Origin of the sequence: Bradyrhizobium nitroreducens (genome assembly GCF_002776695.1) — a bacterium.
In the GTDB taxonomy this organism is placed as follows: Bacteria; Pseudomonadota; Alphaproteobacteria; order Rhizobiales; family Xanthobacteraceae; genus Bradyrhizobium; species Bradyrhizobium nitroreducens.
The window spans coordinates 2303244-2392316 of the sequence record NZ_LFJC01000003.1 but is presented as its reverse complement, the minus strand read 5'-3'; the positions used below and the strand labels follow the sequence as shown (position 1 = coordinate 2392316).

The 89073-nt window shown below is 65.4% G+C and carries 90 protein-coding genes (1 of these 90 cut by a window edge); 37 read left to right on the top strand and 53 right to left on the bottom strand.

The features are described 5' to 3' along the window. Window positions 1-78: 78 nt before the first annotated feature. Window positions 79-375, bottom strand: a complete 297-nt coding sequence (locus TSA1_RS11820) for a hypothetical protein (RefSeq protein WP_100176512.1) — start codon at window positions 373-375, stop codon at window positions 79-81. Window positions 376-678: 303 nt separating this feature from the next. Here TSA1_RS11820 and TSA1_RS11815 point away from each other — a divergent pair, with 303 nt between their 5' ends. From TSA1_RS11815 to TSA1_RS11800, 4 genes are read left to right on the top strand one after another with little or no spacing between them, the layout of a single operon-like run. Then, window positions 679-1065 (top strand): c-type cytochrome, encoded by a 387-nt coding sequence (locus tag TSA1_RS11815; RefSeq protein WP_100176511.1) that lies wholly within the window; start codon window positions 679-681, stop codon window positions 1063-1065. Beyond that, on the top strand, window positions 1066-1461 hold the full coding sequence (locus TSA1_RS11810) for a VOC family protein (protein WP_100176510.1): 396 nt from the start codon (window positions 1066-1068) through the stop codon (window positions 1459-1461). 30 nt (window positions 1462-1491) lie between these two features. After that, window positions 1492-2040: a Twin-arginine translocation pathway signal gene (locus TSA1_RS11805; protein WP_100176509.1), complete on the top strand. Its 549-nt coding sequence runs from the start codon at window positions 1492-1494 to the stop codon at window positions 2038-2040. 30 nt (window positions 2041-2070) lie between these two features. Further along, window positions 2071-3639 (top strand): GMC family oxidoreductase, encoded by a 1569-nt coding sequence (locus TSA1_RS11800; RefSeq protein WP_100176508.1) that lies wholly within the window; start codon window positions 2071-2073, stop codon window positions 3637-3639. Between the two features lie 224 nt (window positions 3640-3863). Here the strand turns inward: TSA1_RS11800 and TSA1_RS11790 are convergent, their stop codons facing one another. Further along, entirely contained in the window at window positions 3864-4172 is a 309-nt protein-coding gene (locus TSA1_RS11790) for a ribbon-helix-helix domain-containing protein (protein ID WP_100176506.1), read from the bottom strand. A gap of 240 nt (window positions 4173-4412) precedes the next feature. Between TSA1_RS11790 and mutL the strand changes: the two genes are divergently transcribed. Beyond that, a complete protein-coding gene (mutL, locus tag TSA1_RS11785) occupies window positions 4413-6227 on the top strand; it encodes a DNA mismatch repair endonuclease MutL (RefSeq protein WP_100176505.1) in 1815 nt (604 codons plus the stop codon). Between the two features lie 110 nt (window positions 6228-6337). Here the strand turns inward: mutL and rsmD are convergent, their stop codons facing one another. Continuing rightward, window positions 6338-6892 (bottom strand): 16S rRNA (guanine(966)-N(2))-methyltransferase RsmD, encoded by a 555-nt coding sequence (gene rsmD / locus TSA1_RS11780; protein ID WP_100176504.1) that lies wholly within the window; start codon window positions 6890-6892, stop codon window positions 6338-6340. A gap of 2 nt (window positions 6893-6894) precedes the next feature. After that, on the bottom strand, window positions 6895-8955 hold the full coding sequence (locus TSA1_RS11775; protein ID WP_174718862.1) for a pseudouridine synthase: 2061 nt from the start codon (window positions 8953-8955) through the stop codon (window positions 6895-6897). Window positions 8956-9074: 119 nt separating this feature from the next. On the opposite strand from TSA1_RS11775, the gene TSA1_RS11770 reads away from it, so the two are divergent. Continuing rightward, on the top strand, window positions 9075-9533 hold the full coding sequence (locus TSA1_RS11770) for a nucleoside deaminase (RefSeq protein ID WP_100176502.1): 459 nt from the start codon (window positions 9075-9077) through the stop codon (window positions 9531-9533). Window positions 9534-9628: 95 nt separating this feature from the next. On the opposite strand, the gene TSA1_RS11765 is transcribed toward TSA1_RS11770, so the two are convergent. Both TSA1_RS11765 and purD read right to left on the bottom strand, forming a co-directional pair. Then, window positions 9629-10531: an alpha/beta fold hydrolase gene (locus TSA1_RS11765; RefSeq protein ID WP_100181087.1), complete on the bottom strand. Its 903-nt coding sequence runs from the start codon at window positions 10529-10531 to the stop codon at window positions 9629-9631. Between the two features lie 187 nt (window positions 10532-10718). Further along, a complete protein-coding gene (gene purD / locus TSA1_RS11760) occupies window positions 10719-12002 on the bottom strand; it encodes a phosphoribosylamine--glycine ligase (protein ID WP_100176501.1) in 1284 nt (427 codons plus the stop codon). A 220-nt stretch (window positions 12003-12222) separates the two neighbouring features. Here purD and TSA1_RS11755 point away from each other — a divergent pair, with 220 nt between their 5' ends. Next, entirely contained in the window at window positions 12223-12993 is a 771-nt protein-coding gene (locus TSA1_RS11755) for a hypothetical protein (protein WP_100176500.1), read from the top strand. A gap of 994 nt (window positions 12994-13987) precedes the next feature. On the opposite strand, the gene TSA1_RS11745 is transcribed toward TSA1_RS11755, so the two are convergent. The 6 genes from TSA1_RS11745 to TSA1_RS11715 form a co-directional block, all read right to left on the bottom strand. After that, the gene (locus TSA1_RS11745) at window positions 13988-14845 is read right to left on the bottom strand and encodes an IS3 family transposase (protein ID WP_100176498.1); all 858 of its coding nucleotides are present in this window, start codon (window positions 14843-14845) and stop codon (window positions 13988-13990) included. Continuing rightward, window positions 14842-15243 (bottom strand): helix-turn-helix domain-containing protein, encoded by a 402-nt coding sequence (locus TSA1_RS11740; RefSeq protein ID WP_100176497.1) that lies wholly within the window; start codon window positions 15241-15243, stop codon window positions 14842-14844. The genes TSA1_RS11745 and TSA1_RS11740 overlap by 4 nt, the downstream gene beginning before the upstream one ends. A gap of 135 nt (window positions 15244-15378) precedes the next feature. Then, on the bottom strand, window positions 15379-16170 hold the full coding sequence (locus TSA1_RS11735; protein WP_100176496.1) for a hypothetical protein: 792 nt from the start codon (window positions 16168-16170) through the stop codon (window positions 15379-15381). Between the two features lie 161 nt (window positions 16171-16331). Further along, window positions 16332-16631: a winged helix-turn-helix domain-containing protein gene (locus TSA1_RS11730; RefSeq protein ID WP_100176495.1), complete on the bottom strand. Its 300-nt coding sequence runs from the start codon at window positions 16629-16631 to the stop codon at window positions 16332-16334. After that, a complete protein-coding gene (locus TSA1_RS11725; RefSeq protein WP_100176494.1) occupies window positions 16631-17185 on the bottom strand; it encodes a hypothetical protein in 555 nt (184 codons plus the stop codon). The genes TSA1_RS11730 and TSA1_RS11725 overlap by 1 nt, the downstream gene beginning before the upstream one ends. Window positions 17186-17455: 270 nt before the next feature. Next, complete coding sequence (locus tag TSA1_RS11715) at window positions 17456-18466, bottom strand: alpha/beta hydrolase (protein ID WP_100176492.1); 1011 nt, start codon at window positions 18464-18466, stop codon at window positions 17456-17458. 136 nt (window positions 18467-18602) lie between these two features. On the opposite strand from TSA1_RS11715, the gene xseA reads away from it, so the two are divergent. Then, window positions 18603-20225: an exodeoxyribonuclease VII large subunit gene (gene xseA, locus TSA1_RS11710; protein ID WP_100176491.1), complete on the top strand. Its 1623-nt coding sequence runs from the start codon at window positions 18603-18605 to the stop codon at window positions 20223-20225. 175 nt (window positions 20226-20400) lie between these two features. On the opposite strand, the gene TSA1_RS38815 is transcribed toward xseA, so the two are convergent. Both TSA1_RS38815 and TSA1_RS11700 read right to left on the bottom strand, forming a co-directional pair. Beyond that, window positions 20401-20553, bottom strand: a complete 153-nt coding sequence (locus TSA1_RS38815) for a hypothetical protein (protein WP_142250197.1) — start codon at window positions 20551-20553, stop codon at window positions 20401-20403. A 295-nt stretch (window positions 20554-20848) separates the two neighbouring features. Further along, window positions 20849-21676 (bottom strand): dienelactone hydrolase family protein, encoded by an 828-nt coding sequence (locus TSA1_RS11700; protein ID WP_100176490.1) that lies wholly within the window; start codon window positions 21674-21676, stop codon window positions 20849-20851. 176 nt (window positions 21677-21852) lie between these two features. Between TSA1_RS11700 and TSA1_RS11695 the strand changes: the two genes are divergently transcribed. Beyond that, window positions 21853-22080, top strand: a complete 228-nt coding sequence (locus tag TSA1_RS11695) for a DUF2093 domain-containing protein (RefSeq protein WP_100176489.1) — start codon at window positions 21853-21855, stop codon at window positions 22078-22080. Between the two features lie 139 nt (window positions 22081-22219). Here TSA1_RS11695 and TSA1_RS11690 read toward each other — a convergent pair whose 3' ends face one another. The 7 genes from TSA1_RS11690 to TSA1_RS11660 form a co-directional block, all read right to left on the bottom strand. After that, window positions 22220-22525 (bottom strand): hypothetical protein, encoded by a 306-nt coding sequence (locus TSA1_RS11690; RefSeq protein WP_100176488.1) that lies wholly within the window; start codon window positions 22523-22525, stop codon window positions 22220-22222. A 181-nt stretch (window positions 22526-22706) separates the two neighbouring features. Then, window positions 22707-23723: a tetraacyldisaccharide 4'-kinase gene (gene lpxK / locus TSA1_RS11685; protein WP_100176487.1), complete on the bottom strand. Its 1017-nt coding sequence runs from the start codon at window positions 23721-23723 to the stop codon at window positions 22707-22709. Then, a complete protein-coding gene (locus tag TSA1_RS11680; RefSeq protein ID WP_100176486.1) occupies window positions 23716-25032 on the bottom strand; it encodes a 3-deoxy-D-manno-octulosonic acid transferase in 1317 nt (438 codons plus the stop codon). Before TSA1_RS11680 ends, lpxK begins: the two co-directional genes overlap by 8 nt. Next, window positions 25025-25738, bottom strand: a complete 714-nt coding sequence (locus TSA1_RS11675) for a lysophospholipid acyltransferase family protein (RefSeq protein WP_100176485.1) — start codon at window positions 25736-25738, stop codon at window positions 25025-25027. Before TSA1_RS11675 ends, TSA1_RS11680 begins: the two co-directional genes overlap by 8 nt. Beyond that, entirely contained in the window at window positions 25735-25977 is a 243-nt protein-coding gene (locus TSA1_RS11670) for a DUF4170 domain-containing protein (RefSeq protein ID WP_025033794.1), read from the bottom strand. Before TSA1_RS11670 ends, TSA1_RS11675 begins: the two co-directional genes overlap by 4 nt. Before the next feature lie 62 nt (window positions 25978-26039). Then, window positions 26040-26858: a 3'(2'),5'-bisphosphate nucleotidase CysQ gene (locus TSA1_RS11665; protein WP_100176484.1), complete on the bottom strand. Its 819-nt coding sequence runs from the start codon at window positions 26856-26858 to the stop codon at window positions 26040-26042. Continuing rightward, the gene (locus TSA1_RS11660) at window positions 26845-28233 is read right to left on the bottom strand and encodes a TldD/PmbA family protein (RefSeq protein ID WP_174718861.1); all 1389 of its coding nucleotides are present in this window, start codon (window positions 28231-28233) and stop codon (window positions 26845-26847) included. The genes TSA1_RS11665 and TSA1_RS11660 overlap by 14 nt, the downstream gene beginning before the upstream one ends. A 263-nt stretch (window positions 28234-28496) precedes the next feature. On the opposite strand from TSA1_RS11660, the gene TSA1_RS11655 reads away from it, so the two are divergent. Next, window positions 28497-29015, top strand: coding sequence for a DUF6101 family protein (locus TSA1_RS11655; protein ID WP_100176482.1), 519 nt, complete (start codon window positions 28497-28499; stop codon window positions 29013-29015). Between the two features lie 51 nt (window positions 29016-29066). Here the strand turns inward: TSA1_RS11655 and TSA1_RS11650 are convergent, their stop codons facing one another. Next, window positions 29067-31589, bottom strand: coding sequence for an autotransporter outer membrane beta-barrel domain-containing protein (locus tag TSA1_RS11650; RefSeq protein WP_100176481.1), 2523 nt, complete (start codon window positions 31587-31589; stop codon window positions 29067-29069). A gap of 365 nt (window positions 31590-31954) precedes the next feature. On the opposite strand from TSA1_RS11650, the gene TSA1_RS11645 reads away from it, so the two are divergent. Further along, on the top strand, window positions 31955-32920 hold the full coding sequence (locus TSA1_RS11645) for a helix-turn-helix transcriptional regulator (protein WP_100176480.1): 966 nt from the start codon (window positions 31955-31957) through the stop codon (window positions 32918-32920). Window positions 32921-32956: 36 nt separating this feature from the next. Here TSA1_RS11645 and ubiA read toward each other — a convergent pair whose 3' ends face one another. Together ubiA and TSA1_RS11635 are read right to left on the bottom strand one after the other, a co-directional pair. After that, window positions 32957-33889, bottom strand: coding sequence for a 4-hydroxybenzoate octaprenyltransferase (gene ubiA, locus TSA1_RS11640; RefSeq protein WP_100176479.1), 933 nt, complete (start codon window positions 33887-33889; stop codon window positions 32957-32959). Then, window positions 33886-34548, bottom strand: a complete 663-nt coding sequence (locus TSA1_RS11635; protein WP_100176478.1) for a hypothetical protein — start codon at window positions 34546-34548, stop codon at window positions 33886-33888. The genes ubiA and TSA1_RS11635 overlap by 4 nt, the downstream gene beginning before the upstream one ends. A gap of 211 nt (window positions 34549-34759) precedes the next feature. Between TSA1_RS11635 and TSA1_RS11630 the strand changes: the two genes are divergently transcribed. Next, window positions 34760-35515 (top strand): 16S rRNA (uracil(1498)-N(3))-methyltransferase, encoded by a 756-nt coding sequence (locus TSA1_RS11630; RefSeq protein WP_100176477.1) that lies wholly within the window; start codon window positions 34760-34762, stop codon window positions 35513-35515. A gap of 99 nt (window positions 35516-35614) precedes the next feature. Here TSA1_RS11630 and TSA1_RS11625 read toward each other — a convergent pair whose 3' ends face one another. Beyond that, entirely contained in the window at window positions 35615-37543 is a 1929-nt protein-coding gene (locus TSA1_RS11625) for an AsmA family protein (RefSeq protein ID WP_174719298.1), read from the bottom strand. A 275-nt stretch (window positions 37544-37818) separates the two neighbouring features. Between TSA1_RS11625 and TSA1_RS11620 the strand changes: the two genes are divergently transcribed. Genes TSA1_RS11620 through TSA1_RS11610 form a run of 3 tightly spaced genes read left to right on the top strand, consistent with a single transcriptional unit; the run spans window position 37819 to window position 39888 of the window. Continuing rightward, window positions 37819-38556 carry a CoA transferase subunit A gene (locus TSA1_RS11620; protein WP_097660101.1) on the top strand — a complete coding sequence of 246 codons (738 nt, stop codon included), beginning with the start codon at window positions 37819-37821 and terminating at the stop codon, window positions 38554-38556. Continuing rightward, window positions 38556-39206, top strand: a complete 651-nt coding sequence (locus TSA1_RS11615; protein ID WP_100176475.1) for a CoA transferase subunit B — start codon at window positions 38556-38558, stop codon at window positions 39204-39206. The genes TSA1_RS11620 and TSA1_RS11615 overlap by 1 nt, the downstream gene beginning before the upstream one ends. A 22-nt stretch (window positions 39207-39228) precedes the next feature. Further along, window positions 39229-39888 (top strand): GNAT family N-acetyltransferase, encoded by a 660-nt coding sequence (locus TSA1_RS11610; RefSeq protein ID WP_100176474.1) that lies wholly within the window; start codon window positions 39229-39231, stop codon window positions 39886-39888. Window positions 39889-40073: 185 nt separating this feature from the next. Here the strand turns inward: TSA1_RS11610 and TSA1_RS11605 are convergent, their stop codons facing one another. From TSA1_RS11605 to TSA1_RS11590, 4 genes are all read right to left on the bottom strand, one after another. Then, window positions 40074-40952 carry a formylglycine-generating enzyme family protein gene (locus TSA1_RS11605; protein WP_100176473.1) on the bottom strand — a complete coding sequence of 293 codons (879 nt, stop codon included), beginning with the start codon at window positions 40950-40952 and terminating at the stop codon, window positions 40074-40076. 52 nt (window positions 40953-41004) lie between these two features. Next, window positions 41005-42102 (bottom strand): copper-containing nitrite reductase, encoded by a 1098-nt coding sequence (gene nirK / locus TSA1_RS11600; RefSeq protein WP_174718860.1) that lies wholly within the window; start codon window positions 42100-42102, stop codon window positions 41005-41007. Between the two features lie 123 nt (window positions 42103-42225). Further along, window positions 42226-43101, bottom strand: coding sequence for a copper chaperone PCu(A)C domain-containing protein (locus tag TSA1_RS41040; protein ID WP_100176471.1), 876 nt, complete (start codon window positions 43099-43101; stop codon window positions 42226-42228). Between the two features lie 25 nt (window positions 43102-43126). Next, window positions 43127-43321 carry a hypothetical protein gene (locus TSA1_RS11590; protein WP_100176470.1) on the bottom strand — a complete coding sequence of 65 codons (195 nt, stop codon included), beginning with the start codon at window positions 43319-43321 and terminating at the stop codon, window positions 43127-43129. Between the two features lie 203 nt (window positions 43322-43524). Between TSA1_RS11590 and hemN the strand changes: the two genes are divergently transcribed. Together hemN and TSA1_RS11580 are read left to right on the top strand one after the other, a co-directional pair. Continuing rightward, window positions 43525-44877: an oxygen-independent coproporphyrinogen III oxidase gene (gene hemN / locus TSA1_RS11585; RefSeq protein ID WP_100176469.1), complete on the top strand. Its 1353-nt coding sequence runs from the start codon at window positions 43525-43527 to the stop codon at window positions 44875-44877. A gap of 204 nt (window positions 44878-45081) precedes the next feature. Continuing rightward, window positions 45082-45279 carry a DUF1858 domain-containing protein gene (locus TSA1_RS11580; RefSeq protein WP_100176468.1) on the top strand — a complete coding sequence of 66 codons (198 nt, stop codon included), beginning with the start codon at window positions 45082-45084 and terminating at the stop codon, window positions 45277-45279. A gap of 112 nt (window positions 45280-45391) precedes the next feature. On the opposite strand, the gene TSA1_RS11575 is transcribed toward TSA1_RS11580, so the two are convergent. Continuing rightward, the gene (locus tag TSA1_RS11575; RefSeq protein WP_100176467.1) at window positions 45392-46102 is read right to left on the bottom strand and encodes a Crp/Fnr family transcriptional regulator; all 711 of its coding nucleotides are present in this window, start codon (window positions 46100-46102) and stop codon (window positions 45392-45394) included. 130 nt (window positions 46103-46232) lie between these two features. Here TSA1_RS11575 and TSA1_RS11570 point away from each other — a divergent pair, with 130 nt between their 5' ends. Continuing rightward, complete coding sequence (locus tag TSA1_RS11570) at window positions 46233-47444, top strand: NnrS family protein (protein ID WP_100176466.1); 1212 nt, start codon at window positions 46233-46235, stop codon at window positions 47442-47444. Window positions 47445-47446: 2 nt separating this feature from the next. Here the strand turns inward: TSA1_RS11570 and TSA1_RS11565 are convergent, their stop codons facing one another. After that, window positions 47447-48484 carry an AraC family transcriptional regulator gene (locus TSA1_RS11565; RefSeq protein WP_100176465.1) on the bottom strand — a complete coding sequence of 346 codons (1038 nt, stop codon included), beginning with the start codon at window positions 48482-48484 and terminating at the stop codon, window positions 47447-47449. Window positions 48485-48685: 201 nt separating this feature from the next. Here TSA1_RS11565 and TSA1_RS11560 point away from each other — a divergent pair, with 201 nt between their 5' ends. Together TSA1_RS11560 and TSA1_RS11555 are read left to right on the top strand one after the other, a co-directional pair. Continuing rightward, window positions 48686-49306, top strand: a complete 621-nt coding sequence (locus TSA1_RS11560) for a response regulator transcription factor (protein ID WP_100176464.1) — start codon at window positions 48686-48688, stop codon at window positions 49304-49306. 171 nt (window positions 49307-49477) lie between these two features. Continuing rightward, window positions 49478-51157 (top strand): mucoidy inhibitor MuiA family protein, encoded by a 1680-nt coding sequence (locus TSA1_RS11555; protein ID WP_100176463.1) that lies wholly within the window; start codon window positions 49478-49480, stop codon window positions 51155-51157. Between the two features lie 161 nt (window positions 51158-51318). Here the strand turns inward: TSA1_RS11555 and TSA1_RS11545 are convergent, their stop codons facing one another. Genes TSA1_RS11545 through TSA1_RS40630 form a run of 4 tightly spaced genes read right to left on the bottom strand, consistent with a single transcriptional unit; the run spans window position 51319 to window position 54373 of the window. Next, window positions 51319-52122, bottom strand: coding sequence for a heme ABC transporter ATP-binding protein (locus TSA1_RS11545; RefSeq protein WP_100176461.1), 804 nt, complete (start codon window positions 52120-52122; stop codon window positions 51319-51321). Continuing rightward, on the bottom strand, window positions 52119-53210 hold the full coding sequence (locus TSA1_RS11540) for a FecCD family ABC transporter permease (protein ID WP_100176460.1): 1092 nt from the start codon (window positions 53208-53210) through the stop codon (window positions 52119-52121). The genes TSA1_RS11545 and TSA1_RS11540 overlap by 4 nt, the downstream gene beginning before the upstream one ends. Further along, on the bottom strand, window positions 53207-54160 hold the full coding sequence (locus TSA1_RS11535) for a heme/hemin ABC transporter substrate-binding protein (RefSeq protein ID WP_100176459.1): 954 nt from the start codon (window positions 54158-54160) through the stop codon (window positions 53207-53209). The genes TSA1_RS11540 and TSA1_RS11535 overlap by 4 nt, the downstream gene beginning before the upstream one ends. A gap of 6 nt (window positions 54161-54166) precedes the next feature. Beyond that, window positions 54167-54373 (bottom strand): hemin uptake protein HemP, encoded by a 207-nt coding sequence (locus TSA1_RS40630; RefSeq protein WP_245448219.1) that lies wholly within the window; start codon window positions 54371-54373, stop codon window positions 54167-54169. A gap of 261 nt (window positions 54374-54634) precedes the next feature. Between TSA1_RS40630 and TSA1_RS11525 the strand changes: the two genes are divergently transcribed. The 6 genes from TSA1_RS11525 to TSA1_RS11500 all read left to right on the top strand — a co-directional run bounded on the left by TSA1_RS11525 (window position 54635) and on the right by TSA1_RS11500 (window position 60021). Continuing rightward, entirely contained in the window at window positions 54635-56983 is a 2349-nt protein-coding gene (locus TSA1_RS11525) for a TonB-dependent hemoglobin/transferrin/lactoferrin family receptor (protein ID WP_174718859.1), read from the top strand. Window positions 56984-57076: 93 nt separating this feature from the next. Next, window positions 57077-57409: a heme-degrading protein HmuQ gene (hmuQ, locus tag TSA1_RS11520; RefSeq protein ID WP_100176456.1), complete on the top strand. Its 333-nt coding sequence runs from the start codon at window positions 57077-57079 to the stop codon at window positions 57407-57409. A gap of 27 nt (window positions 57410-57436) precedes the next feature. Beyond that, window positions 57437-57946, top strand: coding sequence for a heme utilization cystosolic carrier protein HutX (hutX, locus tag TSA1_RS11515; RefSeq protein WP_100176455.1), 510 nt, complete (start codon window positions 57437-57439; stop codon window positions 57944-57946). A gap of 27 nt (window positions 57947-57973) precedes the next feature. After that, a complete protein-coding gene (gene exbB / locus TSA1_RS11510; protein ID WP_100176454.1) occupies window positions 57974-58750 on the top strand; it encodes a tonB-system energizer ExbB in 777 nt (258 codons plus the stop codon). A gap of 3 nt (window positions 58751-58753) precedes the next feature. Further along, a complete protein-coding gene (exbD, locus tag TSA1_RS11505) occupies window positions 58754-59194 on the top strand; it encodes a TonB system transport protein ExbD (RefSeq protein WP_100176453.1) in 441 nt (146 codons plus the stop codon). Continuing rightward, complete coding sequence (locus TSA1_RS11500; RefSeq protein WP_100176452.1) at window positions 59194-60021, top strand: TonB family protein; 828 nt, start codon at window positions 59194-59196, stop codon at window positions 60019-60021. Before exbD ends, TSA1_RS11500 begins: the two co-directional genes overlap by 1 nt. A gap of 45 nt (window positions 60022-60066) precedes the next feature. Here the strand turns inward: TSA1_RS11500 and TSA1_RS11495 are convergent, their stop codons facing one another. From TSA1_RS11495 to TSA1_RS11470, 6 genes are all read right to left on the bottom strand, one after another. Next, window positions 60067-61422, bottom strand: a complete 1356-nt coding sequence (locus TSA1_RS11495) for an esterase-like activity of phytase family protein (protein WP_100176451.1) — start codon at window positions 61420-61422, stop codon at window positions 60067-60069. Between the two features lie 98 nt (window positions 61423-61520). Further along, complete coding sequence (locus TSA1_RS11490; protein ID WP_100181086.1) at window positions 61521-62489, bottom strand: MBL fold metallo-hydrolase; 969 nt, start codon at window positions 62487-62489, stop codon at window positions 61521-61523. A 132-nt stretch (window positions 62490-62621) separates the two neighbouring features. After that, the gene (locus TSA1_RS11485) at window positions 62622-63464 is read right to left on the bottom strand and encodes a carbohydrate ABC transporter permease (RefSeq protein ID WP_245448541.1); all 843 of its coding nucleotides are present in this window, start codon (window positions 63462-63464) and stop codon (window positions 62622-62624) included. Between the two features lie 52 nt (window positions 63465-63516). Further along, complete coding sequence (locus TSA1_RS11480) at window positions 63517-64473, bottom strand: carbohydrate ABC transporter permease (protein ID WP_100176449.1); 957 nt, start codon at window positions 64471-64473, stop codon at window positions 63517-63519. A 155-nt stretch (window positions 64474-64628) separates the two neighbouring features. After that, window positions 64629-65975: an ABC transporter substrate-binding protein gene (locus TSA1_RS11475; RefSeq protein WP_100176448.1), complete on the bottom strand. Its 1347-nt coding sequence runs from the start codon at window positions 65973-65975 to the stop codon at window positions 64629-64631. Between the two features lie 82 nt (window positions 65976-66057). Beyond that, window positions 66058-67101, bottom strand: a complete 1044-nt coding sequence (locus TSA1_RS11470; RefSeq protein WP_100176447.1) for a C-terminal binding protein — start codon at window positions 67099-67101, stop codon at window positions 66058-66060. 255 nt (window positions 67102-67356) lie between these two features. Here TSA1_RS11470 and TSA1_RS11465 point away from each other — a divergent pair, with 255 nt between their 5' ends. Then, window positions 67357-69042: a methyl-accepting chemotaxis protein gene (locus TSA1_RS11465; RefSeq protein ID WP_100176446.1), complete on the top strand. Its 1686-nt coding sequence runs from the start codon at window positions 67357-67359 to the stop codon at window positions 69040-69042. Between the two features lie 119 nt (window positions 69043-69161). Here TSA1_RS11465 and TSA1_RS11460 read toward each other — a convergent pair whose 3' ends face one another. Both TSA1_RS11460 and TSA1_RS11455 read right to left on the bottom strand, forming a co-directional pair. Further along, window positions 69162-70139: a Bug family tripartite tricarboxylate transporter substrate binding protein gene (locus tag TSA1_RS11460; protein ID WP_100176445.1), complete on the bottom strand. Its 978-nt coding sequence runs from the start codon at window positions 70137-70139 to the stop codon at window positions 69162-69164. 160 nt (window positions 70140-70299) lie between these two features. Further along, window positions 70300-71235: a DMT family transporter gene (locus TSA1_RS11455; protein WP_174718858.1), complete on the bottom strand. Its 936-nt coding sequence runs from the start codon at window positions 71233-71235 to the stop codon at window positions 70300-70302. A gap of 93 nt (window positions 71236-71328) precedes the next feature. Between TSA1_RS11455 and TSA1_RS11450 the strand changes: the two genes are divergently transcribed. Then, window positions 71329-71730: a DUF1330 domain-containing protein gene (locus tag TSA1_RS11450; protein ID WP_245448217.1), complete on the top strand. Its 402-nt coding sequence runs from the start codon at window positions 71329-71331 to the stop codon at window positions 71728-71730. A 93-nt stretch (window positions 71731-71823) separates the two neighbouring features. Here TSA1_RS11450 and TSA1_RS11445 read toward each other — a convergent pair whose 3' ends face one another. Next, on the bottom strand, window positions 71824-72756 hold the full coding sequence (locus TSA1_RS11445; protein ID WP_100176443.1) for a DMT family transporter: 933 nt from the start codon (window positions 72754-72756) through the stop codon (window positions 71824-71826). Window positions 72757-73124: 368 nt separating this feature from the next. Between TSA1_RS11445 and TSA1_RS11440 the strand changes: the two genes are divergently transcribed. After that, entirely contained in the window at window positions 73125-74417 is a 1293-nt protein-coding gene (locus TSA1_RS11440) for an adenylosuccinate synthase (RefSeq protein WP_100176442.1), read from the top strand. A gap of 37 nt (window positions 74418-74454) precedes the next feature. Continuing rightward, on the top strand, window positions 74455-76071 hold the full coding sequence (locus TSA1_RS11435) for a hypothetical protein (protein WP_100176441.1): 1617 nt from the start codon (window positions 74455-74457) through the stop codon (window positions 76069-76071). 132 nt (window positions 76072-76203) lie between these two features. Here the strand turns inward: TSA1_RS11435 and TSA1_RS11430 are convergent, their stop codons facing one another. The 3 genes from TSA1_RS11430 to TSA1_RS11420 form a co-directional block, all read right to left on the bottom strand. Further along, on the bottom strand, window positions 76204-76497 hold the full coding sequence (locus TSA1_RS11430; protein WP_245448215.1) for a hypothetical protein: 294 nt from the start codon (window positions 76495-76497) through the stop codon (window positions 76204-76206). A 260-nt stretch (window positions 76498-76757) separates the two neighbouring features. After that, window positions 76758-76988, bottom strand: a complete 231-nt coding sequence (locus TSA1_RS11425) for a hypothetical protein (RefSeq protein ID WP_100176440.1) — start codon at window positions 76986-76988, stop codon at window positions 76758-76760. 36 nt (window positions 76989-77024) lie between these two features. Then, entirely contained in the window at window positions 77025-77267 is a 243-nt protein-coding gene (locus TSA1_RS11420) for a hypothetical protein (protein WP_100176439.1), read from the bottom strand. A gap of 144 nt (window positions 77268-77411) precedes the next feature. Between TSA1_RS11420 and TSA1_RS11415 the strand changes: the two genes are divergently transcribed. Continuing rightward, complete coding sequence (locus TSA1_RS11415) at window positions 77412-77840, top strand: DUF5413 family protein (RefSeq protein ID WP_100176438.1); 429 nt, start codon at window positions 77412-77414, stop codon at window positions 77838-77840. Between the two features lie 61 nt (window positions 77841-77901). Further along, on the top strand, window positions 77902-78444 hold the full coding sequence (locus tag TSA1_RS11410; protein WP_100176437.1) for a DUF4112 domain-containing protein: 543 nt from the start codon (window positions 77902-77904) through the stop codon (window positions 78442-78444). Window positions 78445-78712: 268 nt separating this feature from the next. On the opposite strand, the gene TSA1_RS11405 is transcribed toward TSA1_RS11410, so the two are convergent. The 4 genes from TSA1_RS11405 to msrA form a co-directional block, all read right to left on the bottom strand. Then, complete coding sequence (locus TSA1_RS11405) at window positions 78713-79006, bottom strand: hypothetical protein (RefSeq protein ID WP_027560969.1); 294 nt, start codon at window positions 79004-79006, stop codon at window positions 78713-78715. A gap of 214 nt (window positions 79007-79220) precedes the next feature. Then, window positions 79221-79385, bottom strand: a complete 165-nt coding sequence (locus TSA1_RS11400; protein ID WP_100176436.1) for a DUF3309 family protein — start codon at window positions 79383-79385, stop codon at window positions 79221-79223. A 107-nt stretch (window positions 79386-79492) separates the two neighbouring features. Then, window positions 79493-79912 (bottom strand): peptide-methionine (R)-S-oxide reductase MsrB, encoded by a 420-nt coding sequence (msrB, locus tag TSA1_RS11395; protein WP_100176435.1) that lies wholly within the window; start codon window positions 79910-79912, stop codon window positions 79493-79495. A 39-nt stretch (window positions 79913-79951) separates the two neighbouring features. Continuing rightward, entirely contained in the window at window positions 79952-80656 is a 705-nt protein-coding gene (gene msrA, locus TSA1_RS11390) for a peptide-methionine (S)-S-oxide reductase MsrA (RefSeq protein WP_100176434.1), read from the bottom strand. Window positions 80657-80918: 262 nt separating this feature from the next. On the opposite strand from msrA, the gene TSA1_RS11385 reads away from it, so the two are divergent. Next, window positions 80919-82601 carry a caspase family protein gene (locus TSA1_RS11385; protein WP_100176433.1) on the top strand — a complete coding sequence of 561 codons (1683 nt, stop codon included), beginning with the start codon at window positions 80919-80921 and terminating at the stop codon, window positions 82599-82601. A 22-nt stretch (window positions 82602-82623) separates the two neighbouring features. On the opposite strand, the gene TSA1_RS11380 is transcribed toward TSA1_RS11385, so the two are convergent. Both TSA1_RS11380 and TSA1_RS11375 read right to left on the bottom strand, forming a co-directional pair. Next, window positions 82624-84006, bottom strand: coding sequence for a lipase family protein (locus tag TSA1_RS11380; RefSeq protein WP_245448213.1), 1383 nt, complete (start codon window positions 84004-84006; stop codon window positions 82624-82626). 83 nt (window positions 84007-84089) lie between these two features. After that, window positions 84090-85205 carry an ATP-dependent DNA helicase gene (locus TSA1_RS11375; RefSeq protein WP_100176431.1) on the bottom strand — a complete coding sequence of 372 codons (1116 nt, stop codon included), beginning with the start codon at window positions 85203-85205 and terminating at the stop codon, window positions 84090-84092. A gap of 460 nt (window positions 85206-85665) precedes the next feature. On the opposite strand from TSA1_RS11375, the gene TSA1_RS11370 reads away from it, so the two are divergent. The 4 genes in view from TSA1_RS11370 to napG are tightly spaced (at most 26 nt apart) and all read left to right on the top strand, a layout consistent with a single transcriptional unit that may run on beyond the window. Beyond that, on the top strand, window positions 85666-86013 hold the full coding sequence (locus TSA1_RS11370; RefSeq protein ID WP_161497219.1) for a 4Fe-4S dicluster domain-containing protein: 348 nt from the start codon (window positions 85666-85668) through the stop codon (window positions 86011-86013). Further along, entirely contained in the window at window positions 86006-86341 is a 336-nt protein-coding gene (locus TSA1_RS11365) for a chaperone NapD (protein ID WP_100176429.1), read from the top strand. Before TSA1_RS11370 ends, TSA1_RS11365 begins: the two co-directional genes overlap by 8 nt. 26 nt (window positions 86342-86367) lie before the next feature. After that, window positions 86368-88917 (top strand): nitrate reductase catalytic subunit NapA, encoded by a 2550-nt coding sequence (napA, locus tag TSA1_RS11360; protein ID WP_100176428.1) that lies wholly within the window; start codon window positions 86368-86370, stop codon window positions 88915-88917. Window positions 88918-88936: 19 nt separating this feature from the next. Next, a protein-coding gene (gene napG / locus TSA1_RS11355; protein WP_100176427.1) for a ferredoxin-type protein NapG crosses the window boundary here: on the top strand, window positions 88937-89073 show its start. 628 nt of this gene lie beyond the right edge of the window; 137 of the gene's 765 nt are visible here — the first part of the coding sequence; its start codon is at window positions 88937-88939; its stop codon lies beyond the right edge, outside the window.

Here is an 89073-nt window from a genome sequence, read left to right as displayed (position 1 = left end):
AACCGATCCTCCCCAAAATCGAGAGATTCCGCTAGGTTCGAGTCGATTTGGAGTCCGTCGAACTTCAGATTCGGGACACTAGTAGCGCTTGCCCGTGGCACCACCCGTCGCGGTATCGTCAGTCGTTCCCTTGTGCGCAGCGCTGCCCGTGGTGCCGACCGTGCCCTTGGTGCCTTTGGTCGACTTCATGCCCGTCTTATCGCCTGCTGCGCCCGACTGAGCATTCATCTCCTCATCGCCGCTGCTGCCTTGCATGGGTTTGCTCTGCACGGTGCCGCCTGATTTCGCGGTGGGAGGCGCGCTTTGTGCGAGGACGGGTGTCGCGATGAGAGCCGACACGGCGCATGCGATCATCGAGGTCTTCACCAACTTCATCCATTTCTCCTGGATTGTTTCGCGACGAATGGCTCGGCGGCACGCTACGCCGCTCGTCTGCACCGGACCATTTGCATCGCGTCGAAAATTCGAGCGGCGCGAACGCCATGCAATGCGCATCGTGTGGTGATCGTTTAGGGATTTGACGGCGATTTCGCGGAATTGTGCTCCGCATATAAGGCGGTGCGGAACAACACGCGCCGTGAACATCTCTGCACGCAGCGAAACAGCCCGCTACTACCACCGCCCATCTGACGCCGCCTAGAGTTTGCGCGCGTTGATGTGGATGGGCGGCTGTTAACGATGCGGGTGATCGTGCTGGGATTGTGCACCGCGACGGTGCTGATGGCGCGGGTTGCCGACGCGCAAATGGCTTTGCCGGCAGCAAAGCCGCCGGATGGTGCGACACTCTTCAAACAGCAATGCGCGGTTTGCCACACCACAAGCCTGTCGGAGCCGATGCGGCAGGGGCCGCCGCTGGTCAAGGTCGTGGGCCGGCCCGCTGGCAAGATAGACGGCTTTCGTTACTCGGACAGCCTGGCGAGGGCCGAGTTCGCCTGGGACGAAGCTCGGCTCGACGCCTGGCTGACCAATCCGCAAGCCGTCATTCCCGGCGTGGTCATGGCCTACCGGCAGGCCAAGCCCGAGACGCGCGCCGCCATCATCACCTACCTCAAGGAGCTGAATTGAATGGCAAAGCCCGTTCATTCCATGATCCGCGTGCTCGACGAGGCACGCTCGCTCGATTTCTACAAGCGTGCCTTCGGCCTCGAAGTCGCCGACCATCTGAAATTCGCGGACTTCGCCCTGATCTATCTGCGTCACCCCTCCTCACCTTTCGAGGTCGAGCTCACCGTGAATTTCGACCGCAAGGAGCCGTATGCGCTCGGCGACGGCTATGGCCATCTCGCCGTGGTGGTCGAGGATCTCGATGCCGAGCACGGCCGCTTCGAGCGCGAGAAGCTCGCACCGGGGCCCTTGCGCGACTTCAAGCACGAGGGCCGAACGCTGGCGCGCTTCTTCTTCGTCAGCGATCCCGACGGCTACAAGATCGAGGTGATCCAGCGGGGCGGACGTTTCAACTAGACCAAATCAAAAAATCCACGGAGGAATGCCATGAGAGAAGTCGATCGTCGAAGCAAGCACAGCCGCCGCGTCTTTCTCAAGGGCGCGGCCACCGCCGTGCCGGTTGTGGCTGTCGCGACCAGCGTCACTGTGAGCATCGAGGATGCCTGGGCCGATGACGCCACCGCGCTCTCGCCCGCAACGATGAAGACGCTGCTGAAGGTCGCGCGCGACATCTATCCGCACGACGTGCTCGGCGACAGCTATTACATCACCGCGATCAAGCCGTGGGACGGCAAGGCGGCCAAAGACCCCGCGGTCAAATCGCTGATCAGCGACGGCATCACGCGGCTCGATCAGAACGCGCGGGACCGCCACAAGGTGGCATACGCCGAAGTGCCCTGGGAAGCCGACCGCGTCGTGCTGCTGAAGGAGATCGAGCAAAACGACTTCTTCCAGAAGGTGCGCGGCGACCTCATCGTCTCGCTCTACAACCAGAAAGAGGTCTGGCCGCGGTTCGGCTACGAGGGCTCCTCGGCCGAGCACGGCGGCTACATCAACCGCGGCTTCGCCGATATCGACTGGCTGCCGAAGGCTTGAGATTCACCCCAACGGTTCAGGAGAACGCATATGGCAAAATTCGATCTGAACGATTCCAGCGTTGTGGTGATCGTCGGCTCCGGTGCCGGCGGCGGCACGCTGGGCAACGAGCTCGCGCAGAAGGGCGTCAAGGTGGTCATCCTCGAAGCAGGTCCCCGCATCGAGAACCACGACTTCGTCAACGACGAGTGGGAGAGCTTTTCGCAGCTCGCCTGGACCGATGCCCGCACCACATCGGGGACTTGGCGCGTCGCCAAGGATTTCTCGGGACTGCCTGCCTGGATCGTCAAGGCGGTCGGCGGCTCGACAACGCATTGGGCCGGCGCCTCGCTGCGCTTCGACGAGCACGAGTTCAAGGTCAAGAGCACCTACGGCAACATTCCCGGCGCCAACCTCCTGGACTGGCCGGTGACGCTTGCCGAGATGGAGCCGTGGTACGCCAAGGCCGAGGACAAGATGGGCGTGACCCGCACCAACGGCATTCCCGGACTTCCCGGCAACAACAATTTCAAGGTGCTGGAGGCCGGCGCAAAGAAGCTCGGCTACAAGACGGTGCACACCGGCAACATGGCAATCAACAGCCAGCCGCGCGACGGGCGCGGCTCCTGCCAGCAGATCGGATTCTGCTTCCAGGGCTGCAAATCCGGCGCGAAATGGTCGACGCTCTACACCGAGATCCCCAAAGGCGAGGCGACCGGCAATCTCGAAGTGCGGCCGGACAGCATGGCGGTCAAGATCGAGCATGATGCCGGCGGCAAGGTCACCGGCGTCGTCTATGCCGACGGGACCGGCGCCATGCAGCGCCAGAAGGCGCGCATCGTCGCGGTCGCCGGCAACTCGATCGAGAGCCCGCGGCTGCTGCTCAACAGCGCCTCGACCATGTTCCCCGACGGCCTCGGCAATTCATCGGGACAGGTCGGCCGCAACTACATGCGGCACATGACCGGCAGCGTCTACGCGGTGTTCGAGAAATCGGTGCACATGTATCGCGGCACCACCATGGCCGGCATCATCCGTGACGAGGCCGCCAACAATCCGAAGCGCGGCTTCGTCGGCGGCTACGAGATGGAGACGCTGTCGATCGGCCTGCCCTTCATGGCGGCATTCCTCGATCCCGGCGCTTGGGGCCGCTCGTTCACGTCAGCGCTCGACGGCTATCCCCGGATGGCCGGCATGTGGCTGGTCGGCGAGGACATGCCGCAGGAGACCAACCGCATCACGCTGGATCCCGTCGTGAAGGACAAGCACGGTCAGCCGGTCGCGAGCGTGCATTTCGACGATCATCCCAACGACCTTGCGATGCGCGCCCACGCCTACAAGCAGGGCGCGGCGGTCTACGACGCCGTCGGCGCCACCGTGACCTATCCGACCCCGCCCTATCCGAGCACGCACAATCTCGGCACCAACAGGATGAGCGAGAAGCCGCGGGATGGCGTCGTCAACAAGTTCGGGCAGAGCCACGACGTCAAGAACCTGTTCGTCTCCGACGGCAGCCAGTTCACCAGCGGCGCTGCCTGCAACCCGACCCTGACCATCGTCGCGCTGGCGATCCGGCAGGCGGACTACATTGCGGGGGCGATGCAGAAGAGGGAGATTTGACTGCGCGCCGTTCTCTCCCCGTCATTGCGAGCGAAGCGAAGCAGTCCAGAATCCCTTCGCGGAAAAACTCTGGATTGCTTCGTCGCAAGAGCTCCTCGCAATGACGGCGGAGGGAGTCTCGTAGCCCGGATGGAGCGCAGCGCAATCCGGGGCCGCTGTTGCTTGCGGCACGAATCCCGGATTTCGCTGCGCTCCATCCGGGCTACGCAACTTTGTCGGGACGACTACTCAGCCGCATCGAGGATGGGCGCCTTGAACTCCTGCACCGACGCCATCGTCTTCGAGCGATAGATCAGGCACGAGCACCGCAGCAGCGAGGCGAAATTGTTGACCTCGCCGTGGTGGTCGAGCACCTCGTTGTAGAGCGTGGTCAGGAACTTGCCGAGGCTCATGCTTTCCTTGGCGGCAATTTCCTCCAGCGTGTCCCAGAACGCCATTTCGAGCCGGATCGAGGTGCAATGGCCGTCGATCCGCAAGGAGCGGGTCTGGGATTCGTAATCGCGTTGGGGCTGGTGCGCGAAGAGATGGCACATGGCGTCCTCCCGTCCTGTTGCCGTTTTTTCACGATGCTACACCGCGGCCAGGCACCTCACAATCAGGACGGTATCCGAACCTCGCTCCATCCCGGCTGCGCGATTTTCTCGAACGCCCAATGTCTTCAATGTGATAGGTAGCCCTCTTCCCCAGGCGGCCAGACGGCTGTTGCCCAACACATGCTTTTGACGCAACACGGCCTAGAATAGCGCTGTCCGCGAATCCAGATCGAACGCCTCATGCCCGTCCGCCAGCTCCCAGAACAGGTCGTCAACCGCATCGCCGCCGGCGAGGTGGTCGAACGCCCGGCGAGCGTGGTCAAGGAGCTGGTCGAGAACGCCATCGATGCCGGCGCGAGCCGAATCGACGTCTTCACCGATGGCGGCGGGCGGCGGCGCATCGGCATCACCGACGACGGCAGCGGCATGACCGCGAAGGACCTCGCGCTCGCGGTGGAGCGCCATGCCACCTCCAAGCTCGACGACGAGGATCTGCTCCAGATCCGCACCCTCGGGTTCCGCGGCGAGGCACTGCCCTCGATCGGCTCGGTGGCACGCCTCTCCATCACCACCCGCCATGCCGGCGAGCCGCACGCCTGGGCGCTCAGCGTCGAGGGCGGCGAGAAATCCGAGATCATGCCGGCGGCGCTGGCGCATGGCACCCGCGTCGAGGTCAACGACCTCTTCTACGCAACGCCGGCGCGGCTGAAGTTCCTCAAGACCGACCGCACCGAGGCGGAAGCCATCCGCGAGGTGGTCCGGCGTCTCGCCATGGCGCGGCCCGACATCGCCTTCACACTGGCCGGCGAGGAGCGCGCGCCGGTGACCTGGGCCGCGGCGCTGCCCGGCGCCGCCGGACGGCTGACCCGGCTCGGCGACATCCTCGGCGCGGAATTCCGCAGCCACGCCATCGAGGTCCATGCCGAGCGCGAGGGCGTCGTCGTCGCCGGCTACGCTGCCGCGCCCGCGCTGACCAAGGCCAACGCGCTCGGGCAATATCTCTTCGTCAACGGCCGCCCGGTGCGCGACAAGCTGATCCTTGGCGCGGTGCGCGCGGCCTATTCCGACTATCTGCCGCGCGACCGCCATCCGGTGCTGGCGCTGTTCGTCGCGCTCGATCCGCGCGAGGTCGACGCCAACGTGCACCCGGCCAAGACCGAGGTGCGCTTCCGCAATGCCGGTCTCGTCCGCGCGCTGATCGTGCACGGATTGAAGGAAGCCCTCGCACGCGAGGGCCGCCGCACCGCCGCCAACAGCGGCGAGAGCGCATTGTCCGCGTTCCGGCCCGCGTTCACGCCGCAACGCCCGGCGAGCTGGGACTGGCGCGCCTCGCCAGCCGCCCCCGCTGCGCCGATGCCGTCATTCGAAGGCGCAGCCGCACCTGTATTCGCCGAGCGCGCGCAGGCCGCATTCGATGTCGGTGCGCCCAGCGCGGACGTGCGGATCGAGACGCAGCCCGCGAGTGATCTCGTCGATCGCCCGCTCGGCGCGGCGCGCACGCAGATCCACGAGACCTATATCGTCTCGCAGACCCGCGACGGCCTCATCATCGTCGATCAGCACGCCGCGCATGAGCGCATCGTCTACGAGCGGCTGAAGGCCTCGCTGGCCGAAAACGGCGTGCAGCGGCAGATCCTGTTGATCCCCGAAATCGTCGAGATGGACGAGGCGACGGTGGAACGCCTGCTGGAGCGCAGCGAGGAGCTGGCTTCGTTCGGCCTCGTCATCGAATCCTTCGGCCCCGGCGCGGTCGCGGTGCGCGAGACGCCGTCGCTGCTCGGCAAGACCAATGCCGGCGGCCTCTTGCGCGATCTCTCCGAGCACATGGCCGAGTGGGACGAGGCGCTGCCGCTCGAGCGCCGCCTGATGCACGTCGCGGCGACCATGGCCTGCCACGGCTCGGTGCGCGCCGGCCGCAGGCTGCGCCCTGAAGAGATGAACGCCCTGCTCCGCGAGATGGAGGAGACGCCGAATTCCGGCCAGTGCAATCACGGCCGGCCGACCTATGTCGAGCTGAAGCTGTCGGATGTGGAGAAGCTGTTCGGGCGGCGGTAGCGAATTCGTAGGGTGGGTTAGCGAAGCGTAACCCACCTCTTTTGTTTCCGCGGAAAAAGACAGCGGTGGGTTACGCCTTCGGCTAACCCACCCTACGCATCGATACGAAGCTACGGCTTCCTCAGAAACACGAACTCCGTGTCGTCATACGCCCGCCGCTCCAGCTCCTCAAAGCCCTCAGGCGTCACGAACTGCGCGGCCTTCGCCTCTTCCACCACCAGCAACGCGCCTGATGTCAGCCAGCCGCCATCGCGCAAGGACGCCAGCGCCTTCTCCGCAAAGCCCTTGCCGTAGGGCGGATCGAGGAACACGAGCGAGAACGGCTCGACGGGATGCGCGGGCCCGAGATCGGTCGCATCGCGGCGATAGACTTTCGTGACGCCGCCGAGGCCGAGCGACTCGACATTGTTGCGCAGCAGCGCGCGCGCTTCCGCGCCGTTGTCCACGAACAGCGTGAACTTCGCGCCGCGTGACGATGCCTCGATGCCGAGCGCGCCGGTGCCGGCGAAGAGATCGAGCACGCGCGCGTCCAGAATCGGATCGTCATAGGCGTGCACGAGGATGTTGAACACGGACTCGCGCAAGCGGTCCGCCGTAGGGCGGATGTCACGCGAGGACGGTGAGGCAAGATTGCGCCCCTTCAAGCGACCGCCGACGACGCGCAACCCTAGTCCTCCTTCGGCGTCAGGTCGCGCTTGCCGTGATAGCCGCGCTTGGGACGGCGCGGCGGGCCGTAGCCGCTCGCCTCTTCCTCGTTGCGTTCGCGCGCCTCCTCGCTGCCGGTGCGCTGCACCAGCACGCGGCGGCCCTTGCGGTCGTTGATCACGGCGCGCTTGCTGACGGGCTTTTTCTCGCTCGGCGCGTCGTCGACGCGCGCGGCCGACTTCGCGGGCACGTCGAACTGCGCCCCCGACTTCTCGATGATCTTCTCGCCGAGCTGATCGCGCAGCACGCGCGAACGGATTTCCTCGACCTGGCCTTCGGGGACCTCACCGAGCTGGAACGGGCCATAGGAGACGCGGATCAGCCGGTTCACCTCGAGGCCGAGATGGGCGCAGACGTTGCGCACCTCGCGGTTCTTGCCTTCGCGGATCGCGAACACCAGCCAGACATTGGCACCCTGATCGCGCTCCAGCGTCGCGTCGATCGGACCGTATTTGACGCCCTCGATCTCGATGCCACCCTTGAGCTCGTCGAGCTGCGCCTGCGTGACGTCGCCATGGGCGCGGACGCGGTAGCGGCGCAGCCAGCCGGTGTCGGGCAGCTCGAGCGTGCGCGCCAGCCCGCCATCATTGGTGAGCAGCAACAGGCCCTCGGTGTTGAAGTCGAGCCGGCCGACGCTGATCAGGCGCGGCAGCCCTTCGGGCAGATTGTCGAACACGGTCGGACGACCCTCGGGGTCGTCATGCGTCGTCATCAGCCCGCGCGGCTTGTGATAGAGGAACAGCCGCGTGCGCTCGCGCTCGGGCAACGGCTTGCCGTCGACCAGGACGACGTCGTTCTTGGTGATGTCGAGCGCCGGCGAATTGATGACACGGCCGTTGACGGTGACGCGGCCCTGCGTGACCATCTCCTCGGCGTCGCGGCGCGAGGCAAGGCCCGCCCGCGCCAGCACCTTGGCGATACGCTCGCCGGCCTTCTTCGGCTTCGGCGGCTCTTCCTCCCGGCGCGGACGGCGGTCGAAATCACGCTCGCGCTCGCGATAGGCGCCACGTCCGCCGAAGGCGGGGCGCTTCTCGAAAATCCTGCTCTGATCCTCGTTGTCGCGGCGCGGACGATCGCCGCTACGGCCCTCGCTGCGCGGATGCTCGTGCCAGTCGGAACGCCCCTCGGAGCGCTCGCGCGGGCGTTCGAATTTCGGGCGGTCACGGAACGGACGATCACCCGACGGCCGATCATCGCGCGCGCGCGAGAAGCGCGGACGATCCTCGCCGCCGCCTTCGCGCTTCTGCCACGGCTTGTCTGCGCCGCGGTCGCGGCCGCCAAAATCCTTGCGCGGGCCGCGATCCCCACGGTCGCGATCCGGTGCACCACGCGAAAATTTCCGCTCACCGTCGAACTTGCGCTCCGGGCGCTCGCCGCGCGGCGCACGATCACCGCGATCGAAATTCGGGCGGTCGCCACGCGGCTTGAAGCTGCGCTCGCCACGATCCTCGCGCGGCCCGCGATCCCGATCCGGTCCGCCACGCGAAAACTTGCGCTCGCCGTCGAACTTGCGCTCCGGACGGTCGCCGCGCGGCGCATAGGGCCGCTTCTCGCCGAACTTCCTCTCACCGCCGGACCGGCTGGCCGGCCGCGAGTCATCGCGATCCCTACGCGGCGGACGGTCGTCACGGCTGGAGGACGGGCGATCGCCACGCGGCTTGAACGGCCGCTTCTCGCCGTCGCGCGAGGAGCGATCGGAGAACGGACGGTCGCCACGCGGCTTGAAGCTGCGCTCGCCGCGACCTTCGCCACCACGCTCGTCGCGCTTGAAGCGCGGACGATCACTGAAATCGCGCCGCGGGGCATCGCCCTCTTCGCGGCGGCGGAACGGGCGGTTCTCGCGGTCGGCGCGAGGTGGACGGCTATCGCGATCGCCTCTCGCCTCGCTCTTGCCCTCGAAGCCGCGCTTGGCGAATTTCTTCTCGGGGCCGCGCGCCTTGCCGCTGCGGCCGCCTTTTGACGGTCCTCGGGCCGGGCCTCGCCGGCCGCGGGAATCGTTGTCTTTGTCGCTGTCGCGAGGCATGGATAATCTCACTCAGGGGATGGCCAAAAAGCATTGTGCGCGCTCATTCGGAGCCGCATGCTCAGGCAAGATCGGTAAGCACTTCTGCTGAAGGCGCAGCTACTAGCAGGTTTCTTCGGATGATACGAGGCTTGAAAGCCCCCTCTTTCATGGATTTGGCGCTCAAAACGGCCGAAAACGCCGGAAAATCGGGCGAAGTGCCGATCGGATGCGTCATCGTCCGCAATTACGAGGTCATCGCCACCGCCGCCAACCGGACGCTGACCGACCACGACCCCACCGGCCATGCCGAAATCGTGGCGCTGCGCGAGGCGGCCAGCAAGATCGGCAGCGAGCGCCTGATCGACTGCGACCTCTACGTGACGCTGGAGCCCTGCACCATGTGTGCGGGCGCGATCTCCTTTGCAAGGGTGAGGCGGCTCTATTACGGCGCCGCCGACCCCAAGGGCGGCGCGGTGGAATCAGGCGTGCGCTTCTTTGCCTCGCCGACCTGCCACCACGCGCCGGACGTGTATTCCGGCGTCGGCGAGAGCGAGGCGGCGCGGCTGCTGAAGGAGTTCTTTCGGGAGCGGCGGTAGCTCGTAGCCCGGATGGAGCGAAGCGCAATCCGGGGCGGTGTCGCGGCGTTGGCAAAACCCGGATTACGCTTCGCTTCATCCGGGCTACAAGAGTCTCACCCTGCGAAGAACTCGCGCAACGCCTTCGCGGTGACCTCCGGATTCTCCTCGGTGAGGAAGTGGCCGGACTCCACCGGCATGCCCTCGACGTTGGTCGCCCATTGCTTCCAGGTGTCGAGCGGCGTCGCCGCGGCCTGGGCGATGCCGGCATTGCCCCACAGCGCCAGCATCGGCACGGTGATCTTCTTGCCGGCTTCGAAATCGGCCTTGTCGACGTCGTAGTCGAAAGTGGCGCCGGCGCGGTAATCCTCGCACATCGCGTGGATGCGGGCGGGATCGCGGAACGGGGCGAGGTAGTGCTCGAGCGCGCGCGGATCGATGGCGTCCAGCGTCTTCGATTTGGTCTGGCTCGCCATCTTGAAGCGCAGGAAGAACTCGCCTTGCCCTGCGATCAGCGTCTCCGGCAGCGGCGCGGGCTGGGCCAGGAAGGTCCAGTGCCAGATCTTCAAGCTGTAGGCGCGGTTCATCCGCTCCCAGTAATTATAGGTCGGCAGGATATCGAGCACCGCGAGCTTCGACAGCCGGCCCGGATGGTCCAGCGCCAGCCGATACGAGACGCGGCCGCCGCGGTCATGGCCGGCCAGCGCGAAGTGCACGTGACCGAGCCGCTCCATCATCTCGACCATGGCCTTCGCCATCGCGCGCTTGCTGTAGGGGATGTGCAGCGCGTCGCTCTCGGGCATGTCGGACCAGCCATAGCCCGGCAGGTCGGCGATGATCAGCGTGAACTTGTCGGCCAGCTGCGGCGCCACGCGGTGCCACATCACGTTGGTCTCGGAGAAGCCGTGCAGGAGCAGGAGCGGCGGTCCGCTGCCGCCGACGCGGGCGAAGACGCGGCCGAACGAGGTATCGATCCATTCGGAGCGAAAGCCCGGATAGAGGTCGGCGAGATCGGACATCTTGTTGCATCCTTGAAGGGCAGTCGGGCCGGTCCCCGACATCTAATTTTGCGAAAACAACCCCATGCACAGTACCGGTATCATCATCGGGGTCACTAAGCCCAACGACTTACACCACATTCTGGCGAGCACATGTGGCGAACCGGTGACGATGACCGCGCCCGAGCCGGCTCCGGACGAGCCCCCGTCAGCCCCTGGCCTTCTCGGCCTCGACCGCCTGCCAGCCGATGTCGCGGCGGCAGAAGCCCTCGGGCCAGCGAATGCGGTCGACGGCCTGGTAGGCGCGGGCCTGCGCTTCCGTCACGGTCGCCCCGAGCGCGCAGACATTGAGCACGCGGCCGCCATTGGCGAGGATCGCGCCGTCCTTGGCCACCGTGCCGGCGTGGAAGATCTCGACGGTATCCACCTTCGCCGCGTCATCGAGCCCCTCGATGCGCGTCCCTTTCTGGTAGTCGCCGGGATAGCCCTTGGCCGCCATCACCACGGTGATCGCGGCTTCCTTGTGCCAGCGCAGATCGAAATTCTTCAGCTGGCCGTCGCAGGCGGCGAGCAGCGCCGGCACGATGTCGCTCATCATGCGCAGCATCAGCACCTGGCATTCGGGGTCGCCGAAGCGGACGTTGAACTCGAACAGTTTTGGCCCCTGCGTCGTCAGCATGATGCCGGCATAGAGGATGCCGCGGAACGGCGTGCCGCGCTGCTTCATGCCCGCGACCGTCGGCAGGATGATCTTGGCCATGATCGCGTCGTGGACGGCAGGCGTCACCAGCGGCGTCGGCGAATAGGCGCCCATGCCGCCGGTGTTCGGGCCGACGTCGTGGTCGAACACCCGCTTGTGGTCCTGCGCGGAGGCCAGCGGAATCGCGGTCTCGCCGTCGCACAGCGCGAAGAAGCTGATCTCGCGGCCGGGCAAGAATTCCTCGATCACGACCTCAGCGCCGGCCTCGCCGAAGGCGCCCTCGAACATCATGGCGATGGCATCCTCCGCCTCGCGCACAGTCTTGGCGACGACGACGCCCTTGCCGGCGGCAAGCCCGTCGGCCTTCACCACGATCGGCGCGCCCTGGCTCTGCACATAGGCGCGCGCGTCATTGGCGTTGGTGAAGCGCTTGTAGGCCCCGGTCGGAATGCCGAACTCGGTGCACAGCGCCTTGGTGAACCCCTTGGAGCTTTCGAGCTGGGCCGGGATCTTGTTCGGCCCGAACGCCTTGATGCCGGCGGCGGTGAGATCATCGACAATGCCGGCGGCCAGCGGCGTCTCCGGCCCGACCACCACCAGCTCGACCTTGTTCTGCTTGCAGAAGGCGATCACGGCCGCATGGTCGGCGACATCGAGCGCCACGCACTCGGCCTCCCTGGCGATCCCGGCATTCCCGGGCGCGCACCAGAATTTGGTCACCAGGGGCGAGGCTGCGATTTTCCATGCCAGGGCATGTTCACGGCCGCCGGAACCAAGCAGGAGAATGTGCATCGAGGGCTCGAATTGAGGGGTTTTGCTGGGGCGGAGGTCGCATGAATCGGGGTGGGGCTCAAGGGGGTAACTTCATTCCGGGCGCATCTACGCGGGTACAAGAGCGCGCAGACGGGTCACATGCTCGCCACACGAGCCCTCTTTGGTGTCGCCTCTGCTCTGCCGAACCAGAGCGGCACCTTCTCTCTGACGCGACCAATCCCCGTTGGGAAGCCGACTTATGCAACGACTCATACTTCTCCTTCTCTTCGCAGAGTTTGGTGTGAACCCTGCCTATGCGCAACAACAGCGGCCCGACCACTTGATGCCGGAGGACTCCCTTTTGACCGACGGCTCATCGAATGTCTTTTCGATGAGCATCAGAAGGTACAACGAGCTCATTACCGACTTCCTCGCTGACGGTTACGCCCGCGATGTCAGCCTGAGAGCCTTGGTTATCCCGGCATTTTCACCCGAAAATCTGGTCGGGCTGCGTCATGCCAACATCGAGGGAGGCGACGATCATCGCGTATTCTATCTGCGCCCGACCATCCCGCTTGGGGGCTACGCAGCACTGTATATTTGGTCTTCCGACGCGGTCTACTTCAACGATCCAAAAGACCGAACGGATGAGGTTGAGAGACTGAAATCACGCCTTCCGGCCGATCCAAAGGACGTTCCGTTAACTCGCTGCGAAAGACCGCTCGACGCGGCGGTGGCCGAGCAAGTCTCAGCCGCTTGGATCGGCGTTTTGCTTGAAACGCGGTACTTGCCTGCTGATAACACCATCGGCCGCGACGGCGTCACATACCACTTTTGGGCTGCCTCGCCCCCAAGCCATATTTCGCCGCCCCGTTTCCTCGCAGGCCAAAGCTGGTCGCCGCCCCGCGATTCCAAGCCGGGTCGGCTTGCCGAGCTTGCTGAAACGTTGGTGCGGTACTGCGACGGCAAGACCGAGGCGGCAGAGCTTGAACGGCAAGCCGGCGCACTCGCCCAGAAGCTTGATAAGTGACGTCAGCGAGGATCGCGTTAGCGATATGAGCTACAATGACAGTGCACTAAGCCCGTAGGATGGGTTGAGCCTTTGCGAAACCCATCGCACTTGGTTCGTGATAAGATAGCGTCATGACCGCGTACCGCCACAACTTCGTTCCGGGTCGGTGTTTCTTCTTCACCGTCCATCTGGCGGAGCGGAGGCAGTTACGGCGACAGTGCATTCAATTCGTCTGCCCTCTTGGGAGTTTAGTGTGCTGGACTGCACCGTCACCGTAATTCCCGCAATACCTCTCGATACAACTGGAGTACATCAAACGTAACGCGGACGAGGCACACGTTGCCATGCAGCAGCTATACGGCAACACGGAAACACAGATCGAACTCGCGAAGCACGCGGCGACGTGGGAATGGAAGCAAGCCGAGAGCGCGTCAGAGGTAGTGAGCGATCAAGCTTGAAGCAAGCTTCCACCAAGAGCCGACAAATCCGAAATAGACGCCCCAGATGGCCGCTTGCACGATCAAGCCGAAGGCCACTATGCCCAGCGTATCGATTAGCCAGACTGGCGCTCCCGTGAGCGCGGAGGCGACCGACCTTTCTGCAAGCTTGGCTGCGATATCTAGGCCAGGAGCCCCAGTTGCTTTCAATGGGAAAGCAACCGTTTTCGCAACAACTGCAATGTCGCCTTTTGAGGCAGGCTCCGAATCAGGCCGTGGGCCTACAGCCGCGCTGAAGCCAGGTCGCTCCCAAGGGTACATGAAAGTCATTATCCACCTCTGCCAGGCAGATAACGCTAGCGCTCGGCTATGGTTCCGCATCACCCTGAATAGCGTACGATAGGCGGTATGAAGATAGTGCCGCCCTCACCCCAGTGAGGCTGCGTCTACCGTCTTCGCGGCCCCCCTCACACAACGGGACAGGACGCAATAATCGGCATTACGGTAACAGTGCTGGACTGCACCCCTGAAGTGAGACACGATAATTACAGTGACAGTGCGGTTGCCACGGTACGTTATCGTGCTTTGTTTTGCGCGAACGCGGTTTCGAACTCAAGAGGCGATTGGTATCCGAGCGCCGAGTGCAGGCGCTCCTTGTTGTAGACCTCCGCGATGAAGCTGTTGATGCGGCGGCGGGCGTCGTCGAGATCGACGAAGGTCTTCCCGTTGATCTCCTCGGCCTTGAGCGTCTTCATGAAGCTCTCGGCCTTCGCGTTGTCGAAGGGGTTGCCGGGTCTGCTCATGCTCAACGTGATATCCCGATCGGCAAGCCGCTGGCGATAGGCGATCGATGCGTATTGCACGCCGCGATCGGAATGGTGGATCAGGCTGCCACGCGCTGGCCGTCTCGCGGCAATGGCCTTCTCCAAGGCGCTGATCGCAAGCGAGGTGTCGAGCGTGTCGTCGAAGGCCCAGCCCACAGCCTTGCGCGAGAATGCGTCGAGGATGACGGCGAGATAGGCGAAGGTCCTGGCGAGATGGACGTAGGTGATGTCCGCCACCCAGATCTGGTCGGGCGCAGACGGCACCAGGCCACGAACCAGATTGGGGACGACGAGAAAGCCCGATGGCCGCTCCGAGGGCGGCTTCAGGAATGGTGTCTTGCGCTGCGCGAGCAGATTGTCTTCGCGCATAAGTCTTTGAACCTTCTTGGCATTCACGACCATGCCCTGACGCCTGAGGGCCGCCGTCACCCGCCGATAGCCGTAGAACACGTGCTTGAGGCAGATGCGCTGGATCACGTCGCGCAGTTCGCAATCTGCTGCCTTGGGATCGTGTCTGGCGAGGTGCCGGTAATAGGTCGCGCGCGGCAAGCCCGCGAGGCGGCACAGGCGTTGGACATCGGCATAGGAATCGGTCGTCTCCATCGTCATGGCTTTGACGACTTCGACGATGCGGGTACGGGTTTGCCTTGCGCGGCCGGCCGCTCCAATGCGCGCAAGGCTTGCCGAAAAAAATCGAGATCCATCTGCTGGCGGCCCACCAGCCGCTCGAGTTCGGCGATGCGGGCTTTGGCGAGCGCGAGGGCGGAGCGCTTGTCGTCGTACGTCGGTAGTGGCTTGAGCTTGCGGGGGCCAGGCTTGGGTCCGGGCTTCCGGTTCAAACCATCCGGCCCTTCGGCGTTCCAGGCCTTGATCCAGTCATGGAGAATCTTGCGGGAGATTCCAAGCTCGCGGGCTACAGGGAGGACGCCTTCGCCTCGCTCAACACGCTTGATCGCCTTCAATTTGTAAGCCGTCGGAAACTGACGCTTCTTTCCTCGTCCTGCCACAGGTCATCCTCGAAATGCCTGTCACTGTAATTATCGTGTCTCACTTCAGGGGTGCAGTCCAGTGCACTAAATTTAAGAAGCATCAGCCGCGATAACCGAGAGCCGGGGGAGGAAGGCGATGGGTTTCGCAAGGGCTCAACCCATCCTACGAGCTGAGACTTCAGCCCGCCATGCATCAAGCCAGCCAACCGTCAGTTTATTGATGATCTGGCATGCATCCGATAGCGGAATGTGGGATAGGGTAGCTTCGTCAAGCCGGCTTGCATGCCTGATGCCTTCGGAGATCACCCGGCAAGTGTTCGCGGCAAACCTGAAATCTCTCAATTCCTGACCCGTAACGAAATTGAACTGCTCGAGTTCGGCTTGTCCGCCGACGTTATCTCTGATCGCTTCATAAATGAGGTACAAAGAGGCCCACGTCGTGGGGAGGGTCCATGTCTCCATCACGAAATCGATGACTGAGTTTTCCGAGCCCAATTCAAAGACATCGTGCGCGAAGGGCGATTGCCCCTGTTCGCCTAGACCGGTCTTGTTCTTGTACGGTTTGCCCGGACCGTACAGGTTGAACGAATTCGGCTTATCCCTAGGGTAATCGCAGCTGAACAACGTGACCGGCGTAAACTCAGGGTCGAGCAGGCGACCTATCGCGTTGATCCGGTTAATTACCGGCATGGCAAGCTCGTACATACTGCGCCCATTAAAGGGGTATTCCAACGTAAAGCGGTTGCTGGTGAGATCGACATGGGCTTCATGGCCGAACATGTTGAAGTGCTCTCGGTCCTCGGGCTTCCGCATATCGAGTCGAACGATCGCCGGATCCTTTGCGTGGATGCAGGTGGCATCGCTATTCGTGCCGTCGAATATCTTTGACAGTCCCCACAGGTCCCAAGGATTGCCTTGGAGGCTGGCCTTGAATGTCACGGTCATCTCTAAACCTGCCTGACGCATTCAATCTGTGCGCATAATAGGGCGTGGCTAAGAAGAAGTCTCCTGAAGAGAGCAATGCCGTGAGGCGCAGCCTTTGTCTACCGTCCTTGCTGCCCTCTCTCCGCAAGGAAAGAGGGAGCGTAAAAATCAGAGGCGTAGAACTACCCCTGCTTCCCCGCGATAATCTCCTGCAACGTCGCGACATGCCGCGCGAACGCCCCGCGCCCCGCCGCGGTCGCCGTCACCGTCGTCTGCGGCTTCTTGCCGACGAAGGCCTTCTCCACCGACACATAGCCAGCCTTGGCCAAGGTCTCGATATGCGCGCCGAGATTGCCATCGGTCGCCCCGGTAAGCTTCTTCAGCCGCGCGAATTCCAGGCCGGCCGTCGCAGGCAGCGCATTCAATGCCGCCATGATCTTGAGCCGCAGCGGCTGGTGGATGATGTCGTCGAGCTCGGCCATCAGATCCGCCGCATCCAGACGCCGCCGAGGATCAGGCCGCCGCCGTTGACGAAGGCCATCCAGAGCGGGAACGCCTCGCCGATGTAGAAGAAGCCGAACAACGTCAGCGCGGCGATGCCGAGGCCGATCGCCAGGAAGGCATGACCGAACCAGAGGCCGGCCATCGTATAGAACAGCATGAAGTAGAGCGGCCAGAACGTGCCCAGCTGGCGCGGGCCGAAATGGCCGATCACGTCAGTGCAGAGATAGCCGAAGGCGAAGAACAGCGCGAGCACCAGGAGCATCCTGATGCTGGCCGCGGAACCGTTGGCGTGTTGCGGCGGATTCAGCACGCGGATCGCGACCAGACCGCCGACGCCCAAGACATCCGCGGCAACCCAGGCGTAGCCCGCGTAGACCGGCCAGAGCCAGGTCACGAGATTGGCCGCGAACACGATCACGCCCCACCACACCGCAGCCAGGCTCGCCAGCTCGTAGAGCTGCGATTGCTTCAGGCGCTGGACGATGTCGTCGATATCGGCCAGCGCGGCGGAGGCCTCCTTGCTGTCGATCATGTCATCCCTTTCTGTCTCGGAGCCATCGCGGACTCGCGGCGATACCCGAGCGCACGCCTCGTCCTTCGAGACGACCGCTTCGCGGTCTCCTCAGGATGAGGCTCGGCGACAGGTTCGCCGTTTGATGAGGCTCAGCTGCACCGGTCCCCGTTAAAGCGAGCGCCGCAAACTCCGCCCTCATCCTGAGGGCCCGCCGCAGGCGGGCGTCTCGAAGGATGGCCGTGGGGAAGCCGCGCTCATCTCCGATGGCCTTGCCGTCAATGGGGCGCATCATGACTGCCCGCCCCCGCGCGTTGCGACGTCCTCGGCGATCACGGAGATCGCCTTCGGATTGGTGACGATGCCCATGTGGTTGATGCCGTCGATGATCTTGACGTCGACCGACGGCTTCACCGCCTGCACGGCTTCCGCGTATTTGTCCGAGATCATCATCTCGTCGTCTGCGCCTGCGAAGATCGTGATCGGACGCGTCGTTGCCGGCAGATCGACCCGATAGCCGTGCGTGGTAAAGTTGCGCATCAGGCGATCGGAATAGGTCGAGGTGAGGTACTTCGCCGAGCTCGCCGGCACCGCGAAGGCGAGCACCGGAAGCTGCGCGCAGCAGTCGATGCCGAACCTGCGCAGCGCCGTGAGGCCGAAGAAGCGTGGGAGGTCGACACTGACCCAGCCGCCGTTGCCCGGCCGGTTGGTCGGTGCATCCCAGCCGAGATAGGGCGCGAGCAGCACGGTGCGCACGAACATGTCCTGCATGATCGCCGTTGCGGCAACGCGCAGCGAGAAGCCGGCGCCGGCGGAATGGCCGATCAGGGTGAGCGGCAGGTCGGGCGCGGTCTGACGCAGATGGGCGACGAAATCGACGAGGTCGTCCTCGAGCTGGCCGACATAGCCGATATCGCCGCGCGTGCCGGAGCCGCCATGGCCGCGGATGTCGAGCGCCCAGGTCTCCACCCCGCGTGCGGCGATGGCATGGGTCAGCGCATGGTTGACGGTGCCGCTGGAGCCGGAGGAGCCGTGGATGAAGACCGCCCCGCCACCCGTCGCCGGGCCGATCGGTGCGTAATGGCGATAGCCGATCCAGGTGCCATCGCGGGCCTGGAAGCGCTCGAGCGGCGGCAGCGTCGACCAGTCGATCCCCTTGGTGGAATCCGACACCGAGCGCATCTCGGGCGGCCGCTGCAGCGGGGTTGCGATCATGATGGTCAGGATCAGCGCCGCGGCGCCGACCGCACACAGGGCCCATTTCACGCCGTTCAAAGCGCCTCGCAGCAACCGGATCGCCATGGCTCGCCTCCTCAAGGCATCAATCAATAGAGAACTCTATATTACAGAGTACTCTTGAGATCAATCCCCGGATTGGCGCTGCCAGGCGAAAATCCTTAACGTCGGGTCTGACCCCAAAACCCCGAATCGTTTGCCGATGCCGCCTGCGGAACAACTGAACAACGCGTACGAATTCACCGTCTCCGAGCTCTCGCAGTCCCTGAAGCGGACGGTGGAGGACACCTTTGGCCATGTCCGGGTCCGCGGCGAGATCTCCGGCTTCCGGGGCGCGCACTCATCCGGCCATTGTTACTTCGCGCTGAAGGACGAGAGCGCCAAGATCGAGGCGGTGATCTGGAAGGGCGTGCACGGCCGCATGCGCTTCAAGCCCCAGGAGGGGCTCGAGGTGATCGCGACCGGCAAGCTGACGACCTATCCGGGCTCCTCGAAATACCAGATCGTGATCGAGGCGCTGGAGCCGGCCGGCATCGGCGCGCTGATGGCGCTGATGGAGGAGCGCAAGAAGAAGCTCGCCGCCGAAGGCCTGTTCGACGAGGCGCGCAAGCAGCTGCTGCCCTGGCTGCCCGAGGTGATCGGCGTCGTGACCTCGCCGACCGGCGCCGTGATCCGCGACATCCTGCATCGCCTCGAGGACCGCTTCCCCCGCCGCGTGCTGGTGTGGCCGGTGAAGGTGCAGGGCGAAGGCTCGGCCGAGCAGGTCGCGGCTGCGATCCGCGGCTTCAACGCGCTGCCCGAGGGCGGCAAGATTCCGCGGCCCGACGTTCTGATCGTCGCGCGCGGCGGCGGCTCGCTGGAGGATCTCTGGTCGTTCAACGAGGAGATCGTGGTGCGCGCGGCGGCCGAGAGCATGATCCCGCTGATCTCGGCGGTGGGGCACGAGACCGACATCACGCTGATCGACTTCGTCGCCGACAAGCGCGCGCCGACGCCGACGGCGGCGGCGGAGATGGCGGTCCCGGTGCGCAGCGACTTGTTCGTCGAGGTCGCCGATCTCGGCCGGCGCACCCGCGCCTATTGGCAGCGCGCCCAGGAGAGCCGCCGCAGCGAGCTGCGCGCCGCCGCGCGCGCGCTGCCGGCCGCCGGCGATCTGCTCGCCATTCCCCGGCAACGGCTGGATTCGGCAGGCAGCGCCCTGCCCCGCTGCCTCAAGGCCAACACGCACGCGCATTTCCGCAGGTTCACCGCGGCGAGCTCGAAGCTGACGCTGCGGGTGCTGCACGGGCAGATCTCGCAGGCCGACCACCGTCTCACCGTGTGCGGCGAGCGGCTCGGCCTCTCCGCGCGCTCGCTGCTGCGGCAGCGGCGCGACCGCTTTGCCGGGCTGGAAGTTCGCCTGCGCGCCTCAAAACTCTCCAACGCGCAGGCGCAGCGCAACGCCATTGCCCGCCAGCGCGAGCGCACGCATCGGCTCGCCGAGCGCGCCGGCCGCGCGCTGGCGACGCTGCTGCAGCGGCTGGACGCGCGCGTCGAAGCCAGCGGCAAGCTGCTCTCGGCACTGTCCTATCGCGGCGTGCTCGCGCGCGGCTTTGCGCTGGTGCGCGACGAGGCGGGGCATCCCGTGCATGCGGCCGACAGCGTCGGGCCGGGCGCGCGGCTCGAGATCGAGTTCGCGGATGGACGTGTCGCGGCGACCGCTGACGCGGACCGGCCGGCGCCGACCGCCAAGCGCGCGCCGGTGCAAGCCAAGCCGGCAGCGGCGGACACCAAGCCGGCACCCAAGCGCGTAGCCAAGCCGGTGGATCAGGGCAGCCTGTTCTGAGGCGCGAGGGCGGCACTATCAGACCCGTCATCCTGAGGTGCGAACCATGCGATGCGAACGCATCGCGTGGTGAGCCTCGAAGGATGCACGGCCGAGATGCAGCCGGGCCGTCGCCCTTCGAGGCTCGCCGAAGAGGCGAGCACCTCAGGGTGACGGGATTGGCAAAGGGAGCCCCCTACCTACAGGACAATCCCGCGTCGATCGTGGTCCAGAAGCCGCAATGCTCCGGCGCGCGCTGTGGAGCGCCGGCGTGGGCCTCGTACAGGAAGATCGCGACGGTGAAGACGGCGATTGCGGAGAACAGGGTGATGCGGTTGCGCATGAGCATTGCGTTTAATCGACATCATGGTCGAACTAAGGCGCCGTCGCGCGTTGAAACCGGCGGCGCGCGCGATCCGTCAATGCACGGTCGGCCGCACTCCGTGCAGGGCGGTGGTCGATGCGGGGCTGCTCGCCTCACGTTGTTCCCCTGGCGGCCCCGCTCGAGAATCCGTAGCCCGGATGGAGCGCAGCGTAATCCGGGGATCGTGCCACACGTTGCACCGTCCCGGATTGCGCGGAGCCTGTCATCGGGCGGCGCGTTGCGCCGACCCGTTGGCTCCATCCGGGCTACGGCACTTCCATTAGCGCGCCAGCCACTGCACCACCTCTTTCTGCGACTCCGCGCGGGCCTGCGCATCCGTGCCGAGATGGCCGCGCTCGGGCGCGGCGGCATCGCCAGTGCCGGCCGCTGCGTGCAGCGGCGTGTTGGCGCGGTCGAAATCGTGATAGGCGCCGGGATAGACCACGATGCGCGCGAGCGCGCTGCGGCCGTGCGCGCCCTCGACCATCTGGCGGCACGCCGGCGGCGACGAGACGTCGTCATCGGCGCCGATCAGCACCAGCGTCGGCACCCGCGTGCTCCAGCCGAGGCCGGCGGAAATCCGGCAATCCGGATAGAACGCGATCGCCGCGCGGAAATCGGGCCCGAGATCGCGCGCCACGCTTTGCGGACGCACCGCCCAGAGCAGCGCGCTGGCGCCGTTGGCCCAGCCCATCAGGCTGACGCGGTCGCGCGCCACCCAGTTCTGCTTCATCAGCCAGCTCTTCGTCGCCGCGATGTCGGCGACGCGCTCGCGCCGCGCCTTGACGTGCATCTCCTTGACGCGGCATTGCGGCCCGAGCTCGCGCGAGCCGTAGCTGTCGGGCCACAGCACGGCATTGCCAGCCTTGAGCAGGCGCTCGGCCCAGTCGCGATAACGCGGCAGCACGGCGTCGGAATGGCTGCTGAGCCCGCCGCAGCCATGCAGCGCGATCACGGTCGGAAACGGGCCTGCGCCCTCGGGCTTGTAGAGCTGCGCATGGAGGACGCCCGATGCCAGCGGAATCTCGACTGCTTGCGGCGCCGGCGCGGCGGGCGCCGCCGACATCAACAGCGTCAGGAACAGGGCGGTGGTTAACGGAAGGCGCATCGGACTCTGCCGCAAGATCCTTCGGCCGAGGCTTATCACGCGGGAACGGAGGCAAAACATCACAAACCGGTGGGTTTAACGGGCGGACAAGCCTGCCTATCTATGCTAAATCCCGTCCAACACATCGTGCCCTCCCGGCGTTTGCCTGAAGCGGCCTTCCACGGAGACTTTCGACCGTGCTGAACAAGTTCGGCCCCTCGGGCCATGGCGAAGCGCAGGTGCAATATCTCGACGGCGATTTCCGCGTGATCTCGCCGGGAACGTTCGTGCGCTGCGCGATCACCGACGTGCGGATCCCGCTCGACGAGCTGAAGTACTGGAGCGTGGATCTGCAGGAAGCCTACGCCACGCCCGCTGCCGTCCTGCAGCGACATTTCCCGAACGCGCCGAAGCCGCAAGCCTGAGCTTTCCGCTCCCGTAACTCTCGTAGGCTGGGCAAAGCGAAGCGTGCCCACGTTGATCGTCTCGATCGCGAAGAGACCGTGGGCACGGCGCTTTGCGCCTTTGCCCACGCTGCGAGACCGAGCTCGCGGCGCCGTTGTGCTATTGCTGCTCGGTCGCATCGCCGCCCACGCAGGTCTTGATAAAGCTCTTCCTGCTCTCGCCGACGATCTTCTGATCGATCGCCTGCTTCAGGCAGTCGAGCCGCGCCTGCGCCAGGCAGAGCTGCAGCTGATCGCGCTTGTCCTGCCCCTTCAGGCTCGCCGTCGTGGCAAGGCACGTCACGCGCTTGGTCGCGGGAACCGGCACCGTGGCAGTCGGACTTGCGGATGGCGTCGTTTGCGCCAACACCGGCGCAACAATCAGGCACACAAGGCTGGCGGCGACGGCGGCGGACGTCGATTTCATCGTAGTCTCCAGGATCGTTCGAGATGGATAGGGGTCTTGCGATGAATGCCGCCTGAATGCGAGGTGCTGTAGGGCGGGCAAAGCGGAGCGTGCCCACCACCTGTCTCCGAACGCAACAGATCGTGGGCACGGCGCAAGGGCGCCTTTGACCACCCTACGAGATCCGGGGCCAGCGGTGAGATCAGCGCCTGGAAAACCGCCGCTCGCGCGCCTTGTAGAGATGATCGCTGATCAGCTGCCGCAGCTTGGCGGGATCGTCGAATTCGAGCTGGACGGCGAACGGCACGATGCCGTCTGGCACGCCCTCGTTGCCGCGCAGGCGCGCGAGGTCCTTCTCCGTCGTCACCAGCGTGAGCTGCTCGCGCGCGGCGTCGGCCGCGAGGGCGGCGATCTCCTCGCGCGAGAACATGTGGTGGTCGGCAAAGCGCCGCGTGCGCGCGACGTCGATGCCGCCAGCACGAAGCGTGCGGAAGAACCGTTCGGGATCGCCGATGCCGGCGAAGGCGAGAACGCGCTTGCCGAACAACTGCGCGAGCGAGGCCGCGTCCGGTTTCAGGCGCGCGCGCAGCTCCGGCTTGTCGCGCTTGGCAAGCTCCGCCGCGACCTCGTTGGCGGCGCGGCCGTCGCCGATCAGCACCAGCGCGTCGGTGCGCGAGAGCTGGGCGTTCAACGGCGCGCGCAGGGGGCCTGCGGGAAACACCGCGCCGTTGCCGAGGCCGCGCTCGCTGTCGATCACGATCAACGAGGCATCCTTCAAAAGGCGCGGGTTCTGGAAACCGTCGTCCATCAGGATCACGGTGGCGCCTCGCGACTTCGCCAGCGCGACGCCGTCGAGGCGGTCGCGCGCCACCGCAACCGGGACGTCGCGCGCCATCATCAAGGGCTCGTCGCCGACATCGGCGGCCTTGTGCCGTTCGCGGTCGACCATGACGGGGCCCTTGAGGCGACCGCCATAGCCGCGGCTGAGCACCACCGGCGTCTCGCCGAGCTCGCGCAGCAATTTCGTCAGCGCCAATACGGTCGGGGTCTTGCCGGCGCCGCCGACGTGGTAATTGCCGACGCAGATCACGGGAATGCCGGCATCCGTGCCCTTGCGCAGCATGCGCCGCTCCGCGATGGCGCCGTAGAGGGCTCCGAGCGGCCATAACGCATAGGATGGAAGCGAACGTGGCCGGTACCAGAAGGCCGGCTCACGCATTGGCGGCCCCCATCTCGATTCGCAATTGCAGCAGATAGGGCTCGAGCGCCGTCATGGTGCGCTCCAGCGCGCCGCCGAGCTGGTCGACCACGCCCAGGCCTGCGCGCTGCATCTTCTCGCGCATGACAGGGTCGGCCAGCAACTGGCCGAGCTGCTTGACCAGCGCCTCCTGCGTGTCGGCCTGCCTCGCACCGCCGCTCGCATCGAGCGCCTCATAGACGTCGGCGAAGTTGAAGACGTGCGGACCATGCACGATCGCAGCCCCGAGCTTGATCGCCTCGATCGGATTCTGGCCGCCGTGACGGATCAGCGATCCGCCCATGAACACGATCGGCGAGAGGCGGTAGAACAGGCCGAGCTCGCCCATGGTGTCGGCGACATAGACATCGGTGGTCGCGGTCGGCAGCTCCTCGCGCGAGCGCAACGCCGGCGTGAGGCCGGAGGCCGTGATCAGACCGGCGATCGAGGAGCCGCGATCGGGATGCCGCGGCACGATCACGGTGAGGAGCTGCGGGAAGAAACCGACGAGGCTGCGATGCGCCGCGACCAGCATCTCGTCCTCGCCCGGATGGGTCGAGGCCGCGACGATGATCGGTCGCCCGCGCGTCATCGCCATCAGCCGTTCGAGCTTGGCGGGATCGGCCGGCGGCGCCGCCACGTCGAGCTTGAGATTGCCCGTGGTGACGACGTCGCGGCCGCCGAGCGTGGCGAAACGCTCCGCATCGGTCTTCGACTGCGCCAGGCAGATGTCGAACCGCGACAGCAGCGCCGAGATGGTGCCGTGCATGCGCCGCCAGCGCGGGAACGACCGCGGCGACATCCGCCCGTTGATCAGCACCATGGGCACGCGGCGCGCTGCACCGGCGAGGATCAGGTTCGGCCACAGATCGGATTCGATGAACAGCGCCAGCGACGGCTTCCAATGGTCGAGGAAGCGCGCGACATAGCGCGGCGAATCATACGGCACGTATTGATGGATGACGTCGGGCGGAAAGCGCTTCGCCACCACCGCGGCCGAGGTGACGGTGCCGGAGGTGAGCAGGATACGCAGATTGAGATCGCGCAGACGCTCGATCAGCGCCGCCGCGGCCAGCACCTCGCCGACGCTGGCGCCGTGGATCCAGACCAGCGGGCCGTGCGGCCGCACGTCGCGGGACAGCCCCCGCCGCTCGCCGACGCGTGCGGGATCTTCCTTGCCCTGCCTCAGCCGGCGCTTGATCAGCGCAGGTGCGAGCGGCACCAGACCCGAGGCCAGACGCCGGTACATCCGCAGCGTGATCGGCAGCGCGATGGGCAGTGATTTAGGCATCTTGCGGACCCGGGCGGCCGAGCTGCGCGTAGGCGCGGCGGGTCGCCTCGTTCAACGTCTCTTCCAGCTCCAGCCGCAGCGCCTCCATCGTGGCGGCGTCGGCATCCGCGGGAACGTGGATTTCCTTGATGCCGACCAGCGCGCCCCGGCCGAACGGCAGGTTGATGGTGGTGCGGTCCCAGTTCTTCAGCCGGATGAAGCGGCTGGTCGCCATCGCAAAAGGCATGATCGGCCGCCCCGATTCCCGTGCCAGCATGATGATGCCGAGCCCGGCCACGCGTGCGCGCTTGGGGACATCGGCGGTCAGCGCGACATTACAGCCGTCCTGGAGCGTCCGCACCATTTCCTTGAAGGCGCCGACGCCACCCTTGCGGTGGAAGGCGCTGCCGTGATCGCCGGAACCGCGGATCAGGCCGATGCCGAGCCGCTCCACCGCGATGGCGTTGAACTCGCCGTCGCGGTGACGGGAGATCAGGACCTTGGCCCGGTAGGAGGCCTTGTTCTTGATGAAGGGGGTGAGGAAATGCTGGCCGTGCCAGAAGGCGAAGATCGCGGGGATCTGCGGCTCGACGATGTCGTAGACGTCGGGCGGATCGAACGTGAATTTGTTGGTCCGCCAGACCAGACGCAGATATTCGGCCGCCAGAACCCCGACGGCACGCTGAAACCAGCTGCTTCGCAGCGTATTGCGAAGCAGTTTTTTCAACGCGCCGGTTCTTGATTGGGGTCGAGCAGCCGGTGGAGATGGACGATGAAATAGCGCATCTGCGCGTTGTCGACCGTCGACTGCGCCTTGGCCCGCCAGGCGGCATGGGCGGCCGCATAGTTCGGATAGAGGCCGACGATTTCGACGTCGTCGAGATTCTTGAAGGTGTTGCCCTTGAGATCGACGAGCTCGCCGCCGATGACGAGGTGAAGCAGTTGTTGCGGGGCACTATCTGGCATGACTTCTGTTCCTAACGGTCTGCCCGGCAAAGCAGTGTTCGAGAAGCACGACGAAAAGCGCCTTAGGCCAAGGGACGGTTTCGAAAATGCGCGACTATGCCCGCATGACGATCGCGTCCCGCTGCCACCAGCACCCCGTGCGCCACTTCCCGGCGGTTATAGAGGATGGGTTCTCCGGAGAGGTCGCTCATCCTACCATCGGCTTCCTGCACGATCAAATCGGCCGCCGCAAGGTCCCAATCATGGCTGTTGCCCCCCGCAAAAGCCGCATCCAGCGCGCCATGGGCGACCCGGCACAGGCGTAGCGCGAGCGAGCCGATTCGCGGATGCAGCTTGATGTCGCCGCCGGCGGTATTGAGCCGCTCCACCATCGGCTTCGGGCCGGCGACGCGGGCAAAGTCGAGCGCCGATCCGGGCGACGCCTGCACGGCCCTGCCGTTCAGCGTCGTGCCCTGGCCGCGCGCCGCGAAGAAGAACTCGCCGCTGACAGGTGCGAACACCGCGGCCAGCACCGGCGCGGCGTCCTCGACCAGCGCGACGCTGACGCACCAATCCTCATGGCCGTTGAGGTAGTTGCGCGTACCGTCGATGGGATCGACGATCCAGGTCAGCCGCCGCGACAGCCGGGCGACGTCGTCGGCGCTCTCCTCCGACAGCCAGCCGTAATCCGGCGTCGCATTGCGCAGGCGCGTTTCGAGCAGGTCGTTGACGGCGATGTCGGCTTCCGACACCGGCGAGGAGGCACCCTTGGTCCACTTCTTCAGCTCGGTGCGGAACATCGACTGCGCCAGCGCGCCCGCTTCCCGCACCGTGTCTTGCAGCAGCGCCGCGTCGCGCGTCAGGATGGCTTCGTCCGGGGAGTTCGCGTCAGCGTCCGCCAAGCGTCAAACCCTCGATGCGCACCGTCGGCGCATTGATGCCGTAGCGGAATTCGAGATTGTTCGCCGGCTGCATCGACTTGAAGATCTCGAACAGATGGCCGGCGATCGTCACCTCGCTGACGGGATAGGTGATCTCGCCATTCTCGATCCAGAAGCCGGAGGCGCCGCGGCTGTAATCGCCGGTGACGCCGTTCACCCCCGAGCCGATCAGGTCGGTGACGTAGAATCCCTGCTTGATGTCGGAGATCAGCTCGGCGGGCGTCGGCGTGCCGGCTTCGAGATGCAGATTGTACGGCCCGGGCGAGGGCGACGACGAGACGCCGCGATGGGCGTGGCCGGTGGTGGTGAGGCCAAGCTCGCGCGCCGTGGCGCAGTCGAGCAGCCAGGTCGTCAGCACGCCTTCGTCGACCAGCGCGGTCTTCTTCACCGCGACGCCCTCGGCGTCGAAAGTCTGCGAGCGCAGGCCGCGCTTGCGCAGGGGATCGTCGATGATGCGAATGTTCCTGGCGAACAGCTGCTGGCCAAGCTTGTCCTTCAGGAAGCTGGTCTTGCGCGCGATCGAGGCGCCGTTGATGGCGCCGACGAGGTGGCCGACCAGGGAGCCCGCGACGCGCGGATCGAACACGACGGGCACCTTGCAGGTTTCGACCTTGCGCGGATTGTAGCGCGCCACGGTGCGCTCGCCGGCAGAACGGCCGACGACCTCGGGCGACAGCAAATCGCCGCCGTGCGGCGCCGAGGTGAAATCGTAGTCGCGTTCCATGCCGGTGCCCTCGCCCGCGATCGCGGTGGCCGAGATGCCCTGGCTGGAGCGCAGATAGGAGCCATGGAAGCCGGTCGAGGTGACGAGCACCATGCCGCCCATGCCCGCGGAGGCCGAGGCGCCGCCGGACTTGGTCACGCCCTTCACGGCGAGCGCGGCGGCTTCGGCCGCGAGCGCGCGGCGCTCGAGTTCGCTGGTGGCGGGCACGTTCGGATCGAGCAGATCGAGATCGGGAAAGTCGCGCGCGAGCAGCGCGGGATCGGCGAGGCCGACATATTTGTCGTCGGGCGCGACGCGTGCCATCGCGACCGCGCGTTCGGCGAGCTTGGTGACGGCGTCGCCGCTGACGTCGTTGGTGGAGACCACCGCCTGGCGCTGGCCGACCAGCACGCGCAGGCCGACATCGTCGCCTTCGGACCGCTCGGATTCCTCGACGCGTCCGTCGCGTACCTCGACACCTTGCGAGACGCCGCGCACCGCGACCGCATCGGCAGCGTCCGCGCCGGCGCGCCGCGCCGCCTCCACCAGCCGCTGCGCGAGATCGGAGAGCGCGGACTGGTCGAACAGGCGATTTTCTGTGGTCGAAAGCATCGAGCTTGGTGAAGAGTTCACGAAGAAATCCTGTTGGGGCGGGGGTTCGGGACCGGAACCCACAGATGTGCCCTGATTGCGCGGACTTCAAGCATTTTCAGCCCGCCAAAAGCTCAGATTCGCACCATCGGCGCAACGTCTCGTCAATCATGCGTGCCAAGGTCTTGTCAATCATGAGCCGCAGTGACGGTGGGTTAACCAGCCTTTTTAAGCGGTTTCGGAAAGGGCCGCGCTAAGGTCCTCGCATCGACCGGGAACATAATCCCGGCGGGGAGAACTAAGCCGTGAGGCGTCAAACAGCAACATGCGGGGTCGCTCCCGCCGGGTCGAGCCGCTCTCTGCGGCTCGACCCTCTTTCCCTTCCGGTCCGCTTCGATGCGCATGACCCGCGCGCCGACGGATATACCAGGCAGATCGAGCTTCACCGCGAACGCGTCGTGCTGCGCCGTGCCGTCCGCGGCATGCAGATGGCGATCAACGTCCGCGTCAGCGACTTCACCGGTGTCGCGCTGCGCGGCAATGACGAGGCACAGACCCTCGTTCTGGTCCATCGCGACCCCTCACTCTCCGTCCCGCTGCTGGTCAGCGCCGATGCCGGGGAACTGGCTGAGGCCTGGGCGATCTGGAGCGAGCTGTTCGCCTTGCCCCAGCTCGACGAAGGCGCCCGCCAGCCGGCAGCCCGCCGCCGCCGCGCCAACGCGATCCGCGCCCGCCGTCCGAAATTCCTGATGCGCCGCCGTGTCGCCATGGCGCGCGAGCTGCCGGTGCATCGCGCCGAGCGCGAGATCATCGCAAGAAATTAGGCGTATCAGGCCCTCGGCTGCGCGCCGAACCTCGGGCTTGTCGAACGATCGTCAAAACGCCACCTTCAGACCAAGCCGCCCATTGTAGGAGGCGGTTGCGTCATTGGCATACTGAGCATCGATGGAGCCAAACAGAGCGGTGCCACGAGCCACGATCGTGTCGAAGCCGAAACCAACGGTGCCGCCAAACACCCGGGCGGCGCTCGTATAGTTCACGGTAAAGTCGGTGCCGGAAAAACTGGCGCCAAATCCCTGCGGGCCGACGCGCTGCTGGCCGAAGATCGAGGCGGTAAGGGAAAGTTTGGTCAGTGGGGCAAAGCTGCCAGTGAAGAAATCACGCGAGAATGCCGCACCGGCACGCTCCTCGAAGAGATGAACCTGGCGCGCCTGGTAGGCGAGGTTCTGCGAGGAACCGGTCTCCGAATAGCTATCGCTGAAGGTGCCGCTGTAGCCCGCCCGGACAAAGGGCGTGACGGTGACGGCAGGGCTGAGTGCATAGCGGTAGCCGAAAGCCGCCTGCGGCGCGATGAAGTAGCCGCCGAAGCTTCCTACCGCTCGTTCCGCAGTGGTGGCATAGACCGTGCGCGTGCTCCTGGCATCGAGCCCTCCCATTGCAAAGGCGACGTCCAACACCAGGGGCCCCCATTCCCGGCGTCCGTAGAGGCCGCCGAAATAGACGTCCGATTTCAACGTGCCGGAGTTGTCCGCCATCCAGCCCGACAGGCTGCCCGCACCGGCAAAGCCGCCGACCCGCCAGCTATCGAGCCGCCGATCAAAACCGATCAGGCCGCCATATTGGTTCGTGGTGGATCCGGCAGCCGATGGCGTCGATAGCTGGTGACGGAGCCCGGCGAAGCTGCGCGCCCAGAACAGATTGCCATAGGCGTCCATGCTGGTGCCTTGCGGCATGGAGGCCAGGGCAAGCCTGTTGCCGGAGCCGCGAAGCTGGTCGGGCAGCTGCGACTCCAGGCTGCCGGAAGCACCATCCGCGTAACCAATGGCGGGGCTGGAGGCCACGGTTTGCGGATAGTCGATATTGTTGTCGAGGATGCCGGAGATGATGTTGAACAACGAGCGGGTGAAATCCGGCACCATGGTCGGCGTGCTCGCCACGTTCGAAGCGTTGGCGACGACGATATTGCCGGTGCCGGCGCCGTCGAGGCCCGACGTGATCAGCGTCTGCGCGCTGCTGGAGAGATTGATCGTGTTGGATGCCACCAGGTACTGGCTGACCGGCAGGGTGTAGCTGCCGGTACCGAAGTTGATCGTGTTACCGACGTTGTTGAAATACTGGATTGCCCCATTGAAGACCGCGCCTGGAAGCACGTTCAGGACATGACCGGTCGTTCCCCCGAGGTAAGTAATTGAACTTGCTGCGCCGGAGATCGTGCCGGCATTGGTGATGGTGCTGTTGTTGCCGGTGATGCTTATGCCGGAGACGCCCGCGATCGTGCCTGAGGCGTCGTTGGCGATCTTGGATCCTGCGCCCGCAAACACGGCGGTGCCGACCGCGCCGCCGGTGATGCTCCCGCTGTTGGTGAGCGTCAGCGCCCCCACAGCGTGGATGCCGACGCCTGTGACATTGGTTCCGCCGCCTGAAATGGTACCGGTGTTGATCACGGTCAGCGCCGAACCACCTGCAGGACTGAAGATGCCGCCGCCATCGGACGTGATCGTCCCCGAATTGGTCACCGCGCCCCCGCCCGCGGCATACACCGCCCAACCATTGTTGAAGCCGCTCGCGGTGATGATTCCCTTGTTATTCAGGGTCACCGACCCGACGGCGTTGGCAATACCATTCTGGCCTGAAATGCTGGCGCCAACATCGTTGTTTATCTGAAAATTCAAACCGTCGACCGCAACGCCGGTGCCGTTGCTGGCTGAGATGGTTCCTTTGTTGTCGACCAATGCATTGTCGCCGCTGCCGCCAATACCGCTCTGAAAGCCGGCGATCGTGCCGCCAGCGTTGTTGTGGATGGCAGAGCTCCCGGCACCAGCAGTCGGCCCGAATATGATGCCGGACAGCGCGGCACCGCTGATCGTTCCGGAATTCGTGAGGTCCAGGTCGTGCGCGACGGCGAGGCCGTTGGCGGCACCGCTGATGGTCGCTCCGCCATAATTGGTCAAATTCCCACTATCCAGCTGGATGGCGTCGCCGCCGGTGCCGGTGATCTGCCCGAAATTATGCACATTGGAACTACCGAGCGACATGCCGATGTTGCCCGAAATCACCCCCGCGGAATTGTTGATGATCGAACCGCCACCAGCGAGCACGCCCACCCCGTTGATACTGGCGATCGTGCCGACGTTAGACGTGATGATGATATCGTTGGCGGCCACAATACCCGCGCTGGCTTGCCCGGTGATCACTCCATCGTTGAGCGTAAGATGAAGAGATCCGAAGTCCTGGATGCCGTAGAAGGCGCCGGAAATCATCGCAGAATTCGAACAGGTCTGATTGGTGCCGGTGACCGTGCAGGCAGCAATGGCGGGAGCAAGCTTTCCAGACCCCACGACAAAGGCAAAGGCGCTCACGCCCATACGAAAAGCCTTGCCCATCAAACGAGACGTCATCGACCATTCCCCGCACTTGCAGAATCTGGCGGGAACTATGTCGGGTGACGCCGCGAACTTCTCGGCAGCGCTAACACTGGATTATGTGAAAAAATGACGGTGTCGCATTTCAGCGAACGCCCATGGCGCGGCGACTGTCAAATCTGCCTGTCGCGATTGTCAAATATGCGTAGACAGCACGCCAGTGGGTGCGAGATCTATGAACGTGATGGGGTCAGGCGGCGACAGACCGTTCAGGCGTGCATCGGCGCGCCCTCGCAAAGTACGGCAACCGCAAGATCGAGCAATTGCCGGAGCTCAGAGGGCACGAAGCTGCAAGCTTTTACGCCCATCGACGTGTCCAATCCCTTCTTGCACGAGCCCTGATGATTGTTTCCCGCGCCAGGCTGACGACTTCCGACATTCCAGAAGCCACCGCCGAAGACATGGTCGCGCTTTGGTCCAACCGTCATCTCTATCGCCTCGCCATCCGGCCCGTTGAGAACGTGCCGCTCGAGCTGACGAGCGATCTCATGGTCTTCCCCGACTTTACGTGTGCTCTCGGAGACAATTCTCCGATCGCGGCCAGGGTCAGCCCGGAGATCGGCCACGAGGATGACGTCTATTTGAGCTGCGTGCTGACGGGCGGAGGAGAGGTCAGCGGCCGCAATTGGGAGTACGAGAACAAGCCGGGAGACGGACTGTTTCACTGGAGCGATGAGGGCTTCCACGTGCATCAGCCGCAGCGCTCGCGCGTCATAAACATGCGACTATCGATCGACGCCATCCGGCGTCGCGTGGATTTAGGGAACGGTCCTCCAATGCGCCGTGTCACCGCCGGACATCCGGCCATGGCGCTGTTGCGCACCTATGTCGCAACTCTGCAAGCGGCCGATCTGAGCCACGTCACTCCGACGTTTGCTGAAACCACCAGCAGCCATCTGCACGACCTGGCCGGGCTTGCCCTCGGGGCCAACCGCGACGGGGCGCACAACGCGACGACATCGGGACTTCCCGCCGTGCGTCTGGCGCTTGCGAAGGAGCTCGTCGCGCGCCACCTCGACAACCCCAGGCTCAACGACGATTTCCTGTCCAGGCACATGGGCCTGTCGCGCAGCTATATCCGCAAGCTATTTGCCAATGACGGCCATGCAGTCGCGGCCTATATCCGCCGGGAAAGACTGTTCAAAGCCCGCCGCTTCCTCTCAGCCCCCGCAGCCATGCGCATCAAGATACTCGACATTGCGAGCATGCACGGCTTTGACGACGTATCGACCTTCAATCGCGCCTTCCGTCGCATGTTCGACATGTCCCCAAGCGAAGCCCGGGATCAGGTGAAAGGTGAGGATTGAAAAGAGGGCCACTCGCCCGGAGAGGCCGACGGCAAGTCAGCCCGCCCGCATCACCGCATCGACCAGCAGGCCCGCGAACAGCAACAGCCCCGCATCGCGGTTCGACTTGAACAGGCGCAGGCACAGCGCGCCATCGGCGATGTTCAGCCGCACGATCTGCCACGCCAGATGCGCGGCGAAGGCTGCTAGCCCGAGCCAGGCCGGCCAGCGCGCATCGCCTGAGGCCAGCGCGACGCCGATCAGCATCACCGCGACACCATAGAACAGGATCAGCGCCTGCTGCGTATGCGCGCCGAACAGGCGCGCGGTCGACTTGATGCCGATCAGCGCGTCGTCCTCGGAGTCCTGATGCGCGTAGATCGTGTCATAGCCGATCACCCAGGAGATCGCGCCGGCATAGAGCACCAGCGCGGTGAGGTCGATGCGGCCGAAGGTGACGGCAAATCCCATCAGGGCGCCCCAGGAGAAGGCAAGCCCGAGCACGGTCTGCGGCCACCAGGTGATCCGCTTCATGAACGGATAGATCGCGACGATCAGGAGCGAGGCGATGCCGGTCGCAATCGCGAAGCGGTTGAACTGCAGCAGCACGACGAGGCCGATCAGCGCCTGCACGGCCATCCAGGCCAACGCCTCCTTCGTGCTGACCTGCCCTGACGGCAGCGGCCGCGAGCGCGTGCGCTCGACCTTGTCGTCGAGGTCGCGGTCGGTGATGTCGTTCCAGGTGCAGCCCGCCCCGCGCATCACGAAGGCACCGACGAAGAACAGCACGATGGTGAGTGGCAGTCCGCGGATGTCGTGCGCCATGCCGCTCGCGAGCGCCGCCGACCACCAGCACGGCATCAACAGCAGCCAGGAGCCGATCGGACGATCGAAGCGGGACAATCGCAAATAAGGCCGCGCCCATTGCGGCGCGAGCGTATCGACCCAGTTGCCGGTGGAATCGGCAACGCGGGCGGATGTGTCGCTCATCGGGTCAGGACGTTGCCGTTGAGCGTATCGAAGGTGCTGCCGCCCTTCTTGCCGGCATTGGCCTCAGGCGCCGAGCCCGAACCCAGCACCTCGCTCAGCGACGGGCCGGCGGGACGTGCCTGCTGCTGCTGCATCTGCTGCGCAACGTTGCAGACCTTCGCCTGCATGGCCTCGGTGTTCTTGTGGCCGTCCTTCATCTGGGCGCCGACCTGTGCCGGAATCCCGCACTTCGAGGCATTGGCCTCGATATATTTGATCATCTTCGACTCGGCCTGGCTGAAATTGCGGATCAGCTTGCAGGCCTCGTCGGGCGGCGCGTGACGGTCGCTCGCGGCCTTGATCAGCTTGCCGCGCTTCTCGGCTTCCTCGCGCAGGGGCATGAACGACTTCATGCAGTCCTCGCCGGGACCGCCTTGCGTCGGCGGGGCCGCGCTGAAAGCGCCGGCGCCACCAACGGGCGCGGCGCCGTTCACGGGGAAGGACGATTGCGGTGCCGCACCGACGGACGCGACCGGCGCCGAACCGTTCACCGGCGGAAACGCCGAACTGGTTGCAGCCTGGTTCGGCAGCGGTGCCGGAAACGCGCTTTGCGCATAAGCACCCGCGGCACCCATGGTGACCATGGCGGCAGTGATCGGAACCATCAAATGACGGATCATCAAGAAAATCTCTCCGGCAGGAGCTGACGGGGTCCAGCGCCTTCCCAATTGAAGCGCAACCAGCGTGCTCGCGATTTTACGATTCCCGCCGGCCCTTAACAACCCACCGAATAGGGCAAGAGCGCGGCGCGCCGACGCAGCGGTAGGGCAATATTTACCCCCGAAACGGCTGCTTTCGGTTAATAACGGCGCGAAATTGGACTTTTGAACGATGCCCTCCCACGATTTTCGCGCGCCCCGCCTGTTCGTCGATGCTCCCTTGGCCCAGGACACCAGGGTCGCGCTCGACCGTGACCAGAGCAATTATCTCGGCAATGTGCTGCGGCTGGCCGCCGGGGCCGAGGTTTTGGCGTTCAACGGCCGTGACGGCGAGTGGCAGGCCGCCATTGAAGGCCGCAAGCGGCCGGACGGCCTCGTCATCCTGCAGCAGACCCGGCCGCAGGACCGGCTCGCGGACCTGGCTTACGTCTTTGCCCCGCTCAAGCATGCCCGGCTGGACTATATGGTCCAGAAGGCGATCGAAATGGGCGCCGCCGCGCTGCATCCGGTCCTGACCCGCTTTACCCAGGCCTCCCGGGTCAACACCGAGCGGATGCGGGCCAATGTGGTGGAGGCCGCCGAGCAATGCGGCATCCTCAGCATCGCGACCGTGACCGAACCGGTCGCCTTGGAGCGCTTCCTCAGCCAGCGCCCGGCCGACCGGCTGCTGATCTTCTGCGATGAGGCGGCGGAGCTCGAAAACCCGGTTCAGAGCCTGCAGGCCGCGCGCGCGGCCAGACAAGGTATCGACGTCCTGATCGGCCCCGAAGGCGGTTTCGCCGAGGAAGAGCGGGCCCTGCTGCTGCGCCAGCCCAAAATTCTTCGGCTGGCCCTCGGTCCCCGCATCATGCGGGCCGACACGGCCGCCGTGGCGGCGCTGGCGCTGGTCCAGGCCGTGCTGGGCGATTGGGACGGCGGAAAGCGCTAGGGCATTTTCGGTTCTGATTGAATCAGAACCGAAGCTCTAGATTCTTGTTTTGACGCGTTTTCTTCACGCGAACCGGTGTCCACTTCGCTCGAGAACGCTCTAGTTGGACTTGGCGTTCTCTTTGGCGTTCTCCGCCGTCGGCGAGTCTGGCGGTGCGGGGCGCTTGCCGGTGCCGGTGATGCGCTCGATCGCGGAGCGCACGGCGTCGCCCGCCTTGCGGTCCTTCAGCATGTCGAGCAGGGGCGCGGAGGCCGGCGAGCGGCGGATCAGGCTCTCCGGATCGGGGAAGATCAGCGGATCGTCCCAGGGGCCCTGCACCACGAAGGGCAGCTCGAAGCCGGACGCGCTGTTGAGGCTCGCGACACCCTTCATGTCGTATTCGCGCGTCGGCACCGACGCCGTGCCGGTCATCGTGATCTTGGCCGCGGGCCCCTCGACGCGGATGTCCTCGGCGGTCGCCACGCCGTCGGAGAATTTCACCGCGATGGTGAGGTTGTCGTAGGGGGTCGAGCCGTTGCGGAAATTGCCGCCGCCCGACAGCGGCCGCCGCTCCAGCCGTTTCAGGAGCTGCTCGGCATTGAAGCCCGAAATCGCGCCGTTGTGTCCCGTCACGGTGGCGCTGCCGTCGAGCGACTGCACGAGGCCGAACGGGCTCGAGCCGGAGGCGAACAGCGACACGTTGATGTTGCCGCGGCCGGACAGTTTGCTGAGGCCGAACAGCTCGGTGGCGCAGGCCTGGAGGTCGACGTCGGTGAACTGGAACTGCGCCTTGATGTCGGCGACCGTGTCGGAGCGCGCGATGCCGAACGAGCCCTTGGCGATCCCGCCATAGACCTGCGCCTCGCCGACCGACAGCGCCAGCGTGCCGTTGCGCAAATTGGCGCCGATCGCGGTGCGGCCGAGCTTGGTCGGCCCGACCGTCAGCTTGGCCGCCGACAGGCGCATGTCGAGGTCGGTGGTCGACAGTCCGTTGAGGTCGAACAGCTGCCTGTTCCAGTCGCGTGCCCCGCTCGCGAGCAGGCGGAAGGTGGAGATATAAGGCGTGAAGTCGAGCGCGTCGGCGGCGAGCGTCGCCTGCAGCGTCTGCCGGCCGTTATTGGCATAGGTCATGACGCCCTCGGCAGCGTTGCCGTCGAGCTCGACATTGACGTTGGTGAGCGCGATCGAGGCGCCGACGACGTTGGCGCGTGCCTTCAGCGCGAAGCGGCCGAAGCCGCCGCTGGCGGGCTGCGGCTGCCCGGTCCAGCGCAGCGCGTTGCGCAAGGAGGGGCTGTCGATCGTCAGCGTCCCCTCCATCATCGGGCTGGTGCGGTTGGCGACGCTGCCGTCGAACGCGAGCTTGAGCGGCGCGCTGGCGATCCGCGCCTTCAGCCCCGAGCGCTCGCCGGAGAGGGCGGCGACGAAATCGGAAAAGCTGATCGTGCCGTCGACGCGCTCGCCGCGCCAGTCGAACTGTCCGGTCGCGGCGAAGGAGCGCGAGATCGAGGGCCAGGCCAGCGACAGGTCGATGTCCTCGAGCTTCTCGGTGGCGTGGGTGGCGGCGTCCTCGTAATCGAGCACGCCGTCCTGGATCCGGATCTCGGAGAACGAGACCTGGTTCTCGGCCCCGGGCTTCATGGTGCGCGCGATGGTCTGGATGAAGGGGGTCCAGTTGCTCTCGCCGTCCGGCTGCAGGCTGACATGGATGCGCGGCCGCAGCAGCGTCAGGTCGGCGATCTCGAACCGTTGCAGCAAGAGCGGCAGCAGCCGCAGATTGGCGGTGAGCACGTCGACATGGAGCGCGGAATCGCTGGTGCCGCCGCCCTTGAGACCGACGTCGTGGAACGAGATGTAGCTCGCCGGCAGTACCGAGATATCGATGCTGCCTGCGACACTCAGCTCGAGCCCGGTGACGTCGCGGATCTGCGCTTCGACCGCCTTACGCAGCGCGTCGCGGTTGATGAGCCAGGAGGTCGCGATCAGGGCGATCAGCGCAACGCCGAGCAGCGCCGCGATCAGCGTCCCGAGGCGCTTCATTCCTTGGGCCATGGTCAATGGCATGTCCTGATCGGGTTGGTCGTTGGAGCCGGACGGGCGGGAGGGGAAACCTGCGTGCCCGCGCCCGAGCCCCGTTATGTTAAGTGCCGCAACTTGATGGGTTTTCTTGTCGCTTTCAAGGCCGCAGACGGTTCTGCCCACGGCGTGGGCAGCTTCTATCACCCGAACGCCGCGCGGAGAACCCCGTATCATTGACGGCTTTGGAGGATTTCGCCTAATAATCGCCGCCAATAGGGCGCGACGCCTCCAAGCCGAAGGTTTCCTGTATGAACAAGGTCTATCCCGACGCCAAGTCGGCTCTGTCAGGCATTCTCAAAGACAACATGATGATCATGTCGGGAGGCTTTGGCCTCTGCGGCATCGCCGAGGAGCTGTCGGATGCGATCCGCGAGTCCGGCGTCAAGGGGCTTACGGTCGTCTCCAACAATGCCGGCGTCGACGGCATCGGGCTCAGCCGCCTGCTCGAAACCCGCCAGATCAAGAAGATGATCTCGTCCTATGTCGGCGAGAACAAGCTGTTCGCGCAGCAATTCCTCGCCGGCGAACTGGAACTCGAATTCAATCCGCAAGGCACGCTGGCCGAGCGCATCCGCGCCGGCGGCGCCGGCATCCCGGCCTTCTACACCAAGACCGGCGTCGGCACGCTGATCGCCGAAGGCAAGGAAGTGAAGGAATTCGACGGCGAGAAGTACCTGATGGAGCGCGGTCTGTTCGCCGACCTCGCCATCGTGCATGCCTGGAAGGGCGACACCGCCGGCAACCTCATCTACCGCAAGACGGCGCGCAACTTTAACCCGATGATGGCGACCGCCGCCAAGATCACGGTGGCCGAGGTCGAGCATCTGGTTCCGGCCGGTGAACTCAACCCCGATCACATCCACACGCCCGGCATCTTCGTGAAGCGCATCGTCGAGGTCGGCACGGCCAAGAAGCGCATCGAATTCCGCAACACCCGCCCGCGCCCCACCAGCGCACCTGCGGCCGGAACAGGAGTTGAAATCTGATGGCCTGGACCCGTGAACAGATGGCCGCGCGCGCCGCAAAGGAATTGCGCGACGGCTACTACGTCAATCTCGGCATCGGCATCCCGACGCTGGTCTCGAACTACATCCCCGACGGCGTCGACGTCAGCCTGCAGAGCGAGAACGGCATGCTCGGCATGGGCCCGTTCCCCTATGAGGGCGAGGAAGACGCCGACCTCATCAACGCCGGCAAGCAGACCGTGAGCGAGCTGCCCTCGACCTCGTATTTCTCCAGCGCGGATTCCTTCGGCATGATCCGTGGCGGTCACATGGATCTGTCGATCCTCGGCGCCATGCAGGTGGCCCAGAACGGCGATCTCGCCAACTGGATGATCCCCGGCAAGATGGTCAAGGGCATGGGCGGCGCGATGGACCTCGTCGCCGGCGTCAAGCGCGTCGTCGTGGTGATGGAGCATTCCGCCAAGGACGGCTCGAAGCTCCTGAAGAAGTGCAACCTGCCGCTGACCGGTGAGCGCGTGGTCGACATGGTCGTCACCGATCTGGCGGTCTTCACCATCGACAAGCACGGCGACGGCGGCATGGCCCTGATCGAGCTCGCCGACGGCGTCACGCTCGACGAGGTCAAGGCCAAGACCGAAGCCGAATTCCGCGTGGCGCTGAAGAACACCTGAGGTCTTCGAGAACGGGGCGCGCATGACGATAAGGTCCGCGCGTCCCGAAGATGCCGAATTCATCGCACAAACCATCCAGTCATCGCAGCGCGGCTATCGCTCGCGCGGCTGGTTCGACGTCGCGCTCGGCTGGCCCGATGCGCAATGCCGTGCGTTCATCGCGCGCATCGCGGTCGCGCAGGCCATGTCGATGTGGCACGTCTCGCAATTCCTGGTCGCCGAGGTCGACGGCAAGCCGGCCGCGGCGCTATGCGCGCTGCCCGGAGCCGGTACGGGACCTGCGGCCTGGCGTGCGATCGAGGAAGTCGCGGCTGCGACCGGCCTCGCTGCGTCGGAGCTGGAGGCCATCCGCCGCCGCGGCGGCTACACGCGGGCCTGTTGGGTTCAGGGCGGCGAAGGCGACTGGATGATCGAGCATGTTGCGACCGATCCCGTTCATCGCGGCCGCGGCCTGGTGCAGGCGCTGATCGCGCACGCGCTGGAGAAGGGGCGGGCGGCCGGATTTAACCGGGCGACGATTTCGTTCCTGATCGGCAACGAGCCCGCCGAGCGCGCCTACGCCAAGGCGGGTTTTGTCCTTGCCGAGGAAAAGCGCGATCCCGCGTTCGAGGCGATCATCGGCGCGCCCGGCTTTCGCATGTTTGCGCGCAAGATGGGATGCTCCGCGAATGGTGACAGTTGAGCGCAGGCGCGCTCCAGTCGCGTCATTGCGAGGAGCTCGCGACAAAATTGCGTAGCAATTTTGCGCTGATGCGACGAAGCAATCCAGGCCGTCCCCGCCGAAAGATTCTGGATTGCTTCGCTACGCTCGCAATGACGGAGTATGAGGCGCGGCCGCCGCTTTGCGATTTCGCGGGTCGGATCCGCCTACGTCCTTGCCGCCCACACCTTGCTCCATCGCGCCGACACGCTCGCGACCCACGACGTCTCCTCGCGCACCAGGCGGAAGCCGAGATTGGCGGGCGGCACGCCCTGGGCGCAGCCGCCGGCGCGGGCGTCGCGGATGAAATCGGTGACATAGGCGCGATGCGCGCCCTCGGCGACACGCACGCCGCAATTCACGGTCGGGCGGCCCGCGTTGCCGGCCTCGTCGACGCGCGAGCGCACGAAGCAGGTCGAGGTCCACTCCCAGACGTTGCCGGCGAGATCTTGAACGCCATGCTCGTTCGGTCCGAACTTGCCGAACGGATAGGCCGTGGTGTCGGAGAGGTCGCGTTCGGATTCGCGTTCATAGCGGCTGATCCAGCGCTTTGAAGGATCGTTCGCATCGACCGCCACGCCATCATCCTTGAATCGGGAGCCGGCTGCAAAGGCCCATTCCGCATCGCTCGGCAGGCGATAATGGCGGCCGGTCTTGCGCGACAGCCAGCCCGCATAAGCCTCGGCGTCGTGCCAGTTGACCTGCACTGCAGGGCGATCGGGCGCGACCGCCACGTCGCGGTCGAGCGCGCGGCAGGCGCCGTCCTGCACGCAAAGCTGATAGTCGGATGACGAGACCTGATTGCGCATGATGTGCAGCGGCCGGTCGACGCGCATCGCGCGCAGCGGCGCTTCCGCCTGCTGTCCGGCGCGCGTGAAATCGCCGGCCTCGCGATAGGACATGCTGCCCGGCGCGACCCTGACGATCGCAGGCTCCGCGGCTGTGCCGCGGACCGCCATGGTCGAGACCACCGGCGCCACCGCGATCGGAGCTGCGAGCCCGGCGGCGCAGGCGAGTGCCAGTTTGAGCTTGAAGGCGATCAGCATGGTCGTTCCTCGAAGGAGGAAGGGGCCGGTGATGACCGGCCCCTTGTCGCGTTTAGTTGGTCTTGGCAGCCGGTATTTCGGCGGGCGCCTTCACCTGGGTCATCAGATCGTCGTTCCACTTGCCTTCGACCTTGAAGTGCGCGGTGGCGCCGAGGTCGGCGGCCTCGATCAGATTATGCGTGACGTAGGCGTAGATGCCGGGCTGCTGGAACTTGTACAGCGCAGCTCCCGCCGAGCCGCCGCGGATGAACCAGGTCTCGAGTCCGACCTCGGGTGCGTTGCCGAACTTGCCGGTCTCCCAGACATAGTCGCCGTGGCCGCCGATCAGGTGCGGGCGGCTGTCGCGATTGGCCTGCGAATGCACGATCAGCACGTTCTCGCCGACATTGGCGGTGAGCGCATTCTTGCCGGTGAGCGCGCCGACCTTGCCGTTGAACACGACGTGGGTGGGGATCAGCTTCTTCATCACCTCTTCGGTGTCGGTGAAGGCTTCGCCCGGCGAGTCGTAGGACTTGAAGTTGCCCTTCTCGTCGCGCGGCACATACATGTCCTGCTCGCCGATATAGTACACCTTGTCGTACTTCAGCGCATGGCCCTTGCCGTCGTTCAGTCCGTCGCGCGGCAGCACCATCACGGCGCCGTTCATGCCGGAGACGACGTGCCAGGGAATCATCGGGCCGCCCGGGGCGCAGTGATAGACGAATACGCCGGTCTTGGTCGCCTTCCAGCGCAGCACGACCTGCTCGCCGGGATTGATCAGCGTCAGCGCGCCGCCGCCGAGCGCACCGGTCGCGGAATGGAAGTCGATGTTGTGCGGCATGGTGTTGGTCGCGGGATTGACCAGCGTCGTTTCGACGTAGTCGCCTTCATGTACGACCATCAGCGGGCCCGGCATCGAGCCGTTGAAGGTCATCGCCTGGAAGGTGGTGCCCTTCTCGTCGATGACGACCTTCTTCTCCTCGATCGTGAGCTTGAACTCGATGATCTTCGGGCCCTGCTTGGTCGCCTGCTCGTGCGCATGCACGAAGGGCGGAGCGACCAGCTCGACCTTCTGGCGCGGCAGTTTGAGATCGTCGGCAGCGATGGCGGGGGTCGCCAGCATCAGAGCGGTCGCTGCGGCGCCGATCAATGCGACTCTGCGGGTGAACATCGTAGGCATCCTTCATCTGGAAAGGTTTTTGATGACGGATGCACTGTGCGCCGATCGTGGCCAGAGTGTTTGCGCTGCGACAAGTTTTCGCCGGATTCGGCTCCGCGACAGTACTTAGGTGTCTTAACGGAGCAGGATCGGTGACACGACGTTGACCGCGTCGACCGGCGTGATGCGGATGTCGAGACCGAGCGACCAGCGGCCGGACAACGGTGCCGACATTCTGACTCGCCACCGATCGTTGCCGACGCGTTCGGCGTTTGCGGTGATCGGCGCCACGCCATGCTCGGCGTTGCCGAGCGTGACTGCAACCGCATCTGCACTCAGGGGCAGTTCGTTCGCATCTTCGAGCTGGATTGCGATCTCGACCGGACCGGCGCGGCCCGGCGAGACCGTGAAGTTGGCCATGGCCTTCTCGGCATGGAGATGCGTGAAGAAGCTCTCGTCCGCGTCGGACGTCGCTGCGACTGAAGCCGCCGCAGCCTGCTCCGCGCGATGCGCGGGCTCCGCTGCTGCGGTGCTCACCGTCCTTGCGGGCGCCTGCGCGCCGATCGCCTGCACGTCCAGCGTCACATTCACCTCGCCGGCATGCTCGAACGACAGCTTCACCGGCATCTGGTCGCCGGCGTGGAGCGGGATATCGAGGCCGATGAACATCAGATGCCCGCCGCCGGGCGCGAGGGTGATGATTTGCCCGGGTGCGATGACCAGCCCCTTGTCGAGCGCGCGCATCGTCATGACACCGTCGTTGACGGCCATTTCGTGGATCTCGGTTCGAAGCGCATGGGCGGTCGATGCGGCTTGCAGGCGCTCCGCCGAATGGCCCCGGTTCTCGATCGTCAGATAGCCGCCGGCGACCTTGGCTCCGCCGGGCGTCGCCCGGCTCCAGGCCCCGGTGATGACGAGATCGCCGCTGGTCGTGTCGGCTGCGTGGGCGGGCGACCCGGCAAGGCATGTCAGGATGACCGCGCCGGCGAACGCGCGCTTGAATGAGATCATGATCGGAGCCTTGTGGAAGACGCGACTAGAACAGATGCGTGGCAAGCCAGACCACCGCCCAGATCGCCAGCGACAGCACGGCGAGGACAGCGATGACGGCGGCCAGAGCGCGGGCGGTGCCGGCCGGGGCGACCGGGGCCGGCCGAAAATCGTCGAAACGCGGGATATGGCCGCGGACGTCGAGCAAGGAAAGTATCAGTTCGAGTGCAAGAAGCCTCATGGGCAAACGCTCCGGATGTCGTGCGAATTGCTCTAATCATGGCCTGGAGCCGGCCGTTGCGCTTTGCGCGAGCGCAATGTCCGCAAGCCCCCGGCCGACTTTGAGCGAGCGCAAGGTCGCCCCCTCGGATCCGGGTTAGTGGAGTACATTCCGTGATTTGCCGTGATGTCTCTACACGGCCGAAATTTACGAATGGGTAAGACATGAGAGCTGACCTCGCGGCGAGCTACGGCGAAGAGCGATTGCCACGCTACACGAGCTATCCGACCGCACCGCATTTCTCGAAGGCGATCGGTCCGGACACCTATGCCCGGTGGTTGGCGGAGCTGCCGGCGGGCGCCAGCGCCTCGCTCTATCTCCACGTCCCGTTCTGCCGCGAGATGTGCTGGTATTGCGGCTGTCATACCCAGATCGTCCGCCGCGACGAGCTCATCGCCGGTTATCAGCGGACGCTGCGCAACGAGATCTCCCAGATTGCCGATACCATCGGCCGCCGCATCAAGGTGGAGCACATCCATTTCGGCGGCGGTACGCCGACGATCATGCAGCCGGAGGCCTTTGCCGATTTGATGGCGACGATGCGGCAGAAGTTCTTCGTGCTGCCCTCGGCCGAGATCGCGGTCGAGATCGATCCCCGCACGTTGACCGCCGACATGGTCGAGGCGATGCGGCTCTCGGGCGTCAACCGCGCCAGCCTCGGCGTGCAAAGCTTCGATCCCGTGGTGCAGCGCGCCATCAATCGCGTGCAGAGTTTTGAACAGACGGCGTCCGTGGTCGACATGCTCCGGCGCGCCGGCATTACGGGGGTGAATTTCGACCTGATCTACGGGCTGCCGCACCAGACCGTCGCATCGTGCCTGGATACGGTTCGGCGCAGCCTCACGCTCGCGCCCGACCGCTTCTCCGTGTTCGGCTACGCCCATGTGCCCGATTTCAAGAAGCATCAGCGCATGATCAACGAGGGCGTGCTGCCCGATGGCCTTGCGCGCCACGACCAGGCCTGCGCGATCGCCAATGCGCTGAAGGAAGCCGGCTACGTGCAGATCGGGCTCGATCATTTCGCCCGGCCCGACGATTCCATGGCGGTGGCCTTCGAGGAGGGGACGCTGCGGCGCAATTTTCAGGGCTACACCACCGACAAGAGTGAAGTCCTGCTCGGCTTCGGTGCGAGCGCGATCGGGCATCTGCCGCAGGGCTACGTCCAGAACGAGGTGCAGATCGGTGCCTATGCGCAGAGCATCGCCGCGGGCCGTCCGGCCACCGCGAAGGGCTACGGGCTCACCGACGACGACCGGTTGCGCGCCGACATCATCGAACGCATCATGTGCGAGTTCAGTGCCGATCTCGGCGACATCTGCGCGCGCCATGGCGCAGAAGCCGGGGCGATGCTGAACTCGGCGGCGCGTCTGAAGCCGCTGATCTCCGACGGCGTCGTGAAGCTGGAGGGCAATCGCCTCGCGGTCGCAAAAGACTCCCGCTTCCTGGTTCGCAGCGTCGCCGCCGCGTTCGACGCGCATCTCAATCCGGCAAAGCAGCTGCACAGCCGGGCTGTGTAGAGCCACGCTCTCTCTGTCATTCCGGGGCGCCGAAGGGCGAACCGGGAATCCATCGTGCGACTGTCTCTGCGCGTCCAATGGATTTCCGGGCTCGCGCCAAGAGGCGCGCCCCGGAATGACGAAGGGAGAAACTGGTAGCAGCTTGCGCTTCGACAAGGAGACTCCGGCCCGTTCCGCTAATTTCGTGGGGGAACGGAGTTGTCCATGTCCTTTGCATCCGACGATCTGGTCGATGACATCATGCGTACGGCGCCGCACACGATCCGCGTGTTTCTGGCCTTCAAGCTGGCTTGTGTCGGTTGCCCGATCGCAACCTTCCACACGGTGGATGATGCCTGCCGCGAGCATGGCATCGACCGCGAAAAATTCCTCGCCGCGCTGGTCGGTTGCGTGCCGGCGTGAACGGTCTGGAATTCGCGCGGGCGCGCGCGGATTCTCGGGTGAGGGGACGGCTTTCGCCGTAAGCGGAAGCGCCCCCGCCCTTATCTCGGGCGCAGGCGCCTTGGTGCGGCGGTCATACCGCTCCGCTGTCGGCGCTCCGCTCCGCCAACACGACGATCCCATGCGGGTTACGCAGGATGATGCGTTGACGGCCGCTTTCGACGAGGCCTTGGCTCTCCCAGCCGCTGAGGATGCGGCTGACAGTGTGCAGTGTGGTTCCGGTCATCTGCGCGATGTCCTGGCGGCTGATCGGGAAGTCGATCTCGATGCCTTGGTCGAGCTTCTTGCCGGACTGTTTGGCGAGGCGCAGCAGCGCATGCGCGACGCGCTGCTCGACCTGCTGGGTCGACATTTCCAGGATGCGGGTGTGGCTCTCCTGCAAGCGCGTGCCGACGGTCTGGAGCGTGTTGGCGGCCAGAGAAGGAAATCGCTCGACCAGCCGTGGCCACGCCGAGGTCGGCCAGATTAGCACCACGCTGTCATCGACTGCGATCGCGGTCGCCGGATACCGGGCGGCGCCGATCGCCATGGCGAGCCCGAACGTCTCGCCGGGCGCGACATAGCGCACCACGATCTGCTCGCCGGTCGGCGTGGTCTTGGCCGCGCGGACATGGCCGTGCAGCAGCAGGAAGAAGGATTGCGCGTCCGCGCCCTGCTCGAAGATGGCGCTGTTCTTGGGATAGCGCGCCGAACGGGCCTCACGCAGGATTTCGTCCAGAGCTTCCGGTGTGACCCCGGCAAACAGCGGCAGATGCGCAACCAGCGATGTGTCGACCTTGGCCATTCTGTCTCCTTGGCGCTTGGGAGTGTGATGGCACCTGCAATCGTCTCGCAGTTTGCGATAGCGCAAAACGGGACGGCCGGGTGGCAGTATTTTTCCACAAACGACGGTCTGAACTTATTGGAGTTAACCCATGGCTGGCATCCGATCTCGCAATTATGAGGGCTGGCCGCTGTTTGCGAACAGTTTTCGGCCGTTTTTCCTGCTCGCTGCGATCCAGGCGGGGCTGTCGATCCTGGCCTGGCTGCCGATATTCTATGGCGAATTGTCCGTGAGTTCCGCATTCGCGCCGCGCGATTGGCACGTCCACGAGATGCTCTACGGCTTCCTGCCGGCTGTCATCACCGGGTTTCTGTTCACGGCCATCCCGAACTGGACTGGCCGGCTGCCGATCCAGGGCACCTCGCTGATGGCGCTGGTGATGGTCTGGCTTGCCGGGCGTGCCGCCGTGACGTTGTCGGCCGATACCGGCTGGGCGTTCGCGCTTCTCGTCGATGCCGCCTTCCTGGCGCTGGTCGTCGCCGCCGCGGCGCGCGAGATCATCGCGGGCGGCAATTGGCGCAACCTGCCCGTGGTGGGGCTGGTGTCCGTTCTGCTCGCCGGCAACGTCGCATTCCATCTCGAGGCGCACTATCGCGGCGCGGCCGATGTCAGCATCCGCGTCGGCATCGGCGTGGTCGTGCTGCTGATCGCGCTGATCGGCGGCCGCATCATCCCGAGCTTCACCCGCAACTGGCTGGTCAAGCTCAATCCCGGCCGTCTGCCGGTGCCGTTCGCCCGCTTCGACGGTGCCGTGATCGGATGCAGCGCGCTCGCGCTCATAGCCTGGGTCGTGGCACCGCTGCATGCCGTCACCGGCGTCCTGATGGCGCTGGTCGGCGGGCTGCATCTGGTACGGCTTGCGCGCTGGGCCGGCGACCGCACCTTTCGCGAGCGGCTGCTGGTGATCCTGCATGTCGGTTACGTCTTCGTGCCGTTCGGCTTCATCCTGCACGCGTTTGCAGTTTTCGGAGCGCTGCCGCCGAGCGCCGGCATCCACGCCTGGATGACGGGTGCGGCGGGAACCATGACGCTCGCGGTGATGACCCGCGCCAGCCTCGGCCATACCGGGCAGGCGTTGACGGCTGCGCCGGCGATCCAGGCCATCTATGCCGCGGTCATCATCGCGGCTCTGACGCGCGTCGCTGCCGTGGCGTTTCCCGCGCAGAGCGATGTGTTGCTGCACATCGCCGCCTGCGGATGGCTCGTCGCGTTCCTCGGATTTGCCGTCGCATTCGGCCCGCTGCTCGCCGGCAGCCGGCGGCGCGCCCTCGCCACGATGGGCGTGCCGGCTCCCGCGCGCTGAAGTCAGGCTGCGGTCGCCGACGGCGCTTCGGCCGGCGGTGAGGAAGGCCGCACGCCCTTGCGCCAATCGCTGACGGTGCAGCCGAAGCGGCCGCGGAACCAGCGCGCCATGGCGCTCTGCGCGGAGAAGCCGAGCTGCACCGCGATGTCAGCCAGCGGCCGGTCGGGGTCGTCGATCAACTGGATCACGAGATCGGCGCGTTGCGCATCCAGGATGGCCGAGAAGCTGGTGCCGGCTTCGGCCAGATGCCGGTGGATGGTGCGGCGGGTGCAGGCAAGATGCTCGGCGACGCGCTCGACCGTGCAGTCGCCGCCGGCGAGCAGGCGGCGCACGACCTCGTCGACCTTCCCTTCCCAACTTGCCGGCCGGGTCTCGATCGCCTCGATCCGCTTGCGCAGATAGCTCGCGATCAGCGGATGCGCGCTCGGAATCCGGCGCTCCATGTCGTGTGTCGACAGCAGGATCGAATCGTCCTCCGCATTGAAGGTCACGCGGCAACCGAAGAAATCGCGGTAGCGCTTGCGATCGCGCGGCGGCGGATAATGCAGATGGACTTCCTGCGGGCGCCAATCGCTGCCGAACAGCGATCGAATGATACGGTGGACGCTGCCGAGCGCCATGTCGATCGACTGCCGCGGCGCGCTCGGATGCCGGCCGCGCAGATGCAGCGTGACGGTCACGGTCTGCTTGCCGCGGGTGACGTCCAGCCGCATGCCGTCATGATGGATATGGATGAAGCGCGAGAACGCCTCGATCGCTTCGCCGATTGTCGCCTGTTCGCGCACGATCAGGCCAACCGCGCCGAAATTGGTCAGGCCGCCGCGCTCGGCAAGACGCAGGCCGAAATCTTCGGCACCGGACGCCTCTGCCGACAATTCGAGCAGGCGGCGCAGGCCAGTGACGGCGATGGGGGTGTCCGGCTTGTCGAGACAGGCCAGCGGCAACCTGACCTTGCGCATCATCTGCTTGGGGTCGAGCCCCACCGACCGGGCGACCTCCGGGTAATAGCTCAAGCCTGCGCTGCGAATGAGGTCGGTCATGCGAACCGTTCCTGCCAGCCATTCCCGCAGATGTCCCGAAATGTAAAGTTTCTGTCCCGATCCGTCAAATCCGGGAACACGGCGGAACATACATAAGGAAAACCGAAGCACTGGCGCGAATGCCGTGCTCACGACGGCGGGGCGCGATGGGGCCCCCGGCCGTCTCATATCATTTGACCAAGACATTGCTGGATCGGGATTATGCCGGGAAACACGCTTTCCAAGGGTGAGGTATTCGTCATTGAGACTGACGCGGCCTCCCGCGAACAACTTTCCGCCGCGCTCCAACAGAGCGCCTATGATGTGATCTGCTTCGCCGACAGTGCCTCGCTCCTCTCGGAAGCGAAGGCGCGGATGCCGGCCTGCGTGCTGCTGGAGATGCCGCCGGATCGCTCCGCCCTCGACGTGCTCAAGCGGTTGCGTGAGGAAAACTGCATGGCGCCGGTGCTGGTGACCTCGGCGAATGGCAGCATCGCCATGGCGGTCGACGCCATCAAGAGCGGCGCGGCCGATTTCATCGAAAAGCCGTTCCGTACTCATGACGTCGTCGGCCGGATCGATGCCGCCATCGATGAATCCGCGCAGCCAAGCGCGAGCCGGCAGGGCTGGTTGCCCGGTTGTGAGCCGCTGACAGCACGCGAGGGCGACGTGCTCGAGCATCTTGCCGCCGGCCTCACCAACAAGGAGATCGCCCGGCGCATGCATCTGAGCGCACGGACGGTCGAGGGCTACCGCGCGAGCGTCCTGAAGAAGGCCGGCGCCCGCAACGTGACCGATCTGCTTCGCCGCATCTTTGATCAGGGCTCGCCGACCCAGGCGTGAGGCCTGCCGCGGGACCGCCACGCGTTCCGCGGCCTTGGTGCCGCCGCGGCGACGCCCCACGGAAACCCCAATCGAACCGGTTCCTTCCCTGCCGCGTCCAACCATGTTGGCGAGGCATTTGATCGCGCGCGTCCGGCTGGCGGCGCGGCGATACCGGCAGGAGGGACTTTCATGCGCATCACCGCAAGATGTTTGGCAACCACGAGCCTGGTTCTGGTGACCACGGCATTCGCGGTGCCGTCATGGGCGGCCGAATTGGACGCCCATTCGGCGATCGACACCGTCACCGTCTATCCCGACGGCGCCACCGTGACCCGCGTCATCGCGCTGGACCTTGCCGCGGGTGACTCGACGCTGGTCGCCAAGGATTTTCCGCTCACGCTCGATCCGTCCTCCCTCCGCGTCGAAGGCGAAGCGGGCGCCAAGCTCACCATCGGCACCATCGATGCCCGCCCGCCGCGGGCGGCGCCGCCCGTCAACCTGCCCGAGCTCGACAAGCGTATCGAAGCGCTAAGAGATCAGCGCGCCGATCTGCAAGGTGCGATCGATTCCGCCAATGCCCGGCGCAGCTTCGCCCAGCACTTCGCCGAAGCCTCTCCCGCCGGGCTCGGCGACAAGGGTGAGGCACGGCCGATCACCGAATGGCGCGCGGCCTTTGCGGCGGTCGCCGAGGAGATCGCGACGGCCGACACGGCGATCCGCGATGCTACGCGAAAGCAGCGCGAGCTCGACCGCCAGATCGCGCAGCTCGAGGCCGAACGCTCGGCCAAGCCGCCGAGCAAGCTGGAGGTGCGGATCGACGTCGCCTCGGCGGCCGCGACCAAGGCGACGCTGCGCGTGACCTATGCCGTGCGTAACGCCCGCTGGGTCCCGCTCTACGACGCCCGGCTCGATACCGGCGCCAAGGACCGCAAGCCTCAGCTGGAGCTGGTCCGCCGTGCCGAGATCACGCAATCGACCGGCGAGGACTGGTCGAACGTCGCGCTCGGCGTCTCCACCGTGCGTATCGGCCGCGGCGGCAGCGCGCCGGAGCTGGGCTCGCTGGTGGCGCAATATCCGCAGGTGCCGAAGCCGCTGGCCCTCGGCACGGCATCGGATCTGGCGCGGCCCGCACCCATGACACGACAGGCGCAGTCGCCGGCCATGGCCAAGATGGCGGAAGCGGCCGAGTCGCGCGAACGTGCCGACGAGCAGCAGGCGGTGGCCGAGATCGGCGGCTTCCAGGCGACGTTCAAGATCCCCGGCCGCGTCAGCCTCGGCGCTCAGGAGGGCGCCAAGAGCATGCGCATCGCGGCCATGACCGTGCCGGCCGATCTCGCGGTGCGCGCCGCGCCGGTGCTGGACCCGACCGCCTTCCTCGAAGCCAGCTTCAAGCAGACAGACGACACGACGTTGCTGCCGGGCAAGGTTGCGATCTACCGCGACGGCGTCTTCGTCGGCCGCGGCAAGATCTCGGCGTCGGCCAAGGACGACACCGTGCGGCTCGGCTTCGGCGCCGACGACAAGATCAAGATCGAGCGCGCCGTGCTCAAGCGCAACGAAGGCTCGGCCGGCCTGCTCGTGACGACGTCGAAGACCGACGAGCGTTCCTTCAAGACCACGATCCGCAACGGTCACGACTTCCCGATCAGGGTCGCGATCGAGGATCAGCTTCCGGTCAGCGAGAACGAGGACATCGTCGTCGAGATGCTGCCCGCGACCACGCCGCCGACCGCGAGCAACATCCGCGACAAGCGCGGCGTTCTGGAATGGTCGTTCGACGCCAAACCCGGCGAGGTCAAGGACATCAGCTTCGCCTGGCGCATTCGCTGGCCGAAGGACAAGAGCATGGTGATCGTGCCGGCGGGGTAGGGCGCCCGCCACGCGCAAGGTGCGCCCCCTCTCCCGCGAGCGGGAGAGGGTTGGGGTGAGGGCTCTCCCCTGGGGGAATCTTCGTTGTCGAGACACCCTCTCCCCAGCCCTCCCCCGCAAGCGGGGGAGGGAGCGCACCGCCATTGCAGAAGCAGTGTCCGCTAAATTCCAGTCTCAATCGCCCGCATCGACTGCGGCAGCACGTAAGGCACGCCGTCATCGGCCTGATGGACCATCGCGTCGATCTCGAAAATGTCGCGGATGGTCTCGCGCGTGACGATGTCCGCGCGCGGGCCGTCGGCGGTGAGCTTGCCGCCCGCCAGCACGACCAACCGGTCGGCAAAGCGGATGGCGAGATTGAGGTCGTGCAGGATCGCGATCACGGCCGTGCCGCCAGCCGCACGGCGGCGCGCGGCTTCGACCAGGTCGATCTGGTGGCGCAGATCGAGGCTCGAGGTCGGCTCGTCCAGCAGCAGAAGCCCCGGCCCATGCTCGGCTTCGCCGCAGGCGAGCTGCACCAGCACGCGGGCGAAATGGGCGCGCTGCTGCTCGCCGCCGGACAGCGTCGGCAACTGCCGTTCGCGAAAATGCGCAAGGCCGACCTCTTCCAGGGCCGCGTCGACGAGCACGCCTGTTTCATGCGCGCCGCGCTCGCCCGCGCCCATCTGCACGATCTCCTCGACGGTGAAGGGGAAGCTGACGCTGATGTGCTGGGACAGCATCGCGCGGTGAGCGGCAAGCTCGCGCGGCGAGAAGTTGGCGATATCGCGCTGTCTCAGTCGCACCTTGCCTGTGTTCGGCCGCAGATCGCCGGAGAGCAGCCGCAGCAACGTCGATTTGCCGGCGCCGTTCGGGCCGATGACGGCAACCATCTCGCCGGCCGCAACCGTCAGGCCGACGTTATCGAGCAGCGTCGCGCGTCCGGCGCGTTTGCTTAAGGATCGCGCCTCGATCACGATGCTCATAGCGAGGCGAGCCCGCGCTGCCGCAGCAGGATGAAGAGGAAAACCGGCGCACCGACCGCCGCGGTCAGGATGCCGATCGGCATTTCCGCAGGCGCCACGATGGTGCGCGCCAGCGTATCGGCGCCGACCATCAGGATCGCGCCTGATAGCACCGAGGCCGGCAACAGCAGCCGATGCGCAGGTCCAATGACGAGGCGGAGCAGATGCGGCACCACGATGCCGACGAAGCCGATGACGCCGCCGATCGACACCGCGACGCCGGTCATGGCGGAGACCATGACGATCGAGATCCGCTTGAGACGCTCGACATCGACGCCGCCGTGGAAGGCGTCGGCCTCCCCGAGCACCAGGAGATCGAGACCGCGTGCGATGAAGGTGCAGGCGACGAGCCCGATGAGGAGAACCGGGGCGAGCACGGCGGCCTTGGTCCAGGTCACGCCGCTCATCGAGCCCAGCATCCAGAATGTGATGTCGCGGAGCTGGCGGTCGTCGGCCACGAAGACCAGAAGCCCGATGCCGGCATTGGCGATGGCGGTGATGGCGACGCCGGCGAGCAGGAAGATCGCGATCGAGGTCCGTCCCGATCGGCTGGAGATGCCGTAGAGGATCGCGGTCGTTGCCAGCGACCCGGCGAATGCCGCGAGCGGCAGGAGCTCGGTCTGCAGGAAGCGAAGCGTCTCGCCGAAGCGTGAATCGGTGAACACGATCGTGCTCGCGGCCGCCAGCGCGCCTCCGCTGGAGACGCCGACCAGCGCGGGATCGGCGAGCGGGTTGCGAAACAGTCCCTGCATGATCGCGCCGGCCGCAGCGAGCAGGCCGCCGACCATCGCAGCTGCCGCGATCCGGGGGACGCGGATCGACCACAGCACGAGCTGGTCGCGAGCCGTCATGGCCGTGCTTTCGCCCGTCAGCCCGAGCGCGGCAGGCAGGCGCGAGAGGGGGATGCCGGCGGCGCCGAGGGTCAGCGCGACGATCGCGGTGACCGCCAGCACTGCAATCAGGAGAAGGATGATGAGCGATGCGGACCGTCGTCTGGTGCTGGCGCGTCGATCCGGGCTGCGCGCCTCAGTCCCGATCGCCACGCTCATTGCCGGCAATTCGCCGCCGGCAGCGCCGACGCGAATCCATCGCTCCGCTCGGCCAATGCCGGATAGAGCCGTGCCGAGAGATCGCGCGCGGCCGACGCCGTCCGGGGGCCGAAGCCAAGCAGATAGAGCCCGTCCATGGTGATGAAGCTTTTGTTCGCCGCGACCGGCGTCAGCGCAAAGCCGGGATGGGCATAGATCGCCTCGGCCGGAAGCGAATCCTTGCCGCGTTCGATCGACAGTGCGACGTCGGGTTTTGCCGCCGCGATCGCTTCGTCACCGATGATCTTGTAGCCGTCGAAATCGTCGATGGCGTTGGTGGCGCCAGCGAGCCGAATGATCTCCTCGGCCGCCGTCTTGCGGCCGGCCACCAGTGCTCGCCCGTTCTGCAGCGACATCACGAACATCACCCGCACCGGCTTGGTCACCCTCGCGCGCAGGGCGCCGAGCTGCGCCAGATCGGCGCCGACCGCGGCGCTCAGGCACGCGGCGCGCGCGTCGACACCCATGGCGTGGCCGACCAGTTTTATCTTCTCGATCAGACCGGCCTCGGTGAAGGTGTCGGGCACTAGCACCAGCGGCACTTTCGCCGTTTCCAGGATGTCCATGGTCTCGCGCGGCCCCGAGCCCTGGATCGCCAGGATCAGGGTCGGATTGAGGCCCAGCACGCCTTCGGCCGAGATCTGGCGCATGTAGCCGACATTGGGTTTGTCCTGCAGCGCCGACGCGGGATAAAGGCTGGTGGTGTCGACGCCGACCAGCCGGCTCTCGAGCCCGAGCGCATAGAGGATCTCGGTGATGGCGCCGCCGATCGAGACCGTGCGCGCGGCATCGGCCACGATGATCTCGCGGTTGCGCGCGTCATGCACGGTGATGCCGGCGGCGTGCGCGGCGGATGCGAGCGCCATTGCGCTGGAGAGCAGGACACTGGCGAGGATGCGACAAAATGTCATTGCGGATTACTTCGTCAGGATCAGCTTGTTCTGCGACGTCAGGCGAAGCCGGTAGCTGTCCTCGCCATGCGCGATGATGATCTCGCGTTCGACCGAAAACAGCTCGCGGCTGTCGATCCGGCCGCCACGCATGGTGAGGGTTCTCGTTGTCGCGGAAGGGCTTCCTGCCGTCCCTGTGGCGTCGCCGTCGTTGTCTGCGGACGTTGCTGACATGTGAGGTGTGATGCGCTTTCGAAATCCTGGAGTGCTGCTTGTTTGTACAAGCGGCACGAAGCGCATTCCAACGGCTGCAATTTACAATCGATATAAACTGCAACCTTGTGACATTGACCGTCAGAGTGTTGCCACGTAACCAATCATGGCGGCGGGCGACTTGCCCGCCTGCCAAGACAATCAGCCAGCCAGTCGTTCGCGTTGCGAGCGCACGCCAGCCAAAGACTCCGAATTTGAAGTGAAGTGCAGGCTGGGGCTGATATGGCTGACGGGGCTAGGTATTCGCGCGCCCTGATTTTGGGCGCGTCTGTGGTTTCAATCGCGGCAATGACGACGGAGAGCAGTCTTGCGCAGACTGCATCGCCGCAAGCCGAAAATGCGTCCTCGGAACGGCCGAAGCAGGCCAGGCGCAAGCAGGCCAAGCCGATGGCGGCGCAGCAGGCGACGCCTGAAGTCATGAACGCGCGCGCACAGGCCGGTGGCGTTGCGCCCGTGCAGACGCTCGACGCGATTACGGTTGCGGCGACGAAGATCGAGGAGCGTGCAATCGACTCGCTCGCTCCGGTCAGCACGGTGACGCTCGACAAGATCCAGGGGCTCCAGCCGAACCGGCTGTCGGATATCTTCTATGCGGTGCCCGGTGTGTCATTCCAGGAGCGCGGCGACGATCCCGCGACGGTCATCAACATTCGCGGTTTGCAGGAGTTCGGTCGCGTCGCCGTCGTCGTGGATGGGGCCCGGCAGAATTACCAGCGCACCGGCCACAATGCGAGCGGCTCCTTCTTCCTTGATCCTGAATTGATCGGCGGTGTCGACGTCGTGCGCGGCCCGACCGCCAACATCTACGGCTCCGGTGCGATCGGCGGCCTCGTCTCCTTCCGCACCAAGGACATCGAGGACGTGCTGCGCCCCGGCGAGCGCTGGGGCGTCGATCTCTCGGGCTCCTACGGATCCAACAGCAATCGCGGCCTCGGCTCGGTATTCGGAGGCGTGCGCGCCACGCCCGACGTCGATATCTTCGGTGGCGCGGTCTATCGCACGCAGGGTAACTACAAGGACGGCAACGGCACCGAGATCGGCAACACCGGCAACCAGGTCGAGAGCGGCCTGATGAAGCTCACGGTGCGTCCCGCCCTCGGCCACGAGGTCAAGTTCGGCGCCATCTTCCAGGACTATCAATACGATATCGGCCAGTTCAACAGGGGGCCGGTCGCGACGGCGGCGCAGCGCGCGCTCTATCAGGGCTCGTCGGTCTACGCCTCCGACGCCAAGAACTACACCGGTACGATCACCTGGAATTATTCGTTGCCGAGCGACAATCTGTTCGATTGGCACATGTCGGTCTACGGCAACCGTGTCGATAACGACCAGACCAAGACCTATCACTATTCGACGTCGGGCGCGGCCCAGTGCGGCACCGGCAATTTCGGCAACAACATCTCGGGCTGCGTGGGCGACAAGCGCGGCTATGTCCTGAATACCTACGGTATCGACGCCAACAACACCACGCGGTTCAACGTCGGCGACTGGCGCAATGCCCTCACCGTCGGCTTCGATGCGTTCCAGGACGACGTGATCACGACCGACAGCCGCGGCAACTCCAACATCACCACGCCGAGCGGCATCCGCACCGTATCGGGCGGGTTCCTGCAGTTGAAGCAGAACTACAGCACCTGGTTCGAGGCGGTGAGCGCGATCCGCTACGACCGCTACGATCTGGAATCGGGCAAGACAAACGGCAGCGGCGACCGCTTCTCGCCGAAGATCACCCTCGGCGTGATGCCGGTTGCCGGCTTCCAGCCCTATGTCAGCTACGCCGAAGGCTATCGCGCTCCGTCGATCACGGAGACCGTGATCTCCGGCGCGCATGCGACGGGCGGCGGACCGGCCTTCTTCCCGTGTCCCGACGGCACCGTAGGCCTGTTCTGCTTCCTGCCCAATCCGAATCTTCGCCCCGAAGTCGGCAAGAACAAGGAAGTCGGCATCAACCTGAAATACGACAACATCTTCAGTGCCAACGACTCCTTCCGGGGCAAGATCAACCTGTTCCGCAACGACGTTTCCGACTACATCGACCTCGTCGCCTCGACGCCGGTCCCGACCGGGTTCGGCTCGTTCAGCCAGTTCTACCAGTACCAGAACATCGCGCAGGCCCGCATCCAGGGCTTCGAGGCGGAGACGATGTATGACGCCGGCAACTGGTTCATCGGCGTCGCCGGCCACTACATCCAGGGCAAGAACGCCGTCACCAATGTCGGACTTGCGACCATCACCCCGCGCAAGGTGGTCACGACAGGTGGTGTCCGCCTGCTCGATCGCACCCTGATCCTGTCGGCACAGTGGGCCTCGTACGGCGCCAACAACGATGTGCCGGCGGGCTATCTGCCGGCGACCGGGTACGAGCTGGTCAATCTGTACATGACCTACAACGCGACCAAGGACATCGTGTTCTCGGCCTCGATCGACAATCTCCTGAACCAGTACTACCGGCCTTACGCCATTCCCGGCACGTCGACCGACGGCACCACGCAGAACGACGTGCTGTGGTCGAGCCCCGGACCGGGCAGGGTCTACAAGGCCGGCATGAAGATCCACTTTGGAGGTGCGTAACGCGCATCGCAGCACCACAAACCTCCGCCGTGCCGCGCTGATGCTCCAGCGCGGCTTCGGCGCGTTCCGTTTTGATCAGAAGGAGAGACTTTGATGTTCATCGCCATGAATCGTTTCCAGGTGAAGAAGGGCGCGGAGAGCGCGTTCGAGACCGTCTGGGCCACGCGCGAATCCTATCTCGGCAGCATGCCGGGCTTCGTCGAGTTTCATCTGTTGAAGGGCCCGGAGGCCGAGGACCACACGCTCTATTCGTCGCACACCAGTTGGGTCGACAAGGCGGCCTTCGAGGCCTGGACACGCTCGGAGGAATTCCGCCGCGCGCACGCTCGTGCCGACAACAGGACCGGCGAGAGCCTCTATCTCGGCCATCCCAAGTTCGAGGGTTTCGAGGTGATCCAGACCGAGCGCAAGGCGGCGGCCGCTTAAGTCGATGATGCACGAGAGGAGCCGGACATGCTGAGCACCGATCTCTCCGATCTCAAGGCGTACATGGCCGACAATCCGGGCGCGGTGATCGAGGACGTCGCGCGCGAGCGCAACGTCACCCCGCGCGCGGTGATCGAGGCGCTGCCGTCATCCATGGTGCGCATCGGCGGCGGCGAGCACTTTGCCGCCGCCATGCAGGACATTGCGGCGTGGGGCGAGGTCACGCTGATCGTGCACACGGACGATGCGATCTTCGAGTTCACCGGCGCCGTGCCTGCGGGCGAGGTCGGCCGGGGCTATTTCAACCTGATGCAGCCGAAGGGTCTGCACGGCCATCTTCGCCACGAACGCTGCGCAGGCCTCGCCTTCGTCGAGCGCCCCTTCATGGGCAAGAGTTCCGCCTTCGTCGCGTTCGTGAACGCCGACGGCGGCATCATGTTCAAGGTGTTCGTCGGCCGCGACGAGACAAGGGCACTGCGGGCGGATCAGCTGCTGCGGTTCCGGCAGCTCGCGGACCGGGTCGGGGCTGCGGCCTAGTTCGCTTCAACCTGTCGGGAGATCAGGATGCAGGGCAAGTTTGGGCTTCGGCATGTGATCCTAACGATCGCGCTGGTGCTCGCGCCGGTGCCGGCCTTTGCAATCGACGAGGCGCTGTTGCCGCGCAATCTGTCACCTTGGGGCATGTTTCTCGGCGCCGACATCGTCGTGAAGACGGTGATGGTGGGGCTCGCCGTTGCCTCGCTGGTGACGTGGACGGTGTGGCTGGCTAAATCCATCGAGCTGCGTCGCAAGGGCGCGCTCGCCTTGCAGCGGACGCGCTCGCTCGAAGGCAATATCAAGCTGGCCGAGGCATCCGCGCGCGCCGGTGGTGCCCACGATGCCGTCGCCCAGCTCATCCAGTCCTGCGCCAGGGAGGCCGAGCTCTCCGGCGGCGTGCTCGACGAGGGCCTTCAGGAACGTGTCGCGCTGCGGCTGGAGCGGGTCGAAGCGGCGATGTCGAGGCGGATCGCGCGCGGCACCGGCGTGCTCGCGACCATCGGCGCAACCGCGCCCTTCGTCGGCCTGTTCGGCACCGTCTGGGGCATCATGAATTCCTTCATCGGCATTTCCGAGAGCCACACCACCAGCCTTGCGGTGGTCGCGCCCGGCATCGCGGAAGCGCTGCTCGCCACTGCGCTCGGGCTCGTCGCCGCGATCCCGGCGGTCGTGATCTACAATCACCTCGTCCGCGGCATTGCCGATTACCGCGCACTGCTCGGTGACGCCTCGGCACAGCTGATGCTGCTGGTGAGCCGCCAGCGCGACCACCGGGAATTCCGCCTGGCCCGAGCGGCGGAGTAGGCGATGGCCGCAAAGCTCGGTGGATCGAGGCTTGGATCGCGCGGCGTTCCGGACGATCTCGACGTTGTCAGCGAGATCAACGTCACGCCGTTCATCGACGTGATGCTGGTGCTGCTGATCATCTTCATGGTGGCAGCCCCTCTCGCTACCGTCGACATCGGCGTCGAGCTGCCCGCGACCGCGGCGGAGCCGCAGCCGCGTCCGGACAAGCCGGCCTTCGTGACCGTGAAGGCGGATCTCACCATTGCCGTCGGCGAGGACACGATGGCCCGCGATGGCCTCGTCACCGCGCTCGATGCGGCCACCAAGGGCCGCAAGGACGAGCGCATCTACCTGCGCGCCGACAAGGCGGTCTCCTACGGTGACCTGATGGAGGTGATGAACACCTTGCGCAATGCAGGCTATCTCAAGGTCGCCCTGGTCGGCCTCGACGGACGCAGCTGATGGCCGCCAACGCCTTTGCCCTGCACGAGCGGCCCGGCGAGCGCGAGACCGCGCACTGGGCCTTGTCGGCAGTGGTGGTCGTGGCCCTGCATCTTGCCGCTGCGCTGCTCGCGATGAGCTGGCTGAAGCAGGCGCCGGAGCAGGGCGTCAACACGCCGGCGATCCTCATCGACATGACGCCGGAGACGTCCGCGCCGCAGGCGACGCCACTGGATATCGCGCCGGGACCGATCATGGAGCAGGCGGACGCGTCGCCGCCCGAGCCGGTGCAGCAACAGGCCGTCGAAGAGATGATTCCGTCAACGCCGCCGCAAGAGAAGCCGGACGTCGTGGCTCCGCCGGAGCAGAAGCTCGAGCCAAGTCCGCCGAAGCCCGAGTTTGCCAGGGTGGAGCCCGTGGAGAAGCCGGCGCCTGCGAAGCCCAGGGTGGTGCGCCCCGATGCAAGGAAACCGTCGGAGGCGCCGCCGGCTCTCCGCACCAGCGCGCCGCCGCGTGCGGAGCGCCAGGCTCCGCTGGCATCTGCAGTGAGCGCAGGCGCGGTCGCTTCTGCGATGGCGACCTACTACCAGCGCGTCCGCGCGCATCTGATGCGCTTTCACCAGTATCCGGCAGGCGCCAATGGTCAGAAAGGCGTTGTCAGGTTGAGCTTCACGCTCGGCCGCGGTGGTCAGGTCCTGTCCAGCCGCGTCAGCGGATCTTCGGGCTTTGCGGCGCTCGACGCCCAGGCCGCGGCGATGATGCGGCAGGCTCAACCATTTCCGGCAATGCCGCCCGAGATCACATATTCGACGGTTCCCATCAACATCCCGGTGATCTTCGGGCGGTGATCGGGCTCCTCCCCCGCGCGAAGCGGGAGAGGAGAGAGCGACACTCTACTTCGCCTTCAGGAAATCCGCCACTTCGAGCAGCATGAACTCGTCGTCGTCGGCCTTGTTCGGATCGCGGCTGGACGAGAACGGCAGATTGTTGTCGTTGCCGACGATGATGTGGGTGTCGTCGACGCGATCGACGTTCTCGATGGTGAAGAACGGGAAGGTGTAGACGCCGTCATTGAGCGGCTTCCGCGCCTTCTTGTCGGGATCGCTGATCTTCATGAGGTCGATATAGCCGATCTTGCGCACGGGCTTGCCGACATTGGCGTCGGTGAGCTCGATCTTGTAGATGCGCTTGAACTTGGCGAGATCGGGAAAACAGTTCTCGCCGCGGGTGCCTTGCGGGCAGGCCTTGTCGGCGGTGCCTTCGCCGTTGTCGCGCTCGATGATGAGGCCGGAGGCCTGGTCGATCATGTTGAAGTCGCCGATGGCGTTGCCGTTCTGCTCGAACACATACTGCCAATAGCGGCCGGTGAACTTCTCGGCAGCGACGTCGAACTCGAGGATACGGGAGGCTTCCTTGCCGTCGACCTTCTCCCAGTCCTTCTTCTCGGCATCCCACAGCGGCCCTTCGAGCAGGCCGTAGAGGAATTTGCCGTCCTTGGACGATGCAAAGCCCTCATAGCCCTTGGAGCGGCGGAGATTGACGTTGGTGTAGGTCGCACCCGGTGCGCCCGGCGTCGCCACGGCCCAATTGTCGGGCGAGCGCACCGGCTTGCCGTCGGCGACGGTCTCGAACACGCCGAGGATCTTGCCTGATTTGTCGGCCTTCAGGATGTAGGGCCCGAACTCGTCGCCGATCCAGAAGACGTCGCCGATGATCTGGAAACCCTCGGTGTCGAAGTCGGAGCCGGTGAGATAGCGCTTCTGGGTGTCCTCATGAACGATGCGGAAGGGGACCTTCTTGTCGGGATCGTGCAGGAAGATGGTCTCCAGCCGCTCGATCTTGCCGCTGGCCCAATCCATCTTGTAGCGGTTGAGGTACAGCATCGAGTCCGGCGAATTGGCGCGCGCGCCCATGCCGTTGTCGGTGATGACCCAGAAGCTGCCGTCGGGCATGTGCTTGATGCCGGAATGGCCCTGCAGCGGCTGGCCCTTGAACGGCAGCGACACGCCGGTCGCGCGCTCATACGACTTGCCCATGACGGTGCCGAGCGCATCGACGCGCTTGCCGGTGGTGTACTTGCCGGAGGTCTTGAGATCGGCGGGGGCATCGGCGGGGGCGTCGATGAACGTAGCGGCCGGCATCACCACGTGGCCGGCGAGTTTGGCGGGGAATTCACCTTCGCTCTGCGCGAGCGCTGGGCTCGCGGCGAGAATGATCGTTGCGACGGTGGCAAGAAAAGTCGCGCGCATGTGCGTCTCCTGTTGGCGGACGCACGCGTTATGCGGATCGCGTGTTGCAGTTTTGTGAAGCCGGGCCAAACGCCGCAGTGCGGCTATCGCCGTTCACCTCACACGCCTTGGTAGACGATCCTCGTGAAGAAGCCGGGGTCGACCAGGAACTGGCCGAACCTCGCGTCGAATGCGGCCGTGGGCTTGGCCGCAACGGCTTCGTCGCGCGTCCTTCCCTGCTTCTTGAGGTTGCCGACATTGTCCCTGATCGCGACCAGCATGTCGCGAAATTCCTGGAGTTCGGCTTTGTTGCTGACGGGCTTGCCGTGACCGGGGATGACGATGGTGTCGTTGTTCGCCATGGCCAGGTTGGCGTCGGAAGCCGCGATCATGCCGTCGATGCTGCCGCCGGTCGAATAGTCGATGAAGGGATAGATGCCGTTCCAGTAGGTGTCGCCGGCATGAAGAATGTTGGCTTCGGCGAACATGACCGAAATGTCCCCGTCGGTATGCGCCGGCCCGTAATATTTCGTCGCGATCGACGCGCCGTTGAGCTTGAGATGGTGATCCCTGGCAAAAACCTGGGCCGGGACGGCGCTGGCGGGCAAGGCGAGGAAATTGTAGTCCCAGTCCTCGACCCGCTGAACGACGGACAGGTGCTTGCGGGTATTCTCGTGAGCGAGGATCTTCGCGCCGGCCGCGTGCAGCCACTCATTGCCGTCGGCATGGTCGAAGTGCCAGTGCGTGTTGATCAGGTGCGTGATCGGCTCGCCGCCGAGTGCGGCCAGCGCCTTGCTGAGCTGCGGGCGTGAGACGCCGATGCCTGCGTCGACCAGGAGCTTTCCGTCCGGTCCCGTGAGGACGGCGATATTGCCGCCGGACCCCTCCAACACGCTGATATTGTTGCGCAGCTTGTAGGTCGCGATGGGCGAAATCGCCGCGCTGTCCTTGATCACGCTGACGAGGCCGCGCGCTTCGGCGAAAGCCTGCCTCGGGGTCAGCCAACCCGTGGTGGCGGCAAAGGCTCCGCCGACGCAGCACAGGCAAAAGCCTCGTCGGGACAATGAGGGGAGTTCTGGCGATGCCATGCAGTTCTCGCTTCCCGGAGCGAGTATCGCCAGCATCATGCTCGCCTCGTCTCCGATGCGGTTGGTAGCATCAGGGGCGAAGCGCGATCTACCACGATAGCACGATCGAATGCGGTCGCGCGTCGTGCCCGGTTACTCCTTCACCGCGCCGGTCAGCGAGGACACGTAATAGTCCACGAACAGCGAGTAGAAGACCGCAACCGGCAGCGAGCCGAGCAGCGATCCCGCCATCAGCGCACCCCATTGGTAGACGTCGCCGGTGACGAGCTCGGTCAGGATCGCGACCGGGACCGTCTTGTTGGCGCCGCTCTGGATGAAGGCGAGCGCGTAGATGAACTCGTTCCAGGACAGCGTGAAGGAGAAGATGCCGGCCGAGATCAGCCCGGGCACCGCGAGCGGCAGCGTGATCCGCCGGAGGATCTGCAGCCGCGTGGCGCCGTCGACCAGCGCGCATTCCTCGAGCTCGTAGGGGATCGACTTGAAATAGCCGATCAGGAGCCAGGTGCAGAACGGCACCAGGAAGGTCGGATAGACCAGGATCAGGGCGAGCGGCGAGTCGAACAGGCCGAACTGCACCACGACGGTCGCGAGCGGGATGAACAGGATCGAGGGCGGCACGAGATAGGCGAGATAGATGCCGAGGCCGACATAGGGGCTGCCGCGGAAGCGCAGGCGCTCGATGGCATAGGCGGCGAGCGTGCTCGCGATCAGGGACAGCGTGGTCGAGCCTATCGCCACCGTCATCGTGGTCCACAGCCAGCGCGGATAGGCGGTGTCGAACAACAGATGCTTGACGTGCGCCAGCGTCGGCGAGGAGATCCAGAACGGATTGTGCTGCTTGTAATTCATCAGCTCTGCGTTCGGCTTGAACGAGGTGATCGCCATCCAGTAGAACGGAAACAGCAGGATGAGCACGAAGCAGCCGAGCGGCAGATAGATCATCATCAGCCGTCGCAGCCCGGAATCCCAGGCCATGGTGTCGGGCGCCGCTTTGGCGTCGGCGACAGTGGAGCCTTGCGCGACGGCGTCAGTCATTGCTCTCTCCCTGCTGCCATTTGCGGCGCGCCAGGCCGAAATATGAGAACAGCGTCGCGAACACCAGGAACGGGATCATCGACACTGCGATCGCCGCACCTTCGCCGAGCTCGCCGCCGGCGATGCCGCGCTGGAACGCCAGCGTGGCCAGCAGATGGGTCGAGTTGCCGGGCCCGCCGCGGGTGATGGCATAGACCAGCTGAAAGTCGGTGAAGGTGAAGATGATCGAGAAGGTCATGACGATGGCGAGGATCGGCATCATCATCGGGAAGGTGATGTAGCGAAAGCGCTGCCAGGCGCTGGCCCCATCCAGCATCGCCGCCTCGTAGAGCGAGGGCGAGATGGTCTGCAGCCCCGCCAGCAGCGAGATCGCGACGAAGGGAATGCCGCGCCAGATGTTGGCGGCAATCAGCGAGAACCGCGCCGGCCAGGGCGAGCCGAGGAAGTCGATATTGCCGGACCGCCAGTGCAGCACGTCGACCAGGAGATACGAGATGATCGAGAATTGCGGATCGTAGATCCACCAGAACGCCAGCGCCGAAAGCACGGTCGGCACGATCCAAGGCAACAGGATGATCGCACGCAACAGGCTCTTGAACGGAAAATGGTTGTTGAGCAGCAGCGCGAGCCAGAAGCCGAGCGCGAACTTTCCGAACGTTGCGATTCCCGTATAGACCACGCTGTAGAACACCGCGTTCCACCACAGGGGATCGGTGAGCAGATACTGGAAGTTCTCGAAGCCGACATAGATGCCGCGGCGGCCGATCGTGGTGTCGGTGAAGGCGAGCCAGATGCCGAGGCCGAGCGGATAGGTCAGGAACACCAGGAGCAGCCCGATCGCGGGCGCAAGGCACATCGCGATCAGGAACGGCTTGTAGTCGAACAGGCGCACGATCCAGTTCGGCTGCCGCTGGGCCAAGGCGGGAGAGGAGAGGGTGGTCACGGACATAAGTCTGTTGTCCTGCTGTTGAACGTTACCACGCCGTCATTGCGAGGAGCCCGCGACAAAGTTGCGAAGCAATTTTGCGCTGGTGCGACGAAGCAATCCAGATTGCATCCGCGAAGGGATTCCGGATTGCTTCGCCTCGCTCGCAATGACGCTCGCTATCGCTGCCGCCGGAAGTAGCGCTTGCAGCGCTGCTCGGCTTCGGCGGCCGCGGCCTCGGGGGTGGCCGCGCCGGTCGCGACGGCAGAGCACATCTGGATCAGCACGTAGTCTGCACTGACGGCCCCCGTCGCCGTGGAGATCGGCCCCTTGTAGCCGTCATAATACGTGCTCTTCATCGTGTCCTTGAAGATCGAGACCTTGGGGTCGCCTTTCCAAACGGCCGCGTCGGCGTAGGCGGCGAGCGGCTGCGACCAATAGCCGGAATTGGCATTGAGCCAGGGCTCGTACTGGTCGTTCTCCAGCATGAATTGCAGGAAGGCCTTCGCCGCGTTGGGGTACTGGCTGTGCTTGAACAGCATGGCGTTCAAGGTCAAGCCGGCCATCGGCGAGACCTTGGCGAGGCCCTTCGGCAGCAGCTGGTGCTCGCTGTCGTCGGCGATCGCCTTGGTCGCCGGATCGTTCTTCAGCGAGAAGTACAGCGAGACGCCGTTGGCGGTCAGCGAGATCTCCTGCGAAGAATACGCCCGGTTGTTGCTGACGTCGTTCCACGACGTCGTGCCGGCGATGAAGGTCGGGTAGATTTGCTTGACCCAGTTCAGCGCGGCGATGGTCTCCTTGCTGTTGATGACGACGTTGCCTTCCTCGTCGAGCAGGGAGGCGTTGTGGGACCACAGCGCCCAGTTCGCAAAGCCGTTGCCGTCACCCTTGGCGTTGCCGAGCGCGAAGCCGGCCGGCTTCCCGGCCTTTTGCAGCTTCTGGCAGAGATCGAGAATGCCGGCGTGATCTTCCGGCACCTTGTCGAAGCCGACGGATTGCAGGATCGACTTACGGTAGATCAGCGGACCCGCGGTGGCGCCGAATGGCAATCCGATCCAGGCCTCGCTCTTGTTCTTCTTGCCGTAGCGCTGCGCCAGCGGCAGCCAGCCGCCATAGCGCTTGCCGATGTAATCGGCGACGTCGGTCAGCTCGATCAACTTGTCGATGTAGATGTGCGGTGCATCGGAGAAGCCGATGATGATGTCGGGGCCCGCGCCCGAATTGGCGGTCACCGCGGTCTGCTGGTTGATGTCCTCCCAGCCGACGAAGTCGACCTTGACCTCGACCCCCGTCTCCTTGGTGAACTTTGCGGCGTTGGCGCGGAACACGTCTTCGTCGGCCTGGACGAAGCGAACCGGGCGCAGCATGCGCAGGGATGCGCCCTTCTCGATCTCGCGCTTGGGCGCCGCCACGTCGGCGGCCTTGATCGTCGATGATGTTGTTTGCGCCGCAGCACCAGTGGCAGCGAGGGTTGCAGCGGACAGGCCCAGCGCCAAGGCATCACGACGTGTGATGTCGTTCCTCATCAGTTCCTCCCTATGTGCTCCCTTCCCGGCGTTGATCGCCGGTGAAGGGTCGTCTCGGTCGTTGGCGCCTTGCGCCGGCCGCCTAGCTGTTCGGCCCGCGATCCATGCTGACGGGTTGCCAGCGGCGGAGCGCGGTCGTTTGCAGCACCGACGGATTGACGCAGCTTACCGGCCACATGCCCTGCAGCACCAGTGACAATTCGTAGCCCACCCGGCGCTTGCGCGCTTCGTCGAACCGTGCCGAGGCCGATGCGACGTGGGCGGTCAGGGTCACGTTCTCCATGCCGAGCAGGGGATTGTTGTGGGAGGGCGGCTCCTTCTCCAGCACGTCGAGGGCGGCGTGCGCGATCCAGCCCTCCTGCAGCGCCTTGATCAGGCTCTCCTCGTCCACCGTGGCGCCGCGGCCGGTGTTGATGAAGATCGAGCCCTTCTTCATCTGCCGGAAGTGCTTCTCGGTCAGCATGTGATGCACCTCGGGCCGCGCGGGGGCGTGCATCGAGACGAAGTCGGATTGCGACAGCACCTCGTTCAGCGTCGCCGGGATCACGCCGTGGTCCCACATCAGCGTTTCCTGGATGAAGGGATCGTAGGCCATCATGCGCAGGCCGAACGGCGCCGCGCGCTTCGCAACTGCACGCGCGACGCGGCCGAACGAGACGAAGCCGAGCGTCTGGCCCATCAGCCTGGGGATCTTGAGCAGCGCGGGCCGCCCCTCGGCCCAGCGGCCGTCGCGCACCATGCGGTCCTGCTCGACCAGACGGCGGAAGCCCGCGAGCAGCAGCATCATGGCGTGGTCGGCGACCTCTTCGATGAAGGTGTCGGGGATGTTGGTCACCGGAATTCCGCGCGCGGTGGCGGCCTTGACGTCGACGCTGTCGACACCGACCGAGCCGAGCGTGATGACCTTGCAGCTCTCGAGCGCGTCGATGATGGTCTTGGTGATCGGGATGCCCTTGGCGTAGATGGCGTCGGCGTTCTTCGCGGCGGCGATGAACTCGGCCTCGTTGGCGGGGGCTTCGATGATCTCGGCATCGATCGGATCGAGCGCCTCGCGCTCGTAGGAATAATCGCTTCCTGCGACCGTGAAGCTCGCGCCCTTCGGCGTCACCACCCTGTATTTCGGCATTTCCTGCTCCCGATTTGGTTTGTCGGTTCTTGTTGCGGGCCCGGTCTTCGCGGCGGGCCTCTGCGTCCTTTTACGCGAAATCGAGGTGATGGCGTACAATTCCCGGTTGTCCGCTTCGAGATAAATCGCCGGTTTTGGCGGCTGCGTCCGGGCTTCTACGGAGGCACGTAAGGAACTTGCTAAGGGGTCGCCTACTAAAAGTTGATTCAAATCAAGCAAGTCTGCGGTGCGTCCGCACCACCCGAGGAGCCCATTGTGAAGTTGAGCAATCTGAAGATCGCCCCCAAGCTGGGCATCCTTGTCGGCGTCACCCTGTTCGGCCTCTGCATCTCAGGAGTCCTCGCCGGCTACCTGATGAAGCAGGAGATGGTGAATGCGCGCATCGACCAGGCCAAGGCGATCGTGGAGTTGGCGCGCAACTACGCGGCTGCGCTGAAGAAGCGCGTCGATGCCGGCGAGATGACGAAGGACGCGGCCATGGCCGAGCTTCGCCGCTACGGCAATTCGATGACCTACGACAACGGTTCGGGCTACCTGTTCGGCACATCCTATGACGGCATCACGCAGCTTGCGCCCGATCCGAAGACGATCGGTGCCAACCGCATGGATGTCGTGACCAACGGCCGCAAGCTGTCGGTCGAGCTGATGGATGGCGTCAAGGCCAATGGTTCGATCCTGCTGTACTATGAATATGTGAAGCCCGGCCAGGAGAAGCCGATCCGCAAGATCGGCTACGCGGTGGCGGTGCCCGGCTTCGACATGTATCTCGGTACGGGCGCCTATCTCGACGACATCGACGCCAAGATGGGCCCGGTCTACTGGATGCTTGGCCTCGCCATGCTCGGCATTCTCATCGTCGCCGGCGGCGTCGCCTGGATGATCGGCCGCGGCATCAGCCGCCCGCTGGCGCTGCTCGGCGGTCGCATGAAGGACCTTGCCGACGGCAAGCTCGATGGCGACATTCCCGGCGTCGGCCGGGGCGACGAGGTCGGCGCGATGGCCGCCACGGTGCAGATCTTCAAGGACAATGCGGTTCGCATCCGCGAGCTCGAGCAGACAGAAGCGGCTGCGCAGCAACGCGCAGCGGCGGAACGTCGCCACGCCATGGAAGAGCTCGCCAACGACTTCGAGCGCAGCGTCAACGGCATCGTCCGCTCGGTCTCTTCGGCCGCGGCCGGTATGCAGACCACGGCGCAGTCGATGACCGCGACCGCGAGCGATGCCTCCTCGCGTGCCGCAACGGTCGGCGCGGCCTCGCAAAAGGCCTCCGGCAATGTCGGCACGGTTGCGGCGGCCGCCGAAGAGCTGTCGAGCTCGGTTGCGGAAATCTCCCGCCAGGTCACGCGGTCGACCGAAGTGGCGAGCCGCGCGGTCAACGACGCCGAGCGCACCAATTCCACGGTTCAGGAACTCTCCACCGGCGCCGAGAAGATCGGCGAGGTCGTCAAGCTGATCCACTCGATCGCGGCGCAGACCAACCTGCTTGCGCTCAACGCCACCATCGAAGCGGCCCGCGCCGGCGAGTCCGGCCGCGGCTTTGCCGTCGTCGCCTCCGAGGTCAAGGCGCTGGCCAACCAGACCGCCAAGGCGACCGAGGAAATCTCCGCACAGGTCGCGGCGATGCAGACCTCGACCAGCGATGCCGTTGCGGCCATCGCCGGTATCACCCAGACGATCGCTGAGATGAGCGAGATCACCGCCGGAATCTCCTCGTCGATCGAGCAGCAGGGCGAAGCGACCCGCGAGATCGCTCGTAACATTCAGTCGGTCGCGGCCGGATCGAACGAGATCAACGCCAATATCGGCAGCGTCACCTCGGCCGCGGAAGCGACCGGCACGGCGGCAACCGACGTGCTCACCAACGCCCGCGAGCTGGACAGCCAGTCCGGCGCGCTGCGCGGCGCCGTCGACAACTTCCTCGCCAAGGTGCGCGCGGCGTAGCTACAAGCGGGAAACGCGTGGGGTGGGCAAAGGCGCGCAAGCGCCGTGCCCACCTTCTCTTTTTGAATTCGTCGAAATGTCGGTGGGCACGCTACGCTTTGCCCGCCCTCCGAGACCGTCTACTGCTTCTCGATCTTCGCGTTGGTGATCAGCTTCTCCCACAGCACCAGCTGCTCGTTCACGAAGGTGCCGAGCTGCTCCGGCGTGCCCGAAAATGCGTCCATGCCGAGGGTGGCGAGCTGGGCCTTGATCTCGGGCTTCTCGACGATCTTCCTGATCTCGGCATTGAGCCGCGTCACGATCTCCTTGGGCAGGCCGGCCGGGCCGAAATAGCCCTGCCATGACGAGATGTCGAAGTCAGGCACGCCGGCTTCCTGCATCGAGGGCAGATGCGGCACCAGCGGCGAGCGCTCCTTGGTGGTGACGGCGAGCGCGCGCAGCGCGTTGCCGTTGACGTGGGGAAGGCCGGTCAGGATGTCGACGAACATCATCGACACGCGCCCGCCCATGACGTCGTTGAGCGCCGGCGGCGAGCTCTTGTAGGGCACGTGCAGCAGGTCGAGGCCGGCATTGTGCGCAAAGGTCGCACCCGACACGATCGCCGAGGACGAGCCCGAGGCGTAGCTCAGCTTGCCGGGATTGGCTTTGCCATAGGCGACGAGCTCGGCCACGGTCTTGGCCGGCACTTCCGGATTGACGACCAGCATGAAGGGCAGGTCGCCGGTGCGCGCGATCGGCGTGAAGTCCTTGACCGGATCGTAAGTGAGGCTCTTGAGCAGATAGGGATTGGCCGAATGCGTCGTGTTGGTGGTCACCAGCAGCGTGTAGCCGTCGGGGGCGGCCTTGGCGACATAGCTTGCGGCGAGCATGCCGTTGGCGCCGGCCTTGTTCTCGATGACGATGCCGACGCCGAGCGCCTGCGACAGATGCTGCGAGATCAGCCGGGTGGTGGTGTCGGTGCCGCTGCCGGCCGCGAACGGCAGCACCAGCGTGATGTTGCGGCTCGGCCAGGTATCGGCTTGCGCAGTGGATGCGGCGGCGAGGCACAATGCGGCCGCACCGGCGGTCCGCAGGTTTCGAATCAGCCCTGAAATCATCTTGAGACATTCCCTCTTTTTCGTTGGCGGGGAACCTAGCGTCTCTTCATTGAAATCGGAAGACGGGAGTTTATCGACCGCTCTCGTGCCCCGGACGCAGCGCATCGCTTGCGCGCTGCGTCTTGTCCGGGACACAGCACGCAGCGTCCGTCCTGCGGAATTACTTCACCGCCGAACCCTGGCGCGAGGCGGTCACGACGCCGGCGAGCACCAGCGCATAGCCGATCAGGTGAAACGGCTGCAGCTTCTCGCCGAGCAGCAGGATCGCCATCGCCGAGCCGAACACGGGCACCAGATGGAAGAAGGGCGCGGCCCGGTTCGGCCCGATCAGCGCCACGCCGCGGTTGAAGAACAGATAGGCCAGCGTCGAGGGAAAGATCAGGATGTAGCCCAGCGTCGCCAGCGTCATCGCATCGAATTGCAGGACGCGGCCGCTTGCTGCCTCCCAGATCGCCGCGGGGATCAGCATCGTCGCGCCGCAGCAGGTGGTGAAGGACAGGAAGGACAGCTGATGGATCTTGGGTCGGCGCGGGATGAAGGCGGAGTAGATCCCGAAAGCCACCAGCGAGGAGGCGAACATGATGTCGCCCCTGTTGAAGCTGATGCTCGCAAGCGCCGCGAGATCGCCGCGCAGGATGATGATCAGCACGCCGAGAAGCGAGATCGCGATGCCGGCGAACTGCGCACCCGTCAGCCGCACGCCGAACAGCACCAGCGACCACAGCGCCACGAACAGCGGACCTGCCGACTGGATCAGCAGCGCGTTCAGCGCCTCCGTGTACTGCATCGCCCAATACGAGATCGCGTTGTTGAAGGCGAAGCCCACCAGCGACAGGAACAGCATCAAGGGCAGGCTGCTCCGCAAGGCGGGCCAGTCGCGCTTCAGATGCGGCCAGGCGAACGGCAGCAGGATCAGGAATACGCCGAACCAGCGGATCGTGGTCACCGTCAGCGGCGGCACATGGGCGCCGACATGGCGCGCGAGCACGATGTTGCCGGCCCAGAACAGCGAGCTCAGGCTGAGCAGCAGATAAGGCTGGTTGTTGAGCCAACTGGCCGGATTGGAGGCCGGTGGCACGGGCGAAGCAATCGTCATTGGCGTCGGATGGGAGCTTGCGCCGGATCGGCGTCGTGGCACAAGTCACGCGGTCGCAATGCTACAATGCAGGCAAGCCCCGAGGAGGTGCCTTTGGCGGTCAATATGTTGAACATCGCGGGCCTGGAGCGGCTCGATCCGCAGTCGCCGGTGGTGATGCTGAACCTGATGCGTTTCCACGCGCGCTCGCGCGACGGCGACGGATCCGGCTGGGATGCCTATTTGCGCTACAGCGCCATCACCGTGCCGATGATCAAGGCACGCGGCGGCACCTTGCTCTGGACCGGCGATGCCAAGGCCATCGCGCTCGGACCGCACGCCGGCAATGACTGGGACTTTGTCGCGCTGGTCCATTATCCGACGGTTGCGGCGTTCTTGGACATGATGACTTCGGAAGCCTACGAGACGCAGGCCGACCCGCACCGCCTCAACGGCTGCGCCGAGCATGTGATCATCGCGACCAGCGAGGCCTACAGCAAGTTCAGGGCGACGTAGAAAACCAATCGCGCGGCCCGCTTCTTCCCTCCGCGGAGACAACCCCTCATCCGGCGCTTCGCGCCACCTTCTCTCACAAGAGAGAAGGAAGGTTTACGTCGCCTGCTTCCGCGACGCCGCGAACACGCCCGACAGCACCAGCGCAAAGCCGATGAAGTGGAACGCCTGCGGGTGCTCGCCCAGGAATGCCATTGCCATGATCGAGCCGAACACCGGCACGACGTGGAAGAACGGCGCGGCGCGGTTGGCACCGATCAGGCGCACGCCGCGATTGAAGCAGAGATAGGCGAGCGTCGAGGGGAACACCGCGACGTAGAACAGGGTGAGCAGGTTCGGCGCATCCAGCTTCATCACCGGACGCGCGTAGAGCTCCCAGATCTCCAGCGGAACGAGGCATGCGGCGCCGGCCCCGAAGGTGAAGGCAAGGAACGACAGGCCGTGCATCGCCGGCCGCTTCAGGCTCAGCACCGAATAGAGCGCGAAGATCAGGAGCGCGAGCAGGAAGATGAGATCGCCCTTGTTGAACTCGATGTTCGACAGGGTGGTGAAGTCGCCATGCAGGAGGATGGTCAGCACGCCGCACATCGACAGCAGCACGCCGAAGGCCTGCGCTGCGGTGAGGCGGATGCCGAGAATGACCAGCGACCACAGCGCCACCAGCAGCGGCGCGGCCGACTGCAGCAGCAGCGTGTTGAGGGCCTGTGTATGCTCCAGCGCCCAATATTGCAGCGTGTTGAAGGCGCCGATGCCGGTGACCGAGAGCGTGACCATCAGGCCGAGCTGGCCGCGGATCGCGGGCCAGTCCCGGGCAAGATGTTTCCAGGCGAACGGCAGCACCAGCAGGAAGGCGAACAGCCAGCGCAGGAACGACAGCGTGACCGGCGGGATATGGCCGGCGGCCAGCCGCCCGACGATGGCGTTGCCGGCCCAGCACAGCGCGGTGATGCTGAGCAGCAGATAGGGCTGGTTGGCGATCCAGTGATGGCCCGATGATTCGGAGCCCGTGCTCTGGCCGGTGGCGGACATTGTGATTGTTTTGGCCCCGCGTCATGCGCGCCAGGCCCCGGCCCGCCGAGGTCGGGCCGGTTGATCGCCCGGCGCTGTCCAAAGACACGGAAATCGGGGCTGCATCAACGGGGGGCGGACGCATCGCGACCATGCAGCGGCCGAAATCGATCTCACGCTTTGGTCGAAGCTTGTCGAGCCGCTCTGGAAGGTTTCTGGATTTTCCGGGGATATCAAAGGCTTAAAGTGTGTCTTGAGTCTCGAAAAAGCCCCGTTCTTGCTTGCCTAGAGCGGCTGCTTCCTTTATCCGGTTGGCTGCCTTGCGCGCGAACGGCTCCCGGCCGTCAGCTGGGCTGGCGCATCTAAAATCTTCGAAGGATTACCCGCGAATGGCCAATGTTGTCGTCGTCGGCGCCCAGTGGGGCGACGAAGGGAAGGGCAAGATCGTCGACTGGTTGTCGGAGCAGGCGGACATCGTCGTCCGCTTCCAGGGCGGCCATAACGCCGGCCATACCCTGGTGATCAACGGCAAGACCTACAAGCTCGCGCTGTTGCCCTCGGGCGTGCTGCGCGACCAGAAGCTGTCGGTGATCGGCAACGGCGTGGTGTTCGATCCGCAGGCCTTCCTCGACGAGGTCACCAAGCTGAAGTCGCAGGGCGTCGCCATCAGCCCGGAGAACCTGCGTGTCGCCGAGAACGTCACGCTGATCCTGCCGCTGCACCGCGAGCTCGACGCGCACCGCGAATCCGCCAGCGCCGCGACCGCGATCGGCACCACCCGCCGCGGCATCGGCCCGGCCTACGAGGACAAGGTCGGCCGCCGTGCCATCCGCCTGATGGACCTCGCCGACCTCGACACCCTCCCGCACAAGATCGACCGCCTGCTTGCCCACCACAACGCGTTGCGCCGCGGCCTCGGCCTGCCGGAGTTCGACGGCAAGCAGATCCTGAAGGAACTGAGCGCACTGGCACCTCAGCTGCTGCCCTACGCCGAGACGGTGTGGCGGCTGCTCGACATCAAGCGCCGCGAAGGCAAGCGCATGCTGTTCGAGGGCGCGCAGGGCGCGCTGCTCGACGTCGACCACGGCACCTATCCCTACGTCACCTCGTCCAACACGGTGGCGGCGCAGGCCGCGACCGGCTCGGGCCTCGGCCCCGGCGCGGTCGGCTATGTGCTCGGCCTGTGCAAGGCCTACACCACCCGCGTCGGCCAGGGCCCGTTCCCGACCGAGCAGGACAACGACGTCGGTCGCAAGATCGGCGAGCGCGGCCGCGAGTTCGGCACCAATACCGGCCGTCCGCGCCGCTGCGGCTGGTTCGACGCCGTGCTGGTCCGCCAGGCGGTCCGCACCTGCGGCATCAACGGCCTGGCGCTGACCAAGCTCGACATCCTCGACGGTTTCGACACGATCGAGGTCTGCACCGGCTACAGGCTCGACGGCAAGGAGATCGATTATTTCCCGGCCGGCGAGGGCGCCCAGGCCCGGGTCGAGCCGATCTACGAGACCATCGAGGGCTGGAAGGAGCCGACCGCCGGGGCGCGGTCTTGGGCCCAGCTGCCCGCCCAGGCCATCAAATATGTCCGGCGGATCGAGGAATTGGTGGGGTGCCCGGTCGCACTGCTTTCCACCAGCCCCGAACGCGAAGATACTATCCTCGTGCAAAACCCGTTTGAGGCTTAACGATCTCTTACCAGGACGCGCGTATAGTTGAGTTGAAATGGCTGATTACTATCCGCTGATCGCCCGCGCTATTGCCGCCCTGGACCCCAACGCTCCCGGCGAAAGCCGTCGCGCGCTCTATGAGCGGGCGCGCACGGCCCTGATCGCGCAGCTGCGCAGCGTGCAGCCGCCGCTGTCCGAATCCGAGATCACCCGCGAAAGGTTGTCGCTGGAGGAGGCCGTCCGCAAGGTCGAATCCGAGGCGGCCCAGCGCGCCCGCGAGGCCTCGCGCCCCGGTGGCGGCGGACGCAGCGGCGGCGATGCGTTTCGCCGCGCCAGCACCCGGGCTGCCGAGGGCAACGCGGCCGCAGCCGCGCCGGCTCCGCCGCGCACGCGTCCGGCTCCGCCACCGCCGCGGGCCGACCGTCCATCCTTCAACGTCGACGACCAGGGCGATGCCCAGCGTCCGCCGCGCGCTCCCCGTTTCGACGCGCCGCGCCAGCCCGGTCCGCCTGCGCCGCCGGCGATGCCGGAGCCGCCGGCGCCTCCACCGGCGGGGCGCGATCGCGCGGGTGGTCGCCGTCCGCCGGACATCGGACCGCCGCCGGCGCTGCCTCCCGCTCCGGGCGTGCGCGGCTTCCGCGACATCACGGCCGATGCCAACGATCTCGGCGGCGCCGCCGCGCAGGCGAGCCGCGCCGCACGCCGCACCTATGCCAACGTGCCCTCGCCCTCGCCGGAATTCGACCGGCTGGAGCCGAGCCTGGAAAACCGCGTCGCCGAAGGCGAGGCGCCTTATTCCTATGACGAGTCGATCGAGGAGGCCGAGCGCTATGCGCCGCGGCCGGCCTCGGCGCGCCCGCACATCCCGGTGCTCGAGCGCGACGCCAAGAAGGCCAAGCGCGGCCGCTCGGTCTTTCCGTTCAAGAGCGCGATCGCCGTCGGCATCGTGCTGATCCTGGTCGGTGCCGGCATCCTCTGGGGCAAGCCCCTGGTGCAGATTGCGACCAACCTGTTCAAGTCCTCGCCGACCCAGGTGGTCGAGGCGCCGAAGGATGCCTCGCAGCCGCAGACCAAGCCGAAGATCCCCGATCGCGTCGGCCAGCCCTCGGCGAGCGACCAGCCGGTTGCGCCGGTGGCGCAGAAGGTCGTGCTCTACGACGAGGATCCGTCCGATCCGAAGGGCAAGCAATATGTCGGCTCGGTGGTGTGGCGGCTGGAGCCGATCAAGGCCTCGGGCACCCAGAAGGCCGACGTCGCCGTGCGCGCCGACATCGAGATTCCCGACCGCAAGTTCAAGATGACGATGTCGTTCCGCCGCAATACCGACTCCTCGCTGCCGGCGAGCCACACCGCGGAATTGACCTTCATCCTGCCGCCGGATTTCCCGGGCGGCAGCGTCTCCAACGTGCCGGGCATCCTGATGAAGTCGAACGAGCAGGCGCGCGGCACGCCGCTCGCAGGCCTCGCGGTCAAGGTCACCGACGGCTTCTTCCTGGTCGGCCTCTCCAACGTCGACGCCGACCGCTCCCGCAACGTCCAGCTCCTGAAGGAGCGCTCCTGGTTCGACGTGCCGCTGGTCTACGCCAACCAGCGCCGCGCCATCATCGCCATCGAGAAGGGCGCCCCGGGCGAGCGGGCCTTCAACGACGCCTTCGCGCAGTGGGGCGATTAGGGCGAGGCGAGCCGTTCTCCGTCATTCCGGGGCGCGCGTAGCGCGAGCTCGGAATCCATTTCACCGCGTCACATGCTGCCCAATGGATTCCGGGTTCGGTGCTGCGCACGCCCCGGAATGACGCCGAGTAGCTTACTGCGCCGCCGCTTCCCGCTTGTGCGATGCGGATGCCGCGGCTTCGCGGTCCATCACGGCGCGGCAGCCGGGGCTGACCTGCGCCTTGTTCCGCACCATGCAGGCTCTGACCCGGGGGATGTCGGGGATCTCACTGGAGCACAGCCGCATCGCATCGCCCGTGCACATCTGCTGCGCTTCGGATGAGAAGGCGAGGCCGGGTGAGGTCTGGAGCGCGATGGCGGTGGTTGCGACGGCGAGCAGCGAAGCGGTGGTCTTCAAAGGCGAAGCGATGGTCTGAGTGCGTGTCATGCAGAATGGATCCCCGAGTTCCCGTAGGCTTGAGCCACTTGGTTATTGGGGCGCCGCACGCGACTTGATCTGCCGCATGTCACAGCCTTCACGTCGGGAGTTCAGTCCCGCATGTGGTCGCTCGATTTCTTGATTGTTCGAATCGAAAAGTGCTGCGCCGCCCGAGCGAAGTATGCGCCATTGTCGCGCAGCCGCAATGGTCGGCATGAAGGAAATTGCGGTTGTTGCGTGGACGTCACGCACAACGCCTGCGCACGCGATCAGATCAGCCGATCGGAGGACGCGCCGGCTTGTCCAATGTCGCTCGTGCCGAGCGCGGCGGCGTGTTCCTCGACGGCAGTGACGCCCTTGGCCGTGAGCTCGAACAGGTCGCCGTCCTTCATCACGTAGCCGTCGGCGATCAGTTGCCCCATCTTCCCCTGGCGGTCGTCGGCGAAGGCAACGGATTGACTGATGTCCCGCAGGATCGAGAGTTCTTCGTCGTGCAACATGGTGTCACTCTCCACCTGCGGAAATCGGTGCGGCCCTCACATGCCGTGGCTCTGAAACACCTTGCTGCAAGCGCGCGACAGCTTGGCCCGGTTGGCTTGCAGGCAGCCCTGCACCGCGCCGTCATTGCCGAGGTCCTTGCGACAGAAGCGCGATGCGTCCCGCGAGCAGGCCTGCTGCTCCTGCGGCGAGCCCATGTGGCCTTGTGCGGAAGCGGACGTTTGCGACAGGCCGGTCAGGGCCGCCAGCGTGATCGTCGCCAGAACAAATTTGCGGGCCATCGGCGGCTCCAATCTGACAGGGGATGAATTCAGGTCCTGCATGAACTCGTCGCCCTGCCACTTGTTCCCCACGGCGGGGCTGCCCCGCTGTTCAAGGTTCCCGCGGCGCTGCTATAACCTCCGGAGAAGTGTGAGGGTGTTTTGATGAAACGCTATCTGGTGTTTGCGCTGGTTGGCCCGTTCGTCGGCGGGTTCCTGCTGCTGCTGACGACGACCTATCAGTCCGGCTATTGGACCCAGACCAATCTCGGCGAGGTCGGCAAGCTGTTCGCAGTGTTCTTCAAGACCCTGCAATACAGCTATCTGTTCGGCTTGCTGCCCTCGCTGATGATCGGCGCGATCGACGACATCCTGGTCCACATCAGGCGGATCGGCCCCACCTTGCGGATGCTGCTGGTCGGCCTGTTCGCCTTCGTGCTGGCCTCGCTCACCTACAGCTCGCGCGGGCCGGATTCGGGCGCCGTGCAGTTCATCCTGTACGGCCTGGTCGGCTTCGTGCCCGCGGTGATTTCGTCCTGGCTCGTGCATAAATACATCAAGGAGCCGCAAGCGGCGGCGGCGACACCGACCTGAGCGCGCGACGTTCCGGCGCGGCGCAGCAACTTCCGCCGCCCAGGCGCGTTCCCTTGAGGCCATGACCATGTCCGACGACGAAATTATCGCTCCCCGCCGGCCCCGTTCGGGGAGCGGTGCGCGCGCGACTGCTTCGGGCGCTGAAGCCCGCGGGCCGATCATCGACCAGGACGGCCGCGAAATCCGCCCCGAGACGCTGGAGCAGGGCTTTCGCGAATTCCGGTTCGAGTTCGGCCAGGGCGGCCCGTTCGGCAATCTGACGCGCGAGCAGCGCATCGCGCGTCTCGAGGCGATCGCCAAGCTGCTCGACGTTGCCTTCATCCTGCCCGGGACCAACATCCGCTACGGCATCGACGGGCTGATCGGCCTGATGCCGGTCGTCGGCGACATCATCACCACCGCGATCTCGCTGTGGCTGGTGCGCGAGGCCCGCGCGCTGGGCGCGCCCTGGTACGTCACCGCGCGCATGCTCGGCAATGTCGCGCTCGACGGTGTGGTCGGCATGGTCCCGTTCGCGGGTGACGCCTTCGACGTCATGTTCCGCGCCAACATGCGCAACGTGCGTCTGCTCCGCCGCTGGCTCGACAAGCAGCCAAGGATTTAGCGACTTTTGTCCGACCTCGTTCGTGTCCCGGACAAGGCACGGCGCGCAAGCGCTGCGCCGCAGAGCCGGGACCCAGGAACCAAGGGGAACGTCGATGCGTGGGCCCCGGCTCTGCAGCGCATCGCCGAAGGAGCGCAAGCGCTGCGTCCGGGACACCCGGAGTCTTCAGGATATTTCCGTAAGCGAGGGGATAGCCCCCTCAAACACAAAGAGCGCGACGACCTTTCGGCCATCGCGCCCTTTGCGCACATCGAAGGGTTTGCGAAACTTACGCCGCGTCGGCGTCGGTCTCGGCGGCCGGGGCCGGCTTGGGACGGCGGGGCAGCGGGAATGCTTCGCTCTCGTAGAGCGAGCGGATGCCGTTCTGGTCGAAACGCGCCTCCTCGACCTGGAGATAGGCGCCGTTCAGCGAGTCCGTCGGCAACTGCTCCATCGCGAACTGCACGGCCTCGGCCGCGGTGCCGAACCGGCGATAGGTGAAGCCGGCACGCTTCTTCTTGCGGATCGCGGCGGGGAAGAGCTCGGCGGAGGTGTTGAAGTTGAACGGACGCAGTGGACGCATGGTCAAAGACCTCGTGATCTTCTCTGGGGCTTTAAGCGCGTGGGGTTTGGGAGGGCAGCTGCCGCAATCGAGCGGGCCCGCCGCACATGTCATTTTCGCCCCCTAATATAAGCTTATCTGACAAAAATGCGACCCCTGCGATGGGAGATGATGAATCCGCGCATGGCAGGTCCGCAGACGAGAAAATCTGAATTATTTCAATGGGTTATTTGGTTCATAATTTGCCAAGAAGCAGCAGGACGACCAGCACCACAAGCACGACGCCGCCGATCCCCATGCCGGAATGGCCCAGGCCATAGCCATAACCGCCTACGCGGCCGGACAGGCCCCCGAGCAGGTAGATGATCACCAGGATGATCAGGATGGTCCCGAGTGACATGGCTTCCTCCCTGGCGGTGCCCAGATGCGATGATCGGCCGCACCGCCAGAGTAGAAAAGCACATCACACGATCGGGTTCCATGCGGGAACCCGATCGGGCGGGGCGATTATTTCGGCTCCAGCTTCAAGGCGGCGGAGTTGATGCAGTAGCGCAGGCCGGTCGGCCCGGGGCCGTCGGGGAAGACATGGCCGAGATGGCCGCTGCATTTCGAGCAGAGCACCTCGGTGCGGATCATGCCGTGGCTGACGTCCCGCTCCTCGTCGATATGGCTCTCGACGGCGGGCTGGGTGAAGCTCGGCCAGCCGCAGCCGGAATCGAATTTGGCGTCCGACTCGAACAGCACATTGCCGCAGCCGGCGCAGACATAGGTGCCGGCGCGGTGGTCGTGCTCATATTCGCCCGAGAAGGGACGCTCGGTCGCCTTCTCGCGCAGCACCGCGTACTGCATCGGCGACAGCTCGCTGCGCCATTGCTCTTCGCTCTTGATGACCTTGTCGTCGGTGGTATTCGTTTTGGTGTCGGGCATGGGTCTCCCGTTTTTTCAGCGATCTTGGTTTCGGTGGTCTCAGTTGGTGGCCTTGCTGGCACTCACCAGCGTCGGCTTCTCAATGTAGTTATCCGCGAACAGCTTTTTCAGGTTCTCGACCTTCGGCAGGTCGTTGTAGGCGATGTAGGGCTGGTTCGGGTGCAGCGTCAGATAGTCCTGGTGGTAGGCCTCCGCCGGGTAGAACGCCTCCAGCGCGCCGACCTTGGTCACGATCGGCTTGGAGAACACCTTCGCGCCGTTGAGCTGGGCGATATAGGCCTCCGCCACCTTCTTCTGCTCGTCCGAGGTGGTGAAGATCGCAGAGCGATATTGCGGGCCGGTGTCCGGGCCCTGGCGGTTGAGCTGGGTCGGATCGTGCACCACCGAGAAGTAGATCTGGAGGATCTTGCCGTAGGAGATCTTCTTCGGGTCGTACTTGATCTCGACCGACTCGGCGTGGCCGGTCCGGCCGCTCGAGACGGTCTGGTAGTCCGCGGTCGCCTTGGTGCCGCCGGCATAGCCGGAGACCGCGTTGACGACGCCGGCGGCGTGCTGGAAGACGCCCTGCACGCCCCAGAAGCAGCCGCCGGCGACCACGGCGGTCTGGATCCCGCTCGCGGGGGCCGTATCCATCGCGGGGGCGGGAATCACCACCGCCTCTTCCGCAGCTCGTGAAGGCATCGCGAAGGCGAGCCCGAGGGCGGTGGTTGCGGCGAGCAGGGACAGCAGGACAGGTCGGCGCATGGCGATCCTCTTTCGAAAGGTCTGACAGTCTACGGCGGCGAGGGCCGGGCGAACAGCCTGCCCGGCCGCGTTTTCGCATCATCCGAGGTACGGACGCAGCCGTCGATTGTTACGACGGCGCGGACACGAGTCCGTGAAATGAGCCGCCCGGGACGGCCCGGCGAGCGCACGCCTTGGCGAGACCGGGAACTCCGCGCTAGATGAACCCGGGCGGTCGACGATCGACTCAAGAACAACTTGCTGGCTGGAGCAGGCTGACACCATGCTGCGCGTCGTTTCCCTGACCCTCGTCATTCTGGCCGCCGGCATGTCGCGCGCGGCGGCCGATCCGCAGGCCGACGACCTCGCCATCTGCCGCGATCGCCAGGCGGACGCCCAGGCCCGCGCGACCGCCTGCGAAAATCTGCTGAAGGCCGACAAGGTCAGCGGCAAGGACAAGGCGATCGCGCTTTCCGCGCGCGGCAACACGCAGCTCAACAAGCGTGATTACGACCAGGCGATCGAGACCCTGTCCATCGCACTCGATCTCGATCCGGACTACGTCATCGCCCTCAACCTGCGCGGCCTCGCCTATGAGCGCAAGGGCCAGGACGATCTTGCCATGGCGGACTACAATCTCGCCCTCCAGAAGCGGCCGGCCTACGGCGTTCCCTACAACAACCGCGGCGTGATTTATGCGCGCCGCGGCGCGATGCAGAGCGCCATCGACGATTTCACCCAGTCGATCAAATACACGCCGAAATTCCTGCTCGCCTGGACCAATCGCGCCCGCGCGCGCACGCTGCTGAAGGATTTCGACGGCGCGATCGCCGACTTCGCGGAGGCCGAGAAGATCGACCCGTCCGCGCCGCAGATCGCCAGCAATCGCTGCATCACCTATGGCATGATGGGCAAGTTCGACCGGGCCTTTGCCGATTGTAACGGCCTGATCGAGCGGCAGCCGAAAAACGTCTACGCGATCAACAACCGCGCCGATGTCAGCATGATGAAGGGCGACCTCGATGCCGCACTGAAGGATTACAACACGGCGATCCAGATCAACCCGAACAACATCCGCGCGCATTCCGGTCGCGGCCAGATCTATGAGCGCCGGAAGGATCTGGCGCAAGCCCGCGCCGACTATCGTGCCGCGGCCTATTCGCTGACGAATTTCGATGACACCGAGGTCGCACGCGCCCGTGCCATCGCGCAGGAGCGGCTTGCCGCGCTGACGCAGCCGGCGCCGGCCGGGGCAACAGGACGCCGCGTGGCGCTGGTGATCGGCAATGGCGCCTACAGGAACGTCCATGCTCTGCCCAATCCGCCGCGCGATTCCAAGCTGATCGCGAGCGTGCTGCGCGACGTCGGCTTCCAGACCGTGATCTCCGTCAGCGACCTCACCCGCGACAGGTTCTTCGACGCGTTGAAGGCCTTCGCGGAGGAAGCTGAGAAGGCCGACTGGGCCGTGGTCTATTACGCCGGCCACGGCTTCGAGATCGGCGGGGTGAATTATCTCGTTCCCGTCGACGCCAAGCTCGCCGCCGACAAGGACGCCGAAACGCAGGCGGTCGCCCTCGAGCAGGTCATCGCCGCGGTCGGCGCCGCGCGAAAAATGCGTCTCGTGGTGCTCGATGCCTGCCGCGACAATCCGTTCGCGCCGGCCATGCAGCGCACCTTGTCGCTGAAGCTGGTCGACAAGGGCTTTTCCAACATCGAGCCCGGCGCCGGCTTCATGGTGGTCTACGCCGCCAAGCACGGCGAGACCGCGATGGACGGCGACGGCAGCGCCAACAGCCCGTTCGCCACGGCCCTCGCCCGCGAGATCAAGCAGCCTCGCGTCGAGATCCGGAAACTGTTCGACATCATCCGCGACGATGTCTGGGCCGCAACGAAGCACGAGCAGCAGCCGTTCACCTACGGCTCGCCGCCGGGGCGGGAAGACTTCTATTTTGTCGCCGGCAAATGAAGGCCGGCGTTGCGGGGCGCGTTCATATCAGCGAATTGAACCAGTCGAACACGGTCGAATGTCCGTTCAACGCGGAGCTGTCGCCATAGAGGCTCGCCAGGAACGTGACGCGATGGCTTGCGCCGCCAACCGGGACGCCCTCCGCGAAACGTCCGCCGGCGGCGATGGCCGGCTTGACCAGTCGCGGATGCAGCGCTTCGTCAGCCAATCCGTAATACAACCGGATCGGGCAATCGTAGTCCCAGAAGGTTGCGCCGTTGCGACCGAGCTGGCGCAGCAGCTTGCTGTTGGTGTCATGGGTAAACCGGTCGAAGAACCCGTCGACCAGGAAGTCCGCCGCCGGCGGAACACTTTTTGCGGTGTCACCCTCCAGGCTGTAGTCGGCCCAGTATTTTTCCGCGAACGCCTGATATTGCGGCTTGATGGCTGTCTTGAACAGATCGTTGAGACCGTAATACCGGCGATAGCTTCCGAGCAACACGATCAGGCAGGGCGTGATCCAGGCCGGAGGCATCGGGTAGGACGTGTCCGTCGACGGAATGAAGGCTGTCGGGCTGACCCAGTAGCGGAAGCTCTCGGCGAGGTTGTTGAACGGGCTCTGGGCCGCGGTGGCCGTCACCTTGATGCCGCGGCGTTGCATCTCCTGCTTCAGCCATTGCGTGTTCAGCGCGCCTTGCGACCAGCCGTTCAAGAACAGCGCGGATTGGCGGAGACCGAGCGCCTCGAGCTCGACGAGCCCGGCCTTGAGGACATCGAGGCAGCACTGCACGGTGGCGCCCTTCACCGCGTAGGCTTCGCCGCGGCCGTCGCGATAGGGGCCCTTGCCGATGTAGTCGGCGGCGATGACGGCATAGCCATTGCCGGCGAAGCGCTGGACGTTGAACAGCGTCTCCAGCGAGTCGACGTTGTCGCGGAGCTGGTAGGCTTCGTCGCCAAGTCGCAGCAGGTTCGAGGGAACCTGGTCGAACGACAGGATCGTGCCGTGCTGCCAGGACAGCACAGGCAACGCGCCGCGCACGCCCACGGGCACTGCGACGAGCGCGCTGACCTTCACGCGCTCCTTCGTCTCAGGGATCTGCGTCGTCGTGGTGATGCGCCGCAGCTCGACGTCGTAGCGTGCTTCATGCTTCCCGGAGAAGTCCTTGGGCAGGACGTCGTGCTCGTTGAACACGGCATAGAATTGCGCCGCCAGCGCGTTGAGCCGCTGCTTGGAGACCCGCACCGGCTTGTCCGGTCGCGCCTGCGCCGCGCGCAGCGGAGCAGAGCGCGCAAGTCTCGGCGCCGCGATCGATGCGGCGAGCGTGCCGGCCGCGATGCCGGCCGATCTCAGAAACCCGCGGCGGCTCGCGCTGGAGGTATCATCGCCCGCGGCGGGGTGATCGGGTCTTTCGAAGCGTTCAGCCATGCGTGTCCTCCTGCCGATGGCGCGGTGATACATCGCAAAGCCTAGCGCTTGGTGAATGCATCTGCGCGGTGCGGATGACGGCATCACACCACGATACTCAACCTTTTCGCCGCCCGCGTGATCCCGGTGTACAGCCACCTGGCGCGGCTCTCCCCGAACGCAAAACTCTCGTCGAACAGCACGACGTCGTCCCATTGCGAGCCCTGCGATTTGTGCACGGTCAGCACGTAGCCGTAGTCGAACTCGTCATAGGGCTTGCGCTGCTCCCAGGCGATCGCTTCGACGCCGCCTTCGAAGCAATCGGCGCGCACCGAAACCTTCGTCACCTTGTGTCCAAAATCCTCGTCCGGCGACAGCCGCATCGAGAGGATGCGCGATTTCGAGCGCGAGGTGTTGCGCGATTTCACGCGCCACAGGCCGCCGTTGAACAGACCCTTCTTGCGGTTGTTGCGCAGGCACACCAGCTTGTCGCCGGCGACCGGAAAGACGTCCTCGATGTTCTGGCGCTGCCGCACCCGCATGTTGTAGGCGCGTCTTGTGTTGTTGCGGCCGACCAGCACCTGGTCGGCGCCCATGACCCTGTCGGGGTCGAGCTCCTTTCGCGACACCACCTCGCTCTCGCCGTAGCGGCCGATGTCGAGCTCGCGGCCCTCGCGCACGTCCATCGACATCCGCACGATCGGATCGTCCTGCGCCTGGCGGTGCACCTCGGTCAGCATCGCGTCGGGTGTGGTGTTGGTGAAGAAGCCGCCGCCCTGGATCGGCGGCAGCTGGGCGGGATCGCCCAGCACCAGCAGCGGGCAGTCGAACGACATCAGGTCGCGGCCGAGCTCGGCGTCGACCATCGAGCATTCGTCGATCACGATCAGCTTCGCCTTGGATGCGGGCGCGTCGTCCCACAATTCGAAGCTCGGCTGCTCCTCGCCGGATTCGCGGGCGCGGTAGATCAGCGAGTGGATGGTGGAGGCCTCGTCGCAGCCCTTGTTGCGCATGACGAGGGCGGCCTTGCCGGTGAAGGCGGCGAACTTCACGTCGCCGTCGACGCCGTCGGCGATGTGCCGGGCCAGCGTCGTCTTGCCGGTCCCGGCGAAGCCGAACAGGCGGAACACCTGCGGTGTGCCGTTGCGGCCGGGTTTTGCTTTGAGCCAGTCGCCGACGGACTTGAGCGCGGCGTCCTGATGCGGAGTGAATGTCGGCATGTCTGTCTTGAGGGAGGGGCGACGCCCGGCGATTCGCCTCCCTCCAAGGTAACCATTCGACCCCCGCTTTCAAGCCGGATGCAGCAGCGAAGATCAATGCGGCGACGGCCGTCCTGGCCGCCTTGAACCGCTGCCGCGGATCCGTCCCTTGCAAGCGGCCGTCGGCTGGCCGTGGCCCGCTCCTCGGCTTGCGAATCCGCCTCATCACACCGGAGGTGAAGGCGAGGTAAACGCCTGGCCCGGCTCGCGCAATTTCATGCGGCAAACGGCACGCAGGTTGATCGTTGCCTGCGCCTGTTCGGATCGCCGCTTGATCTAGCGCAATGCGATCTGGACAGCACGAACCTATGGTCCGCAGCGGTGACAACGGCGTCGACCGAGGTGTGCCCGATGGGGCGCATTCTCCTGGAAAATTCCTGAACACGGGTTTGCCCGTGGGGATTCGGATATGCCGAGACCAATGTCACGACGCTCACTGTTTTCTGCCGTTCTGCCTTTCGCATCCGGCCGCGACGCGCTTGCGCCGCGCGGGGACGCGCCGCGCCCCGAGCAGGTGGCGACCGTCTCCAGTGCGAGCGCCTGCGTCGAACGACATGGCGTGGTCTGCCGCCGTTGCGTCGAAGCCTGTGAGCATTCCGCCATTCGCATTCTGTCGCGCGAGAAGCTCGGCGCGGTGATCGACGCTGCGGCCTGCACCGGCTGCGGCGACTGCATTCCGGTCTGCCCGGTCGAGGCCATCGCGCTCGCGCCGCGGGACCGGATCGCGCTGGTATCCGAACTTGCAAACCTGGTCGTGCACAATGGCTGATACCACCAACATCTGCGGCGTTGCCGTCTATCTCGCGCCGGGCGCGGCGGGCGATCTGACGAGCCGGATCCTGGCGATGCCCGGCGTCGAGCTGGAGGCCGCAGCCGGCGAGAACCGGCTCGCGCTGACCGTGATCGACACGCCGGCCTCGCTGGCGATCGACCAGATCGCCGCCATGCATCGCCTGCCCGGTGTCGTCAGCGCCTCGCTGATCTTTCACGCGTTCGATACGTCCGACGACGAGAGCGCCGTCGAGACGGGGCCGGCCGCGTGCTGCGGCGGCGACTGCGAGAATTCCGGCGCGCACGCGCGCGCCTCCACAAACTGAGATTCGTTGAGCCGGAGAGACCGACGATGGTTACGAAATCGACAAATGGGACTGAAGCCACGGCGACCCGCCGCGATGCGTTGAAGGCGGCCGCAGCGGTTGCTGCTGCCTCGACCATCGGCGTGACGCTGCCGGAGGCGGCGAGCGCACAGCCGGGCAAGACGGACGGCATCCGCTGGGACAAGGGCGTCTGCCGCTTCTGCGGCACCGGCTGCGGCGTGATCGTCGGCACCAAGAGCGGCAGGGTCGTGGCGACGCAGGGCGACCCCGATGCCCCCGTCAATCGCGGCCTCAACTGCATCAAGGGCTATTTCCTGTCGAAGATCATGTACGGCGAGGACCGGCTGACCCAGCCGTTGCTGCGCATGAAGAACGGAAAATTCGACAAGAACGGCGACTTCACGCCGATCTCCTGGGACGACGCCTTCAAGCTCATGGCCGAGAAATGGAAGGCGGCGCTGAAGGCGGGCGGGCCGTCGACCGTCGGCATGTTCGGCTCGGGCCAGTGGACCATCTGGGAAGGCTATGCTGCCGCAAAGCTCTACAAGGCCGGCTTCCGCTCCAACAACCTCGACCCGAACGCGCGCCATTGCATGGCCTCGGCCGTCACCGGCTTCATGCGCACCTTCGGCATCGACGAGCCGATGGGCTGCTACGACGACATCGAGCACGCCGATGCGTTCGTGCTGTGGGGCTCGAACATGGCGGAGATGCACCCGATCCTGTGGTCGCGTCTCACCGATCGCCGCCTGACGCATGAAGGCTGCGAGGTCCACGTGCTCTCCACCTTCGAGCACCGCTCGTTCGAGCTTGCCGACAATCCACTGGTGTTCACGCCCCAGAGCGACATGGCGATCCTCAACTACATCCAGAACTACATCGTCAACTCCGGCGCGACGAACAAGGACTTCGTCGAGAAGCACGTCGAGTTCGCCTCCACCGTGACCGACATCGGCTACGGACTGCGCCCGACCCACGCCCTCGAAATCAAGGCGGTCAACGCCTCGCACAAGGCCGGCAAGGACGGCGCGCTCGATCCGGCCGGCTTCAAGGACAAGATCGGCTTCGAGGAATACAAGAAGCTGCTCGAGCCCTACACGCTCGACTATGCCCACAAGATGTCGGGCGTGCCGAAGGAGAATCTCGAGCGGCTCGCAAAGCTCTACGCCGATCCCAAGAAGAAGATCGTCTCCTACTGGACGATGGGCTTCAACCAGCATGCGCGCGGCACGTGGGTCAACAACATGATCTACAACGTGCACCTGCTGATGGGGAAAATCTCGGAGCCGGGCAACGGTCCGTTCTCGCTGACCGGCCAGCCCTCGGCCTGCGGCACCGCGCGCGAGGTCGGCACCTTCGCGCATCGCCTGCCGGCCGACCTGCTCGTCACCAACCCGAAGCATCGCGAGACGGCCGAGAAGGTGTGGCAGCTGCCCGAAGGCACCATTCCGGGCAACATCGGCTACCACGCCGTGCTGCAGAACCGGATGCTGAAGGACGGCAAGCTCAACGCCTATTGGGTCCAGTGCAACAACAACATGCAGACGGCCCCGAACATGAACGAGGAGGGCTATCCCGGCTATCGCAATCCGGCGGCCTTCGTCGTGGTCTCCGATCCCTATCCGACCGTGACCACGCTCGCCGCGGACCTCATCCTGCCGACGGCGATGTGGATGGAGAAGGAAGGCGCCTACGGCAATGCCGAGCGGCGCACCCAGTTCTGGCGTCAGCAGGTGAAGGCGCCGGGCGAGGCGCGCTCGGATCTCTGGCAGCTGATGGAGTTCTCCAAGCACTTCAAGATCGAGGAGGTCTGGCCGGAGGAGCTGATCGCCAAGAAGCCCGAAGTGCGCGGCAAGACCCTGTTCGACGTTCTCTATGGCAACGGCGAGGTCAACAAGTTCGCGGTCACCGAATGCCAGAAGGGTTTCGACAATTCGGAGAGCGCGGCGTTCGGCTTCTACGTGCAGAAGGGCCTGTTCGAAGAATACGCCAAGTTCGGCCGCGGCCACGGCCACGATCTGGCGGATTTCGAGCAATATCACCAGGCGCGCGGCCTGCGCTGGCCGGTGGTCAGCAACAAGGAGACGCTCTGGCGCTTCCGCGAGGGCTACGATCCCTACGTCCAGCCGGGCGAGGGCGTGTCGTTCTATGGCAAGCCGGACAAGAAGGCGCGCATCATCTTCTGTCCGTTCGAGCCGGCGGCCGAAACGCCCGACAAGGAGTTCGATCTGTGGCTGTGCACCGGCCGCGTGCTGGAGCACTGGCATTCCGGCTCGATGACGCGCCGCGTGCCCGAGCTGCACCGTGCCGTGCCGGCCGCGACGCTGTTCATGCATCCGGACGACGCGGCCGAGCGCAAGCTGCTGCGCGGACAGCCGGTCAAGATCCAGACGCGCCGCGGCGAGGTGGTCACGCGGGTCGAGACCAAGGGCCGCAACAAGCCGCCGCGCGGCCTCGTCTACTTCCCCTTCTTCGACGAGAGCCAGCTCGCCAATCAGCTCACGCTGGATGCGACCTGTCCGATCTCGAAGGAGACCGACTTCAAGAAGTGCGCCTGCCGCGTGACGTCGGCCTAAACCCGTCGATGGACGAGCCATGTCGGATTCGAGCTCAGGCATCCCGCGCGATCCGCGCCGCCGCAAGGCGCTGCAGGATATGACGCGTTTCGGCGGCGGCGCAGCCGTCGCCGCGACGATGCTGACTGCGTTCGGCGTGTCCTCGCGGGCGAGGCC

Excerpts from the sequence above, each read along its gene's own strand:
- TSA1_RS11775 (WP_174718862.1), bottom strand. The coding sequence starts at position 8,955 with ATGCCTCGCGACAGCGACAAAGACAACGATTCCCGCGGCCGGCGAGGC.
- TSA1_RS11745 (WP_100176498.1), bottom strand. The coding sequence starts at position 14,845 with ATGACGATGGAGACGACCGATTCCTATGCCGATGTCCAACGCCTGTGC.
- TSA1_RS11375 (WP_100176431.1), bottom strand. The coding sequence starts at position 85,205 with ATGCCGACATTCACTCCGCATCAGGACGCCGCGCTCAAGTCCGTCGGC.
- TSA1_RS11615 (WP_100176475.1), top strand. The coding sequence starts at position 38,556 with ATGGCCTGGACCCGTGAACAGATGGCCGCGCGCGCCGCAAAGGAATTG.
- napA (WP_100176428.1), top strand. The coding sequence starts at position 86,368 with ATGGTTACGAAATCGACAAATGGGACTGAAGCCACGGCGACCCGCCGC.
- TSA1_RS11560 (WP_100176464.1), top strand. The coding sequence starts at position 48,686 with ATGCCGGGAAACACGCTTTCCAAGGGTGAGGTATTCGTCATTGAGACT.
- TSA1_RS11410 (WP_100176437.1), top strand. The coding sequence starts at position 77,902 with ATGACCATGTCCGACGACGAAATTATCGCTCCCCGCCGGCCCCGTTCG.
- TSA1_RS11370 (WP_161497219.1), top strand. The coding sequence starts at position 85,666 with ATGTCACGACGCTCACTGTTTTCTGCCGTTCTGCCTTTCGCATCCGGC.
- TSA1_RS11415 (WP_100176438.1), top strand. The coding sequence starts at position 77,412 with ATGAAACGCTATCTGGTGTTTGCGCTGGTTGGCCCGTTCGTCGGCGGG.
- TSA1_RS11470 (WP_100176447.1), bottom strand. The coding sequence starts at position 67,101 with ATGCCGAAATACAGGGTGGTGACGCCGAAGGGCGCGAGCTTCACGGTC.
- TSA1_RS11650 (WP_100176481.1), bottom strand. The coding sequence starts at position 31,589 with ATGACGTCTCGTTTGATGGGCAAGGCTTTTCGTATGGGCGTGAGCGCC.
- TSA1_RS11540 (WP_100176460.1), bottom strand. The coding sequence starts at position 53,210 with ATGAGCGTGGCGATCGGGACTGAGGCGCGCAGCCCGGATCGACGCGCC.
- TSA1_RS11810 (WP_100176510.1), top strand. The coding sequence starts at position 1,066 with ATGGCAAAGCCCGTTCATTCCATGATCCGCGTGCTCGACGAGGCACGC.
- TSA1_RS11820 (WP_100176512.1), bottom strand. The coding sequence starts at position 375 with ATGAAGTTGGTGAAGACCTCGATGATCGCATGCGCCGTGTCGGCTCTC.
- hutX (WP_100176455.1), top strand. The coding sequence starts at position 57,437 with ATGCTGAGCACCGATCTCTCCGATCTCAAGGCGTACATGGCCGACAAT.
- TSA1_RS11670 (WP_025033794.1), bottom strand. The coding sequence starts at position 25,977 with ATGCCAGATAGTGCCCCGCAACAACTGCTTCACCTCGTCATCGGCGGC.
- msrB (WP_100176435.1), bottom strand. The coding sequence starts at position 79,912 with ATGCCCGACACCAAAACGAATACCACCGACGACAAGGTCATCAAGAGC.
- TSA1_RS11500 (WP_100176452.1), top strand. The coding sequence starts at position 59,194 with ATGGCCGCCAACGCCTTTGCCCTGCACGAGCGGCCCGGCGAGCGCGAG.
- TSA1_RS11525 (WP_174718859.1), top strand. The coding sequence starts at position 54,635 with ATGGCTGACGGGGCTAGGTATTCGCGCGCCCTGATTTTGGGCGCGTCT.
- exbB (WP_100176454.1), top strand. The coding sequence starts at position 57,974 with ATGCAGGGCAAGTTTGGGCTTCGGCATGTGATCCTAACGATCGCGCTG.
- TSA1_RS11405 (WP_027560969.1), bottom strand. The coding sequence starts at position 79,006 with ATGCGTCCACTGCGTCCGTTCAACTTCAACACCTCCGCCGAGCTCTTC.
- TSA1_RS11790 (WP_100176506.1), bottom strand. The coding sequence starts at position 4,172 with ATGTGCCATCTCTTCGCGCACCAGCCCCAACGCGATTACGAATCCCAG.
- TSA1_RS11630 (WP_100176477.1), top strand. The coding sequence starts at position 34,760 with ATGCCCTCCCACGATTTTCGCGCGCCCCGCCTGTTCGTCGATGCTCCC.
- TSA1_RS11770 (WP_100176502.1), top strand. The coding sequence starts at position 9,075 with ATGATACGAGGCTTGAAAGCCCCCTCTTTCATGGATTTGGCGCTCAAA.
- TSA1_RS11570 (WP_100176466.1), top strand. The coding sequence starts at position 46,233 with ATGGCTGGCATCCGATCTCGCAATTATGAGGGCTGGCCGCTGTTTGCG.
- TSA1_RS11735 (WP_100176496.1), bottom strand. The coding sequence starts at position 16,170 with ATGACCGTGACATTCAAGGCCAGCCTCCAAGGCAATCCTTGGGACCTG.
- lpxK (WP_100176487.1), bottom strand. The coding sequence starts at position 23,723 with ATGCGTGAGCCGGCCTTCTGGTACCGGCCACGTTCGCTTCCATCCTAT.
- xseA (WP_100176491.1), top strand. The coding sequence starts at position 18,603 with ATGCCGCCTGCGGAACAACTGAACAACGCGTACGAATTCACCGTCTCC.
- TSA1_RS11645 (WP_100176480.1), top strand. The coding sequence starts at position 31,955 with ATGATTGTTTCCCGCGCCAGGCTGACGACTTCCGACATTCCAGAAGCC.
- mutL (WP_100176505.1), top strand. The coding sequence starts at position 4,413 with ATGCCCGTCCGCCAGCTCCCAGAACAGGTCGTCAACCGCATCGCCGCC.
- TSA1_RS11620 (WP_097660101.1), top strand. The coding sequence starts at position 37,819 with ATGAACAAGGTCTATCCCGACGCCAAGTCGGCTCTGTCAGGCATTCTC.
- TSA1_RS11725 (WP_100176494.1), bottom strand. The coding sequence starts at position 17,185 with ATGATCGACAGCAAGGAGGCCTCCGCCGCGCTGGCCGATATCGACGAC.
- hemN (WP_100176469.1), top strand. The coding sequence starts at position 43,525 with ATGAGAGCTGACCTCGCGGCGAGCTACGGCGAAGAGCGATTGCCACGC.
- msrA (WP_100176434.1), bottom strand. The coding sequence starts at position 80,656 with ATGCGCCGACCTGTCCTGCTGTCCCTGCTCGCCGCAACCACCGCCCTC.
- TSA1_RS11435 (WP_100176441.1), top strand. The coding sequence starts at position 74,455 with ATGGCTGATTACTATCCGCTGATCGCCCGCGCTATTGCCGCCCTGGAC.
- TSA1_RS41040 (WP_100176471.1), bottom strand. The coding sequence starts at position 43,101 with ATGATCTCATTCAAGCGCGCGTTCGCCGGCGCGGTCATCCTGACATGC.
- ubiA (WP_100176479.1), bottom strand. The coding sequence starts at position 33,889 with ATGAGCGACACATCCGCCCGCGTTGCCGATTCCACCGGCAACTGGGTC.
- TSA1_RS11580 (WP_100176468.1), top strand. The coding sequence starts at position 45,082 with ATGTCCTTTGCATCCGACGATCTGGTCGATGACATCATGCGTACGGCG.
- exbD (WP_100176453.1), top strand. The coding sequence starts at position 58,754 with ATGGCCGCAAAGCTCGGTGGATCGAGGCTTGGATCGCGCGGCGTTCCG.
- TSA1_RS40630 (WP_245448219.1), bottom strand. The coding sequence starts at position 54,373 with ATGTCAGCAACGTCCGCAGACAACGACGGCGACGCCACAGGGACGGCA.
- TSA1_RS38815 (WP_142250197.1), bottom strand. The coding sequence starts at position 20,553 with ATGCTCATGCGCAACCGCATCACCCTGTTCTCCGCAATCGCCGTCTTC.
- TSA1_RS11445 (WP_100176443.1), bottom strand. The coding sequence starts at position 72,756 with ATGTCCGCCACCGGCCAGAGCACGGGCTCCGAATCATCGGGCCATCAC.
- TSA1_RS11755 (WP_100176500.1), top strand. The coding sequence starts at position 12,223 with ATGCAACGACTCATACTTCTCCTTCTCTTCGCAGAGTTTGGTGTGAAC.
- TSA1_RS11425 (WP_100176440.1), bottom strand. The coding sequence starts at position 76,988 with ATGTTGCACGACGAAGAACTCTCGATCCTGCGGGACATCAGTCAATCC.
- TSA1_RS11565 (WP_100176465.1), bottom strand. The coding sequence starts at position 48,484 with ATGACCGACCTCATTCGCAGCGCAGGCTTGAGCTATTACCCGGAGGTC.
- TSA1_RS11555 (WP_100176463.1), top strand. The coding sequence starts at position 49,478 with ATGCGCATCACCGCAAGATGTTTGGCAACCACGAGCCTGGTTCTGGTG.
- TSA1_RS11475 (WP_100176448.1), bottom strand. The coding sequence starts at position 65,975 with ATGAGGAACGACATCACACGTCGTGATGCCTTGGCGCTGGGCCTGTCC.
- TSA1_RS11430 (WP_245448215.1), bottom strand. The coding sequence starts at position 76,497 with ATGACACGCACTCAGACCATCGCTTCGCCTTTGAAGACCACCGCTTCG.
- TSA1_RS11575 (WP_100176467.1), bottom strand. The coding sequence starts at position 46,102 with ATGGCCAAGGTCGACACATCGCTGGTTGCGCATCTGCCGCTGTTTGCC.
- TSA1_RS11535 (WP_100176459.1), bottom strand. The coding sequence starts at position 54,160 with ATGACATTTTGTCGCATCCTCGCCAGTGTCCTGCTCTCCAGCGCAATG.
- TSA1_RS11590 (WP_100176470.1), bottom strand. The coding sequence starts at position 43,321 with ATGAGGCTTCTTGCACTCGAACTGATACTTTCCTTGCTCGACGTCCGC.
- TSA1_RS11400 (WP_100176436.1), bottom strand. The coding sequence starts at position 79,385 with ATGTCACTCGGGACCATCCTGATCATCCTGGTGATCATCTACCTGCTC.
- TSA1_RS11545 (WP_100176461.1), bottom strand. The coding sequence starts at position 52,122 with ATGAGCATCGTGATCGAGGCGCGATCCTTAAGCAAACGCGCCGGACGC.
- TSA1_RS11455 (WP_174718858.1), bottom strand. The coding sequence starts at position 71,235 with ATGACGATTGCTTCGCCCGTGCCACCGGCCTCCAATCCGGCCAGTTGG.
- TSA1_RS11625 (WP_174719298.1), bottom strand. The coding sequence starts at position 37,543 with ATGGCCCAAGGAATGAAGCGCCTCGGGACGCTGATCGCGGCGCTGCTC.
- TSA1_RS11365 (WP_100176429.1), top strand. The coding sequence starts at position 86,006 with ATGGCTGATACCACCAACATCTGCGGCGTTGCCGTCTATCTCGCGCCG.
- TSA1_RS11605 (WP_100176473.1), bottom strand. The coding sequence starts at position 40,952 with ATGCTGATCGCCTTCAAGCTCAAACTGGCACTCGCCTGCGCCGCCGGG.
- TSA1_RS11815 (WP_100176511.1), top strand. The coding sequence starts at position 679 with ATGCGGGTGATCGTGCTGGGATTGTGCACCGCGACGGTGCTGATGGCG.
- TSA1_RS11635 (WP_100176478.1), bottom strand. The coding sequence starts at position 34,548 with ATGATCCGTCATTTGATGGTTCCGATCACTGCCGCCATGGTCACCATG.
- TSA1_RS11800 (WP_100176508.1), top strand. The coding sequence starts at position 2,071 with ATGGCAAAATTCGATCTGAACGATTCCAGCGTTGTGGTGATCGTCGGC.
- TSA1_RS11805 (WP_100176509.1), top strand. The coding sequence starts at position 1,492 with ATGAGAGAAGTCGATCGTCGAAGCAAGCACAGCCGCCGCGTCTTTCTC.
- TSA1_RS11765 (WP_100181087.1), bottom strand. The coding sequence starts at position 10,531 with ATGTCCGATCTCGCCGACCTCTATCCGGGCTTTCGCTCCGAATGGATC.
- TSA1_RS11420 (WP_100176439.1), bottom strand. The coding sequence starts at position 77,267 with ATGGCCCGCAAATTTGTTCTGGCGACGATCACGCTGGCGGCCCTGACC.
- TSA1_RS11495 (WP_100176451.1), bottom strand. The coding sequence starts at position 61,422 with ATGCGCGCGACTTTTCTTGCCACCGTCGCAACGATCATTCTCGCCGCG.
- nirK (WP_174718860.1), bottom strand. The coding sequence starts at position 42,102 with ATGTTCACCCGCAGAGTCGCATTGATCGGCGCCGCAGCGACCGCTCTG.
- TSA1_RS11690 (WP_100176488.1), bottom strand. The coding sequence starts at position 22,525 with ATGAAATCGACGTCCGCCGCCGTCGCCGCCAGCCTTGTGTGCCTGATT.
- TSA1_RS11680 (WP_100176486.1), bottom strand. The coding sequence starts at position 25,032 with ATGCCTAAATCACTGCCCATCGCGCTGCCGATCACGCTGCGGATGTAC.
- hmuQ (WP_100176456.1), top strand. The coding sequence starts at position 57,077 with ATGTTCATCGCCATGAATCGTTTCCAGGTGAAGAAGGGCGCGGAGAGC.
- TSA1_RS11700 (WP_100176490.1), bottom strand. The coding sequence starts at position 21,676 with ATGCGCCTTCCGTTAACCACCGCCCTGTTCCTGACGCTGTTGATGTCG.
- TSA1_RS11485 (WP_245448541.1), bottom strand. The coding sequence starts at position 63,464 with ATGGCCTGGGATTCCGGGCTGCGACGGCTGATGATGATCTATCTGCCG.
- TSA1_RS11715 (WP_100176492.1), bottom strand. The coding sequence starts at position 18,466 with ATGGCGATCCGGTTGCTGCGAGGCGCTTTGAACGGCGTGAAATGGGCC.
- TSA1_RS11490 (WP_100181086.1), bottom strand. The coding sequence starts at position 62,489 with ATGGCATCGCCAGAACTCCCCTCATTGTCCCGACGAGGCTTTTGCCTG.
- TSA1_RS11385 (WP_100176433.1), top strand. The coding sequence starts at position 80,919 with ATGCTGCGCGTCGTTTCCCTGACCCTCGTCATTCTGGCCGCCGGCATG.
- TSA1_RS11380 (WP_245448213.1), bottom strand. The coding sequence starts at position 84,006 with ATGGCTGAACGCTTCGAAAGACCCGATCACCCCGCCGCGGGCGATGAT.
- TSA1_RS11730 (WP_100176495.1), bottom strand. The coding sequence starts at position 16,631 with ATGGCCGAGCTCGACGACATCATCCACCAGCCGCTGCGGCTCAAGATC.
- TSA1_RS11460 (WP_100176445.1), bottom strand. The coding sequence starts at position 70,139 with ATGATTTCAGGGCTGATTCGAAACCTGCGGACCGCCGGTGCGGCCGCA.
- TSA1_RS11480 (WP_100176449.1), bottom strand. The coding sequence starts at position 64,473 with ATGTCCGTGACCACCCTCTCCTCTCCCGCCTTGGCCCAGCGGCAGCCG.
- TSA1_RS11610 (WP_100176474.1), top strand. The coding sequence starts at position 39,229 with ATGACGATAAGGTCCGCGCGTCCCGAAGATGCCGAATTCATCGCACAA.
- TSA1_RS11440 (WP_100176442.1), top strand. The coding sequence starts at position 73,125 with ATGGCCAATGTTGTCGTCGTCGGCGCCCAGTGGGGCGACGAAGGGAAG.
- purD (WP_100176501.1), bottom strand. The coding sequence starts at position 12,002 with ATGCACATTCTCCTGCTTGGTTCCGGCGGCCGTGAACATGCCCTGGCA.